Genomic DNA, 112,871 nt, shown 5'->3' with positions numbered 1-112,871 from the left:
ATTAAGGTATTTGCTCCCCGCCCTGTTCTCTTCGCTCTTGAAGAGGATTTTCCGGTTCGTCGAATGGTTGAACCTTTCGCGAAATATCAATGGGTTGAAACCATACCGGAGGAATCTTTCCCACTATTTGGGGCAAAATTAACGGTATGTCCGTTTTTTTTGAGCGACAAGCCCCCTCGCTACATCTGTGCTGACCGGCCTTCACATCAGGAACAGCAAAAAGCTTGGGTGATCGGCTATCGCATTACGGATCATACGACTGGAGGCGTCGCCGTCTACGCGCCGGGCATCGAGACATGGTCACAAACGCTGGAGCAGCATTTAGAAGATGCTGATTGCCTGTTTTTGGACGGTACCTTCTGGCAAGGTGACGAACTTCGCGCATTAGGAATATCCGAACGGGATGCATCCGATATGGGGCATCTGCCGGTTGCCGGAACTAACGGAAGCTCTAATCAGTTAGCTCATTTATCTGCGCGTCATAAGATCTATATTCACATCAATAACACGAATCCGATGCTGGTCGAAACTTCGCCAGAACGACGAAGATTGACAGCGCTTGGGATTGAAGTCGGGTTTGACGGAATGGAGTTGGAGATTTAATGTTTGAATCTTATTTATTGTCGGACGAACAATTCGTGGCACGTTTGCGCCAAGTTGGAGAGGAACACTATCATGACAAGCACCCCTATCATCTTGCCATGCACGAAGGGAAGCTATCCCCTGTCCAACTCCGAGCTTGGATTGCCAATCGGTTCTATTATCAAAAAAATATTCCGATTAAAGATGCACTGATCCTGTCCAAGCTGCCCTTCAGAGAAGACCGCCGCGAATGGATTCAGCGGATTATCGACCATGACGGCCGGGAAGACGGTGATGGTGGAATTGAAGCTTGGATTCGTCTAGGTGAAGCTGCAGGTATACCTCGGGAAGAAATGCTGAATGAGTGCCATGTGCTCCCTGCTGTCCGGTTTGCGGTAGACGCTTATGTGAACTTTTGCCGGTTGGAGCCATGGCCTATAGCGGTGGCATCCTCGTTGACAGAACTCTTCGCTCCTACTCTCGTCTCTAAGCGTATTGGCGTATTTGAGCAGTTGTATCCATGGATTCGAACTGAGGGACTGGCTTATTTTCAAGCAAGACTTCACCAAGCTCCACGCGATGCGGATCATGGACTGAAAATTGTTTTGCGTGAATGCAAGGATCGGAGTGAGCAGGAACAAGCAATAAACGCTTTGCGCTTTAAATGTAATGTCTTATGGGCGCTACTGGACGCGTTAAGCTTGGCATATCCTGACGGAGAGAACCATCTATGAGCTTATGGACGCTGTCGGAACGTCTAAGGCTGCGTAGTCCGGGTCGCATCAAGTACGATAAAGTCCGTCAAATGGAGCTTTTGCTGCAGCCGGAGAGGATCATCGAGCTTAACGAGGCAGCGGGGGCGATTCTCCGGCTCTGCGACGGGCAGCGAACAATTGAACAAATTATCGAGGAGCTTGAAGCGAAGTACGGTCAGTCGGGTCTAAAGGATGATATAGTCGAGTTTTGCGCTGTGGCTGCCGAGAAAGGATGGTTAGAGCTATGTCGGTGAACTTCCCTTATGCCTTAACCGCTGAACTCACTCATCGTTGCCCTCTTCACTGCCCCTACTGTTCGAATCCCGTCGAGCTTCAAAAGAGAGAAAGCGAGCTGTCCACTAACGAATGGCTAAGCGTATTGGAACAGGCTTGCGATCTTGGTGTCGTACAGGTTCATTTCACGGGCGGTGAACCGCTGCTGCGCGGAGATTTGGAACAACTCGTCCGCCACGCCAGAGATTTAGGCCTTTTTGTAAATCTTATCACGAGTGGTGTTGGATTAACCAAAGAGCGGATCCGGAAGCTATCGGAGGCTGGAATTGACAGCATTCAGTTAAGTCTGCAGGCTGCGACGGAGGAGCTTGCCGATTCGATTGCCGGTTTCAAGGCTCATGAACTGAAACGTCAAGCTGCACATTGGATTCGAGAAAGCGGTCTTACCCTAAATATGAACGTCGTCCTCCACCGTGCCAATATTCATCAGATTGAAGAGATTATTGAGCTTTGCAAGTCATGGGGCGCACAGCGGCTTGAATTGGCTAATGCCCAGTATTACGGCTGGGCTATGCGTAATCTTCATCTATTGCTTCCGCTAAGCGAGCAGCTTAAGCAAGCGGAATCCGCCTATATTCGAGCAAGCGAGCGTTTTGGACAACAATTAGAACTTTTATGGATCTTACCCGATTATTACGAAGATTTCCCAAAGCCCTGTATGGGCGGATGGGCTAAGCTTTCACTAACCGTTGCTCCCGACGGACGGGTCCTGCCCTGCACAGTCTCATCGGAAATTCAAAGCTTGTCTTTCGAGAATGTGAAAGAACGTGAATTGGTCTGGATCTGGAATGATTCCCCTTCTTTTAATGCTTATAGAGGCTATGATTGGATGGCAGAGCCCTGCAGGAGCTGTGATCGGCGTGAACTGGATTACGGCGGGTGCCGATGTCAGGCCTTTTTGTTAACAGGCGATGCACAGGCGACGGATCCTGTATGCATCCTATCTCCTCACCGGAAAATGATTATGGATCGAGTCGAATCCGTCGAGAACGGCAACTATGAAAATCCAAACTATGCTTACCGCGGCAGGTGATCGATAGTTGAAAATATTTGATGCGCACTGTGACGTTCTCAGCAAACTGCTGGTTAATCCTGGGCTTGATTTTGTCAGTGGCCAGGCAGGTCTGGACGTTACACTCGAAAGGATGCTCTCATCAGGCATCGGTGTTCAAAATTTTGCCGTATATTTGCCAGAGCGATGGTCTGGTGAGTTTAGGTATGTCTTGGAAAGCATTGACTTGTTCCATGAACGTATTCTCGCCCTTCCGCAAATGCGGTTTATACGTACCAAATCGGAGCTGCGGCACGCTTGGAGTGAAGATCGAATCGGGGCATTGCTGTCTCTCGAAGGTGTAGATGCTCTCCATGGGAACCTCACATATCTCCGAATTCTTTATCATCTCGGCGTAAGGACTGTCGGTATAACCTGGAACCGTGCCAACTGGGCAGCGGACGGTATATTGGAACCAAGAAAAGGCGGATTTACTGCGGCGGGTATGGAACTGATTAAGGAATGCAACCGTCTGGGGTTGATCATAGATGTCTCACATCTATCCGAGAAAGGCTTCTGGGAACTTATCGAAGCGTCCCGTGCTCCCGTTATCGCTTCCCACTCCAATGCAAGTGCGATTAGCCCTCGCTTAAGAAATCTGACGGACGATCAAATTAGCTCTCTCGTACAGACTGGAGGCGTCATGGGAATCACATTTGTTCCCCCATTCGTGAGCCCGGAACAAACGGTCTCGATCGATCAAATTCTGCATCATATCGACCACGTATGCTCGTTAGGCGGGAAGCACAATATCGGTTTCGGTTCCGATTTCGACGGCATTCAGGAATGGATTGTCGGTTTGGAGCACGCGGGACACTACGAACAGTTAGTTAATCTTCTATTGAAACATTATCGGGAGGAAGATGTAGAACTCTTCGTATACGTCAACTGGTACCGATTCTATATGGAACATTTGCCAGACGATTAACCATTTGATCAGGATGCACTGGCATCCACTCTCGGGTCATTATGGTTCGGATGTACAAAATCGATGGGCAGCTCGTCTCCTGCCTTCAGGATCTTTTCCTGCTCGAAGAACTTTGTCAGTCTCGTCTGGAAAAAGAACGGATGTTTATCCCATACATCCTTTGGCACCGTCACAACGAACCGTCCATGCTGGTCGGGTATCGTCAAGGTATACGGAGTCCCGGGGGGCACGTCAATACCGGCCAGCAGGCCGGTGTACGTTGCTCCCTTCGTGGTCGTGCAGACAAGCATAGGAGGTTTGTCATCTATCACCAATCCTTCCCTAGGGAGACGAATGTTAATGCTCACACTGGTATTCCGAGGAAGGATAAACACCTTGCCATCAGGCAGTACATATCGCCGTGTACCAACTATTACAGTAAGGTTGGTACCCTCGTCTTCCGGCCAGTAATACATCTCGTATTTGCCATCCCTATTGGTGGGAGTAGACTTGGCAAAGCCTTCGCCTCTTTCCCGATCGATCCATACGATAGCGTCTTTAATTGGATGGCCATCGGCATCCGCCACTTGACCCGAAATCCGATACTTGTCTGCTTGGAAGTATGAAATCTTATCCCCGGTCTCGCTTACAATCCGAGCATGTACTTTGACCTTGTTTGGGTCAGTATCGGATGGTTCCACTTTCGTTACATCAATAGGATGGTAAACACTGATCGAGGAAGATGTCGATAAGATGGCATCTTCTTCTTTGTTCCCGACAGGCTTTTCATCGACCTTAGCCCCCTGAAGTGACGTAACTTGAATGAGCATGTTGGCGATCAGGCTTCGGTCTACTAGCAGCTCGAAAGAGCCGTCCTGGCCAGTACGTATGTTTCTTCCTTGGGTACCGGATTGCAGGAGGGCATTCACGACGGGACGATCGCCCAAAGTCAGCTTACCTTTGACTGCGGTCAAGTGGGAACCGTCACTTCTCCATGCCTTGACGACAAATGCATTCTGATCAAGCTCCATTCGAGCTTGATCGTCATTTGTATAAGCGTACGCGTCCGAACGTAAATCGATCAAGCACAACGTTACGACAGCCATGAGCATGCACAATAATATTTTGGTCATTCTTTTCATATAAGTAATCTCCTATTGAGGAGGCGGTCAAGCCATGGAGCTGCGCCTCCTGACTTGACCGCCAAAGTTTAATCTCCGTTATTGCGCGGAATGTCCCCCGCCCGTTTCGGCATGGCCAGCCTTACCTTGCGTCTTATCGCCTCCAAGCCCAAATACATGAACTTTCGGCTTCGTTCCGCCCGTTGTAAAGACCATATATTCTTTGTTGTCTACTGTGAAGATTGATGGAGCGGCCTGCACGTTATCACCGGAAGTTTGGAACGTCCAAATCACCTTGCCTGCCTTAATATCGAGTGCATTGATCTTGCCGTCCAACTCGCCGAAGAATGCAATTCCCGAATCTGTGCTCGTTAAGCCTCCACGTTGTTGATCCGTTGTTTTAATTTGGTAAGCTTGCTTGCCGGTATCCACGTTGATCGCTGTAACTGTTCCATATCCCTTGACGTTTGGTACTGCTTCATACGAGGTGCCGAATGCCGCCGCACCAGGAAAGTCCGGAGTCCCAGCTTCTGCTTCGGACTTCGCTGATTTGTATAGGGAAGGCTCTTCAATACCCGGTATCAAGACATAATTCGTCGCGGGATCGTAGGATTCAGGCGCGTAATTTTCTCCGCCGAGCACTCCAGGATAACTGATCGTGCCTTCTGGCGTTACTTCCTTTTTATCGATCTTGGCGAAAGGTATACCATTCCATACGTCATCTCCCGTAGCGGCATCCCAGGCGAACCATAATCCGGATTTGCCCCCTTGTACAACCAGTTTCTTCTTCTCACCCTTTACCGTGGCGTTGATGATCATCGGTGATGCAGCAGCGTCGTAATCCCACATATCATGACTTACTTCCTGCTTAGCCCAGATGAGCTTTCCGGTTAACGCGTTAACTGCCACGACCGAGTCGGTGTTCGGATTATCTCCTGGGCGGTTAGCTCCGTAGAAATCCGGAGCCGGATTTCCCGTCGCGAAGTACATCATATCGGTTTCTTCATCAATTGCAACGGGATCCCACACTGCTCCTCCTCCTTGAAACTTGCTGTTCGCTAGCCAATCTTGGCCCTTAGGCGGTACCGTCCAGAATGGGGAATCCCATGCCGGCGTCAAATCGCTTGCCTTGAACGCAGCTACGAAACCTCGAATGCCGTTGTCGCTTCCACTACTGCCGATATAGACATTGCCTTTGTAGTATTGTGGAGCTGTTGTCTCATAGTATCCGTTCTCAATCGTTACCCCGTCAATATAGTCGGAAAGCTTGATCATTTTCACAAGCTCGCCGGTCTTCTGATCCAAACAGACCAGGGAATTATCGACCGCAAGCATAAATACTTTACCCTCACCTACGGCTACACCGCGATTTGCTATGATCCCTGCTTTCGAGAAACCTGCTGCTTGCTCAGCTGCCGGTTTCCAATGCCAGATGGTATTCCCTGTTAATGCATCTAACGCGAATACCTGGTTGCCTGCTGTTGTTATGTAGATGACACCGTCAATTACAACCGGATACGATTGATTTCCGTTTTTGACATCCGGGTCAAGCGTCTTCAGGTCCGCGGACCAGATGACGCCGAGATCCTTGACATTGTCAGCGGTGATTTCCTTGAACGGAACATGGCGGTTATTGGCAAGTGTATACCCATAGGACCCCCAATTCTCGAATGATTTCCCGGCGCTGGTTTCAGAAGGTGATTCCGAGGGAGTAGTGTTGTTCGTATTATTATTGTTGTTCCCGGAACAAGCGGTAAGAACAAGCAATAATGCCAACGCCGCTCCGCTCTTGGCATTCATATTTTTCATGGTTGTAACCTCCAAGTATGTGTATGTGTGATTACGTGATTGATTCTTAGGAATATCCTGATTCACGCAATCCTCAGTAGTTATGGTATTTCCTAATTGAAGTAAATTATGTAAAGGAACAAATAGAGGTAGATAGGGCTGTACTTTGGCATAATTGCTTACAACAAAAAGAAGGTCTCTCCATATTTCGAGAGACCTTCTTTGAAATGACTTCTTGTGAGGGATAAGGAGAATTAGCTGCTGCCCTTCTCTGATCGCAGTTCATAAGTTGGTGCGTTCTTGGTCATTAGATCGACAACAGGTTCCTTTTCCTTCTGTGCGTCATAGAACTTCCCTAGCCTCCAACCGATTCCAATATTCACTACTGCCATCGCCGCAAATAATACAACGTCTCCCCATGGCTCTGGAAGCAATAGATCTGCCAAGAGCCAACCACCGGTTACGGAGATCCCCATCAATACGCCTTTTACTTGCGATTTCATTCTAGCCATCGTACACCCTCCTCTTGAGAAAGCCTTATCAATCACCTAACCTAGAGCAGGCAGATATATAGATTCCTTTACTCGGATCTTATGTTGAGGACAAGAGCAATTATGCCGTGAATTTATCACAGGAAATGAGAGGAAAGTCATCCGGAATATTTCTGACCAATAACGGACATAATTGTGACGAATAACTACTAGGAGGAATCTGCTCGTGAAAATAAAATCTGTAACATTATGTATTTTTGTGCTATTGACGCTAATCGCACTTAGCGCATGCTCCAACTCGAATAATAATAATCAGAATTCCCCTGAAACCTCTCCAGCGCCGGCTAGCGGAGGAGCTACGAAGGAGATCACATTGAATGCAGTAGACTGGCAGTTCAGCGAACCCGATATCAAAGTTAATGTAGGTGATACGTTAAAACTTACCTTACATAACGAAAAAGGTGTACATGGGTTACAGAGTGATGATCTTGGGGTTGATATTAAGGATGGCGAAACAGCGACGATTAAGTTAGACAAAGCTGGGACCTATGAATTTCATTGTAGTGTCCAGTGCGGACAAGGACATGACAATATGGTAGGGACGATTACTGTCCAATAATTAATCTTAATATAAAATGGCAGTTGATTCTCACATCAACTGCCATTTTCTTGCGTCAACTTTATGTTTGTTACAGGTTTTTCCTCATTCCTAGTTTGTATTTCTCTCAATCCTTCGAATTTCGTCTTGAACAAAATAGCTTCCACTTTTGATCTCACTTCATCCTTAAATTTCGTGTTGTATTTAAATGAATATTCATCCCAGGTATCACTTCATTGTCGGCAATGAAGCTGCCGATATTGTGCCGGCAGCTTCGTCCTGGTTGCTTAATTGAACTAACGTTCCCTGTTAGCCATACATGCAGCGCAAGATCAGCGCTGCACCACAGAGGATGAAAATGTTTAGTTCTGTGCATTAAACGAAAAAAAATGATACTATGTATGATGGGTAAAGGACTTTACAATAGCCTAATCATTTTAAATGCTGCAAAAGAAGGAGATTATATGAGTAACGAAAATTTTTGGCTTGATTTACCGAAGCCATTTTTTATATTAGCTCCAATGGAAGATGTCACAGATGTTGTATTTCGTCACGTCGTTAGTACAGCTGCAAAACCCGACGTATTTTTCACAGAATTCACAAGTACAGATAGTTATTGTAACCCTGTAGGTATAGAAAGTACTCGTGGTCGGTTAACGTTCACAGAAGATGAGCAACCGATCGTCGCTCATCTTTGGGGCAATAAGCCAGCATTGTTTGAGCAGATGAGTATTGATATGAAAAAGCTTGGTTTTCGTGGTATCGATTTAAACATGGGATGCCCTGTACAAAACGTCGCATCCAATGGAAAAGGTGCTGGATTAATACGACATCCTGAAGTTGCGGCAGAAATTATTCAAGCAGCCAAAGCAGGTGGATTACCAGTTAGTGTTAAAACAAGATTGGGTTACTCTGAGGTTGATGAGTGGCGCGGTTGGTTAACACATATATTGAAACAAGATATTGCAAATCTTTCCATTCATCTTCGTACAAAAAAAGAAATGAGCAAAGTAGAAGCACACTGGGAACTAATCCCTGAAATAAAAAAATTACGCGATGAAATTGCTCCAAACACGCTATTAACGATTAATGGAGATATTCCTGACCGCGCAACAGGATTGAAATTAGTGGAACAATATGGCGTTGATGGTGTTATGATTGGCCGCGGTATATTCACCAATCCATTTGCTTTTGAAAAAGAACCTAAAGAACATAGTGCGAAGGATTTTCTCCATCTACTTCTTTTACAGTTGGATCTTCACGATAAATATTCAACAGAAATCCTGCCACGTTCATTTAAACCGCTTCTTCGTTTTTTCAAAATCTATGTTCGTGGTTTTAGAGGCGCAAACGAACTAAGAATTCAATTAATGGAAACCAAATCAACTGATGAAGTTCGTCGTTTAGTCAATGCTGTTTTAGCTCAAGAATTGGATTGAAGTATCCCTTCCAGAATCCAAACATTTAGATTTTACGCCGAATAGTTTGCGAAATTAATACGACTTCATCAAAAAAATGAGAGACCTCTCAAAAGTTCAATGAACTCTTGAAAGGTCTCTCATTTTTGCACTACGTGGTCAAATGTCGTCCGACAATACATAAATGCTTTCTCATCTAGTTTAGCTATTCAACTCCCTCGGTTCCCCGATAGTTGAATTGAACTTTGGCGTAGATAGAGCTTTTACCAGGTTGAACTAAAGTTTCCCGTTAGCGTAAGAACTTATATAAGGAAAATTTTCTGGATAGCCCTATAACTGAAATTATTATAAATGCCAATCCAATAAATAAAAATAATCCCCATGATTCGTAAGCCATCATTCGCATAAGTTCCCAAGTGTTCGAAGGGCCGGAGTTCGGTCCATCACTAAATGGATAGGCATAGAAAAGCGGAATAGAAGAAATATATAGAACTAACACTCCAATCACTAGAAAGAATAAATACGTAATATTCCTCATCAACGGAATCACCTCTTTATCCACTTAATCACAACCAATCATTCAACATAATTGCCCTTTACTTTTTTTTCAATGGTACTATGTTTTTGTCACCCGACAGCCATTTTGTTGTTCCATCGATGGCATCCCATCCTGGTGCCTAGTCTTCCTGTTTAGATGCCCAAATTACCATCCGTCACTTCCACTTGTCCGAACGCTTCCACTACCTTAACTAGTTGACTGTAAAACTGATCGTCCCCACCAACTATTTTGTAATAGATATTGTTCAATATCAGATCATCTTTAGCAAAACCGATCGTTAGATCACCGTTAATTTTACCCGAATATAAATAACCAGCGTACGGCTCAGGTGTCTTCACCTGTTTGTAGCTTTTTGATTTTATTAGCCTTAGAAACCCATCGATCTTTGTTTTTTCTTCCGTCCTATACAGGTAGCCATTACCGCCATCGCGAAACTCAACTTTATTAATGGTGTTTCCGTTCATTAAGGTATCGAACGTCTTAATTTCAGTCTTTTGGCACGCAGTTACAAGTACGAGAAACAATAACAATATCACTGATTTTCCAATTCGTATCACAAGTGTATGCCCCCCTTAATCCATATCGATTTGTATTATTAAAATTTCTTGACATTTATACGACGTTTTTGATTATAGGTTTGTTGCTCTAAACTGCCCATAACGTAACAAAGCTGCCGATTGCTCAACGGCAGCTTTATCAGTCTGGTTTTCAACTACATTGCCAGTATGGTTAACGCTTCCATTAGTATTCCCTGATACTTTCGACTTGCTTAAGGCGATCAAATTGCTCTGTCCGGAATCTTCTCCCCTCTACTTTACCGAGATCGGCCGGAGAAATAAAGTTGCATTTGTCATGGTTACTGGCGGCTCATGCAACCGTAGACCGTGTAATTAAGCTGGGGCTTATTGAATCTCCGAGGACGGCAACTCCCGGTACTTCTTCAGACTTCTAACGGTGATCTACCGGAGAGGATTACTAAACTTGTTAAACTATGCATGTAACCCTGGCTGCAAGAGCTAGGGAAGGACTATCAATTCCTCATGAGGCATGCCGAACATGTAGCTTGCGGCGCTTAGGCCTGAGTTTCGCTGTGACTAAAGGTTTTAATTCCAGCAATTCAATAAGCTCCTCTTGCGTGAACGGCTTTTCCCTACCCCATTGTTTGACCTTGACCATATAGGGGCTATCGGGATTTTTCAAATGGTAAAACCCTGGTATACGCATTACTCTTGATAGGTTTGTGATCATCGGATCGGAATCGAAGGTTTGTGCTAATGCTTTTTGAATAGGAACGAATTTGCTTATGTCTCCGCCTTGCATGATCCAATAGATGTGATAACCGTTTTTCGTTTCCACGATCATCGTATCTTTGATGCGGTCTCCATGTTTGATTATAAATTGTTTTTTCAACTCGGCTACTCTCTGTTTTGTCCGCTGAGCTAAAAGGTGATATTGACCTTTTTTATTTTGTGTAATTGTAATGGATTGAATCCGTTCTGAAGGGTTGGAGAGGATGGAGTCGATCTTCTGCTGGACCTGATCTTTCGTTTTGAGAAGTGCTGAAATTTTGTTTAAGTCGACATCGATGAACTGTGCTCTTATGGCTTTGAACGGGCTATCCTTCGTCGTTTCCCGGCAGTTAATCTCCATAAACACGGCATAGCCTTTTTTATTTAGCCTCGAAACATTTACGAGCTTGTTTCTCCTTGAAAAAAGCTTAATTTGAGGAACTAGCCTTTCTAAGGTATGAAAAGGCTTATGCAAGGTTATTGCGGGAAGCTCGGTAGCGAAGCTAAAGCCTCTGTTTTTGTTTTTAGCGTCATAGATTAATAAGAAATGCAATTGATCGCTTGGCTTGCAGCCAAGCTTTTCAATAAACCGGTATGCGTGACTAGAATATAACTGCACAGGTTTGAAAACCTTCGCTCGGCTTTGCGTCATTAAACCACATCTCCTTATAAACTCACGTAACCTGGGAGGTTCTTATCTAAATAATCATATTCTGACAAGATGTTATTAGTGTAAAATGCCGTACCCATTTTTCTGCTTTTCTTCCCCGACATGACAAATGCGCCCAATTATAGGCGCATTTTTATAACATGTTATAACGTAATTGAAATAAGGTCACGATCCAGAACGATGTTACCATCTTGCGGTACATCCCCAGCCACTCCGAAATGGTTAACAATAACATTTGAAGTAGCTGAAAGGATGACAACTACTTCATAGTGATCGTTGACACCAGCGAGATTTGTATTGAAAAATCTAAGGGAATTGGCTGGTATAGTAACGGTGTTGTTACCAATTCTTACTGGTGAATTGGTATCCCAATTAAAGACCATAACGGTTGCGGTTATCGGCGAAGATCTCCGATTCATGACTTCGGTATGGGCAAATGTTGTACTCGGATTTTTTTTGAGAACACCTGTGCTTCTAACAGTACCCGAAGTGGTCTTTTTCACCCGAACTTGCTTTTTTAACTGAGTGTTCAATTTTTTCTTCATCGCGCTAGTCCTTACTACTCTCTTAGCTGATGTTTTAATTTTCACTATATCATCTCCTATATTAGGGAATAATATAGTATATATAAAATTGATAGATTTGTTTGTGCGGTATTACTAGTAGATAAGCACTTTTAATAGAATTGACGTGCGCATAATCATGAGTCTGAGTGGCGGCAGCTTCATCAGTTTAGCTATTTAACTATCATTTCCCGTTCGATTTGACATCATTTTGACTTAAAAATTCCATTAAATCATTTCTCAGCTGCACAATCTCATTGTTAGCATTATTCGCATAATCCGGTAACATCATATCCCTAACCATTTTAGTTCGTAGCCATGTCATAAAGAAAAGATCTAAAAACAAGTTTGGAAATTTAAGCGCCATTTTAAGCATTGGTGGATCAATTGAAACGCCAGCTTTTTGTATTGCCCTCAGATACGCTTTTAAAGTGACTGTTATTTTGCGTGCCGTCTTTCTGGTTGTGGCTGTTTTTTTGTCAATAATATTATTCTCAGAATACAGAATGCTCAACATGGCAATGTCTGATACCGAATGTGTGATTAGATACGCTTGCATATCCTTTCTAATAACGTAGGGAAGCTTTGCAGTTTTAAATAATTTTGCGAGGTTTTCTATGCGTTCTGTCACTACACCATTAATTTCTCCAAATGCAGTTGCCGCTAAAAACTTTGGTAGAAATCGAGCATGCAATACTCCATCTTTAATCTGTCCGCCGAAGCCAGGAAAAGCTGGTAAAAGTCTATCCCCTACGATATCCAGCCATGAAGAAAATCCAATTGAATTACTAGTCATCGTAACTATATTTTTGCTTTGATTATCTTTTAGCGCTAACAATGCTGATTCGGACCGATCATAACGAACGGTAACGAAAATAAAATCGTATACATCGTCATTTTCGAGCGTATCAATGACATTCACTTGTATCGATCTAACTGTACCTTTTTCTTTATATTGCAGGCCATTTTCTCTTAATGATTTAAATTTATTGGATTGTGCAAACAGGCTAACGTCAAACCCTGCTTCAATAAGCTTAATTGCGTACATGCTCCCGATGACACCTGCACCAAAAATTAAAATTCTATCTTGTTTTGCTGACATTAAAACCACCCCTACTTATTAACATTCCCTTTTGATTATCAGACAACATGTTGTATGATGTGATCATAAATCTTTATTATTCCTTGATCAACCATCAGTTTTTTATTATTTGTCGGATGATATTCTTATTCGCTAGCAGGAGGGAAACATGAAAAAGCAACCCCAAATAACGGGGAAAACAAGACAAAAGTTTATAGAAGTTTTTTGTGAGTTATATAGCCAAAAGCCAATTGAGAAAATTTCGGTTCAGGAAATTGCGAATAAGTCAGGATTTAACCGCAGCACCTTTTATCAATACTTTACTGACATTTACGAATTGTTAGACTCTGTTGAAAATGACTTATTGAATGACCTAAAAAAAGAATTGGCGAATAAAGAGCTATCGATGCATACGGTTCAAGATACGTTCTATTGTCTGGATAAAAGAGAACATCTCCTGGTTCTAAATGCCCTTTTGGGTGATTATGGAAGTATCCATTTTTTAAAACGCTTAAAAAAAGAAATCAATTTGGATCAATTAGAATTAAACGTTCCGAAAAACCATTCCTTAACGCCATACTTAATTGAGTTTTACCTGACAACTTCCCTTTCTTTATTTCGTCTTTGGATCCAGCGTCAAAAGGATTTATCGTCAGAAGAGTTTTTCAAGTTAGTGGAGAACCTATATTCAAGAGGGATTACGCCCTATTTTAAAGAATGAGTCTGTCATTCAAACCAAATCTATATATTGTATAACAATAAAAAAGTGCGCATAAGCTTGGATTTATAAATTTATACTGCTCTAAGTATATCTAACTAAATTTCCCCTCTATCTTATAACTCGCAGTCATTAGAACTTTATCTAGTAATATTCATTGAAAAAAAAATCATGGGTAACTCAGAAGAGTTGTTCCATGATATCTATAACCACGTTTATATTATTTGAATGATTCTGACAGGATTGATTCTAGATTACGCGCTGGACGTCCAGACAGTTTCTCAATATCCCCCGTCACGATATCGAAGTCCCCATTAGAGAAGTTTTGTTGAATGCTTACAATTGCTGTAATGACAGCTGTCGGAAGTCCTGCTTGCTCGAGTTGTCCTTGCAGCGTCTCAAGCGGCAGTGTAAAGAATATCAACGGTTTTCCACTGGTTTTTGCAATGAGCTCTGCACGCTCCGCACCTGTAAAGCTTTCTGGTCCAGTTCCTGTGTAGATTGCTCCATCATGACCTTCATTGACCAACATTCCAGCTGCAGCAGCAGCTAAATCTTCACGCGAGACAAAGCTGACCTTGTTTTCGCTAAGACCTGTAAGCACACCATGTGCTAATGACATTTGTGCTTCATTAATAAGTGCCTCCGCGTAGTAACTCATGCGTAGGATGGTTCGACTACTTTGTTAGTGAGCAGTATCTCATGCGTACTGCACCAAAGTGGAGCATTGAGTGGAACATCTATTTGCGGTTATTAAGCTTGCTGCAATTGTAATATTCGTCATAATTGCTGTGTTATCTCTAATGGGAATCTTCGGTATAGGCAAACATGAGCCGAAGTGCCCGCTGCCATTATTCCCGCAAGGTATTAAGGAAAGCTGGGCCAGCATGATCTATGCCTTTTACTCTTTTGTGGGAATTGAGGTTATGGGGTTATTGGCGATTCGGCTCAAGGATCCTAAGGAAGCACCCAAGTCCGGTCGAGTCATGATCAGCACTCTGACTGCTCTGTATATTGTATCGATTACCCTAGCACTTAGTCTCGCACCTTGGACTTCAATTGGGAAAAAGGAAAGTCCCTTCGTCTCGTCTTTGGAAGGCTACGGGATTGTTTTCGTCCCTCATTTATTTAATGTTGCTTTCATAATAGCTGGTTTCTCAACGATGATTGCTTCATTATTTGCTGTTACAAAAATTCTTGTCACTTTAGCTAAGGATGGAAATGCCCCTTCTTTGTTCTCCAAGGCCAGTAAAGGCAAACGCAGTATGCCTTACTTTGCCTTACTTTGTTTCATTCAACTAGTAGGCCCGGTTTTTACATAAGCATAGGATTTCTGGCCTTGATTGGGAGCCTAACAGTATTTATGTCGCATAAATGGAAGAGCTCTTCCCATTAACACGAACTATCACCGCCTACTTTACAATCTCCAGCTACCATCGTGCGTAATTGAGCTATCGTTCACCGATAGTTGAATGATTAGGTTAGTCAAACTAAATAGTTCTAAAATTCCCAGTTAGGTTAATCTAGAGCTTGACCCCATAAACGACACAAGTTGCTTATACAAAAAAAGCTCCTCAAGAGCGGTTACCCGGCAGCTTTAGAGGAGCAGAAAAAAAGGTTATGTACCTATGGTAGACAATTCAGGCGCGTTATGCCAATTAGAATAAACTAAGAGGGATTAGAATCTACTTATTTTAAGCGATATCATCGGCTATTGCATGTCGGTAGCTTTTTTTGAACTATCGTTCTCCGTCTCTCGGAATAGCTATCAAAGACGATTCTTTTCTTGCAACTCAAGAAAACCATCTTGCAAAACAATACATTTAGTTTTTAAGAAGGTCTCGATAATAAAATCTGCAACTGATAACTCCTGATTCCCAGACTTGAGATTCCGAAAACATCCATTATTAGGTAATTCGAGAATCAATCCCATTATCCTGCCCAATGAATAAAGCTGCCGATCGCATCCTGGCAGCTTTATTCATTGGGCTATTTAACTATCATTCCTCGTTTGGTTGAGTCACAATCGGGGCTCCCCCAAAGTAATCAGAATCAGCATCGAAGCATTACATCACTTTTGGTGGATTGCTCCTATGGATTCCGGTTGAGAACGATGCCCCCAATTAGAAACGTTTGGCAGCCTCCTTAGCTTGTGCAATTGCTTTTTCTTTAATAGCTGGCGCCTGCTCTTGTGATTTTAATGCCGTTCCTTCAACAAAAATTGCCTCAATAGATTGAATCCCATAGAACTGTAAAACCTTATTCAAATAGCTGTATCCCATTTCCAGAGGAGCTAAAGGACCTTCCGAATAAACAGAACCACTAGCTTGAATGTGTAAGACTTTCTTACCGTTCAACAGACCTTCAGGGCCGTTTTCAGTATATCTAAAAGTCTTGCCCGGAATTGAAGTCGCATCAGTGTATGTTTTCAAAACCGGTGGGATCGAGAAATTCCACATCGGAGAAACATATACGTACTTATCAGCAGCCACGAATTGATTAACAATCGCCTCAAGACGAGCCACTTTTGACTTTTCAACTTCAGACAGTTGATCAAAAGATGAACCCGATCTAAGCTTTTCCCAACCTCTTAAAACATCAGCATCAAATTGCGGAATATTCTCTTTGTACAGATCCAAATGAACAACTTCATCTCCTGGATTCGCCTCGCGGTACGCTTCAATAAACTCTTTGCCTACAGCGAGGCTATACGATGATTGAGGATCGAGAGGATGAGCGGTGATGTACAATACGATTGCCATGAACAAAACTTCCCTTCTGTAATCAGAATAATTACACTTCCAAGGATAATCATATTATATATACTTACATATATTAAGTAGGCACAATAATGTGGTATAGTATTAAAAAAGGTACTGTATCGGAGGCTGCGTATGAAAAAGAACCCTCTCCAATGTCAATTCGTTGTGGCGCTGGATTCGATCGTCGGCAAATGGAAGCCGATTATCCTTTATCATTTGCTTCAAGGTAAAGCTTTGCGGTTCAATGAGCTAAGAAGATTGCTGCCCGATATCACTCAAAGGATGCTTACGCTCCATCTGCGCGAATTGGAAGAGGATGAGATCGTTAAACGAGTCATCTATCCGCAAATCCCGCCGAAAGTGGAATACTCCATCACGGAATACGGCATGAGCCTGTCTCCGATTTTAGAAACCTTACATCAATGGGGAGTGGCCCATGTTGAGCGAAAGCAGCTCAAAAAGGAGAAAAATGAACATACAGAAACAGACTAGCGTTCGACTTTACGCTAGTCTGTTTCATTCTGCTACGAGTCACAATTTAACGAAAGTGATTACGAGGCACGTCCGGCACCGCTGCCTGCCAGAACACAGAGAAGATCGATAAATTTGAAATATCCTCCCCGTTCGCTTAATAACTCGTTACATTATTGGCCAGTGGCTTTGTATAGAAGTTCTTTTCCTAATACGGCATTGTATAGAAGTTCTTGTCTTGAGCAAACGACAAGAACTTCTATATATAAAATAAAAAAGCCACAATATATGCGTTGATTTTCTTTGGAATAGCCAATATCTCCTTGCAGATTCCCATATTGCATAAGGGGCTCCATGATAAATTGATTTATCGATCTCTCATCGGTCAATCCATCAAAATACAGGATTGCGATGTCCCTCTCGGTCCTGCCTGCCCCGATGCGAAACTCACGAACAATGAGGTCATCGCTCCCATTCATACAGGTTTTTATACTCTCAATGTTTACTTTCAGACAAGCTTGCAAATTAGGGTTGTTGTCCATACAAACGCACCCCTCTAATGATCTTTGATGTAGGCCATTATTGCCTTGCAGGAAGTCATTTAAACGATAATTGTGGATCGTATCAAACGGTCTGGATGAGGATTATATAAAACGCAAAGAAAGAGCTGCCCCACGGAGGTTCCCGTCTAGGAGGATCTCTTTTGAGACATTTACATCAACAACAAACAGACAGCGGATCATTGATCAGCTGCCTGTTTATTGTTTTAAACTAATGTTCCCAGTTAGCGTAACGATTTTTTGACTGAGTATGGCGTTGGTGAACGTGAACTAGACCATTGGGTAATCAACTACTATAACATTTTCCAGCAGACCATCTAGTGATTTTACAAATTCCTGATGGACAGGATGAGGTCTATATGAACGAAGTGATTCAAGGCTATCGAATGTAACCCGTAATCCGAGCGTGTAGCCGTGTACATTTTCCTTTTCTTCAGTTACATTGAGGCCAGCACTTATATCGAGAATTCCGGGGATACGATCCCGAAACCCGCGTAATTGACCCAGCAGTTCCTGTTGCTTGGCAGGTGTGACATTAGTATTAAATTTGAAAACGACGAGATGTTCATACATAGCTTTTTACCCCCATATTATCAATTGGTTATCGTGTTAAAGTATCGTTTTCCGATAGTGTAATGGAGGCAGCGAACATAAATAAGCCGTATTATTTGGAACGGCTTGGCCTCCTTATGACATCAACGCTCAAAGTTTTTAAACCTTGTTCCCTGATAGGACAGAATACCTTTGTCACCGACTACCAGAAGTCCGAATTTATCGCCACGCACCGCTAATTCAACTCGTGACATGCAAATAGATCAAAAAAACTGGGGCCATTACCAAAACCGCCCATGGACTCATACCCTCTCCTCACACAACAAATATTGGAACAGATGATGGTTATACGCATAAATATCTTGAATGTTGCAGTCTCAATTATTGAATACTTGTTCAACTCGCACTCCAGACCATGAGAAACAGCAGCTTAATAGAGTTACCATTTCTCTAAACAGGAAAAAACACATTAAGTAATAAAGTCTCTTTAATTGTTTAAGAGCAAGAAGTATTATTTTTGTAATACAGGCTGTCCCTTGGTTTGCAGTTGGCGAAATATAATATTGGAAAGAAGGTATAACAGTGACCAATTACCGCGATATGAACCGATTGAATTGGAACGATCGAACCGCTGTTCATGCCAAGTCAAAATTTTATAATATCGATGCTTTTTTGGCTGGGAAGAGTTCTCTGTCAGGACTGGATCAGGCTGAGCTCGGCGATGTAGCCGGTCGCACGATGCTTCACTTGCAATGCCATTTCGGAAAAGATTCGCTGTCCTGGGCAAGAGCAGGCGCTCATGTGACAGGAGTAGATATTTCCGAGGAAGCGATTGCTTTAGCCCAATCGTTGAACGAAAAACTTGGGCTTCACGCACGTTTCCTGCGCTCGGACATTTATGACGCCAAGGAATTGCTTCAAGGAGAGCTGTTCGACATCGTATATACGTCCTATGGCGTTCTTTGCTGGCTTCCTGATTTGACACGATGGGCAGAGTTAATCAGCTCATCCTTAAAGCAGGGAGGGATATTTTATATGGCTGAACTTCATCCTATTACCTTTATTTATGAAGCAGTAGATAACCATCTGAAATTCAGTAATCCTTATTTCGATACCGAAGTCCGGATCTATGATTCCGCTACAACGTATACCGGTGATGAAGATAAGATGGAACATCCCGTCACCTATCAGTGGCAACATACGCTTGGCGAAATCATAAGCGCACTTGTCGGTGCTGGACTGACATTAAATTTTTTGCATGAATTTCCTTACACCGTATACAATATGTTTCCAGGTTTCATGGCTCAGGACGATCAAGGAAAATGGCGCTTGAAAGAGAACAACCATTTGCCGCTGCTATTCTCCATCAAAGCCACGAAGTGTTAATGTTTTAATATGTATCAATGTAATCTGTCATGAAATTGAATATAATCCCCTGGTAACAAGCAGCCCGATAACCGCTCCGTTACCTTCCTTTGGCCTCTACGTCTCTATCTTCTAATGGCATGGGGCAATCTTTAATTGGTTTAAACTATTTAAGTTAGTCAAAGATTCTAAATAAAATGGAGTTGATTTCAAAATAAAATGAAGAAACCAGATGGAAATTCGCTTTCAGATGAATCGTTTGATGTAGAAACGACTCGTTTGGCCCGTCTGATTCACACCTATATAATGCACCCTACTCTTATAATGTATATTTCAGTTAAGTCTTCTTTTGAACGTTACTTATTTATTTCCGAGTTGTTTCGCCAAACCTTCTCACAGTTACCCCAGACATTCAACCTTCCATGACCTTTGTAACGGAGAGGCAAATGGAATTAGATGAATGTCTTTGAGGCAAATACCCAAGCATCATACCTCCCCACACATATGATAAAGTATACTCCAGACGTAAGGAGGTGTTGTGAATTATGTCCGGATTTGGCCATGGAAATCAAGTTGGCGGAATTCTTGTACTGTTCATCTTGCTGGTGATTATCGTCTGCGGATGTGGCTTTGTTGGCGGCTGGGGCGGCGGTTACGGCCCACAAGTTGGCGGTGTAGGCACAGGTAATGGGTACTACTAATCGTTACAAGCTTCTTGCCTCCATGACAGCTGACTAACGATATCTCCTCAAGACAAACTAAGTTAGCTAAACCACCATCAATCTAAATAAAAGGGTTGGGATCCTTACCCAACCCTTTTTCATGCCTTCAGTTGCCTGCTCCTGTTACTTCGCATTTACTACTGGATGCAGAACATATGATACGGACTTTAACTCAATATTTGCAGAAGCTTTACCGATATATACCTGTAATTTTATTGTGGTTTTTGAATCAATAGATTCTCCCTCTCTCTTACCTATACCGGTTAATACATATATTCCATTTTCACTCTCAGAATCATTATAGATCGGGGTTACTGTAGTAACTCCATCCCCTATATCGTAATACAAAGTTACTTTACCAGTTGGATATGGCTTTTTACCGAGATATTTTAAAAATAACCTTGAATCAGAAATGCTACCGCTATCTATATTTTTGTAGACATAGTACGTCGCAGCCCAATTTTCATTGCGTCCTTTAAACATTTGTACAATAGTTATGTTAGTTCCCATATTAGAAATATCTTTTTTTCCAATGCCTGAGTATTTATCATCTGAACAGCCGCTGAGTAAAACTAAACATAGAAAAATGCTTAGAATGTACTTTTTCAGATCATCACTCCTTTTAAACGATTTAGTTTCAATAAAAGTTATGCTAAAATTCCTTTACTTAACAACAAACAGGCAGCGGATCATTGATCTGCTGCCTGTTTGTTGTCTTTAACTAATGTTCCTTGTTAGTGAAACTCACTTGAGTAATCATCAATATAATCTAAAACCAGTCAGATGTTATAACACCATCCATAGCTTCTTTGAATCCATCCATACAAGGGTTAGGCCATGGATGCTTGGCGGGCGCGGATCTGCTCTCTTGCTTCGTCGTTCATTTTTGCCGGCGTCCACTTTGGTTCGAAAACGAGCTTTACCTCGGCCTCCGCAACTCCTTCAACCGATTTGACCGCCTTTTTGACACTGTCTACAATGTGATCGGCCAGAGGACATTCAGGGATGGTAAGAGTCATCTCGATAATGGCCTTGCCCTGATCCGTTGCCTTGATATCGTAGACGAGTCCAAGATCGACAATGTTAACTCCAACTTCGGGATCCATTACATTCTCCAACGACGTCATAATGCGATCTTCCAACATCTCAAGCACATCCTTCCTTTGGATTTGGACCAACTTAGTGCTTTAATTTCAGCGCCGTATCGGGATCGACAAGGATCTTCCCGTAATATTGCTTGGATTTAAAGTTATGAATTTCTTTGCAGGCCTTCTCCATGCGCCCCATAATGATCTCTTCTTCAAGCTCGACCGGCGACCAATACATCACATGCATGGGATACTCATGACCTTCAAGATCCTCCGGTGCATACCTGATTCTCTCGGCTTTTTTAAAGCCGTTTTTCTTATAAAACGCCAGTCTCTTGCGAGTGTCCTCGTAATCGGGATCATCCGGCTCGGCTTCCAGTAAAATCATCTTTCCTTTTTGTTTCAACGTGCTGAGCACTTTCGTGCCGATCCCTCGGCTTCTGGAATGAGGAGTCACCAGCAGATAATCAATGAAAATAAAATTTGTGAATTCCGCGTACAAAATAATGTAGTTGTCGGTTTCTTTAATGTGGTAAACATCGTCTTTCTCTTCAAGCAGGTCTACAAGTTGATGAGGATCCTTCATCTCGTGCTCAGGAAAATAATCATGCAGTTTTTCGTACCATTGCATATTTTCCACTTTGATCTGCTCCTTCGTTATTCTTGGATCACCGACGACATGAATTAAGGAATATGGGCCGTGGCCAGAATACCGGAATATACGGCTCCCTCCATCGTTGGACGTGGAGATATGGCTTCGCCCAATGACAAAACAGATATCCTCCAATGACTGAATAAATGATTTCACATTCACATCATTAGAGTGAACTAATTCAGCATTTTCATCCGTTGATTCAAGCTTGCTTATCTTGCAACATACTGCCATCCGGGAACAACCTTTATGGCGTTTATGGACTCTTCCCATTCAATAAACCGCTCTTTCGCTCAATCGCTCCAGCGCCTTTCGGATCTGACCGTCCTCTCGCTGCAGGAGAGTTTTTTATACCAATATACGTTCCTATTACGAGTGGAATTGTTTAACCTTGGTGCCCACGCATACAATCAGGGCGTTACGTACAACATAGCCCATGGGACTTCTGTTTCCCTGCACATGCGCAGGCAAAAGAAAACATCAAAGAATTGAGGGATATAATGGCGGAAAAAAATATTCTTGCCTTCTTCAAAAGTCCCGAGCAAGCCAAGGAGGCTCTTGAGCAAATCAAGGCATTAAAGCTTGTTGACAGCTCGATTGACAGATTCGACGGCTATCCGGGAGACGGCGTAGATCGAATTATGAATCCCATCACAAGCGACTTCCCCGGTCTCGGTTATCTGACGCTGGGCGGGGACTTCCCTGACAGAGACGCCGGCATTCTCGCTGCGACAAGCGTAAGCGCCAGCGGCATGAGCACGGGTGGAGAAGACAATACAATCACGGGACGCGACATCCTGCTGACCATTGTTATCGAGGAAGAGGATTTTGACAAAGCGATGGCCATTGTGCAGCAAGCCGGAGCGCTCGTATAAAGATGCAAAAAGGGATATTCCTGCTAAACTGGAATATCCTTTTTTTTATCCTGTCAAATATGCAAAACCTCTTGCTTCAAAGGAGACAGCGCCTTCGATTCATCGATATGGATAAACGCATCGTACCGCTGGGACATAACGGAAGGAACATAATTGCCCCGCTCATGACGCGGATTGTATACGACTCCGATGGCGCGATGCCCGACGGTTTCAGCGAACAGAGGCTCCTTCCGGTCAAACAGCAGTATTTTATCAAAAGCCCCTGCGCGGTGCATAAGATCCTCCCATGAGCCAGGCATAGCCTCCGGCACCTTCATGGACATGATTTCACCGCCCCATTGGTTAGAAGCGATAACGGTTCCGCGATGGGTACCGAAACCAACCGCAAATATCTTCTCTTCGCCATATTTCTCGCGGACCAGCTGGCCTACGTTTACCATGCCGTCCTCAGCCATGTCAGTTGCCCTCGCATCACCGATATGCGTATTATGCTCCCATACGATCATTTTGGCTGATTGTCCGTGGTAGGCTTTAATGCGATCCAGCACTTCAACCATATGATGATCCCGGATGTTCCACGATTCCGGTCCTCCTCGCACCATTGACCGGTAGTAGCGTTCGGCATTTACGGCCACCAGGGCGTTGATCTCATCGCTCAGCAGGGCTTCATCGCTGCTGTCGCTCTGGTGTCTGCTGGCCTGAAGGTCCTGCAGCAGCTTCACCACTTCGTCTTCGCAGCCTTCGGATAAAAACGCGGCGGAGACTCCATAATTTTGCGGTTCGCGGTTATAGGGATCAAAGCAGGCAAAAGCTTTCCGTGCCGTTTCCAGCTCCGGGGAGCCCGTCTTTTCCAGGTGCTTTAAGATCTCGTCCATGGATTCCCACAAGCTGTACACGTCTATGCCGTAAAAACCTACCTTGTCTTTCGTCGCCTTCGCCGCATTATACTCGTGCAGCCACTCCGTCAACTGCAGAATCTCTTCGTTCGCCCACATCCAAGTCGGCCAGCGGTTATAATCGCGCAGCGCCTCCCGGGCGTTAGGCGCAGCGCCGGCATATTGCTTGATATATCGATTCAAGGTGTAACAGGATGGCCAATCCCCTTCCACGGCAATAAAGGAAAAACCTTTCTCCGCAATCAGCTTTTTTGACAGCTCCGCTCTCCACGCATAGAATTCGGAAGTGCCGTGAGAGGCTTCTCCCAGCAGGACAATATCGGAATCGCCAATCGCATTTATGATAGCATCCAGATTATTCGCGTCTATCAGTGGAACCGCGGATTCATTGATCTGCTCCACTATCTTCTCGCTACTCATTCCCAAACTCTCCCTTCCCCACTCCGTAATTAATACAATCGATTGTTGGTCATTTCTATATCGTCTCCCCAAACAACGCCATTATGTAGCCGAGATCCCGCAACTGGAGAGAATGGAGAAATTCATCGTTGATATAGATCGCTCCGCTGCTTTTAACATATTCCTCTAGCACACAAAAAAGCAGCCGGTTGCAAAAGCCAGCTGCTGTCGTGTTGTTTTTAAACGAATGATTCCCGTTAGAATTCCTGTAAAACGAATAATTTGGCGTTTGAACAAAAACGCCACAGCTAATTCCGAATGCACCATCCCATTTATGCTGCCCTCTTCTGACCCGACTGAGCAGCCTTCCGTTCAATCAGCCAAATCAGCCCCCAGAATACGATCGTGCTGAGTATCGCAATAATTGCTGAACCGCCTGCATGAATGAACGCAACAACGGCAAACGCAGTGGCAAGCAAGAAATGAATTTTGCGCAAATGCTTGTTCTTCACCCGGCGGATCAAAAAGCCGTAAACTGCCAATGACAGCAGCAATGCAAATGCTCCGATACCTGTATACGTATCGTCCTTAATCTTCGTTTGCGTTAGGAAATATATGCCATGAGCAGCGATTAATACGATTGACGCGTAACCTGCCAGTTGATGCAGCCGGTCGAAAAGCTTGACCAACTTCTTGACAAGAGAAGACGGTGATTTGCGGTTCTTCTTCAGGCGAAGCCACGCGTAGCTGACGGCACCGCACCAGACAGCAATAGTCCCCAGTGTCTTGAATAAGCCTTCGCCTGTTGCCGGTCCACCTTGAGGGCCATGATGCGTTACTCCGAGAAATGCGTACAAGATCAAAACAAGACTGGCAAGCGTAACAATGGCGGCGGGAATATATATACTGCGACTATGTTTCATTTGATAACCCTTCTTTCTAATTAATAACGGTATTATCACTCAAGCCTTTCTCTTAAGCTTTCCTGCAATCCATAAGGTACAAATTCCAAGAGCAAGCAAAGCAATAACGAAATAGAGGATCCATCCGATAATAGGTATATTTGAAAAAGCAGCTATCAAGGCTGCACCACAAAACACCTTTAACCATTCTGATCGCTGCTCCGACCATTTGACCATATGGCCGATGCGATAGCTCAACACTGTTGTTCCTAGAGCCACAGCGAACAAGGCTATGATTAACACTATGACCAACACAGGTATGCCAATGATAGTAACAAGCAGCAGTATGCAAAGTGCCGTTATCGCTGAGCCGGTTAGGAATCCTGTAGATAGAAGACGGCCTAGAGGGGCATTCTGAAACTTTTCAGTAAATGAAGCTATCTTTTTCTTTCCCAGGATCCAGATCATAACCGGAAGAAGAACAATAAGCAGACTACCTGCAAATTGCACCACCCATAACCCGGCTACTATACCGCCTCCAAGCAGCAGACTGTTCTGAGTGGCGTTATCGAGGGAAATGTCAAATAGATCGTCAACTAAAACAGCTCCCGGATCCTGGTTCAATTCCCCGCCAATTACAACGACAACTCCATTGATCTTAGCCGAACTGCCTATGTGCAGATTGCCGTTGATCACCACAACAATCCCATTAACTTGACCTAACACATCCACATCACCGCCGACAACATATACGTCATCAACGGTCTGCCCTTTAGGCACGGTTGTATTCTGATGCCCAAATATACTGCTTGCCGAAGCTATCCCCGGAACTTGCAGCATAAGTAGTAAGATGCAGCTCATTGTATATATCCATTTTCGCAAGACATTCAGACCTTTCAGCTTACTGTTGTATGAAGCATTCGCTTTAACGAGTAAAAAGAAACAGCAAGTACTAGTAAAGAAAGGAAAATCACCATTCCGGATAAGACAGGTACACTAAGAATAAAATGGGACGCTGCGTACACAAGTATTATTATAAACTTGGAGAATCCATGCAGAAGCTTAATGATGACCGTACCCGTTAAAGCATAAAAGATAACAAACGGTATCAGTATACAAAGGAAAATAAACCAACCGATATATTTCTCCGCTGGAAACGTTTTTGTTCGAAGTGAACGAATGACCTTGTCTTCGAGATCCTCTGGCGCTTCAATGGAGCTGAATGATAACACAAAATCTTGTTTGAGATGAAGGTAATCCTCCAAGAGCTCCTGGCAAGTCTCACATGTTTCTAAATGCGCTTCAACCTCTTGCCTCTCATCTTGATTCAACTCCCCATCAAGGTAGGCTGAAAGCTGTTCTTTCAGATGTCGTTCCACACTCAGTCCTCCCTTCGCAACTCATTCCTTAAATTTATTCTCGCTGCAAAAAGCCGAGACTTCACAGTTCCTAAAGGAACCTCTAATAAAGCAGCGATTTCTTCATAGGTATACCCTTGCACTTCATGCAGCAGAAGAACTCCCCGATGATCCGCGCTAATTCTGCTTAGTCCGTCTGCAAGGGTAACTTTCTCTAAAGTATCCGGTAAATGATGATTGGCGATAGCTTCATTTTGACCTTCCTTCAGTTCTTCTTCAAGGACTTTTGCACGCTTTTTCAATCTGTCTTTGCACAGGTTGGAAGTAATTCGAAGGATCCAGGATGAGAAGGCATAAGCAACCTCTAACGAAGTCAAGGAGTAAAAGGCTTTAATAAATGCCTCCTGTGAAACATCCTCGGCATCCATTCGATTACCCAGCATCCCTAAAGCATACCTGTAGACATGTCCTTTATATCGTTTGACAAGTGTGGCGTATGCTTCTTGATCACCGGATTTAGCTTGAAGAATGATATGATTTAGTTCCTCGCTCACCACTTGCACATTCAACTCCTACTGAAACGAACCTGACGAATTATCATAACTTAAGCCATGCTTACTCTGTTGTGTTGCAGTTTTCTCCTCACTTCCAGTATGAGAACGTTCAGACTTACCCAAGCACCGCCAAATACATAACCTGCGGCAACATCGCTTGGATATTGCAAGTTAAAATAGACGAGGCTTATCCCTAACAATAAGCATAGAAGTACAGCTGCCCCAACCATGACCAAACGTATGATTTCTTGACTGTAATGCCGCAGGATCAGAAAAACAGAGAATCCACAGACGGTAACGGCCGTAAACGTATCCTCGCTCGGAAAGGTGTTCATCATTTGAATGCCGGAAGATACTGGACCTGTCCGATGAAATACCATACGCAGCCCTTCATTTAGGACCACCCCTCCAGCCACTGTCCAGCATAAGAATAAAATCTCCAGCAGTTTGTTATCACCCTTAAATCGGATTCTGATCAGGGTAAGTCCGATAACCGATGCATATAAATAGATGCTGCCTATTTGCAGGAAGGATTCCATCCGGTCGTGCCATCCCGTTCCGATTATCATCAAGATCAAATAATAAGCCACTTCATCAAATTGTCCGAACTCTCGCGCTACAAAATCTTGAATCATACCAAACATAAGCGAGAGGAATACAATCAAAGCAGCAAAGGATGTTAATACTAGATATTTAGCTTTGCCTAGCGACTTAAACTGACGAACCCCTCCGCTGAACATATCCAGCAGGAACGAGAGAATACGATACTTATACCTTCTCAAGAGATGGTATAACAGAAAACCCATACCGGAGGCAATCGCAAAGATAACTAAATAACGGTTTACTGTGGAGTGGTACGCTTCCCATTTCGGCCCTAGTACTTTGCCGAGCGAGATAAATAAGCTGACCCAAAAGACAGCCCCGGAATAAGCATAAAGCGCATACCGGCGAAACGGCATACGGGTTACTCCGCAGAAGTAACCTGTAATATGTCTGATGCCCGGTATGAAATAGGCGATAAACAACAGTTTATCGCCATATTTCTCAAACCAAACCGTTAAGCGGTCCATTTGTTCCTCTCCCAAATGAAGCCGATGCCCGTATTTCATCAGAAGCGGCTTACCTAGCCAGTAACCGATCCAATAAGAAAGTGTTATTCCGGCCGTTACACCCGCTGATGCGGTCAAAATGCTGACAAGCCAATTCATTTTTTGCTCAAACACAAGCATTCCTGCATAGCTCATCATGATCTCGCCAGGAAGAGGCAAGGCGAGCATTTCGAGGCATAATGCTAGAAAAATGATTCCATAACCATAATGTTCAAGCCAAGCTGCAATATCGATGATGTATACCTCCTTGCATCCTCCATTAGTGCGAATAGGAAATCAGCCATTCATCCTGATGACGGATTCGGATTTTCGTACAGCCTTGTCCTGCATCCATTCGTAAATAATCGGGATCAATAAAAAACTGTTTAGCCAAGCACCTGGGAGATAACCGTATCCGCACTATGCGAGAGTGCCAGTGGAATCAGGGTTAAGATCGCTGTGCCCGCCGTCATGAGTATCGAACGGATTCTGGACAAGCTGCCCTGAATAACAGCATCTCTAAGCTCCATTCCTTCTCTTCGGTTCCGTTCGATTTTATCGATTAGTACAATGCCATTGGTAACGACAATCCCCGTGAGCAATAACTCGCCGATAAATGCCGCAAGATTCCACTGACCATGAATGGTATAAAAAGAGATCACGATACCAGACAATGCAAGCGGAATGCTCAGCAATACGGCAATTGGTGCTTTCCAGCCTTTAAATACTTACTCCATCTGGAAGCTGCATGGCCTTCAAGGTTTTATCCACTTCTTTGGACACCTTGCTCATGTTGCTGGAGGTAATTTGAGCTTGAACGACAGAAAAAGGCTGGCCATCGCGCTCCTGGATGGAAGATAAAGCATCGCTTTTTTGCATCGTTACGAAATTATCGAGATGATAAGCCTTTCCATCGTTCCCTTTAACGATCTCTGCTGCTAATGAAGCAAGTACCTGTTCAGGGGAATACATTGGCACTGACTGGGCGGTCACTATTCCCTTTTTGACGGAATCAATATATACATCAACAGGAATTGTATCTGTTCCTGTAGAGCTTGAGATATCAAAGTCCTTTGCTTTGGAGGTATACCGAAGCAGCAGTTTATTAATCTCATCCGGATCGATTCCGGCAGCAAGTGCCTTATTCTTATCAATTGCAATCTCATATTTAATGTTTCCATTCGTCAAATCCGTTTGGCCAGTCACGCTAAGTCCCTGGATATTGACCAGTTTCATGCGTGCTTGTTCAGCTGCCTTTTCCAACGTAAGCTGATCCGCGCCAATCAACATAATTTTTATCGTCGAGTCATCACCGGCAATATTTTTATTGGTTACCGTGATGGCTGCATGGTTGGATACCTTATCCAAATCCGCCTGCAAAGAAGCAATGTATGCATTAACACTCTTCTTGTCTTTCAGCTGAATGGATAGGTTGGCTACGTTCGGCTGCTGTATAAACCCTCCGCCTTGGTCAAATACATCATCGGCCGTAGGCGTAAAGCTGGAGCCAAAAGTAGCTGTATATGCCTCAATACCAGCGTTGGTATGAAGTATATTTTCTACAACCTTGACTTCTTTATCCACCTCGGACAAAGGGGTACCTTTCGGAAGCTCAACTTTGACGGCCACCTGCCCGCTTGCGGTACTTGGAAGCAGTTGGTGTTTTAATTACATCAATCATTACATTTGCTTTCCCGTTCGTACGGGAGACAGTTTTTACATCGGTTAGAGATGGATAGACGGATGCAATGGCTGATAAAGGTACACTATTTCCGTCTTTATTTTTAGTAATGAGCTTACCTAATTGTTCTTCCGTCAGATCCCATCCTTCTACCTTTTTCTCCTCTCCTGTCTATACAGGGAAGGACTTCAGCATGAGCGAAATTGTTCATTCGAGAAATAAAAAAATTATTCCAATATTTGGTTTCCACGATTCACAGTATCTTTTCCATCGCCATGACATCGACAAAGTTGCCGTCTATCATACCCTGTTTATAGAAAATTCCTACTTCACGATAACCTTTTTTACGGTATAAACTTTGACCCAGGCTGTTGAATGGAAAAGTGAAAAGAACAATTTTATAAAAACCAATGAGTGAAGCAGTCTCTTCAAGTTCAGTTAACAGCATGCTTCCAATGCCTTGCCCCCTGTGTTCTCTGAACCAGCCTTCCATATAACTGATATCTTTTGGTTCAACTTCTAGAGTGGCAATACGATCTCTAATACCTTGATTATATATTGTTAAAATCCCCGGTATATCCATTGAAGTTGCATGTCTCACGAATATTTCCGACATTAGTTTGCCTCCTGTATCGCTATCGAAAGGATAATCGTCTCTTTATAGACTCCTTATTTTGGTAATTGGTTAGATTGATTATACCTTATTACTTGCAAATTGCAAATAAAGGTGCTATAACTGATTCAGGAGGTCATGCAAATGGAAAATGTGAGGAATATGTTTCAGATCCTGTCTCGTAATTTTGGGTTGTTAAATGAACAATGCTGCGATTCCTGTTGCGGCCAAGAAGTATCGCTAGTACAAAGTCATATCCTATATGAAGTAAATCGACAGCATAATCCCTCCATGCAGGAAATTGCAGGAGCTCTTGGAATGGATATTACAACTTTCAGCAGACAGGTTAAAACCCTATCAGATAAAGGGTTATTAAAGAAAACACCCCATCCTTCTGATAATCGTATTAATATTTTGTCACTAACGCCTGAAGGTTTAAGTGTTGAAAATGCTATTAACCTTACCGTAAATGCTCAGCTTAACGGCGTCCTTTCCACGATGAGTGAATTTGAACGAGAAACGGTACTACGCTCCATTCAATTGTTTAATGATGCAATGCAAAAATCACCAGAATGTTGTGTGCCTCCAAAATAATGGAGGCTTACATTTCGAGTTATACTTGCAAAATGCAAATATATATTGAGGAGGAATTGAAATATGAATAAACAATTGCCAACAGCTATTATAGGTGGAGGTCCAGTAGCGTTGGCTGCTGCTGCTCAGCTTGTTAAGAGAAACATGCCCTTTATTTTATTTGAAAGAGGAGCTCAGATCGCATCCTCTGTGCTTAGTTGGAAACATGTAAGAATGTTTTCACCTTGGGAGTTTAACATGGATTCAGCTGCAAAGGAGCTCCTTCTAGAGACTGGATGGCAATCCCCTGCGAAAGATCATATGCCTACTGGGCAAGAATTAGTAAATGAGTATCTGTTACCACTAGCACAGTTGAAGCAATTACAACCCCATATTTATCTTAATTCAACGGTTAAAGCCATTTATCGAAAAGGCTTCGATAAAATGAAGACAGCCGGCCGGGAGCTTGCCACTTTTATTATCGAATATGAGCAACACAGTAAATTACTACGTATAGAGGCTTCTTCCGTTATAGATGCCACTGGAACATGGCTTACACCTAACCCGATGAGCACAAGTGGTCATCCTGCAGAAGGAGAGATCGATTTTAAAGATCGCATTCAATACGGTATTCCGGATATTTTGGGAGTAGATAAAGAACGTTTTGCAGGGAAAAACATCGTAGTTGTTGGCAGTGGCCACTCTGCCATACAATCACTCACCTTGTTGAATGAATTGAAAATGGAGCTTCCTGAAACCACGATACATTGGGTGCTAAGGAAGCATAAAATCGCGGATGCCTTTGGTGGAGGAGAAAACGATGGTCTTCCGGCACGCGGGGCACTAGGCACGCGGGCTAGACAATATGTACAACAAGGCAATGTACAGGTACACACCCCCTTTCTTATTGATCAGGTAAAGAAAGACCTGGATACCTTGTCTCTGCATGGAACAAAATTAGATAAGGCGTATGCTATTGATAAAATCGATGAGGTCATTGTAGCTACAGGAGCTAGGCCAGACTTTAGCTTCCTTTCTGAGTTGCGTTATGCAGCAGATACCGTTGTGGAATCCGTCCCGCAATTGGCTGAATTAATTGATCCCAATATTCACAGCTGTGGCACCGTTCGACCACATGGTGAAGCAGAACTTCGTCAGCCTGAGAAAGACTTTTATATTGTCGGGTCGAAAAGCTACGGCCGTGCCCCTACCTTCCTTTTGGCTACAGGATACGAACAAGTTCGTAGTGTTGTGGCTGCATTAGCAGGCGATTTTGAAGTTGCTCGTGAAGTTAAACTTCATTTACCGGAAACTGGCGTCTGTTCCGTGTCCAGGTCACAAGATGTGAGTGAAAACAACAGTTGCTGCACGCCTTCCCCGAAGAAGATAACCATTAGACCGATCACTGTTACAGGCGTTAGTAGTGGCTGCTGCAGCCCTAAAAATACATCTGCATCAAGTGGATCGAATACAGGCTGTTAAAGAATTTAGAGGCTTCTGCTCAATGCAGAAGCCTTTTATTTTATTCCCTCATTGATTTCACCATGTTAACGTTTGTTAACGCATTATTAAATTAGCGATCACTAATATAATCATTTACTTATATAATTAATCGCGTATATAATAACGCTATGATCTGCAAGCTAGTTACTGGAAGGGGGCAAGAATTTGCAAACAATTGAGGAACTGTCCGATACTCTTAAGCTTCTTTCTGATAAAACCAGGCTGACCATTATGGCGCTGCTACGGCATCGGGAGATGTGTGTCTGTGATATCGTTGAAATTTTAGAAACTACTCAACCTAATATTAGCCAACATTTGAAAAAACTTAGAATGGGCGGTCTAATTAATGAGGAGCGCAGAAGCCAATGGATTTATTATTCTTTGAACTTAGAGGATAAAGATTATTTGAAGCAGCTTATCGATCAACTTCCATCTATGCAAGAGAAAATTAATGTAGTTAAAGGCTGTTCGTAATCAGGAGGCATTATGCTGGCTATTGCATCAATCATTTTTTTAGTTACGTTAGTTTTCGTCATTTGGCAGCCAAAAGGTCTTAACATCGGTTGGTCTGCATGCGGTGGTGCTGTAATCGCACTCCTCTTTGGAGTTGTCAATTTTCATGATGTGTGGGACGTAACTCAAATCGTTTGGAACGCTACTCTAGCGTTCGTGGCGGTTATTCTGATTTCACTCATTCTTGATGAGATTGGTTTCTTTGAATGGGCAGCACTTCATATGGCTAGAGTTGCCAAAGGTAACGGTCATTTGATGTTTGTGTATGTCATTTTATTGGGTGCGGCAGTTGCTGCTTTTTTCGCAAACGATGGTGCTGCTCTCATCTTAACGCCTATTGTATTGGCCATGGTCCGGGCGTTGAAATTTGATGAACGCATGATTCTTCCGTTTATTATGGCAAGTGGATTTATTTCCGATACCGCTTCCCTTCCACTTGTCGTTAGTAACTTGGTTAATATCGTGTCATCAGACTTTTTTGACGTAGGATTCGCAGAATATGCTAGTCGTATGATCGTTCCGACTCTCTTCTCTGTTGCGGCAAGTTTACTTGTTCTCTTTCTCTTCTACCGGAAAAGCATACCTAAGCAATATGACTTGGCACAATTGAAGAAACCAGTTGATGCGATCAAGGATATGCGACTATTTAAGATCTCCTGGATTGTCCTTGCCATTCTTCTAATCGCTTATTTAACAAGTGAGTTCATTCATGTTCCGGTATCTATCATCGCTGGGGCTGCGGCTATCATCTTCTTGCTGCTTGCCCGCCAAAGCCGGGAGATCCATACTTGGAAGCTTGTAAAAGGTGCGCCATGGGCTGTTGTCGTTTTCTCCATCGGAATGTATGTCGTCGTTTATGGTCTTAGAAATGTTGGTCTGACAGATGAACTAGGTGATGTATTTAAATGGGTCGGCGATCAAGGCTTATTTGTAGCCACCGTTGGATCTGGTTTCATAGCTGCTATCCTCTCATCGATCATGAACAATATGCCAACAGTAATGATAAATGCACTTGCTATTGATAACACGAATTCTACTGGCGTGATTCATGAAGCATTCGTGTATGCGAATGTGATTGGCTCTGACTTAGGTCCGAAAATCACCCCTATTGGTTCGCTCGCTACCCTGCTCTGGCTGCATGTACTGTCCAGTAAAGGTGTTAAAATTTCCTGGGGAGCATACTTCAAGACGGGTATAATCCTTACGGTACCTGTCCTGTTTATTACTTTATCAGGGCTCTATCTTTGGCTTAAAGTTGTAGGTTAAATCAAAATTAAATTTCAAAGGAGATCTTTAAAATGTCTAAACCACTCGTTTACTTCTTATGTACAGGAAATTCTTGCCGCAGCCAAATTGCTGATGGTCTATTGAATGCAATTGGCGGGGATAAATTCGAGGTAAAAAGTGCCGGTCTTGAAGCTCATGGATTGAATCCTAGAGCCGTTCAAGTTATGAACGAAATTGGTGTTGATATTAGTGGCAATAGCTCTGACGTTATTAATCCAGAGATATTGAATCGTGCTACGTATGTCATCACACTATGCGGACATGCTGATGAACACTGCCCTGTCATCATGAATCCTAATGTAATCAAGTGGCACTGGGGATTTGATGACCCTGCTAAGGCAACAGGTACGGAAGAAGAAATTATCGCACAATTCCGTAACGTCAGAGATTCCATTAAAGCACGTATTGAACAATTTGTGAGAGATGGTGAGTAAATGTCGGCTGGTGAAGCTCGTGATCTTTCACTTTGCTGCGCCCCTCCTTCTGCACCTGTTTCAGTATCATTTAAGAGCTTTAGAAAAAAATAATGCTGTATTGGAGTGTTAATACGATGGAAAAGAACTATCACTCACTTCATGAAGAAAAAATCTTTATGGGTGGAGCTGCAGACGTAGAAGCAATGGAGAATAACGAAAATATTGATGTAATCGTTGACTTGCGCGGAGAGGCAGAAGGATGTGCCTATGCTGAATCTAAGGCACAATATGTACCTATCTCGCTTGGTGATAATTCACCAGAAAGCCAACATGTTGCGTTCAAGCAAGCAATAGACGAAGTAGTTAATGCTTATCGAAATGGCAAGAAGGTTGCTTTCCATTGCGGAGGAGGAAAAGGTCGGACTGGTACAGTGGCAGCTGGTACCCTTCTTGAGTTAGGAATTGCCGATAACATAAATGATGCAATATCAAAAGCAAAACAAAAGCGCTCAATCATTGATGTTAAACCCATTCAAAGAGAAGCGTTGGAAAAGATATATGGATAATGAGAAGGAAATGTTCCGATGGGGCATTTCCTTTTCTTTTGAAGAAATTTCATAACTTTTTTAAGTGTTTTTCATATGCAGCAAGAACATTTATAGAACTATAGTATCCTTTCTGTCCCAAATTGGTTAACGGTACATGTATTGTCACCCGACATCTTTCATATTCAGTTTAATCGGCCTGGAGTACCTCGTCCTCACACTCTTCTATGTAGCGTTTATGCCGATCCTTCATCGGTTCTGTAATGTGCTTTTTACAAAAAAGTGGTTCTTCTTCGATACTAAGGAACATCTCTACAAGCCTTAGGTTTTCTTCCCCCTCAAACTCAACGATATGTACCTCTTCTAACATGACTGTCGCTTTCACACTGTCTAGAAAACTAGCTGTGTCATAGTGAATAACTCCATCATACCCCAACTCCTTCATGTTTTTTTGAAAATCAGGATCCGATTTACGTTTGTTGATTTGATTTTGAACTCTTTTCCCAACACCACCATTTGGTCCGGATATTCCTATATAAAGTATCTTTCTTTTGGAGCAATAACTCGTCTGGCCCAAAAAAATATAAACGCCAGGAAACTTCATGTCGAATATTTCTTTTATACTTTGAGGTGATACATCATATACTTTTGGCGGAATAATTGCTTTTGATTTCGAATATTGCTTCTTAAATCCTCCGAGAAGCGCTTCTAATATTTTATCCATGTGAGTGATCACCCTCTCCTTGAACTTATCAACGCGTTGCCGATGATCTCAGCTTTTCTCTCCTATGTAATTCAAAAAGGTTGATTTGTTGATTCAACTATATTTATTACGCTATCCTGATCATTAGTCTAGAAAAAGCAGCCGGTCTTAGCGACCGGCTGCTTTCATGGTGTTTCTGAACTAATGTTCCGAGTTAGTTCAACGTTTTATTTTGCCCAGGGTACTCGTCTACTACTTCCCAGTTCTTATTTTGATTGAGTCGGACTGCACTAAATACAATAGAAAACAACCCTAATCCGCCACTTATAATATAAAGTATAGTGGTGTCAATATCGCTTTCGAGTGACTGAAAACCCATATAAAACATGGTAGGTAAATGTGTTATCCTAAGGGTTTCTAACTTAAGAATTGAAGATTTCTCTATTTGCTCTAACAACATCTTGAATTGAAAATGCACCTGGAGAAGCTGACAGCTTTTCCATTACCTTATCACGCAGAAATGGAGCTTTTTCTTTATTCGCTTTACTTAAGGCTATGGCTAGTTCCTCTTTTGTAAGTTCTGTGCAGTACGCAGGGGTTCCTGGCTGTTGTCTCCACGAATCACTTAAAGAACCACTATCCACGGAGTCAAAACCTAGATCATTTGCTACACCCATGATTATTTGTTTATGGGATAAATCATCACCAGCAATCGCTATGGCAATCCGCCCATCAGTCCCTTCGGGAGTTCCTTGATGTTCTAATGTATAGGCTAAGAAATTGTTGAACGCTTTAATGATTGGTCTACCTAAATGATTGGATACCCAAACACTTTCAACCATTCCGTTTTCAATTTCTTCGATTTTATTACTTATTTGTGGATAATAATTTGAAGTGTCTACAACGACTACTTCCTCCTCAACTTTATCTATAATGTTGCGAATGCTTGGCAGCGCGTGGAAAGGAATTGACGTTATAAGAACATCAATGTCTTTAATTACATCTTCTACGATCACAGGTGTTCCTGTAAGTTTTTTTCCTTCCAAGCGTTCAATCCCACGAGCATCTGCAATCTTGACATCATGTCCATTCTCGACCAATTTCTTCGCAATATTAGACCCAATTGGTCCTGCACCTACAATTCCGAATCTCATTTTCATCCTCCTATTTCCATTTGAACTGACCTTATTGAGTAATTTGTACACATGTACTAATATAAATACGTTACTCATTTTTTTGAAGAGGGCAATAAATTATGACATAGTACTTTTTTTTGTACCTAACAGCAGAATGAGGTGGAAAGGTGTCTAGAATAAACAAAGATGGATTTACTGAAGAATGTAAGACGGATCACAGAGAAATATATGGCATTGCATATACCCAAAACCTGCTTTCAGGACGTTGGAAGTATCTAATTCTTTGGTTTTTAAAGTTTAAACCACACCGATACAATGAAATCAAGACTCTTTTGTGGGGAATTTCACAAGGGTCTCTAACAAAGCAACTTCGAGAATTAGAAGCGGATGGCTTAATTAATCGCAAAGTTTTTCCCGAGGTGCCCCCGCGTGTTGAGTATTCGTTAACATCAAAAGGGGAGCAATTGATTCCAATTATTGATCTAATGGAGGAATTCGGAAAGAAGTTTGGAGACAAATTTGATTAATCATATTGGTTATTTTTAAATTAACCTATCCTTTACTTCAATAAATCGGCAGCTGATCATCCTCTGATCGGCTGCCGTTGTGTTTATTGAGCTATAGTTCCCAGTTAACGTCATGAACTCTGTCGACTAGTTAACAGGAGTAATTGTAATCAGTCTGGGACGTTGCAATATTCTCTTCTTATACTTGATATCATATACTTCATCGGTTTTTATTATTTTTGAGATACCAATATATGTTTCAATTGTTGTCCTATTTTTATCTCTATCTTGTACAACGATTTTGTAATTACCAGCTTCTACGATTGTAATTCTATCTAAGGAAGTAGATTCAAATAGATACCAACAAGTAAATAAAATCATAATTAAGGAAATAATTATAGATTTAATTGTCTTATTATTCTTATTCGTCATTAATTTTATCACCACATAACTCTTTTATAAATTTTAGTCTTTATACAGAGGATGAAAATAGAAATCCATCATTTTAGATTCAAGAAAATCTTAAATTGGTTAAACGATCCTCCAAGATCAAGCGCAGCTCTTCAGGAATACGCTCAAACACGACCCCTTTCCCCAAAAACAAAAGCCAATCCGCGTAATAAGCCAGTGCCTCAACATCGGTCACATCCAACTGAACATTAAAAACCCCACTCGATTGAAACATTCCAGTAAAGGACAAAATAATCCCCGGCGGGTGCATACGTTTAAAGCGCTGAATCCCAGTCGTATCGAGCTTTACAACAAGATTGGACTGACGTGCTCCTATCCTTTTTTTGCTTAAAATCTCTTGTTCTGAGTACTTCAGCACATGCTCAGAGATTGCTGAATCCCGCAGCAAATCAACCGGTAAATAACGAAACTCATCCGTATCGAAATCATAAACCTCGACTAGCCACTGAGCGTTCGAGTTAAAAATATAGAGCAAAAAAACGTCCAGCAATTGCGGCCAGCCAGGACTTGGCTCATACGTCACGCGTAAATGCTTATCTCGCACAGCTAGCGAAATCAACTGGTTTAGCTCCGCAGGCGCTGCATCATCGAGCTCCAAAAGATTTGGATTAGCAGGATTTGTATTTTCAAAGAGCAAGATATTATTCAGCTCGATTAGCTCGTCTTGCTGCGTTTGCGAAGCGATGCCGATAAGCTTTTCAGTGATTGAGCGGCGATTATGCAGATAAGGCAGCTGTGAATTTTTCGAGGCGATAAAACTGATAAAAATCGCCTTCAGCTCATCTGGGGTGAAACGTGCTGCGGGCAAATACTGATTTTGTAGGACATTGTAGCCTCCACCACGCCCCAGTTCGGTCGTCATTGGAAAACCCATCGCTTGAATCTCATTAATGTCGCGGATCGCCGTCGCGCGGGAAATCTTGAACTCCCGCTGAATCTCGGCAATCGTAAAATGTGCGCGGTTATTGATGTAGCGCATGATTAGGTTTACTCGTTCTGTTTTTTTCATGATTTTATTGTATCAAAAAAGTATCACTTTTTGATACATTCGGCAAATAGAATCAATCTTGTAAAAGTAAACATACAAAGGAGATAATAAAATGTCTAACTACTCAATCAAAACGATCTCAGAAAACTACAAAATGACTGCTTTCGGTGTATCATTTGAGGACTTCAACGACTGGGCAGGCAATGCAGCAAAAACGGCTGCAAAAAAGGCTGAAATCACTGAAAATGGCAAGCTTGCTGAACTTCTCGCTCTGGCTGACGGGCAACAATATCAAATCAATTATGTGATCGACGGCAAGGCTTGGCGCGGCTTTGGCGTTATGGGTGATTTCAATGTGGAAGACGCGGTCGTCCTCGAATTCCTCGCTGGCGACTATCTCGTTGTGGCTGGCACAGGCTCTGACAAAGACAGCCTCGCTGATGAAATCACAGGCAAAGTTTTCGGCGGCATGCTGCAAGAAATTACAGACTACAAATATGTAGGTCCTGGCAACTCAACCTTCGTCAAAGCAGCTGAAAACGGTGAATTCTACGGCGAAATGTGGCTGCGTGTAAATAAAGTCGAAGACTAATCTTTGTAAAATTTGAAAGGAGCTCATATGGCGGAATACACAATTGAACACAAAAAATCATTTACATTGACAGCATATGGTTTTTCAATCCATTCCAATTTTCAAGACATGACAGCTTTGCAAAAGGAAAAAGCCGAGTTTTGGGGCAGACTCAAGGCTGACGGGCGATTTGCTAAGCTCAAAGACGCTGCAAAAGATGATCGTGAATGGTCAGTGAACGAGGTTTATCAAGGCAAGCCGTGGAATTATTTCGCGGTAGAAGCTGGAAAGTTAGTGGCTGACGCAACGCGTATTATCGAGTTTCCAGATAGCGAGTACATTGTGGTCGCAGGAAATGGCGACAAGGAAACTTTGTTTGATGAGTTGACTTACCTTGCTTTTGGCGAGGTCTTAGCCCGAATCACTGATTATGCTTACATCGGCGGTCCAAATGCGACCTATCGCAAAGATAACGGCGAGGGTACTTTCTACGGCGAATTTTGGGTACCTGTGGTTAAAAAATAACTTTCTTCAATTTCAAAGTTTTAGGCCATCCCATTTTTACGGGATGGCCTCTTCTAAGATATCGCTATTATGTAACTCTTGATCTACTAGAATTGGATTTTCGCCACAACCGGATAATGGTCCGATGGATATCCTCCATTTATTTGGCAACGATCAATCTCCACAGACAAGATTTCGAATTCCGCGGTAGCAAAAATAAAGTCGATCGGCTCTCCCAAATCTCCTCCTTTAAAGCTATGGAACGTCAGACCGGGATTCCCATTGATTAGGGAGTATGCGTCCGTCAAAACATTTTCCTTGCCGTTATCCTCAATCTCGCCACGCAATACACGAATCGGGAATTCACCAGGAAACGAATTAAAATCTCCTGAAAGCAAAGCCGGAAGTCCATCCAAAGCGCGCTGTTTAGCCATATATTCCCCTATTATCTGAATTCCACGTTCTTTCGCTTCTTGGCTATGATGGTCCAGATGGGTGTTGTAAAGATAGAATGATTTTTTGGACTGCCGATGAAGGAAACGTGCCCACGTACAGATTCTCGGAAATGCACTATTCCAACTAATCGAAGCTTCCAACTCAGGTGTTTCCGACAGCCAAAACTGCCCGTCTTCTTCAAGTGTTAGTTCGTCGCGGTTATAAAAAATAGCATTGTGCTCATTCTCATTTTCTCCAAATCGACCATTCCCGACCCAATCGTATTCATTCAAACGAGTCTCCAAATCTTTGAGCATCGAGTGATAGCCTTCTTGAGTGCCGATTAGCATAGGTTGATGTTTTTTGATAACGGCAGTCGCCCGGTCGATTCGTTCCGGCCAATAATCGGGACCGTCTTTAATTTCTGGATATCGTAAATTGAAAGTCATAACAGAGATTCCCAACATACCTATTCAGACCTCATTTCTATTATTTTCAATAATACATTGAACCTAATATAATGCCTCTATATTTTACATCGTTCTTACCAAAATATGAAAGTGTATAATGTCTCAACTGAGTTAGTCTTACATTGAACTTGTTGAACCAATGGGAGAACGATTTGAATGCTTTTGGTTATTTGGTATATAGATGGTTTGACATCCAATTTATCATAATGCTACTGTATACTTGAGGTGATCGGAATGGCAGAAACAGCCAAAAGTATGTTTGTTAACCTACCAGTAAAAGACCTGAAGAAATCTGTGGAATTTTTCACTAAAGTAGGCTTTGAATTCAACCCGAACTTCACTGATGAGAATGCAACTTGTATGGTCATCGGAGAAAACATTTACTCCATGTTGTTGGTTGAAGAGTACTTCAAGACCTTCATCAAGAAAGAGATTTCTGATGCATCCAAAACGACCGAAGTCTTAATTGCATTAATGGTCGAGAGCCGCGAAAAAGTGGACAAGTTAGTTAACAGCGCGATTGCAGCAGGTGGCAATATTGCAAATGAAACGCAAGATCTCGGCTTCATGTATCAGAGAAGCTTCCTAGACCTAGACGGTCATCAATGGGAAATCGGCTTTATGGATGAAAGTGCTATCCCGCAGGAGTAAGTAATTTTGGGATTGTTCGATTCATCATATGTAGGGATGGTGTCTTTGTGGCATCATCTCTTTTTCATTGAACGAAAGCAGCAGATCATCATAAGGACAGCCCACCGGGGATTCCCGGCAGGCTGAGCAAAACGGAATAAAGCGTCAGATTTTGAACATACCCATTAAAGGCATAATCGTCTTCACCATATTAAGACCGACTTGGACTTTCGGCAGCATTTGTTTAAAAGATCCGAAAAAACCGCTCTGCTGTTCTCCACCTGCCGGCCCCGGCCCTGACTTGCCTTCCGAATCCTGTTGATTTGTTAGAATTCCCGCCTCAGATTGGACTGACGGGCCGGAAAACATTGGCTTGAACTTGAATAAGCCGGATGCCATTGAACCAAAAGAATTGAGCGCGCCTATTCCCCCTATCAAGGAATCTAGCAGCCCCGATATTTGGACTTCAGGTGTCTTGGAACGATCGGAAAGATTTACTCTCCCACAGTTTCTGGTTTCGGAAAGGATTAGCTTATGGTCATGAATGGCTTGAACCGTTCCGATGTAACAGTTACCGTCATTTAACAAGACATAAACGGGCTGCCCGACCAAACGTTTAGCTTTCTTGACCGCATGAACTCTTCCCATAGGCTCTCTTTTTTTAGGAGCTTTCCTAGATTTCAATAGAGATTCCTCTTTTCACAATTTGTAATCGTGTCAACACCATTAAATAAAGAAGAAAGGCAAAATGAAAAGTGAGGCAAGGATCGCAAACGGGAAAAAGAAGCAATCGCCGCCGAATCCGCCACAGCCTCCACCGTAACCGCCATAACCTCCACCGTATCCGTCATAGCCTCCACCGTATCCATCATAATAACTGGACAGTCTTGCTTTATGCTTGGTGCGAGTTTGTTTTTTTGAATGCTTTCTATTCCGAACGGACGACAGAGTTACAGGTTTCTTGTCAAAAATACAATCCTCCAGCACTAACTTACCGTCTTTTACTCCCTTGATTGTTCCGATAAAATGACTTCCGTCATATGTGAGTGCACTAACCCTCCGTCCGATGTACGGATAGACCGTTTTATGGCAAACCGGATAAACTTCCTGCATAACCTCATTCCTCCTAACCTGATGCTTGTATATCCTAGACTATGAAAAAAACGGCTATATGGTTTGTACGATTGTCTTCTATTTGGAGAAAAAACGAGATATGCTTCATTCTCTCAAGTAATGACAAAAGGTAGAAAGACGACAGCGCGAGCATCAAAAAGCAGTGAAGAATGGGTGCAGTCATGAAGGAGATTATGCATAGAATATCGGAAGAGGTGAGAAGGCGTTGGATTATCATACATTATTAGCCCGGCTCGGCGAAGGAAGTGCGCATCCGGGTGGTTTCCAAGCGACCAAAGAATTAATCGGGCAAATTAGCTTTCCAGGAGGCACAAAAGTGCTGGAGGTTGGTTGCGGAACTGGCCGGACTGCGTGTTATTTAGCCAGCTTAGGCTGTAACGTGACAGCAATCGATCGGAATGAAGATATGATTCAAAAAGCGATTTACCGTGCGAAGATAAGCAATTTTCCCGTCCGCATCGTACAGGCGGATGCCGCTTCCATGCCTTTTCCGGATGAGATGTTTGATGCCGTTTTTACAGAGTCGGTTACGGCTTTTACCCAAGGAAGCTCCGCTATACGTGAATACTGGCGAGTGCTGAAGCCGAAAGGAGTCCTATACGATCGCGAGCTGGCATTTTCCATACAATTAACCACGGTGCAAAAGAAAAAACTCCAGTCGTTTTACGGACTTCATCATCTGCGAACCGTTCCGGAATGGCTGAAGCTGATGAGCAAATCAAGTTTTCATAAGTACTCCGCAACTCATTTTTCGCAAATGAAACAACTGGTGAGCGATAACGATCCTTTACGGGTAATCGATCACGAACTATTCACAAAACCAGATGTAGTTGCCATGATGATGAAAAATGAACGCCTGATGAGCAACTTCTCCAATGTGATGGGCAGTGTTGTCATTACGGCTTGGAAAGCCTAAATGAAGAAGCTGCTGTGTTCCTGCGTTGTCCTGTTCAGGGCGGATCTCCTCTTTATTCTTAGAAATGGCTTCCGAAGCTATTTTTAATGCAACACTTGTTTTTAATGGGGCAACAGATACAAAAAAGTGATTATTACCTGCCGTAAGACTTTTTGTGTCAAATCCCACGGGTTCATTATCATAGAATGTATTGTTTACTTCACGAAGTTGAGCATAAACTCTTTCGTCGAAAGTTTTGACTTATGGACCAACTTTAGCAACTAGCTTATTTCCATCTTTCTCAATAGAAGCTGTCTTTGTTTTCTGATTCCAGCTGATTTTAGCTCCTAACTGCTCACCAGTTTCACGAATTGGTACGAAAACTCTGCCAGCAACCATTTTCCTGTGTCCATCAGCTTAATAAAAAAGGAGCAGCTGCCGTTGCGGCAACTGCTCTTTGATGGCTGAACTAACGTTCCTCGTTTAGCTCAATCTATCCTTCTTAAACTTCAATCCCATACCTTTGGCCGCTTTAATCCGGCTAATCTTAAATAATCTAAAAGTTGACCTGAATGGACTGCTTCATGGTAACCAATTCTCAAAAGCATGTCGCCTAATGAACGAATATACCCTACGTCTTTTCTATCAATCTGGATTCTTGTTAAATCCTCTTGTGTATAGGATTGTACTGTATTCATAAATTCTTTCCGATAGGTTTCTGAAAAGTTGAGTTCCTCTTTGAGCGTTGTAAAAGCACGAGCCTCATAAGGGGATTCATAAGCGGTTAGACTTCCTTCATTCAACAAGGCAAGATGGTAATAATGTTCACTATCCAGGACGTGGCGGATCATCTCTTTTATGCTCATTGCTTCTGAATCCGGTCTCCAGTCCAAAAACTCATGCGGAATACTTCCCCAAATAATCATGCTTCTACGTCGAATCTCATTTAAATTCTGAACTATGGCTTCTATAGCGTTCATAGCTGCTTCCTTTCTACTTCAATTTATTGTTACATTATATCAGAACCTACGTTCGTAATACAGTTTAAAGATATTAGAAGTTGTACTTTTTGGCCCTCGGCTATGTATAGAAGTTCTTGAGTAAACGATTATACACAAAATAAAAAAGCCGCAGAATATGCGACTTCTATTGTAACTTTTAGGAGTGACTCTCTTTATTTTCTTCGAATTTTTTAAGTCATTTTTTACGGCACTAATTTAAGTTCAAAAGGCTTATCACGATCGCAAATAAGGATACCATCTACAACATCTAATCGGGCAACCTGAATCGATGAGCGGCGGCTTTCGTACCTGCTCTTCATTCCATCTTTGTTTTGCGTCTCGTTCCTTCCAGGATGTGTAAAATAGAAAATATAGGCATGATTGCCCTGAACAACAACATCGGCATGCAAGCCAATAGTACCATCGTCTTTACGAGTACCAGGCTGATCTAAAATGAGCCCATTCCGCTCCCATGCATCCAAATTATTAGATCGGAATACACCTTGCCCTCTCCACTCGTCTACGATCATCCAGTAGGTGCCTTTGAACCAGAACACGTTTGGCCCTTCATGTCCTCGCTCCGTAATGACCGGTCCAACAACTTCCCAATGGTACAGGTCTTTACTGTCCGCCGCATAAGTGTGTGATTGATTCGCCTCATCTTTGTACCACATGCGGAAGCCGCCGTCTGGCAGTTCATGGATGCAAGCATCGATGACCCGATCAGAGCTCAGCTCAAGTCTGGATTGGAATGTCCAATTTAGCAGGTTCGGACTCGTATAATGCATCATATCGCGCTTATGGCCAGCCCAAGTGGTCGGCACTCCCTGAATATAGCTAACATACATATGGTACAGCCCGTCATGCCAATAAATTTCCGGTGCCCAGAATGTATTGCGACCCCATTCGATTTCCAGCCCTGGCAGCGTGCCGCGGTACAGCCAGCTCCGACCGCCATCCCGCGAGGAGGCGATACCAAGGTCAGTGCCATGCACCCAAGCGAATCCCTCTCCCTCTGCCGTCGCTCGGCGGTTCGTGTAAATCATCCACCATTCCTGTGCTTCCCTATTCCATATTACGACCGGATCAGCCGCGCCATCATGTATCGGATCCCGAAACAAAGGTGCCTTCATTCTTATCATCCTCTCAGTGTTTCTACCCTTTCACAGAGCCAAGCAGTACCCCTGAAATAAAGAAGCGTTGCGCAAAAGGATACATAATAATCATCGGAATGGAAGCAATGACCATGGAAGCTAATTCGATCGTTTGCGAGGTGATCTCACCTTGTCCTTGCGCGAGGGATAACAGTTCCGACACCGCAGGATTAGACAGTGACGCCGAGCTTGACAGCTGTTCGACCGCCGAGCTTGACTGCAGCAGTTTCAATATTAAATACTGGAGAGTTTGAAGATCATTAGACTGTGTAAAATACAGCGTTGTACCGTAATCATTCCAGATGCCGACAGCAGTGAAGATCGATAACGCTGCCAGAACCGGCTTTGACAGCGGCAGTACAAGACGTAAAAAGATCGAGAATTCACTAGCTCCGTCCAGCTTGGCGGATTCGAATAAGGCGTCGGGAATCGCTTTATAATTCGCATTCAATATAATTACGTTCCAAAAACCGCCAAACAACGAGGGAATAATATATACCCAGTAGTTATCATAGAGATGGAGCCAGTTAATTAACAGGAACGAAGGAATTAGTCCCCCGCTGAAATACATACTTGTGAATCCAATGGCCATGTACCATTTTCTCCCTCTCAGATAAGGACGCGAAAAGGCATAAGCGAACATTGCCGTATACATTATAGATACCAAAGTCACAACTATGGTACGTGATGCGGTAATCCAGGCTGCACTAAGCAAACCTGGGTCAGCCAGAACAGCACGCCAGCTTGCCCAAGTAAACATACGCGGCCACACAAAAACGGGACCACGCTGTAGATCAATCCCGCTGTTCAGGGAACTGATAATGGCGTACCAAAAAGGATATACGGTCACAATCATGATAATGATCATGATTACTGCATTCGTAATATAAAATGTACGGTCTCCAAGAGACTTTCCCCCTACCATACCGGACGCCTCCTTAGAACAGACCTGATTTTGTAATTTTTTTCGAAGCAAAGTTAGCTCCAACAAGCAATACAAGCGCGAGCACTGATTTCATCAACCCGATTGCCGTTGCGACATCAAATTGGAAATTGAGCAGTCCCGTCTGATAAACATACGTATCGATAACCTGACTTGCAGGTAGATTCAAAGAGTTCTGCAGCACATAAATTTGTGTGAAATTATTGTTCAGCATACCGCTTATCGCGAAAATGATCATAATCATTAATGTAGGTAGGATTCCGGGTAATGTAATATGGTACATTCGTTTGAAACGTCCCGCCCCGTCAATCGACGCAGCCTCATATAAAGATTGATCAACGCCCGCCATTGCGGCCAGATACAAAATAGCTCCCCAGCCGAGGTCCTTCAATAGATTTGTTACAATCGCAAGACCCCAGAAATAGCTTGGATCCGACAGAAATTGCACAGGGTCTTTCACCAGATGCAAGTGAACAAGCAGATAATTAATAATCCCCTCCTGCGGATTCAGCAATGTAATATATAAGCCGCCGTAGATAACCCAAGATAAGAAATGCGGCAAATAAGTAATCGTTTGAATCATTGATTTGAACCTTGTACCTACGATCTCATTAAGCAGTAATGCGAATATAATCGTGACAGGTATGCCGACAAGTGAACCAATCAGGTTAATACCGAGTGTATTCTTAACCATTGGCCAGAATTGAAAATTATCAAAGATGAGCTTAAAATTATCAAAGTGATTCCATGGACTTGTGAATATCCCTTTTACTCCACTTATCGGGTCATAATGCTTAAACGCCATCAGCAGACCAAATAACGGCAAGAAGCTAAATAGAATGATAGAAATCACGCCAGGCCCAATCATGATGGCAAGCTCTGTCTGCGTTCGAAGGTCGGATTGCAGCGCAAAGCCTTTTTGTTTCTTCCTCTTTAAAACCATAGGTGACTGTTTCATAAGCTGCTCTCCTTCCTGATCAAGACTGAGCGTGCCAAAGCTCGGAAACTTTGGCACGACTCAATGAATCCATTTATTAAGAGTTGATGCCTTTAATTGTAGTGCCGTAGCTTTCTTGCTGCTTATGGAATTGTTCATTAATTTTCGCGTTGATGTCATCCAATCCCATCTTCTTCACCTGAGAAACCATATCCTCGTACAGTTTTTCTTTTGAAGTATCATCTTTAGCTAATATGATTTTGGAGATTTGTGTTTCCAGATAGGTTTTAATTTGCAGCTGGTCATTGGCCATCTTGCTGCCGGCTGCAATGAAGTCGCTAGGCATAATAAGCGCTGACGTGTCATAAGTCTCGGAAGCCTTGCCAATTGATGTTTGTACCTGCATCGCCATCACGCTGTCTGCCCCTTTATTTGAAGTAGGAGCTACCGTCGCATGGTCATGCCAAGCAATATTGTGGAAAGGCCAGAACGCGAATACACCTGTCTTGGAATAATCCGCGGCGTCTTTCAGCCCTTGCTCGTTTTGCACTACAAGCCCATTCGCGTCGAGCGTATAGTCTACTCCTTCGAATCCGTAATAATTGAGCAGCAGTCCTTCATTACTTGTCATGAAATCCAGCCATTTGGCAATACGCTCCGGATTAGGCGCATCCTTCGAAATAAATGTATTCATCCAGCCTGTGCCTGCTTTCATAGAACGTCCGGATACTGGCTTCGTATTCTCATTTGACATCACCGGACCAGGGGTAATCCAAGTCCCAACCGCATTCTCATCGGTAAATCCAGTATTGGCTGTATTACCGATAAAGCTGAATACCCGGCCGGATTTGACAGACGCTTTCGTCGATGTATCGTCCACAGTCATCTGACTTGGATCAAAGGCACCTGCTTGTGCCGCTTTATACAGGAAGTCGAGCGAATGCTTTGTTTCTGGAGCGAGAATCACATCGCGGTAATTGCCGTCTTTATCGATAGGCATAGCGCCAAACATCGCTTCCAGTGTGCCCAATGTTCCCCCGTGCCCAGTTCCGCCGACAGACAAGCCCTGATACGATTTGCCATCAATAAGAAGCGGAACGACCGGAGCTCCGTCTATCTTCATTCCTTTTACTTTCTCGTAAGCCGCTAGTACACCATCTTCGGTCTTAAGGTCATCTGCTGTAATGCCTGCTTGCTGCATAATCTCTTGATTGAACATAATAGCGTTATTATTGCGGTATTCCGCTGCATCCGAATAAAATTCGCTCGACGGAGGATAGATTTTTCTAGCATCAGTTGTACTCATATGACTCGGATAAGCGTACCAGCCGCCATCACGCTCGGTTAAAGCTTGCTTAAGATCCTGAGGGAAATTGGTGAGCAGCGGTGAGGTTGGGTCGTATTTCTTCAAGAATTCATCCAAATTCCACACTTTATCCGCTTGAATCAGCTTCCTCTCTATAGTGCCGTCTGTCAGCGTCATAATATCCGGAAGTTTATTGGAAGATACGAGCATCAAGCTTAATTTCGTGCCTGCATCCTGAGCGGGGATGTTGAACTCGAACGACAGCCCTGTCTTACTTGTAATTGTCCCTTCTACGGAATTGGGATCTGAATTCCACGGTGAAGGTGGGTTCCAACCACTCACATCAGAGAACCATGTTAGCTTGACCGGAGTCATATGCTCTTGTGCTCCGTTAGCGGATGGTTCTACCGATGCCGAATTCGTAGCTGCGTTATTCGCTCCATCCTTATTATTATCCGGTTGATTCGAACTGCAGGCTGAAAGCGCTATCGAACCAGTCAATAACATGACCGTCCACAAGCTGTACTTCTTTCTCATACCGTTGTTCCCCCTTAAGACTATTAATGGCTCTTTCACCATTCATGATAAATGGAATCCTTTGTCACCCATATGTTTATAATTTTGCAAATTGGTGTGGATTATAGATAACGCTTTCATTTAGCAAATATAGAAGAAGCCGCTCTTTTTAAAGGGAGGAGATTTCTGATTTTATATCTTTCTGAATTTGCTTGGCGTCAGACCAACATGCTTCTTGAACAGCTTATTGAAATGAAAGTAATCTTTGTACCCTACCCGCTCGACCACCTCTTGAACAGATAATGAGCTTTCTTTCAGCAGATCTTTTGCAAGCGAAATTCGTTTTCCGATAATGTACTCCGAATAGTTCGTTCCCGTCTCCTTCTTGATCAGGAAACTAAGATAACTGAGGCTGAGGTTGAACCGCTTAGCAATTGTACCCAGCAGGATATCTTCTGTAAAACTGAAATCAATATATTCCATAACAGCCTTAACCTGCTCATGGACAATGGGGAAATCAGGCGTTACTTCTAACTCGAAATAAGATTTCAATCTTTCGAACATGGCATTTATGGATGGATTACTTCGTGCCAGCAGATCGTAAGTTAAAAACTCAATTTCTTGATAGGTACTTATGTTGCTGTAATACTTATGGATAAGTGAGATGATTTGATTGTACACACTCGCCATTTGATCAACGAACAATTGGTGGTTGCTGCAAACAACAGCAAGCTGATCAAGACATTCCTGTATACGCGCCAACTTTTGCTCTTTTATACTCAGCTCAAGCTGCAGCATCAAACCTGAAATTCCGGTTATAATCTCATGCTCTTTATAATGAACAATGCGCAATTCAGGATAAAAGATAGAACTGAACAACGCTATATCTGCAGCTTGATACATTTTGAAGAGGCAGTCCGACGAATTCGCAAGTGGACTGATCCCGATATGGCTAGCATCCTTGAGGTATACGGAAATAAAATCAAACCATTCCCTAGCATGACCAGCCTCATCATAAAGCACGATATAGGACAGTTTGTTGAATCCAGTCCTCATGGAAATATAATCCAATCCAATCCTTCTTATCTCTTGATCAGAAGGAACTGTCACCGTAGCATAGGGGAATATACAATTAATGAGTCGAATATTCGGGTAGCTAAGCAACATTCCTCTAGTTGTGAAAAACTGTCTGATTGTTGTATTTCCGTCGGTAGCGAGTAATTCAAATAGATCATTCAGCAGTTCATTAGGATCTTTGGCGGACAACCTTTTCTGTTCTAATCGGCTGTTCAAACGAACAATCGTTTCCAATAGCTGTTCTTTCTCAATCTGTTTAAGCAGATAATCAAATGCTCCAAGCCGCAAAGCTTGCTGTGCATACTCGAATTCGGAATAACCGCTCACAAGTATGACCTCTGTCTCCAGTTTCTGCCTAGTAATCTCCTCAAGCAATTGTATACCGTTAAGTCCCGGCATCCGAATATCCGAAATTACGACTTCCGGGCGATGCTCCTCAATCAGTCTTAATGCCGACGATCCGTCATATGCTTCGCCGATAACTTCGAACCCTTGTAATTCCCAATCAATTAGCCTGGATATGCCGTAAGCTACCCATGGCTCGTCATCCACGATTAAAACGCGATACATGCTCATTCCCTCCTTCTGAGAGGCGCACCGGGAAAGATACTCTTACGCTTGTCCCTTCATTTAGCACACTCTCTACCTTTAAAGCTGAAGCATCCCCATAGAACAAATTCGTGCGTCGGTAAATATTAGAAATCCCGATACCATCCTGTTGTTCACTTTCTGCAGGAACAGGCTCATCATATCGGAGGAGCCCCTCCCTTAGTTCCTTCAACTCGCCTTCACTCATTCCTTGTCCATTGTCTTGGATAAGCAGTTCGATCTTATTCTCGGTAGATTTACGGATCTCGATCAGTACTTCACCTTCGCCCAATTTGCGTTCTAGCCCATGAAATACTGCGTTTTCTACAAGCGGTTGAAGCAGCATTTTCAACATCATTTCATTCAACAGTTCATCATCACAACGGATCACAATTTTAAATCTCCCTCTGAAGCGGAATTCAATGATTTTGGCATACTCTCTCACATGGGAAAGCTCCTCTGCAATAGTAACGAAGTTGCTCCCCTTCACCGCATAGCGGAACATTCGTGATAAGGACTCTGATATATTCGCGATATCGCGGACATCGTGATAAAAGGCCATCGCTCGGATGCTCTCGAGTGTGTTATAGAGGAAATGAGGATTGATCTGATTACGGAAAGCCGATATTTCCATCTGTTTTTTTGCCAGCTCGATTTCCAGCATCCGAATTTGAGTGGATCGAATCTCATCGCTTAGCACACTGATATCGTCAAGCATCTTATTCAGCTTCTGACCCAGCACGCCAATCTCATTTTGATGAACGACGTTATATCGGCTCTCTTCTCCGTTTTTCGGATAGGATTTAATGAAATCCATTAAGGATTTAATCGGCTTGAGAATACGTGTGAAGAAAATGAGCAGGAACATACAAAGAATGCCGAACATAATAGCATACGTAGCAATATTAATCCGTTTGACTGCGCCTAACTCATCAAGCAGCTCACTTTTGGGGATGATGCTGATCAGCTTCCAGCCAGAAGGCGCCAAATTAATTGATTGAACGATATATTTCGGATTCGCTTTCCACTTATCTACATTCACGGAATCACGGTTTGTGACGTTCCCTTCACTGGACAAGATTTGGTCATTACGATCTAATAACATCACACGTGAGTTGGCCGTTACTTTCGCGCTTTTGAGAACAGGAGTGAAATTGGATACATCCATGACATAGCGGCCCGTACCCCTGTATTCTGTAGCGATATTATTGCTGTCTAGTCCATAGATCGGTGCCGTAATGGTGTAAAAATGCTCTGTTGGACGGTCATCTAAACTAATAGTACCGGAATATGTCATCGCCTTAACGGGCGTCGTCGTTTCATCTTGTCCCTCGCCGAGCCTTGTCAGAAGTTTTCCATTTCGATCGTATAATTGGATTCCTCGTATATTCGATTTCATGGACATCGTGTTCGCGAATACGGACAGCAGCTCACGGTTCATCAGCACCCTGTCCAGAATATCATCGGCATTGATATAGGTTTGCACGGTAGGACTGTAATACAGGAAAGTCGATATCCCTTGCATATCACTATCAAAGCTCGTCATCTTCTCATTAACCTGAAGCAAGATCGTATTCACAGAAGCCGTTACCTTACGCTCAATAATTTGCTGAGCAATTCGGTTTGTAATGATGTAGGTAATAAGCAGAGTAACCAGCATCAACGCTATTAAGATCAATATCTGTCTCATCAGACTGGGCTTCCATATACGGTTCAGCATTGCTATCCCCTTCCGAAGAAATGGTCACATTGTAAAACAAAAAAATCGCTTTAGAAGGCGATTTTTTTGAAGAGAATCTAATTTCTCTATTTATGTTTCTATCTTATTTGACTCGGAACACGGTAATTGAATGTTTAGGAAATTCGTACTCAAAACTACTGTCTTCCGTAAAGAATTCCTTCTGTTTCGGCGATACGTGCTCAGGTGACTCGAAGGTATTCTCGTCCTCCAGGGAATGACCGGACATCTCGAATATTTGAACGCTCAAATTTGCATTATTCAGATCCGCTAACATAATCTGTGCGTTAACGCTGCTATCCTTCACATTAACGACTTTGATAATGGTATCTCCTGTTGAATGGTCGCAACTCGCAGAGTAATACAACGGTTCAATTACCGGAACTTTGTCCTCCGTGTCATGGAATAACTCACCATTAATCCAAGCACGGATCTGTCTCCCGGATATTTCTAATTTCAATGTATATTCCTTATCATTTTCTACATTAAAAATGCTTTGAGTCAGGACAGAACCTCTGCCATTCACGCTGGAACTTATTAAGGAGTCCTGATTCTGCCAGCCGCCAAACTCCCAGGTCATCAGATTAGTCTCATCGCTTTGTCCAAACTTGAGCTTAAACCCTTTTAGACCGCTGACTCTTTGGGTTTTTAACGTTAGCGTATAGTTCTCCCAATCTGTCTCACCTAAGTCTAGTGTCTGTATAGATGTCCCGTTCAGTCTATCTTCTTCCGTATCCGACAACTTGCCAGGCAGACCGCCATTCAACATGTTAACTTCACCAGTATCGCTATTAACGAGCAGCATATCCCAATAGCGGAAGGAGCAGCGGTCTGTCTCAAGTGCAAGCGCTCCGTTAATCGGTTTCTTATTACCCACTTCTTTCTGCTCAAATCCATTTGCTTCGACTCGCAAGAGCTGATCTCCCTGATGATGCATAAACAGCTTTTGCACGTAATAATTAGGTGTGCAATATATTTCGTGATTGTTGAACCAAATGAGATCTGGTTTCCAGTTGATATAATCTACATTGCATAGCAGTGGTGCATAACAGGCGAGTCCTACCGCATGGGCATTTTTCTCTAGACCCGTCATGAATGCCGCTTCTGCTAGTGCGTTATAATAGGTGTTTCCCCAAGATGCATATTCTCCCAAAAATACTTTCGGGTCTTCAGCGTTGAAGCTGTCATAACGGTGGACATTGGCGAGGAACCATTCCGGAGAACTATAGTAGTGCTCATCCACCAAATCCGATTGATGCTCTCTAGCAGAATTCCATCCACGCTCATACTCGGTTCCTGCTGCAAATGGACCAGCAGAGTTAATAACTTTAATATTCGGATACTTCTCCTTAATCGCTCGATGGAAATAAGGATAACGTTCAAAGAACGGTTCTCCAACTTCTTCATTTCCAATTCCGACATATTCCAGGCCAAATGGCTCTGGATGACCGAGCTCCGTACGAATAGCTCCCCACTTGGTTGACGAATCACCGTTTGCAAACTCAATCAAATCAAGAGCGTCCTGAATCCACGGCAACAGCTCGTCAATCGGAACGATTCGATTATGATGGGGATCATATCCACCCGGCAAAATAGGTATTGGTTTGGCGCCTATATCTTCACAGAATAGAAAATATTCGAAATAGCCGAGACCAAGTGTTTGATTGTAGTTCCAATTATTCCTTCGTGCTGGTCTTTGCTCGATTGGACCTATCGTGTTTTTCCACCGGTACATTGAGTTCCGATGATCCGGGTTTAAAGAGCCGTCATGCACCAAGCAGCCACCTGGAAAGCGCATAAACTTCGGCTTTAGATCCGCGAGCAGCGCAGCGATGTCACTCCTCAATCCGCCTTTCCGGCCAAGAAATGTCTTCTCCGGGAATAGGGAAACCATATCGAGGTAGAGCTTTCCCTGCCCTTTCGTTACAAGAACAAGGCGGCTTCTCGTATCGGTGGCATTAGCAGTAATCACAGCTTCATATTTGGTCCACTCGATAGAATTCACCATAATCGTGGCCTCGCCATGAATTTTACCGTCCGTCCCTTCGATCGTTACCATAATAGGTTCGTCCAAGCTGGCATCACGCCGAGCGTATACCGAGAACAGATAGTTGTCGCCCTGTTTGACAGCAATGCCGCTGTTAAATCCATGGTTCATTAACCCGACGCCTTCGCCATCCGATATGATTTCAATGGCCACATAATGAGGGTTCCTTGCGTTTAACGGATTAATTTCCTCAATCGTTATTTCAGTCTTGCCGTCGCCTCTTTCGATCTTTTCCCAAGCCATTAAGGCGTGGTAAGATGGATGATCGATCGGATCAAATTCAAAGGAACGGTTCTGGACGAGCTCTGCATAAAGCCCGCCGTCCGCCGCGTGATTTAAATCCTCGAAAAAAATGCCGAACAAATCACCTAATTCCGCACCTCGTTCACCTGTATGTATCGTTAATGTTGGTTTTGTACTCATCACTATTGAATCCCCTTTGCTCTCTGATAATTTGAATTTTAAGAGCTTCTGCCTCTTAAAACAATTCACTACCATGTTTAAAAACTTACCTATTATGCTAAATAAATAGAATAAAATATCTCTAATTATTCAGAAAAACTATTAAGAAATGGTTATCTATATAACTGAGCTATCATTAATACACAGGTTTCCTGCCTATCATTGAGAATACAGCAGCCGGTCATTTTAATAAGAACTTGATACCATAAAACAAAAAGCCGCAATTTATGCGGCTTTCAATGTTACTATGTTCTTGTCACCCAGCGCTCGGATCGTAGGTTTCTAAACAAAACGGATGGACTGATACGTAGACAGGGAGTTCAAACTTAAGTACTTAATTATCGATCGGTTTGTTGATTTGATCTTGATAGTAATCGAAATATAGATTATTCTGCGTGCCTCGCACTGCGTAGAACACATCGGACAAAGCTTTATTGCGCTTGGAGAGCTCCTTCTCTAGCCATTCGGTGGTTAATCCGTTTTGAGCAAAATTGTCGTCCATGATCTTGCCGTCGATGATCAACTCTACGGGAAACGATTTGATGGTGTTCGCGTGAAGCTTAAGATCTTTACGGGTCACCCATTCATACTCGCTCTTCTTTTTTATGGATAGCTTCCCATGATCCTCCAAGACGGCGTATTCAACTTCCTCCGTATTAAAAATATTCTTTTCCCTTAGAGATTGAACCAAGGAGTCCATCGTATATCTAATTTTCCTCATGTTGTCCTCAAGGATTTTTCCATGCTCGATCACCACAGTAGGTGTACCGGAAATCCACTTGCTCCATGTCCGGTTTTTAAGTGCCAGCCAGGAGACCATGTAAGAAATGAAGAAGAACACTACTAGTGAGAGTACCAAGGACGAAGGTTTGAGCTTCTCGTTGAACGCAAGATTTGCGGTAATGCCGCCGAGAGTGATACTGCTCACGAAATCGTGGAACGTCATGTTGGAGATCGTCTGTTTTCCCAATATTCTAGATATGATCAACAGGACAACAAAAGCCGAAGCGGTTCGAATGATCGTATCCCAATACTCATGCAACTGAATGCCCCCTTTGATTTGGTTTGTTTAGTTTTATCATTATTCACTTTTATAAGGTGAACTAAACCGAGGCAAAGTCGAGTCTGCAGGTCATTCATTGTACTTTTTGGCATACGGCTTTGTATAGAAGTTCCTGTCTTGAGCAAACGCTAAGAGCATATATACAAAAAAAGCCGCAGTTTATGCGACTTTCTTTGTATATAGGTGACCTTCTTCATTTAGCTAACATTATTTCGTAAAATAATGTCCTTGCTCTAGATCTGCGAGAAGTCCATGTTGGACAGGCTTCCAGCCGAGCAGCTCCTTCGTTCCTTTACTTGATCTAGCTAAGTCAAGCGACGCGACCATACCTAGAAAACCGAAAATCGCTTGTGCCTCTTCACGCGGGATGCTGACTACTGGTACTGCCACGTGACGACCGATGATGCTGGCAATGTCGCTGAACAGAATGCCTTCGTCGTCCACGCCATCGAGTCGTGAGCCCGCAGGCGCAGATTCTACTGCGAGTCGGAACAATACTGCAGCATCCAAGCGATGAATCGCTGGCCAACGGTTGGTGCCGTCTCCAATGTAAGCCGAAGAGCCTTTTTCCTGGGCGATCCGGATTAATTGAGGCACGAAGCCCTTATCTCCTTCTCCATGAACGGAAGGTGCAAGCGAAACGATCGATGCTCTCACGCCTTGTTCTATAAAGGCAAGCGCTGCATCCTCCGAAGCCTTGCCATTAGCATGAGCTGTGATAATAAGTGGTTTACCGGAGCCCGCAAGCCCCTCTCCCATTGCTTCGATGGCACGAAGATCCGTTGTTAGTGATGCGGCGAAATTAGAGAAATCGTGGTTAAATGCCAGATGAATAACACCGTCTGAATTGGCTGCACAACTGCGCAGTAAATCTAGATCCTCTAAAACACCGCGAGCCACCTCAACTCCCAAGCTTTCTAATACTTGAGCACCGCTCTCTGAACGAGTAAGACCAATTACCTGATGCCCCGAACCGATGAGTTCGCGGACAACAGCTGTACCAATATAACCTGCTGCACCTGTAACGAATATACGCATAATTTTTTTACGCCTCCTTAAGCATTTGACGAAGATATGACTCTAGTCTAAACTATGAAGTAAACTCTAAGGCAAGCGTTTGGAGGTATGATTTCATATGAAAATTCAAGAATTAGCAGACTTGATGGGGTTAACCCCCCACACCATTCGTTTTTATGAGAAGGAAGGCTTGCTTGACAGCAGGCACATTCAGCGAGAGAAGAATAACTACCGCAACTACTCAGACGAAGCAATTGAACGATTAAAGCTGATTAAGAAATTTCAAGGCATCGGCTGTTCGTTAGCTGAGCTGAAGACGATTTTGCAGGATCACGATACGAACGTACGCACAAACCAAGAAGTAATAGAATGGATTCTCCAGAAGATCAATGAGATCGAGCGTAAGAAGGACGAATACGATCATATGCTTGTAACGCTGAATTGGATGCTGACTTACAGGAAGCTGCTGAATGAAGATCCACAACAAGCTGAGGTTATGATGGCGGATTTACGTCTTAGAATTAACATCTAGTCGTATAATCGTGAAAAAGCCACACTTACCCAACTGACCGTGCTTTGCTTCGTCTACCCCATCTCCGCGTTATCCCATGCCGGATTCCAGACTACCTCCCACAAGTTTCCGTCAGATCGAGAAAATGTTCCGAGTAACCTCCCCAGAAAGCGTCTGCGCGGGATCTGCAAGAATAGCGCCTGCCCGCACAGCTTGATCCAAAATTGCATCAACTTTTGATGAGAGATTTATCGTTTCAAAAGAGGTCATGAGCCCAGTTACAAATGCACCCTGGGATGCAGAAGCGGGATTCATATCAATAATGATATCCGCGCATCCGTCAGGTATTATTTGCATATTCCACTCTCCGTGTGAATGTCTTTCCAGTAATTATACTAAACACAAAATGGCAGGAGTGTATTGTCTATTTGCATATTCTTCCCACATAAGTTACATTGTTTATATCGACAAATTTGCAGGTCTAAATAAGGAGGTTTACACACCTATGTGCCCCCGTACCAAAGAACAAAATGAGCTCATCCGCATGCAGCGCAGAGAACAGATCCTGGACGCCGCCGCGCGCACCTACTTCCACACGGGAGGAAGCTTTGATATTCGCGACGTCGCCCGCGAGGCCAAACTCGGATACGGCACGGTATACCATTATTACCCCAACCGTCATTTATTAATAGAAGACGTGCTGTGCAGCGGCTTCGAGCGATGCGAGCAAGCCCTAGCAGAATGGGCAAATATATGCGGCGGCAGCTCGGATGACAGCCAGTTGTTAATGTATTGCAAGGCGCTGCTCCGGCTGTGGCAGTCAGACGCCCGCACATATCTCGTCTACAAAATGGCGGCGGAACATTATGCAGGCTTGCCTGAGAAGGATCGGCACCACACCAAGCGACGATTCATGGAACGGCTGTACGTTCCGCTCCAATCGATCGCCCTGCGCGAAGACGACAGCGTTAACCATATGTTTGCCGTGCTGGTTGGCTGCTGCGGGCTGTACTACTATGCGGGTAGTTCTGAGCTGGACGTCGATCGAATCGCCAAGCTCGCGATGCAAGCTATTATGAAGGAGTCCTGATACAAACATGATTATCTTAAAAAACAAGCATGAAATCGAAGCCATACGCAAGGCATGCCAAGTGGTGGCCGAATGCCATCGCACTATCGCCCCGCTCATCAAACCGGGAATCACGACGAATGAGATTGAGCGCATCTTCGAGGACATTATCTTGAAGCACGGCGCCAAGCCCTACACGAAGGGCTACAAGGGCTATCCATATGCGACCTGTGCCTCCGTCAACGACGTGATCGCACATGGCTTCCCTAGCGACAAGCCACTTGAGGAGGGCGATATCGTGACGATCGACACGGTCGCGGAGCTCGACGGCTGGCTCGGCGATTCAGCCTGGAGCTATGCGGTCGGGAAGATATCGCCGACCGCCGAGAAGCTGATGCGCGTCACGAAAGAATGCTTTGACCTCGGCATCGCACAGGCGCAGCCAGGCAATCGGCTTGGCGACGTGACGAGCGCCATCCAACAGCATGCCGAATCGAACGGTTTCGGCGTCGTGCGCGACCTTCTCGCGCATGGCATTGGCCGGGACCTGCACGAGGAGCCGAACTATATGCATGTCGGCAAGCCCGGCAAAGGCCTCCGCATCAAGGAAGGCATGGTATTCACGATCGAGCCCATGATCACCGAAGGCACCTACTACATGACAATCGATCCGGACGGCTGGACCGCGCGGACGTTGGATCGCAAGCTCGCCGCCCAGTACGAGCATACGATCGCAATCACGGCAGAAGGTCCACAAATCCTTACCGCGCAATAGAATAATAAAACTCGCTAATTCCTCAAAAATTAGCGACAACCTTAAAGATAAGCGGGATAGCCCCACTTATCTTTAATTTTATTTTGAATAGTTTGTTTGCCTCGCTATCAATCGAATCATACATTTATGAAAATTACTGTTTGATCATATTTAGCTATTGGATATAAGTGCTCAGGTATACGGGTCATGTCAATGTCTGTTTGCCAATGTTTGCTCGAATCGCCCATTTACATCGGCTGGCGGTTGTGTTATTCTTGTTTCCATAGTTTTCGAAATACATTTTAACAAAGGTGGTGAGACCCCATGGTCGAGGACAACGAGGAAGTTAAACAGGCAGTGAAAGTCTACAAAGCACTCGGAGAGCCGACCCGGATCAAAATAGCGATGCTTCTTACGGAAGAGATGAATCTCTGCTGCTCCGACATCGGCAACAAGCTCGAGTCCGTAGCAGGTTCCACGCTGTCGCATCACTTGAAGCAGCTTACGGAATGTGGCCTGCTCACGCTACGCAAAGACGGCACGTACATTTATTATAGTGTCAATAAAGAAGTCGCGCGGAAGTATGCCCCGTATTTGCTGGGGTAGCCGTTTTTTTTTCGTCTTATATTTCGATAAATTTAGAAATATAAAATTATTATAAAGAGAGATATGGATAAGGAGCTGGAACGTTTGTCTTACAATTTGAAAATTTATATGCTGGCTTTAGTCAGCTTTCTCGTCGGCACGTCCGAATTCATTATTGCCGGCATTCTTGATAAAGTATCCGACGATATCGGCGTCTCGGTCGCAGCGGCAGGCCAGTTGATCACCGTGTTCTCCCTTGCTTACGGGTTCGGGACGCCTTTCCTGATGGCGGCCGCAGCCAAAGTCGACCGTAAAAAACTGATGCTGTATGCCCTCTCGGTATTCATCGTCGGCAACGTCGCGGCCTACTTGTTCTCTGGCTTCGGCTCCCTCATCGTTTCCCGTGTTATTGTAGCGCTGAGCAGCGGCGTATTCGTTGTCACGGCGCTCACGGTCGCCGCGAAGCTCGCACCTGCGGAGAAGCAAGGCAGTGCAATAGCCACACTCGTCATGGGCTTCAGTACGGCGCTGATCGTCGGCGTACCGCTCGGCCGGCTTGTTGCTTCTGCCTATGACTGGAATGTGATTTTCGGAGGTATTGGACTGCTCGGGCTGCTGGCGCTTATGCTCATCGCCTTCGCGATTCCGAAGATGGACGGTGAGCAGCCGGTACCACTGCGCGATCAACTGAAGCTGCTCAAGAATCCGAAAATTGTCGTCGCTCTTGGCATTACGTTTTTCTGGCTCGGCGGCTATTCCATTACCTACACGTATATTTCCCCCTTCCTGCTCGATATTACGGGCATGAGCGAGAAATTCGTCAGCATCGCGCTACTTGCGTTTGGCATCGCTAGTCTGATCGGCTCCAAGCTGGGCGGATTCGGCACCGACCGTTGGGGATTCAAGCGCACGCTGGTGACCGGCATGCTGTTCCACGCGGTCTGGCTGGTAGTGATTTCGTTCTTCGCCCATTCGCCGGGGCTGATGTTCCCACTGCTCATGCTCTGGTCCTTCTCCGCTTGGTCGTCCGGTCCGACACAACAGTACCATCTGATCTCGCTCGCGCCCGAAGCGACCAGTATCATGCTTAGCCTTAACAGCTCTGTCGTGCAGCTGGCTATGGCTGCCGGCGCGGGCATCGGCGGTGTGGTCGTGGAAGGCGCTTCGTTGACAGCAATCACCTGGATCGGCGCCGCCGGCGTAGCCGTTGCTGCGCTCATGTCAGCCGCGGCCTTTGGTTACTTCCGCGTCGGAGGGGCTTCCCAGGCAGCACATAAGGAGGCTCGCACAGGAAAGATCGGCACCTAAGCAATTGTCTTACACGCCTACCGGGCAGAGCCGAACGCGCCTGACCCAAGCATCTCGAGAAAGAAGCCTGACCTGAGGCTCCAGCTTGACACGCTTTAGTAGAAATTTAGGTCTTAAAAATCAATGAGCCTCGATGAAAGTGAGATGATCCGTGCGTCCCATCAAAGCCTTTTAGCCCTCATCTCATGTCCACATCAAAAAACCATCATTTCAATGAATGATGGTTTTTTGATTTAAATTTTAAAATGTAAACTTATTTATCTACGTAGTTGTGTAGCGCTTTATTTTTTGGGGTTGTATTTAATACTTTCATTGTAATTCTTGAAGGCGTGTAAGATTTCATATTCCGGCAACTTAGTTATTTCGATGCCTTAGACTTAGAGTCTTTGGCTGTAATGCTTTACTGTCTATAAATCGTTGTATGACTGCTGATACTGCTGCGTTATGCAACGGCTTGCTGATATATTCGTGCATGCCCGAACTCATGAATCGCTCACGGTCGCCGACGAGCGCGTTTGCCGTAACTGCCACAATATGTGGCAACTCGTCCGATCGCAGCATTTGCCGCAGACGTTTGGTTGCTTCCAGACCGTTCATCACCGGCATCTGAATATCCATAAATAGAATATCGTATTTCTTTTTCTGAACGGCTTCTAAGACTTCAGATCCGTTGGATACGGCATCTGGGCGAAAACCAAGTTTTTCCACCATTCGAATCAAGACAAGCTGATTAATATGATTGTCTTCGGCGATCAATATGTTCAGCTTGTCATTGGTATCGGGCAGCTGCTCGTAATCCGATTCCAGAAATAATACATCCGGGAGAGATTCGACCTGTAAGGCAATGTTGAATCTAAAGATTGTGCCTCCTCCAGGATTTGGCTCGCAATAGATCTCACCATCCATCAGCTCAATCAGCTTTCGCGTAATAGCGAGGCCAAGTCCGGTACCTCCTGCCTGTCGCACCATGAAATGATCGGCCTGATAAAATGGCTCAAAGAGATAGGCCCTTTTATCCGCCGGCACTCCGATTCCCGTATCCTCCACAGAAAAGTAGAAATGGATCTTATCTCCTGATGCTTCAGCTTTATCGATACTAACTGTAATGGAGCCTTCCGGCGTAAATTTAATGGCGTTGCCGATCAGGTTCATAAGAATCTGACGGATTTTGAGAGGGTCGCCGATTACTTTATGCGGAATGTCTGGATGAATGGATACGTTAAGCGTCAGTTTTTTCTCCAGCGCTTTAGGCATTAGCGTGTCAAAAGTCTCTGCAATCGCTTCGCTCAGCTTGAATGGCTCCTCCGACAGTTCGGTATTACCTGACTCCACCTTAGAAAAGTCGAGAATATCATTGATGATGGCCAGCAAAGTATCCCCGCTCTTCCGGATGATGGAGACATATTCCTGCTGCTCCTCATCCAGAGGTGTATCCAGCAGCAAATCGGTCATGCCGATTACGCCGTTCATCGGGGTACGAATTTCATGGCTCATGATCGCCATAAATTCGCTTTTGACTTCATTTGTCCGTTCTGCTGCCTCTTTTTCAATCAGAAGCTTCTTTTGTTCGGTAATATCCTTGATTAGCAGATAAAATCCGATGCTTCGATTGTTAACGATAATCGGCGCGATCGTGACTAGAACTTCAACAAGATACCCATTGATATGGGGAACATGATTGATAGATCCTTCGATATCGGTGTAAGGCTCGTTGTCGGCTAATATGCGCACAAGCGTATCCTCCCCGATAATGGCTGCGATACTCGTGCCAATCAGGTCCCGTACCTTTTGCCCGATAAGATTCTCGGCCATCACGTTTCCGTTCATAATCTTGCCCTGCAGGTCAAAGGAAATAATGGTGTCGTGATTGTATTTCTTAAGTGAAGTGTATCTTTCCACCGTTTCTTGCAGCTTTTGTTCGATCATTTTATTAGAAGTGATATCGACGATTTGGGCGATTAAATACCAAGGCTCGCCATCCGCCCCTTCTCTGACAAGCGAAACATGTACGGATGTCCATACGACAGTGTCGTTATGATGAACATGTCTTTTTTCAAAGCTGAATGTTGATATATCGCCTTGCAATAATTGTTTAAAGTAGATGTCATGATTGCTTTCTACGGATGAAAATATCAATTTGTCAGGATCGCATTTCATTAGTTCGTCTCTCTCGTATCCGAGCAGCTGGCAAGCGGCCGGATTCACATCGATCCATTGGCTATCTAACGAAATCAGCACAATTCCGACAGGAGTAAAATTGAATACATGCGCAAATAGATTCTGTTGATTGAACGTTAGTTCTTCCACTTTCCTTGCCCCCTCATTGCGAATTCTGGTGTATCCGTAATTATACTATATATTCTTATTTCTGTATAAAATCAAGAAAGGAGCCGTCAATGAGCGGCTCCCTTCTTTTCTTGCTATTTAATAGCGTACTTCGCATCTATTAAGAGGTAAAGACCTTATCTTAAGCTTTGCGCGAATCCAGATCTCCATGTTGGGTACAACGGAACCCATCCGTATTCGTTTTGCGCTTTGGTATTCGATGCGCCGCGCTCTCCTCTATTGCTTCCCGGTTGATATTGCGGCGCAGGGGCATGCAGCGCATCAGCATAAACAGGCAGCCACTGTGTTCCAGCAGCAGGCTCGTTATCTACTATATTAACCCAGCCCGTAGGCCAATCCAATGCCAGCATAGCTGCATTTGCAGCATCCTCTACATGAAGGAAGGAAGTGATTCCGTCGTTTGCATGCAGCTGCCTTTGCAACACTTTTTCCGCCATGATCCCTCTTTTATCGTACCAGGTTTCAGGTCCGTAGAGCATCCCATACCGTAAAATAACGTGACTCGGTACCTCCGCTACAGCCCCTTCCAGTGCAATAATACCATCAATAGTCGATTTCCGCGGCAAGGGTGCATGTATATCCAAGGGAACCTCTTCCGACGCAGGATAATCACCTGGTTCATAAGCCCAAGAAATGCTTTGTGCGATGAATCGACTAACACCTGCAGCCTTGGCGGCATCTACTAGATTCCGAGTCCCTTCCATTCTGATTCTGGCATTGTCCTCGAGATTCCAATTGCTAAGGGAAGTAAGCTGATGAATGATTACATCCGGTCGTAATTCCCCGATTGCTCCTAGGATATCGTCCCGTTCAAACGCATCGACGACGATAGGCTTTGCCCCCAAATCTTGAATGAATGCCTTGCGTTCCACGCAATGGGTCATTCCAATGACTTCATGGCCAGCCCGCACCAATTTGGGAAGTAGCAAACGGCCAATTACACCTGTAGATCCAGCAACGAATATTTTCATATAACGACCTCCAATACTGTTCTCATCTTGTGTCAATTTCACATGGTAGTCTCGAATGACTTTTTCACTTTGCGCGGGATTATGAGCACTTGAACCGTCATTAACATTAGTGTAATGATGATCAATCCCAATATGGCCAATCTGAATTGATAGGCCAAATCATTGATCCAACCAATAAGAATTGGACCAAGCGCGCCGATAATGTATCCTCCGGATTGCGTCATTGCCGCCCAGGAAGCCGCTTCCTGCGGAGATGAAGCAGCATCAATAGGCAATAACGTTCCGAGAGCAAACAACATTCCTGAACCAAATCCGCATAAGACAGCAGCTAACCAAGGGAGAATGGAACAAAAGATGAGAATAAGTCCAATTAGCTGTAAGAAAGATGCAGCAAGCAGCCATAGTAGGCGGGATGGATACCGCTTCAACAGGAATTGGAGCACTAACCCACTTGGTATTTGTACTATTGCAAAGATTGTAAGTAAATTCCCCGCATAGAGGCGTGAATACCCCAAGCTTTCCATTATAGGCGGCAGCCATGCCATTAAAGAATAAAAAACCATAGCCATAAGACCAAAATGCACGGTTAATAACCAGACCTTCTTATTCCCCCACGGCAGCTTCGAGCTCTGCGAGATGGTTGCTGAATCCATTGGAGTGTCTATCCCCCTTGTGACGACTCTAAACCAAATTGGAACAGCTGCTATAGCAAGTACAGCCCAAAAAGCAAGTGTCGTTTGCCATGAATGTACCCTGAATTGCAAGGGAGCGGATAAACTGGAACCTAGAGCGGCTCCGAGTGACAAAGCCATAGAGTACACAGCGATCATCATTGGAATGTTACTTGCGAAATGCCTTTTGATAAATCCGGATAGCAATGGCCCCATTGCAGCAATGCCTATGCCGGCCAGCAGAGCGGTTAGAAGTAAAAAGAAAGCGGAATGAGTAACGATACGCAAAAGTGTACTTACACTTAGCAGAACCAAGGACCAGGTAATGACCCTCTCGATTCCCAATCTCCTGCCGATCCGGACGGATATTGGCGAGAAGAAGCCCATGCATAGGACGGGGATAGAAGTTAACAAGCTGGCTACAGAAGCATTCATACCCAAATCGCTACGAATGATTTCGAGTACGGGAGAAATAGAGCTTATCGCCGGGCGCAAATTCAGAGAGGCAAAGAAAAGGGCTGTGACCATAAGGCCGCCAGCCGCCTTATATTTGGTTTTTCTCTTTGGGGTAATCTCTTGATTCATCGCTTCACCTCTCTGCTACTAAATCCTTAAATTTGTAACTCCCATGTTATCATGTTAGATTGGTATCAATAAGTACCACTTTGGCTTCATAATTAACATACCAATTATTATAAGGGGGCACTATCAATGCCGCTCTACTCCAAACCAAACGTTTCTGCTACTAAAACCAAACATATTTATACTTTGCTGCGGGATCGGATGTTTCAGGGCTTCTATACATCGGGAAGCAGACTCCCTTCCACCCGAGATCTTGCAAGTGAGTTCGGAGTGTCTCGCGCACTGATTGTAGAAGTCTATGAGCAGCTAATAGCCGAAGGTTACTTGGAAGGCCGCCAAGGCTCAGGTACTTACGTGGTAGATTTGGGAGGACGCAATTCGTTTTCGACTCAGTCCCACGTAAGCGAAGTTTTCGAATCATCCAAGTCTGCGGAATATCCAAATCGTTTCGATGGCATAGACTTCCGTCCGAGCTTCCCTGCTCTGGATCACATTCCACGTAAAAAATGGAAAGAAACCGCACTTGGTGTATACGAAAGTGCTCATTCATGGGATTTTGGTTATGATGATCCCGCAGGCAATATGGAACTTCGCACAAGCATATGTCAGCTTTTACTACACACCAAAGGGATTCAATGTGCCCCTTCGCAGGTAATCGTGACGGCCGGCGCTACTCAAGCTATCGCTTTATTGTGCAAGCTTTTATTAAAACCTAATGATGCCATAGTGACAGAAGATCCGACCGCTACCTTCATCCACGATATTTTCGCATCAACTGGCGCTAACATAATCCCAGTTTCCGTAGATGATCATGGCCTGAATGTTGATAATCTGCCAACTCATTTGCATCCGAAGTGTATCTTTGTTACTCCATCCCACCAATTTCCATTCGGCAGTATTTTGTCCATTGGACGCCGTTTACAACTTTTAGATTATGCCCGCCAAACCGGCTGTTACATAATCGAGGACGATTACGACAGTGAATTCCGCTACGCCGGAATGCCGCTTCATGCTCTAAGGGAGCTGGACTCGGAGAGAGTCATTTATGTAGGGACTTTTAGTAAAAATATGTTCCCCGCGCTAAGACTGGGCTATATGGTGGTACCACACGAATTAGTCTCTCCTCTTCTTCAGTTAAAGCGGGTAACAGACATGCATTGCCCAACATTGTCCCAAGTCATCCTTGCTAGATTTATTGCCAGTCATCACTTGGAACGCCACATCTCCCAAATGAAGCGTATTTATGGCAAAAGAAGAAATCGTCTCATAGCCAGCTTATGCGAAACGTTCGGCAACCAAGTCAAAATATCAGGTGATGCTGCAGGGTTACACTTGATCGCCGAATTATCCGGACATCGGTTTGACCCTCTTCTGACATCGCAGCTTGAGGAGCGGAATATTAAGATATATCCTGCTGAAAAGTACTCTATTGTTAAAGGAAAGTTTGAAGATCGATTAATTATGGGGTTTGGGAATGTAACGGAGTCTCAGATCGATCAGGGAATCAAAACCATTGCCGAGATTTTGAGGAGTTAATAGTTGATTGGCCATATTAATGAGCAAGAATGTTGATAAGCTTACCAAATGGATCGAGGACATAGAATCGTCGAACACCCCAAGGCTCATCAACAGGCCCATATTCTATCGGAAATCCAGCTCTCTTCATGCCTTCTAATATAGCATCAACATCATCGACTTCGATCGATAGATCAGGCGTAGGCGTTTCTGAGCCACCCTGTGAGGCGAAACTAATTTGAATGCTCATCTCCTCGTTTGAACCATATGTTCTAATCCAACCATGATCCATCATTAAATCAAGGCCGAGTACATCCTGGTAGAAGGATTTAGCTGCCGTGATATCCTTCGTATTTATATTTGCGACGATTCGTTTGACCTTCATTTCAAACCTCCATTATCCTTCTAGTAGTTGATAGAAGGAATACATTCCCCTCCTAAATATATCCTGATGAATTGTAACAAAATGTAAGGTTATATTCAATGAAAGACTGTCCGTGAGAATAACGCTTGAAGAAAACAAAGAGCTATCCAAGAAGCAGGCGCTTCAAGGATAGCTCTTTGTTGCTCCCGGTAAACGGACTACTTGCGGGGAAAAATCGAAGTCAGGTCGATTGCGCTCGCGATGTCGGCGGCGCCTTTTTTCAAGGCTATTTTCAATCCGGGTCCAAAATGTCCTGCTTTCACGAATGCGATCAGATCCGGCTTCCATATAACGCCGTCCGAGTCGAAATCAGCCTTCGGATCGTAATGGAACTGCCCTCGTTTCGTCCCGAATGTGCGCAGGAATTCAACAGCATCCAGCCGATTGACCTGGCCATTGCCGTCGAGGTCAGCCGTTGGTACAGGTTCAGTTCCTGGATCGGTGCCAGGGTCCGTTCCTGGATCTGTTCCTGGATCGGTACCTGGATCTGTTCCTGGATCTGTTCCTGGATCCGTTCCTGGATCCGTGCCAGGGTCCGTCCCCGGCACCTCGTACCATGTGGTACCAAGGTAAACTTGCCACCCGTCCTTCCAATACATCTTCGCTTTATCCGTGACGATCCGCTCGGATGGCAGCCTGCCATCCTCTTGCAGACGGCTCAGCCAGATGCCGCCGTCGTAGGTGTAAGCAGCTTCGCCTGCATCTGAAAGTGCAACAAAATGGCTGTCAGCGGTGCTGGTCGGCGTCAACCGCACATCCTCTCCGGAAGGCGAACGCAGCCACAACTGCTTTTGACCGACTTCCGTATACACCGTATAGGCAATCCAGCCGCCTGCCGTCAAGTAATCCCCCGGCACGGCAGATGCTCCGGCAAGATCCACCGCAGCATCACCCCGCTCGACGACGAGCGTGGAGCTGTTATCCGAACGGTCATCCCTTGCATAGAGCAGCACGCCGCCGTTCATGACCGGTGAGTGGTAGACGAACCTGTCATTAGGCGTAATTTGCACAGCGGTGCCGTCCGCGAATCGGAACAGCTTGCCGTCTCGCGCGAACACGAGCGTGCCATGATCGTCCAGCGCGTAATCGAACCGGTCAGTGAACCCGACGGAGACCGCTTCCCCTGACACGGTGTTCTCCAGCGTCAGTTCGCGAAGCCCTCCTCCTTGCGCATGGTAGGCTGCCCAATCTCCGTTCACGCGAATATCGTCCGCGGCAATAGATTGGAGCTGACCGTTCCGCCATACGAAACGCGAATAGTTCCCCATCGGGTCGAGACCTTTCCGATAGTAGCCGTCGGGTAAGTCGAAGCCGGTTGCATCGAACGCACTGCCCATTGCGCCGCCGGGAATGAGTCGGACGTTAAGCTGTGTCTGTTCCGGTACGAGCAGTGGCAGCGTCTCCACTTCGTTCGTATCCTGATGGCGAATGCGCAGACGATGATCATAAGCATTCCATAGCAGTGTGCGAGAATCGTCAGAGTCTAGCACAAGGCCTGCTTCCTTCGAGATGGTTGTCAGATTCGAGACATCCTCGACATAGATCGGATATGACTGCGTGCTAGTCAACCCACTTGCGTCGGATGCGCTAAGCTGAACAGTTGCCGCCTGGCCAAGCCACTGCTCCGCGGAAACCGACTCCACGATAGCGTTCGTGCCGGATGCCAACAGCTTTCCGTTAATACTAAGCTTTAGGTTGCTGCAGTCCGAGCCGGGATTATCGTCGGTGCAAGAAATATTGACCGCCAGATTTGGGTCAGCGACTTCGAATGGAAGCGGCGCATCAGGATGAATCACCGGCATCTTGTTGTGCTTAAGCGCGATGGCAAGAGGAGCGCTAGAGATGCCATCGACGTCAACCGAGGCAAGTGTCAAGGTGAAATCCCCCCAAGGGAGCAAGGAGACATCGACCCAGCCAGTGTATTCACAAGAAGATACGCAAATAGCGGTCTGTTTCGTTAAGTTAACCGCCGGCATGCTGCCCGCCGCGGCCTTTGTTTCAGCGATAGGCACCTGGGAGTTGACCGTAACTCGGACAAAGATGCGATCAGGCACGAAGGAATTCGCCGTCGGAGTTGCTACCACCAGATGCGGTACCGAAGCGGCGCGTGCGGGCTGGACTTGAATACTGAAGAGGCCGAGAAGCAGCATGACGGCCATCAGCGCATTAGCGAGCTGTCGTCTAGGATTGATCCTAGTGTTCGAATTCTCCATTCCTTTACTTCTCCTCCATGTCGTTCGGAATATTGTCTTGCATGAAAAGCGCCGCAAACAAAGTCCTGAAAAAACAGGTAAACATTTCCTTTTGGCTATGCAAGACTATTATGCCTGTCCAAACGGGGAGCGTATATAGGGAGATGCCCCTATATGGAGGGACCATTTTAGAGGGCCTAGATCGTCACGGCAGCAGGACTTTTCGGATGCACAGGCGAGCGACAAAATCCGACATTAAGGGGAATCGCTCCATCCTGCTTCAATTAAAAGTAACTCGTATGTGGCAATGATGCCTCCCTGAATGCTGTACTTCTCCTCGTATACCTTATACATTTCGGTGAACAGGCGCCGAGAGCCTAGTCCCTCTATCTTAGCAGCTTCAGAAGTACTTGCGCCCATCGCCTTTACCGATTGAAGGAAATCCCTTGGAGAAGCGTACGTTTCCTTATGAATCTCCTGTTTACTATGGATAACAGAAAATCCAGCTTCTATAAGAACATCTTTCCATTGATCTGGTGATAGAACCGATAATCCGTGACGTTGCGGCTCCATTTTGTTTGCGTCATATACTTCATCAAAAGATTGATGTAGCTCGCGAAACGTTTCCGGTCCGAATGTCGTGAACACCAGCAAGCCTCCCGGTCGAAGGATTCTTCTCAGATGACTTAGCGTTTGCCTCGGATGACTTAGCCATTGAAAACAGGCACTGGAAACAATGAGGTCGAAGGAATCAGATGAGGCTTCGGCAGCCCATATCTCCACGTCGGATTGGATAAAACGTAAATCTACCGTTTGACTTGATTGAACGCGTTGTTCGGCAACTTTGATCATGGTGGGTGCAAGATCTAACGCCGTAATCGAAGCCTGAGGCCATTGGTTTATCAAAAGTTCGGTCAAAGTACCCGTACCACAGCCGATTTCCAGGATTTTTAACGGGTCAGCATTTCTTGCGTTAAACCACCTCAAGAGTGACTTAGCAAGTTGCGCTGCCATCGTACGCTGTACATCAGCATGAATGTCATACAAGCCCTCAGCACTACGATTAAATTGTCGCCTAATTGCTGTTTTTCGATTGTTCATGCCACCAACTCCTGAATCGTTTTGCGATCTCCTCTTCCCTTCCCAGGAACGGCGCATGACCGCCAAAGGGTATTGTATGTAGCATGGCTTGAGGTATTAATGATACAAGCTCCAATGCAGCGCCATAAGGACAAATTTTATCATCGGTGCCATGCACTAGAAAAATCGGACAACGGGTATGTTGCAATTGAGAAAAGACTTCCTCACCACGTAAAATCTGTAGTCCTGCTATTAATGCCGGGGTTGTCCAATCATGGCGAAAAGGAAGGCTTTGTTCTATTCCTTCCTCGCGTTCTGCTTCAGTAAACAGCATTCGTCGAAATTTTGTTTCTACCGCTTCTCGATCTTTCGAAAGACCAGCAATCATCTTCCTCACGTAGGCATCTGCCCAGCCGAGATCAGACTCCTCTTTGGAACGCGTGAATTGAGCAGTCGCCGCAAATAGCAAAAGGCCGTCAGCTAAGGCTGCGAGTTTTAGTGCCAACAAACCACCGAGAGACCAACCCCCGATTACCAAAGGAGACAGTATGTTTTTTGCTGCTATCTCCGTAAGATGTATCATTTTTTCTTGCGTATCAGCTTCACTATAATCAACGGCTATATGACGATAGTCTGGCAACGATTCGCGTAACCTGTTAAATACGGAATCCGATATACTCCAACCGGTCAACCATAGGATAGTGCCGTTCTTTTCAGATACAGTCATCATAGCACCCCCATTTGATGTCCGATGGAACGGATGCAATCGGCTGCATCCATCAGTTCTCTGTCCGAATGTAAGGCTGATAACGAAAATCGAATGCGAGCAGTTCCGTCAGGAACTGTCGGCGGACGGATCGCAACCGCTGCGATCCCTTTCTCTTCAAGGGCATGGCTAAAACGCAAAGTTGCTTCATTATTACCCACGATTAGCGGTATGATTGGAGAGTCACCGTCACCGATTATGAAACCCGAATGTTTAAGCGAAGAACGAAATAATTGGCTTACTGCGAGCAATTTTTCTCGGCGCCAGTGATCCGAAATAACCAGCTCTAATGCCTTTGAAATACCGACGACGAGAGAAGGCGGCAAAGCCGTCGAATAAATGAGCGGTCTAGCTGCATTAACTAACCACCGAATCAATGTATGGCTGCCGCAAATATATGCTCCATAAACACCGAATGATTTACTGAACGTCCCCATATGAATATCGACTTGATCGTGCAGTCCGAGGTCATGGCACAATCCCTCGCCGTGCCTGCCATAAATCCCCCCGCTGTGCGCTTCATCCACCATGAGCAACGCTCCGTACTCTTGTTTGAGAGAAACAAGTTCGCGTAAGTGAGCTTGGTCGCCATCCATGGAAAAGACGGCATCGGTTACAATCAATTTACGCCCATGATCGCGGTACTTCTTCAACAATGTCCGCAAATGCTCCATGTCGTTATGACGGTACCTGGCATGTTCCGCACGACTGAGTACGACTCCGTCTACGATACTTGCATGGTTCAAACGATCACTAAAAACGACATCTCCTCTCCCAACAAGCGCGCTAATTACACCTGAGTTAGCCATATAACCATTCGCGATTACGAGTGCAGCATCGCATCTTTGCCATTCGGCCAGCGCCTGCTCTAACTGAACGTATGGGAATCGATTGCCTGTGACTAGACGGGAAGCGCCGGAACCGACTCCTTCAGATAAGAGGGCGACTCTCATCGCTTCAATGATGGCAGGATGGTCGGCGAGCCCGAGATAGTTATTGGAAGAAAGGTTGATCAGTGCTCGTTCGTTGCGTAAGACGTAACTAGGAGTTTCTTGGGCGACTCCACTTTCACGCAAAGAGCGTTCCAATGAGGCTCCTGACCATAATTCGAGTTCTTTTTCCATCCATTCCATGTTGTCACCGCCTTACAGTGCGTTCAACTCGATTTCGAATCCCAAATCTTCGATAATTTGATGATCGGCCGATACATCTTGGCCAGCAGTCGTTAAATAATCTCCTACGAATAATGAGTTTGCGGCGTATAAGGACAAGGGCTGCAGCGTACGGAGGTTAACTTCGCGACCGCCGGCCACACGAATTTCTTTAGATGGACAAACAAATCGGAATAAGGCTAGTACTTTTAATGCTTTCATCGATGGAGTTCGACCTGCATGCTCTAAAGGTGTTCCCGGTATCGCGTTCAGGAAATTGATCGGGATTGAATCCGCATCGAGTTCGTGGAGTGCGAAAGCCATTTCCACGATTTCTTGATGGGTTTCGCCCATGCCGATAATAACACCGGAGCAAGGAGACATGCCGTGCGCCTTTACCTTCTCTACGGTTTCAACGCGTTGATCGTAGGTGTGGGTCATCGTGATGGAAGGATAGTTTGCTTTGCTAGTATTCAAGTTGTGGTTATAACGATGAACGCCTGCCTCGGCAAGTCGCTTAGCTTGATCTTCCTTGAGAATGCCCAGGCATGCACAAATCTTCAGCGGCATTGTCTCCCGAATTTCTTTAATGGCATCAATTACTTGATTAAGCTCTTTATCCGTAGGTCCTTTCCCGGCTGCTACGATGCAATAAGTTCCGGCCATGCGAGCCATCGCTTCTCGAGCACCAGCGAGCAGCGTTTCTTTATCGAGCAAAGTATATTTGTTGACTGGCGCAGTTGAAACGATCGATTGCGAACAATAGCCACAGTCCTCAGGACAAAGGCCGCTCTTAGCGTTAATGATCATGTTCAGCTTCACTTTTTTGCCGTAAAAATGTTTTCTCACCGTAAATGCTGCATTCATGATAAGAAGCACATCATCATTGTCGGCTTCGAGTACCGAGAGCCCCTCCTCTAAAGTTAGGCGTTCACCGCGCAGTGCTTTCTCGGCAAGAAATTGCCACTTCGTATTTGTCATAGTGGTTTCCATCTGCTTCATCCTCCCATGGTTTGAACTGCTATTGCGTCTCTAATAGGCGCGAGTTCTATTGTTTCTCGGAAAGCACGTACCAACGTTCCCGAATCACCTGCATTATGCAAACGGGGTAATCTACCCAGGACCTTAAGTCCGCTGTATCGTTCGATAAGTTCCGCGTTATTAGCCATACTCGGATCGTCAATTGTCTCTATATGTTCGATGTCGTTCATAATGATGCCAATAATGTGTACGCCTATTTGTTTAAGATAGGAAGCGGTTAAAAGCGTGTGATTAATCGTACCTAGCCCAGATCGAGCTACAATCACCGTAGGCATCCGGAGTTCAGAAATGAAATCTGCCACGAAGGCATCATCGGTCAGCGGTACAGCGACGCCACCGGCACCTTCGACAATCAGCGCTTGGTAACGATCAACGAGCGGTGCTCCCGCAGCGATAAGCTCCTTTAACGTTAGCGTTACCCCAGACTGTTGGGCAGCGAGCATCGGAGTTATCGGGGCTTCGAATGCAAAAGGAGCAACAACTTCGGGTCGGTCCTGAATCCCCGAAAGTTGCAATAGTCTTTCAGCATCGGTCATTCCGCTGCCGATCTTTTCGCCAGATTGTACGGGCTTCCAGACACCAACGTTCATTCCTTCTGCGCGAAGAACAGCGGCAATGGCGGCCGCCACTATTGTTTTTCCGATCCCCGTATCCGTACCCGTTACAAATAAACCAGGTATTGTTGTTCTAGTAATCGCGTTGTTCATTCCCTCAACAGCCTTCGGTGATGTCAATAATGGATTTCGCCAAAATATCCGTCATAGCATCTAGCTCCGTTTCTGTACTAGCAAGCGGAGGAATGAAAACCATCACATTACCAAGCGGCCTTGTTAACATCCCGAGTTCCCTGGCTCGCTCTGTTGCACGAACGCCTACCCGTTCTATCCACTCATAGGGCTCACGTGAATCCTTATTTCGGACGAGTTCGATTCCGATCATTAGCCCCTTTTGCCGAATATCGCCAACATGCGGTCGGTCCTTAAGGTTTGAGAGCTTCTGCTCGACAAATGTTGCCTTTGCCCCTACCCCTTCTATCATGTTGCGCTCTTCCATGAGCTTTAAGCTAGCTAAAGCAACCGCGCAACCAAGCGGGTTACCCGTAAAAGAATGTCCATGGAAAAAAGTCTTTTGTTCTTCGTAATCGGCGTAAAATGCTTGATATATTTCATCCGTTGCTAGCGTCGCTGCCACAGGCAAATAGCCTCCAGTAAGTCCTTTTCCAATTACCATCAAGTCCGGACTTACCTCTTCGAGATCACAGGCAAACATAGCGCCTGTCCGGCCAAAACCTGTTGCTACCTCGTCAGCTATCAATAGCACATCATACTTTTGACATAAGGCCGCCATTTCGCGCAAACAGTTTGGCGGCATCGTAACGATGCCACTGGCACCTTGAACAATCGGCTCGACGATAAGTGCTGCAATTTCCTCGGCGCATGTTTCAAGAAGATCACTAAGAGCGGTTAACGTTGCATCCAATGCCGACTTCTCGCCACCTTCATGACGATAAGCGTAAGGATAGGGTATGACGTGCGAAGGGAATAACATCGGACGGAAAATGTCGTGATAGAGTGGAATCGCACCAACGCTCACAGCTCCGATTGTATCCCCGTGATACGCTTGATTCATTGTGATGAAAGAAGTTTTACTTTTAACGCCTTTATTTTGCCAGTATTGAAACGCCATTTTGATCGCGATCTCAACGCCGGTTGCTCCTGAATCTGAGTAAAATACTTTATTTAATCCTCGCGGCGTAATCCCTGCCAGCTTCTCTGCTAGTTCAATCGCTGGTCTATTAGCCATTCCGAGTAAGGTTGAATGAGCAACTCGGCTTAACTGATCCGTAATTGCTTGATTTAACTCCGGTACATTATGGCCATGTACATTAAGCCACACCGATGAGAAGCCGTCATAATAAGCACGTCCTTGCACGTCATAGAGTTTAATTCCTTCACCACGTTCAATAATAAGTGGATCAGAGGTTATGTAGTCTTTCATTTGAGTAAATGGATTCCATAGATAATCCTTATTAAGGTTAGCAAGCCGTTCGTAATCTGTTTGCATAATGTTCACCATCCACTTTTAATTGTTAACCTAGTTTCATGTTTCTTGGTTAACAATTAGCTATACTAGCAGATCGATACTTCGATGTAAAGATAGTACTAGGGACATTTTTGAACATAAAAAAAGATAATGAATAGGCGGCTAGCCCCTTCATTACCTCTTTTGACTTCTATGCATGATTAAGAATAAATCGATTTTGACCGCGATATTTGGTATTTGTATAGTTCGGGCAGCGCCACGCCGATAAGCACGATAATTACACCTATCCACTGCATTCCGCTTACATGTTCGTGGAGTACAATGGAGGACATAAGTACCGCTACCGGTAGTTCCGCCGCCCCGATGATGCCTGCCATATCCCCGCCGATATGAGGTACGCCAGCTGCAAATAGTACGGATGGAATGAATGCTCCAAAGACGCCTAGCAGTAGGCCGAACACAAGCAGTTGGCTCCAGATCAACCCATTAATGAGGAACATTGGCGGGAACAATATGCATAGCAGAATTAAGCCGCCAGTTATCATCCAGGCGCTCCGGTAAGCAGGATGCGCTGTTGGTACCGCCTTGCCATTAAACAGGACGAACAATGAGTAACTAACTGCGGACATCAGACCTAATGCGATACCACGTACATTGATCTCGCCATGCCCTTGCTCCAGGAAACCTGCTGCAATTAGTGTGCCGCAAAACAGGATCAGCAACGTAAGCAGCATTAATTTATTGGGCCGCTGGCGTTTCATTACCGCCGGAATCAGTACACTAATCCATGTAAATTGGAATAACAGAATAATTGCGAGTGATGCGGGAATATAACGCAGCGATTGATAATATACGAGTCCTGTGATGACCGTTGGTGTGCCCGCAGCCATCAGTAACAGACATTGCTTCCACGTAAGCTTTTGAAATACCTGAGCAGAAGCAGTTGAACCTTGACTATGGTCTGTTTTGAGTGCCTTGCGCTTTTGTTTGAATTTGGTGAATATTGCAAGTAACCAAGATAGAATAAATCCCGTCATAAGTTGACTTCCGACAACCTCTCCAAGTTGATAGCCCTCTCCGTAAGCCAATACCACAATTGTTGATAATACACCATAGCTCATGGCTCCCATGAGCACGGCAATATAATATTTCATTCCTTTAATAACCCCCTGCTTGCAAGAAATACGTCGACATGTTTAGCATGTCGTCCACGTTCTAGGTCTCATGACAGCCCGTGGACGCAAAAAAATCCTAACGCCGTCGCCTTAAACGAGCATTAAGCTCATTCATGGCGTCGTAGTTAGGAAGTAAAGGCTCCCTGTAGAGACCCTCGCCCTGTGTATGGCCTGCGAGGTTATACGATAAGAATATAGAATTTCCAGCATCAGATGTCATGTGACAACGCTACATATATTACATGCCAGGTAAGATCCTGTCAACTTTTAGACAGGTATATTCGACTTCCATATCTTCATACCCGGGCCAGATCTCAACCCTCCATCTTCCCTTAAGACCATAAACCCATAGGTAATATAATGCATCCTGGTCCACGTCCTACCATCGCCTCATTTCACGAAAGCGAGTTTCAATATGAACGGGTTGCGTCTATAATGTTGTTCAAGGTCAAATACAATTTCAAAAAATTAGGAGGTGGTGATGCTGCTGCAGTGCCAAAATGCCGCGATGGGAGGCCGATAACGATGGCAAAATACCGAGCATTATTAACGTGTCTATTGCTTTTAGTTCTCATGGTTAGCGGATGTTCAAGCGGTTCTTCATCTAAGAGTGAGATGAAAACGCTTACCCTTTGGTATTGGAACCGGAGTCTGGACGATAACTTAATTAACGAGGTCCAGAAGCAGTTTCCGGGCATTCGCATTAACGCCCAAAAAATCGGGGGCGACTTCAAATCTAAGCTGAAAACGACGCTCGCAGCCGGCAGCGGCGGACCGGATATCGTGGCTTTTAACGACTGGGTCACTGAACTGTTCCCAAGCGCCGACCGCTTCTACAATTTATATGACTTAGGCGCAAAGGACATCGAGAAAGACTACCTCGATTGGAAATGGCAGCTTGGGGTCACGCCGAAGAATGAAATGATTGCCATGCCGATCGATACTGGCCCGACCGCCCTATTTTACCGCGAGGACTTGTTCAAACAAGCTGGGCTTCCCACTGATCCCGAAGAGGTTCACCTTATGATGGGCACTTGGGAAGATTACTTCGCCGCAGGCGAGAAGCTTCAGAAGGCGTTAGGCGGCAAGGTGAAGCTTCTTGATAATATCGGACAGGTGTATAACCAGATCAATGCGCAGTCGGATAAAGTTTATTTTGATAAAAACGAAAATTTCATTGGTGAGGATCCCTCCTCTTCCATGAAGAAGGCGTGGGACCTGGCAGTAAAAGCTTCGGAAATGGACCTTCTCGCTAATGCAGGAACGTTTTCCACCGAGTGGAACGCGGCGATGAACAACGGTAAGATCGCATCCTTCGTTGGTGCCGTATGGAGTAAACAAATCCTGATGGATGCGGCTCCAGATACGGCTGGCAAGTGGCGCGTCGCGAGAGCTCCAGGCGGAGACGGCAATAACGGTGGCTCTTTCCTAGCCATTATGAAAACAAGTAAATATCCGAAGGAATCCTTCGAGGTGATGAAATGGCTCCTGAATTCCGAGAACCAGGTGACCAGCTTTAAGGATCTCAATCTGTTCCCTTCCGCCTCCAAGGCGCTCGATTCGGATCTCATGAAGAGGAAAGAGGAGTTTTTCGGCGGCCAAGCTACTGGTGAGATTTTTACGGAGTCAGCGCGCAACGTGAAGCCTTCCTATTTCGGGACGAAATATTCCAACCTAAACGGAATCGTGAACCGAGAGCTGTCATCGGTTGCTCTTGAAGGGAAAAACTCGGATAAAGCTTGGAAAGATGCGTTATCCAGAGTGAAAAAGGAGCTGCTGCGTTAAATAGTCACACTATTCCGGCAATGGAGGTAGAGACTTATGGGACAACCATTACAGAACCGAACGCAATTCGATCCCGGAAGCTCCATGCAAGTCTCGGAGCGGAAGCGAGGATTAGCATCTGAAATATGGAAGCACCGAAGAGAATACCTGGCCATTTCTCCCTTTTATATCTTGTTTGCCGTCTTCGGCTTATTCCCCATTTTGTTCTCTATGTATCTTTCTTTCCAGAGATGGGACGGCATTGGCGTGATGACCTTTAACGGCATTAACAATTATCAATTCATGGTCACCGATCCCGAATTTTGGAAAGCGGTAAGAAATACGCTCCTGATTTGGATTTATTCGACCATACCGATGCTGTTCTTCGCGCTCATCATCGCGTTTTTGCTGAATGCGTCGTTCGTGAGGTTCCGCACTTTCTTCCGAATCGGTTTCTTCGTCCCGAACGTCACTTCACTCGTTGCGGTTGCTATTGTGTTCAGCACTGTATTCTCCAACAATTATGGGCTGCTGAACTATTTCTTGTCCGTCTTCGGAGTTTCCCCCGTGGAATGGTTGAACAAGACCTGGGGAATCCAGCTGGCGGTGTCCATTATGGTCATCTGGCGCTGGGTCGGATACAATGCCATCATCTATTTGGCGGGACTCCAGAGTATTCCTACCGTCCTGTATGAGGCCGCCAAAATTGACGGAGCCACCGGCATTCAGTCCTTCTTCCGCATTACGATCCCGAATTTAAGGCCGATCATTCTTTTTACCGTCATTACTTCTACCATCGGAGGCATGCAGATCTTCACTGAATCGCAGGTGCTCGTCGGCAACGACGGCGGCGTCAGCGGTGGTGGTCTGACCATCGTTCTCTACCTGTACCGAGAGGCATTTGTGAACAATTACTTCGGCTACGGTTCCGCTGTCGGCTGGGGCATGTTCATATTGATTGCTCTTTTCTCGCTCTTTAACTGGCTGGTGGTTCAGGGCGGCGGTGCCAAAGATGAATAAACGGGGTGATACGCATGGTTAAGAGGAAGTCTGCCATCCTGCTCTATATCGGACTGATTATCGGACTTGTCATTTCCATCTTTCCTTTTTACTGGCTTGCCGTCATGGCTACGCGTACGACGGCGGAAATTTACAGCTTCCCGCCAAAGTTTTGGTTCGGGACGCATCTTATTAGCAATGTGACGCGGGTGTTCGATAACGTCGATTTCTTCGGCGCTTTTCTTAACTCGTTGTTCGTGGCCTCCTGCAGTACCTTGCTGGTCTTGTTCTTCGATTCCCTGGCTGGCTTTACGTTCGCAAAATTCAAGTTTCCAGGCAAAAAGTGGCTGTTTGTCCTGCTGCTCGCCACAATGATGGCGCCCTCTCAGCTTTCGCTCGTTCCTTCCTTCGTCATCATGGCGAAGTTCGGATGGGTAGGCTCCTTCAAGGCACTTATTATTCCTGGCATGGCCAATGCATTCGGCATTTTCTGGATTCGCCAATACGCGCAGGAATCCGTTCCATCCGAGCTGCTGGATGCCGGACGTATCGATGGCTGCAGCTTCTTCCGGCTCTACTGGAATGTCGCCATCCCTATCCTTCGTCCAGCGTTGTCTTTCCTAGGAGCATTTACTTTCATCGGTTCTTGGAACGATTATCTCTGGCCATTGATTATCCTCAACGATGAAAGCAAATTTACGCTGCAGGTGGCGCTCTCGTCCCTGAACGGTATTTATGTGACCGATTATGCAATGGTTGTAGCGGGCACAATGCTAGCGGTTATTCCGCTCATCATACTGTTCCTGTTCGTGAGCAAGCAGTTTATTTCTGATATTGCGGCCGGCGCGATCAAAAGCTAAATATGGGCGTAAAACCAATTCTACTGCTTAAGAAATCCAGGTCTCCTAACAAGACGCCTGGATTTCTTTTTTGTTTATTGATTTTTCATTTTATCAAGTGTCTCCAGGTACAGCACTTGAAGAAACTTCTTAATATTGACTTTTCGCTTCTCCTGCGGACATTTCTCGTCGATTTCTCGCATTTTGAGTCGCACGTCCTCGAAGTCGAAATAAAGCGGCGCGTAATGCTCGAACTTCGGGTGGCTGTAGTCCGTAAGCCCAATGCTCGCCAAGTTGGATAAAGCCGTGATGACGGTCCGGCGAACACGCTGCTCAACCGCCTTACCCTCCTTCTCCATATCGCCGCTTTCTGGCTTGCTCGCCCGTGCTCCGATATCATACAGTACTTTCAGTGGTGGGAAGCCTCCGCCTTGATGCCGCCCAATGAGCTGATCGATCATCTCGATGATGTCATGGCTTCCACTCTCCCCGATAATGCCCATGTCCATTAAGATCATCCGTATGATTTCTTTGGCATCGTGCTTCTTCCTTGCGCTTGTGGGCTCCGAACTTAGGTCATCCAGCTTCGCGATCGATTGTTTGATTTCCTTCAGATAGCGGGCCATTCGCCATTGCTCGCTTACTTTGCCAAGCACGGCTTTGACTTCTACCCGGTTAATCGGCTTCTGGATATAAAATTCAATGCCTGCTTGATACGCTTTGCTGATCATTGCTTTGTTCTCGATCTGAGAGATCATGACATACTTGCCCTCGTACCCTTCCTGTTTCAGCCGGGTGATCGTTTCGATTCCATCTTGATCCGGCATCAATAGATCGATGAGCACGACATCGGGATTCTCGTCCAGTACAAGCCGCTTCCCTTCAATGCCGCCCGCCGCCATTCCGATAACCTCGCCTACGCCGCCTTTCTCGATAATCGTCTGCAGCATCCGCCTGCTTACCACATCGTCATCCACAATACAGAACGATAGCATTACGCCTACACTCCCTTCTTCAACTTAACAGTCGGAAAAGCCGCGGCGAACGTGGTTTCAGCGTCCCGCCCCGGCTTCGTCAGGAGGAGTCTGCCCGTGAACGAGCCGACGATATCGCGAACATGCGAAAGGCCAATGCCGGTTGCCGCGACACCTTCCTGATTGAATTTGGTCGTAAACCCGGGCTCGAACACCATATCTAGATCCTGTTCGGCGATCCCCGTCCCCGTATCACTGACAATAAAAAAGGTTTCACCTTCGCGTTCTCGTACATGGATGTGTATCACTCCGTGCCGCTCGATCGCTTCAACTGAGTTGGCTGCCAGATTATTAAGCACGGTGATAAGCGGTATGTAGTGTGCGGTCGAGTAATCGATATCGACGTCTTTCTCGATTCGCACCTCTTTTTTGAGCATTTGACTGTATTCGCCATTCGATTTCCCCACAAGCTCGACGATCTCCGACAAGGTCATTTCTGGGGCGCTCTCCAGATCGACAAGCTTCATCAGTCCCGCCAGGATGCGTTGCGAATCCTTCTTCACCTCGTGTATCTGCTGAGTAATCCCTAGAACGGACCTGCCATAGTCATGAAGCCCATCCTTGTTCAATTGACCGTACAGATCGTGGCTCTTCGCTGTAATCTGTTCGATTACATCCATCGATTTGCGCAAATAGAAGACCTCGCCATAGAGCCCACTGCCTACGTTGATCATTTGTTCGATCCGTTTCTGCTGTTCGGCATGAACGCTACGCATTTGGTTCACGGCGATGCTGCTGTAGATTCCCGTCGTAAAATAACTGCGCACCACGGCGATAACCGAAATCAGGAACCATTGATTGGGTTGAAAATACGGAAGTCCGAAAGTGGCGCTGCGCATCAGCAGCTCCGCTTCATTGGAGACAACGTCGATCAGCGACACACATGCGCCAAGAATAAGTGGATTTAATTGATGTAATCTGCGTTGAATAAGGGCCATTCCAGCCCCAAAGATGAGGTAATAAAGCATGGCGGAGAAGTGCGTCTTCACACTGTCAATAAGATAGAACGTGCCTGCCTCGGCGGCTCCGTCGAGCGATACCCGAAACAGCAGCACCGTTACGCCTACGGCAATCCCTGTCCGCCAATAAGGCAGATGGCTCATCAACAGAAGCAGAAACAGAAAAGCGCTGCTGCCAAGACCTATACGAAAAACCTCACCGATAAACGGGTTGATCTTGAATTCCCCAGCAACGGCTACGACAATTGCGACGATGGTCATTTGCATGCTTTCGGATTTGGACCAATTTTGTATGGCTATAGGAATGACTCCTATCGGGATTCTAAGTCAGAGATACTTAGCCCCATTTATTTTCCAGGCGCCTTGCCGCAAGCGACAGCGCGTAATTGACCACGAAATACAAGACGGCTACTAGTGCAAGAATTGGAAGAGTATAGTTGAAATCTTGTGCGATGACGATCTTTGAATTGTGCATCAGCTCAGGGAGCGAGATGACGATGGCGAGTGACGTGTCCTTGAGCAGGGAAATGAACTGGCTTACAATCGGCGGCACCATGCGCCTTAGTCCCTGCGGGAGCACGATATGCCACACCGTCTGCATATAAGTGAGACCCGACGAACGGGCTGCTTCGACCTGACCTTTTGGGATGGAGCTTAGTCCGCTGCGTACGATTTCCGAGATCATAGCGGCTTCGAATACCGCCAGACCAACGATGGCAGAGCTCATAACCCCCAGCTTGAGTCCTACATCCGGCATAGCGAAGTAGGTGAAAAACAAGATCAGCAGCAGCGGCAAATTGCGGATAAACTCGACGAGCACGCCGAGAATCTGGGATACGACAGGAATTCTCATATAACGCAGTGTTCCGGTGACGCTGCCCAGCACGAAGCTTAACACGATCGCGACAAAAGCAATCCAGAGCGTAATGCCAAAGCCTTTCATGATGAAGATGAGATTATGGTAAGAGAAAGCGCCAGCAATGTCCATCCGCCGATCCTCCTAAAAGTTATTTGCGAATTTTGCGTTTCGCGTCATTTCTGTTGACTAACTATCCATTCTTGGCCAACCTTCGTTCGAGCTGCAGCGCCGCGAAGCTTAAAGGAAGGGTTAAAACGAGATACAAAGCAGCGACGAAGATATACGTGTCGAAGGTTGCGTACGTCTTGCTCGCAACCTGATCCCCATAATACATAAGGTCGAATCCGGCGAAGACGCCGAGAATCGATGAATTTTTCACGAGGTTGATGAATTGGTTGCTGAGCGGCGGAATGACGATTTTAATCGCCTGCGGAAGTACGACATGGCGCATCGTCTGCATGTACGTTAATCCAGACGCTCTGGCTGCTTCCGTCTGTCCGGACGGAACGCTCATGATGCCCGCCCGGATTGCTTCTGCAACGAAGGAAGCGGTATATACCATCAGCCCAACAGTGCCGCAGATGAATCCGCTTAACGTCACGCCGAGCGAAGGCAAGCCTAAGTAAAACACAAAAACGACCAACAGCAGCGGTATATTCCGAATGAACTCGACGTAAGCCGTCCCGATCCACCGCAATGGCTTGACGGACGAAATACGGAATACGGCGATGATCGTCCCAAGAGCGAAGCTGCCGAGTAAAGCAATAACGCTCGCCCAGATCGTGTTGCCAAACCCTTTCATATAGATTCCAAAATGGTCCGTAAAAATCGATATGTCCAGCATGCTATCCCCTCCTGTTATTCCCGATATGCAGAAGATGGGTGGCGCTTGGCCACCCATCCTGTTACTTGCAGACCTCTATTCCCCGGATGGGGATTTGCCAATCCATTTCTCGTAAATCTTGTCGTATTCGCCATTGTCATGCAGCTTCTTCAAGGCTTCGTTGACACTGCTCAGAAGATCGGTAGCACCCTTCTTGATCGCGATACCGTACGGCTCGTCGGTGAATGGCTCCCCAACAACCTCGTAGTTCGGATCCTGAACGGCCATACCGTACAAAATCGCGTTGTCAGTTGTCAACGTATCTCCCTGACCAGCTTTAAGTGCGCTAAACGCATCCTGGTAGTTGTCGAATTCCAGGACGTTTACGTCTGGCACCTTTGCTTTAATGTTGTCGACCGAGGTTGAGCCTTTCACGGCCAATACCTTCGTACCTTTCTTGATGTCGTCGATGCTCTTAATCGGACTTCCCTTCTTCACTAGAAGAGACTGGCCAGCTTTGAAGTACACGTCGGAGAAATCGACTTCTTTCTTGCGCTCTTCCGTGATCGTCATCGTGGCGACGATCATATCGATATCGTTGTTATTCAACATTGGAATGCGCGTTTTGGAAGTGACTTCCTTAAGCTCGACCTTGGTCTCGTCGCCGAGAATTTCCTTGGCGAGTGCCTTGGCAATGTCGACGTCGAAGCCTTCAACGTTGCCACTCGCCGGATCCTTCAAGCCGAATAGCTTTGTGTCGTATTTGACGCCGACAACAAGCTTTCCTCGACTCTTAATGTCGTCAAGCGCCGACGCCGCTTCGGACGGCGAATCCCCGTTTGCACCGCCGTTTGCTCCGTTGTTCGAACTTTCTTCTTTGTTGCCGCAACCGGTTAATAAGACCGTTGCAAGAAACGTAAGTATGATACCAAGTGTCATCCAACTTCTTTTCTTCATCGCTTAAAACCCCTCTCCATTATGGAATTGCATGGTTTGGTAAAATGGTTTGATCGCAGGCATGCCGTTAATGGCGCAGCACGCGATTAAGAAACAGACGTGCCCTATCTTCTCGAGGCTGCTCGAAGAATTCCTCCGGTGGTGAGATTTCTACGATTTGCCCTTTGTCCATAAAGACGATTCGGTCCGCGACTTCCCGCGCGAAACCCATCTCGTGCGTAACGACGACCATCGTCATCCCTTCGTGCACCAAGGCCTTCATGACGTCCAGCACTTCGCCGACCATTTCCGGATCGAGCGCGGAGGTTGGCTCATCGAAGAGCATGATCTTCGGCTTCATAGCTAGTGCCCTGGCTATTGCCACGCGCTGTTGTTGTCCGCCGGACAGCTGCGAAGGAAATGCACCAGCCTTGTCAACGATGCCGACTTTGTCCAAATACATCCTGGCTGTATCCGCCGCTTGCGGCTTCGGGACGCCTAGCGCCTTCATTGGAGCGAGCGTAATATTGTCGATCACTTTCATATGGGGATAGAGATTGAAGTGCTGGAACACCATGCCGATTTCCCGCCGCAGCTTGTTGATGTCGGCTTTCTTATCGGTGACGTCGACTTCATTAACAATCAGACTGCCGCTCGTAATCGCCTCCAACCGGTTGATGCAGCGGAGGAGAGTGCTCTTCCCCGAGCCGGAAGGCCCGACCACAACGACGACTTCACCCTGCGCGATTTGAAGATCGATGCCTTTAAGTACATGAAAATCGCCATAATGCTTCTCCACTTGCTGAAATTCAATCACCGCAATCCCCCTTCCCCTTGTCTTGCTCCTGTCTGATGGACAGGATATGTTATGTTAAATTACATACTGTGTAGACAACTATAACGAAAACCTACGCAATCCTAACGAATCCGACATCAAACTTAGGATTTTTTTATAGGCGAAAGCGATTTTTCCTTAATGAAAACGTCAAAAAAGCCCCCATCGCTGCGGGCTTCTTATACGAACTGATACTAGGTTACTGGTTGGTTTTCAGCAAAGACGCGAACGGCGGTAGGCATTGAATCGGTTGGCACAAATGCGGAACTGATAAATGGTAGGAAGATTAGAGGGTAGGAAAAGGCGCTCGCGCCATCGACCGTTTTTGGGGAAAGTCCGGCTATAGCTGCGACCCATGTTAAGGAAAGTGTAAATAGTGCGAGTATGCCAGCCGGCAAGCCAAGTTAGGACTCCTGCAGACGAACGAAAACCCAAGAGGAGCACTACGAGGATGATGACGAGAACCGATATAGCGTTAGATGCTAGCGAAGTTAGGACATGCCCCCAAAGGAAAGCGGAAAGTGAAATCGGCATGGTCTGAAAACGCAAAAATATGTCCTTTTGTACATCCGTAAACAAACGGAAAGCCGTGTAGGATATTCCGCTGGCAATAGCCATGAGGAGTATGCCGGGCAGCAGGTAATTCACATAACTATCCGTCCCGGTTTCAATGGCACCACCTAATACATACACGACGGCTGCTTCTCTACATTTTTTTATCCGTAACCTTTTTAATGGACTTGTTAACTGCATGGTCAATAGATTCCTGATAGATGTCAGCATAAGTTTTTGAATCTTTAATGAGATCATCGCAAAAAGCCGCTACGTCACTGCCCGTCACTTCGAGCACGCCTCTCCCCAAGGCCGCACCTTCTTCAAAAAGCTCGACAATCCCTGAGAGTAAACCCATCCCTTCGGTTAGCACTACAGGGCCGACCTTGAAGAAATATTTTTGGATCTCTTTATAAACCAACTGATAATCATGCGGGAGCGCTTTAACACGCGCCGCATGCGCTCGCCACTCTTTTTTTCCTTTGATGATATCTTGTATACTCATCATTTCATCCTCCTAAAAAGAATTATTACTTACCTAATTTTTTAGCGATATTATTGTTGAGTTGCTCGCGCCATTTGTCGCGAAAAGACTTTGCCCCTTCTTCGCCGGCTAATGCTGAACAGAAGCCTTTGATATCGTCACCCAAAACCTCATGGACACGCTGACCGTCTGCTGCCGTTTCTTCGAGCAGGCCTAGCACACCGTCAAGAATTGGCATGAGGTTGCGACCGGTGAAATCCGAATGAGGCCAAAGATTCGCATTAATTTTCCCCCATGCCGCCTGATAATCAGCAGGCAGCTTTTTGACTCGCGATTCAAAACTTTTTAATTCTTTAGTCAAGTCACTGCCGGTGATTTTCTCCCAAAAATTCATTATTTTTTCTCCTTTAACTCGTTGATTTTTGATGATACGAACTCGAATTTTTCCCAGAACCTTTGCAGCTCCTCGCGCCCAGCGTTGTTGATCGCGAAAAACTTTCGCGGCGGTCCGATGTCGGAGGGCTTCTTGGTGATCTCCACCAACTTGTTTTTTTCTAGCCGGATCAGTATGGTGTACACCGTTCCTTCCACAACATCTGTGAAGCCGAGGGCGTTCAGCTGCCGCGTGATTTCATAGCCGTAGGTTTCTTTGCGGCTTATAATTTCAAGGACACAGCCCTCAAGCACCCCTTTGAGCATTTCCGTTAGATTTTCCAGAGCAATCACTCCTTGCTATTCTGTACGACTGGTATGCAGTATTACTTACTACTGCTATAAAGTATCACGTAGTAGATGTATTGTCAAGAGTGATTGCTCTTGCATTATAAATAAAAAATGCCGCAAAAATCGCGGCATTTCAATGTTCTAGTCTGGTTAAGAGAGAGCCTAATGTCTGTTTACGTATTATATATATTTTCACATTCTTTTACGGTCGGTTGATAAAAACAGTGCTTCTTCCATCGTCCTACGAGCGGCTGATCATACCAAGTTGGCGGACATGGTCCGGGATTATCGAACGAACCTGGACGGAAATACCACAGAGAGAATTCACCTGGCCAATTCCGCTCCCCATTCACAGCCCGTTGCGCCAAACGGCGTTCCCTCTCTCTTGAGCTTTGATAGTACAAACTATGTTGCAATGCTTCGAACGCATGTGGCTGATTGATCATTTGCGGAATGGTCCGGATATCTTTAAAGTCGGAGCAATTCCCTCTTATTCTGTTAATGCCAACATTTCCAACAAGGAGCATGCCCATTTCGCCTTCGGTCTCAGCTTCAGCTCGAAGCAACCTTGCCAACATATCAATATCCTGACTCCTGGATTTTACGACTGCCATTGACTCACCTCTTTAGATTTCTAGACTTATCATATTGTAGGTGAAGCGGATGTGTTACTTTACCGAGTTATGAAGAAGCCGAGTCTTTTGCAAAGACTCGGCTCGACGAGATGACTATTCAGAAACAGAGAATCCATATTTAACGAATACGTCAAGTGCCTCTTGAGATTGCAAATACGTGTAGAACTTATCGGCTTCTTCCATATGTTTCGTTGCTTTTACAATACCGATTGGATATTCAATGGTTTTATAAGAAGCTGGGTCTACAGAAAAAGCAACCTTAACCTTGTCAGAAGTTAATGCATCCGTTTTATATACAAAGCCTGCGTCTACATTACCAGTTTCAACGTACTGAAGCACTTGTCTTACATCTTTAGCTTGTACGGATTTCTTTTGCAATGCATCCCATAACTTCACATTCGTAAGTGCTTTTTTAGCGTAATTACCAGCTGGCACGCTCTCCGGAATACCAATTGCTATGTTTTTGACTTCTTTATTTGTTAGATCTTCCATCTTTTCAATAACCGATGTTCCATCACTTGGAACAACAACAACTAGTTCGTTACTTAGTAAATTGACTTGCTGGGTCGAATCAATCAACTGTTTATCTACTAGTGCAGTCATATTCTTAACAGCTGCAGACAGAAACAAATCAGCTGGCGCCCCCTGCTCAATTTGTTGCTGCAAAGCACCGGATGCACCAAAATTAAAGTTTAGTTTAATGGATGGATTTGCAGTTTCGAAGCTTTTTTGAATATCAGTTAACGCATCAGTCATACTTGCAGCAGCTGAGATCGTAAGCTCAACAGTTTGAACGGGTTCTTGACTTGGCTCTACTGTACTTTCAGTTGAAGCGTTTGAGCTTATATTTGTATTTGCACTTGTATTTTTATTTGTATCATTCTCCGCATTACCACAACCAGCCAGAACCAAAACTAATGCAATAACCATTGAGAACAACCTATAACTATTTAACTTCTTAAACATATAACCCTCCTGAATGATTCTTTTATAAAATTAAATCAACTCACATAAAAGCTCGTTATGCTCAAAAAAGAAGCTAATTAGCCTATCTCGTATCTAGTGCTCCCCTCTCTATCGGAACTAAAACAATCTAATTATAACTAAACCATACTATACTTAATCAATATATATTGTACTACGATAGAAATCAATAATTTAATGTTATTTTATGTGACATTTGAAAAGGGTGACACCCCTCTACTCTTCGCCACTTTTCTCCAATTGAACCACAAGTAATCCTGTTTTTCTTCAATTCTTCCACATGAATCTTCTGAATGGGGTTATTGTGTTAGATAAAATAACTTTGACTTATTGACTTAAATCGAGTGGGATAGATATTGAGTATAGATAGATATAACTAGTTATAATTAAATCGCTTTAAGAATAAAACCTGGAACTGATTTGGCCCTCCTTAATAGACTTCTACACTTCATAGTAAAGAACAATGCTATTGTACAGATTATGAAAAAAGGCCAACCAGAACATTCTGGTTGACCTGATAATACGAATCCTTTGTTCATAAAAAACAGGTGAAGAGCACCGGGCGTAGACTTTTGTTTGTCAGTCTTCGATTGCCTGATAGACCGTGGTCCAAAAGTCGTGAATAAGCCGGGCTGAGTCCGGAGTGGACATCCCGACCTGAGTAAGCAAGATTCCAGTGAGCTGGTTGTGCGTGTCGGCATAGGTTGAAGTGCCGCTTCCTCCATCCCAGCCGAACTGGCCAATGGGCGCATAGTCGCCGCGATAGGTGCGCACCGCCATCCCCATGCCCCAGCCGCCATGCTGGCCTTGGCCGAATGATACATGGACGTTGCCCGTGGCCATGGCATGTCGGGCGGCTTGTTGCTCAGGTGTTAGGCGGTTAGTAGTCATCAGCTCGACGGCTGGCCGGGACAAGATGCGTTCGCTTCCGTGCACCCCTTGATTCAGCAACATTTGAAAGTAAGTATGGTATTCATCGACAGTGGAGACCAACCCTCCACCACCACCCTGGAACGCCGGAGGTTGGCTGTAGCGTCCCCCTTTGGCGTCGTCCCACACATGAAACTCTCCTGACTGTGGGTCGGGAGCATAGAGGGGCGGCATTCGGTCGATCTTATTGGCAGGAACGTGAAAACCAGTGTCCTTCATGCCCAGGGGGGCGAAGATGCGATCACGCAGGAAAGTCTCAAAAGACTGACCCGTGACTCTGGTGACGAGTACGCCGAGCAGATCGTTGCTGATGTGATACTGCCAGCGCTCCCCGGGCTGGTGCATCAGCGGAAGTGCGCCAAGGCGACGAATCCACTCATCCGGCTTTGGCATCGGCGTTGGTAGATCAGGCGTGAGCCCCTGCTCGAAGATCTTACCCATAATCGGAGTGCCCAGTGACGTCATATCCATGCCAAGCCCAAACGTGGAGGTCAAGATATCCCGAACAGTGATTGGCCGGCGCGCAGGCACGGTGTCGTCCAGCGGTCCGTCGATATTCTTCAGCACCTGCCTGTCAGCGAGTTCCGGCAGCCAGGTCTGTACCAGGTCATCCAGACGCAGCTTGCACTCGTCGAGCAGGATCATGGCAGCTGCGATTGAAACCGGCTTGGACGTCGAGGCCATCCGAAAGATGGTGTCCCGTTCCATCGACGCGCCACCGTCATGGCGCATCGTGCCGATTACTTCGACGTGCGTCTCATTGTTACGGCTAACCAAGGCGACGAGCCCAGGAATTTTCCCGGATTCGACATGTCGCTCCAGCACGTCGCGTATTCTGCGCAGTCCTGTATCAGAGAACCCGCTTTTGCTTTGTCCTATCCTCATTTCCATGTCAATTCCCTCACTTTACTTTTTAGTAAACCCATTCCATGAAAATGCTAGCAGTATTTACTAAATACAGCAATGTGAGTAAAGGCTTAATCGGATGACAAGATATGTCGATAAATCGCAAAAAACAAACTAAAAAGGAGGAAGCTTAATAAGCTCCTCCATTTTTCTGAACAAAACATTAGTCCTTTTTTTGAGTCAACTCAATGATCTTTATTAGAAGCGTGAGCAAGGCAACAATCTCCAGGAAGCTCATGCTATCTCCTCCGATCCTGATAAGATGACTCTTCATCCGGACCTTCCTCTCCCATGAGGAGTATTCTGTTCTATATAAGGTTATTCAGGCTTATTAGAAAATAGAATACAAGCTCATCAGGATTCCGTTATTAAAAATGAATCACAATTGCGGTTTTGTCATCCGATTTCTTAAAGCGGACATGGTCAATGCATTCGGGATCACTTTCTTCAAGTTCTATTAACTCTTGCGTATAACGCGTTAAACCCTTACTCAATATTGTATGCGCAACATAGCTCCAATACGAGGTTTGTTCAGGTACGATAGATGTTGGCAAGAACATCCCATCCGTCAATAAAATCATATGTTTTAAACAAGTCAGATTTATTTTCCCGTATTCGAAAAAGCGAACGGCAGCCTTTTCCCCATTTAATACGCCGTAACCTCCATCCGTATTAGACCGATATCGATTCTTTTTAATCCTATCAATAACGGTTTCATGAAGATCTTTCTGGTTATTTAAGCCTTTAACAATTCCTTCCTGCCATTTAGCGAATGCAGGAGCTTCTAGGTGAGAAACTTGCTTCCAAGTTAATGGGCGGACCTCCTCATTATCGTACACCGCTAGAATCATGCAATCCCCTGTCTGTATAAACTCCACACCATCATCCAGAATACGAATGATTGCCGCAGCTGCTCCCCAAAGTTCTTCTTTTTTCTCAAGATCAATGCTTGCGAGCTTCATTTGTTCCCTTAGCAGATCATTCACCTCAGCCAAGTGATCCTTTAAACTTCCGGGCTCAGTAAGGGATTCGAAATAGTTTTTGGCAAGATTAGCAGCAATGAAGCCACCAGTTTCCTTATTGGCATTAACATAGGGAACCAAGGAAGATACTCCGTCCAAGGCTCCATACATATTGGCACTGGGATGAGAAATAATAGCATCCTCATTTAGCAGCCCTACGCCTTTCCTGGTGATCTCCTCATAAGTTACAATCAAATTTTCCACTCCGTTCTGACAGACAATTTCTTATTTCTCCCAAAGCTCGACCAGTCGACCGTCAGGATCTTCAATCCAAACAAACTTACCAAATTCACTAATCTCCATTTTCTTTACAAGAGGAACACCAATATGTTCAAGATGCTGAATAGTCTCATCTAGATTATGTACTTGGAAATTTAACATCACTTGTTGATCTGTTGGGAAATAACTGTCCTCCTCGGTAAAGAAAGAAAAGATCGTCTCATTACCTGATTGAGGTTTAATGACAGTCCCATTCCAATTGTCTATTTCAAGCTTCAACACGTCACTGTACCATTTTTTTGTAGCCTCAAGATTGTTCGTTCTCCAAAATATTCCTCCGAAACCTTTAATCATCATATCTAGCTCCTATCTCTCATTAAATTTTCAGCATCCGATTACTTTAGATATTCGAGGTTTAGATATAAGTTCCTTTTTCAACTATACTCCTTATTGCAGAGAAAACAGCAGCCGTTCAGTGAGCGGCTGCTGTCCTCTTTTTATCCGAATCTTATTCCTTCACCAAATCCCGTGTACTTCTTACCGTATCAATCGGGCGGACTAACTGTTCAATTTGCTCACGCTGCGGTTCTAAGAATGGAGGCAGCGATAATTTTTCGCCAAGTGTTTCGTAAGATTCATCTCCCATAAACCCTGGGCCATCTGTCGCAAACTCGAACAATATTTGAGGAGCTACTCTGGCGTACAATGATTCGAAAAAGTGGCGATCAACATAGCCCGATGATGGTATTCTGAATGTTTCTAGACGATTAATCCATTCCTCCAGCACGCTGCGATCTGCTACGCGGAATGCGGTGTGGTGTACAGTGCCGAAGCCTTGTTTGGCAGGAGGAAGCACAACGTTATGTTCAACCACGACTTGAGCTCCGTTACCGCCTTCACCCATTTCGAACAAATGAAATGATCCATCCTTAGCTATTTCTCTAAATAACAGAACTTTCTCCAACATTTCTTTTAAGTGATCGAATTGAGCGATCCGAACAAAGACCGGGCCTAGGCCGGTAATTGCAAATTCTAATGGAATAGGTCCCTTCTGCCATGGTGTTCCGGATGCAACACCTGCATTGTTCTCATCGGAAATCAACTGATAGTGCTGATCATCAAAGTCGACGAAGGATAATGCTTTTTTACCAAACAGCTCTTGAATTCCAGTATGCCTAACAGCTAGACGATCAAAGCGCTTTTCCCAATAGTCCAGTGCCGCATCATTTGGTACTCGGAAAGAAGTTTTATAGATCTCATTATTGCCATGGACACCTTTTGGTATGTTCGGAAAATCGAAAAAGGTCATATCCGTACCGGCGCTGCCTTTATCATCTGCGAAGAACAAATGATAAGTTTGAATGTCATCTTGGTTGACTGTTTTCTTAACTAAGCGCATACCTAAAACATAAGTGAAAAATTCATAATTTTTCTCTGCACTGCTTGTAATCGCCGTTACATGGTGGATTCCTTTTAATTCATTCATTGATAATTCCTCCAATTCAAATTTAGCTTTCTCATACTCAATCGAAACTATTAGTTTATACATCTTTAATTTGATAATCTTTAATTTAAGATTATTGGCCTGTAAAAAGAGCTTGTTGCCTCTTTGAGAGCCAACTGCTCACGTTTACTTTAACCCTTGTGCTCCAAGGCCAATTTTCTTTAACAAATCAATGAGCACAATTTTTTCTTCCTTGCTGATAAAAGATAAATTATGAGAAATCGTGGATACGTGTTTAGGGAAGATTTCGTTAAATTGTTCTTCGCCTTTTTTAGTTAGTATCACATGAAATGCCCTTCGATCTTTAGGGTTCTGTTGTTTCTCCACCAAGCCGAGTCTTTCCAACTTATTTACCACGTAGGTAATGCTTCCACTAGGTATGGAGAGGGTTTCGCTGATTTTTTGAACAGGATGTGGACCCTTGCTATACAGAAATTCAAGAATCATAAAATACTCAAGATTTAAGTTATAACTTTCAATATCTTTCAGAATATTTTTAGATAATGCTGTATTAGCTTTCATCCAGATCCGGTATAACCTTAAGTCCAATTGGCTTTGAACCTCTTGATCCTCCATTTAATCAACTCCTTACGATCTTTCGTAATATCCTCGATTAAGGATACCATTATCCTAACACTAGGATAATGGTATGTCAACGTGATTAGCCTTAAAAAGAAGCCGCAATTTATGCGGCTTCTGATTTCAGATCTTATTTAAATTGCCAGCAGCTTAAGCCTAGGTTACCGTATTGGTAGCTTCGGTGAAGAAGCTTCGCATTACGGTTGGCGTCACCTGTTCCCATGGCAAGAAGAAGAGGAATGAAGTGTTCACTCGTTGGTACAGCCTCTTGAGCATGAGGAGCAAGATCACGGTATTTAAACAGAGCTTCCGTATCCCAAGATTCCAGCTTATTCTGAATCCAGTTGTCGAATTGCTCCGCCCACTCGTCTATTCCCTCGGACCGCCAGTTTAAATTTCTTAAATTATGAACGGTTCCTCCACTTCCGATAATAAGCACATCCTGCTCACGAAGCTCCGCCAAGGCTTTGCCGATTTGATACTGCTGCTCATTAGAAAGATAACGATTTACGGATAGTGCTACGACCGGAATATCTGCATCAGGATATAGCAATTTCAGGACGGCCCATGCCCCGTGATCCAAGCCTCTTTGTTCATTTCGAACGTTCTCAATCCCATGCTTAGTAAACAAACTTTGAATCTGCTCCACTAAAGATTGGTCACTTTGGGCAGGATAAGTCATCTGATAAAGCTCGTCTTGGAACCCGCCAAAATCATAAATCGTTTCATACGTAGTTGCAGCGCTAACCATCTGTACCGATTCCTCCCAATGAGCGGAGAACAGTACAATCGCTTTTGGTCTTGGGGTATGCACTTTAAATTGCTTAAGCAGCTTTGTGTATTCGTTATCCTCAAGTACGATTGATGGTGCTCCGTGCGCGAAAAAATAGGATGGCATCATATGTTCTCACTCCTTAATTAGGCTTGAATCGGAATTGGTCTTAATCCACAGTAAAAAATCACTTTGATTCTCTTCCGAAACGCCGTGGTCCGTTGGATATAATTTGAAAGTTAATCGATCCGTTTGGTTGTTTAAGTAGGCTGCTGTCTCGTGCCCGATACGAACCGGGAACACAGAGTCATATTCTCCATGTGAGACAAATACAGAAACGTCCTTTATACTTCGAAGTGTATACTCTGTTTTCACAAACTCAGGAATATATCCGTTCATCGCTACTATGCCCTTTAACTGTTCTCCCATCGTTAGCGCAAGCGTGATGGATAGAATTGCCCCTTGGCTAAAGCCGAACATATATCGTTTGCCAGAATCAATCGGGTACGTCTCCGTCGCATATTGAATGAATGTTTCGAGATCTTTAACCGCCTGGTCAAACATCTCCCGAATCGGATTTCCTAAGCTTTTCAAATCGTAATACTGATAACCAGCACCAAGCGGCAAATTACCTCTGACCCCAATAATGATGAACTCATCAGCTAACGGAGCGACTAAACCGAACATATTACGTTCATTCGACCCTTTGCCGTGCAAAGTGAAAATGGTCGGATATTTCTTGCCTGGCTCTAGGTTAGACGGCATATGAATGTCATACGAATAACTCATTTTAACCCCTCCGTCTCTTGTAAATTAGGCATTTCGTTTGTTCATAAATAGACGATCGATCGAGAGCGGCGTCTCAGCAACCACCAAATACAGCAAAACTAAGATAAATCCAAGATCCAGCTCATAGCCGGCCATTTGACCGTTTCCAAGAAGTCCGACCGATAATTTTGCCGTCACAATCGCACCTATGAGAATAATGACAAGCAAACCCGATACATAACGGGTAAACAATCCCACAATCAACAAGATGCCACCGACGAGTTCAACTGGCGCTACGACATATGCTAAAAAGCCCGGGATACCTATCGAGCTAAACCAAGCTTCTACATAACTAAGTCCCATTTGAAACTTATCAACACCGTGAAATACAAAAATGATGCCCAGCACCACTCGCATAATAATGGAAACCATTTTAATCATTCGTTTCTCTCCTCCTAAAATATTAGTAATAAGAATATAATTTCTGTATGTGTAATTTAACTCGAATTACATTGACTTGTCAACAAGAAAATTGTTAATATAAAATTAACTTTTGTATTACAAATATTTTAGAGGTGTGATCAGGATGGATATTGGCTCTACGATACGAGCGATTCGGAAACGAAAAAATATTACAATCGCTCAAATATGCGATACAACCGGCCTGTCCCAAGGATTTATGAGTCAGGTTGAAACGAATAAAACCTCCCCCTCGATTGCAACACTGGAAAATATCGCGCAAGCCTTGAAGGTACCACTCGCCTATTTGCTTTTAAAGAAAGAAGAGCGAATGCAAATTGTTCGGAAAGACGAACGAACCATTACAACAAGCGGTTCAGAGCATCTAAGGGTGGAGCACTTAAGCTCCACGAAGAACGTACGGATGAATATCGTAAATTTCCCTCCGGGTGCCTCGACTGGCGATTCCCCCCATGCGCATGAAGGCGAGGAAGTCCATGTCGTTATTAAAGGGAGAATATACGCGGAGCAAGGAGAAGACGGAGCTGAATTCGGAGAAGGCGATTCCTTTAGTTGGAATGCTTGTACGCCTCATTTAGTACGAAATATTGGCGATGAAACGGCAATTGTGCTGATCTCTATCTATACAGAGAATGAGAAAGGCCAGGACCTCATTTAAACGATAAAATGCTCAAAATAAAACAGCCGATCCATTGATCGGCTGTTTCATTTATTCCAAACGGATCTATATAGTTAAATTAAATCGTCGGCATGACGTTTCCACCGTTGACCGGGATATAAGCTCCTGTGATAAAGCTGGCCAACTCCGAAGCTAGAAAAGCGACAGCATTCGCGATCTCCTGATCGGTGCCGCGTCTCTTAAGTGGAACGTTCTTGATATAATCTTTGCTTTCATCCATGCCATTCGTGCGCTCGCGTTCGCTGATCGTCCAGCCTGGGGCGATCTGGTTGACCGTAATTTGATGCTCGCCGACTTCCTTCGCTAGTACTCGATATACGCCGTCCATACCTCTTTTGCCGGCCACGTAAGCCGATTGCGTCGGGAAGTTCTGCATCGAGCACTCCGTGTTGATTCCGATGAAGCGTCCGCCCTTTTTCTCGATCATGGCCGGAATGAAGGCTTTTGCCAGATAAACGCTCTGCATGACGCAGGACTCGAATTGGCTCGCGTAGTCTTCTGCCGGCTGCTCCAGAACAGAAGTCCACTTGTACTGCACGACCGCGTTCGCCACGACAATATCCACATGACCCAAGCTTGCTTCTACGGTTTGCTTCAGCGCTTCGATGGAGTCCTGCTTCGTTACGTCGGCTTTGACGGCAATGGCGCGTCTCCCGAACGCCTCGATCTCGCTCTTCAATTCAGCTGCTTTGGCTTCGTTGTTATGGAAATGCAAAGCGATATCTGCACCGCTTTCCGCGAGCGAACGAGCGATGACACGGCCGAGCTCTCCCGTTGCTCCCGTCACCAAGGCTGTTTTTCCAGAAAGATCAATCTTCATATATCAGTGCTCCTTGTCCCTTAGGATTTAATCTATCGATCAATCTCATATACGAATCAAATATATCAAGTTCTCCGCCTGGAAGGCAACACCATATAAAAAAGGTTCTGACTCTCCTTAACGGAGAATCAGAACCTTTATGTTCGTTCCCTATTCAATGACTCATTAAAGGACGCGTCCAAATTTCTCTCGCATTTCATCCTGTAATTGTGCAAGTGCTGCTGAATGTTTTACCAGGTTTTCTGTATGTTTAAGCCTTAAGCCCTCCACATATTCACTTGGCTGCAATTTATCGATTAGAGTCAGCATCGCCCGTTCGGAGTCACATCGGCGCATTATTCGCGCAATATGACGCTCTAACACGACTTCGGCAATCGATTTTATCTCCATCGATTTCCACCTCCACCACATTATATGCGGCGGTGTGCGATGGGACAATATCGTCCTAACCTGTAGCCTCATTCCGTTGAATATACAGGCCGTCTTCCTCCGACCATTCCGCATAATAGACGGCATTGATGCGATCGACGCCTTGTTCTTGGAGCTGCGAAAGCAGCCACTTCTCGCTGTGGCCGATCTCCCGGAGCTCGTCACGTTGAAGCGTGCCCTGCTCGATAAGAATGCGTGGAAGCCCAGCTGCCGGCTCCTGCACCTGCAGCTCAGCTCGAGTTGGAGGTTCTTGGCTGGGATTTTTCATCACGCTCAGGCTGCCGTTGGGTTCGAGTACCGCAAACGCGACTTCGCGCACGGTGAATACCCCCTGCTCTCTCAGCAGCATGCTGACTTGATGCATATCCAGCCGATTTCGCTTCATCGCCTTAACGTCAATCTCTCCACCGCGGATGATGATATCCGGTCTGCCGCTCAGCGGCACCGACAGCCACGGCATAAGCTGAACCACCTTTTCCAAAGCAAGCGACAGCGCCGTCCATAATACGAGGGCGTAAACAAGCTTCACAAAATGCGTCTCGCGATCGTAAATCGTATTGCCGACGAGTTCACTCAACATAAGTGATGAGACGAAGTCAAACGGCGTCAGTTGGGAGATTTCCTTTTTCCCGAGCAGCTTCGTCATCAACCATAGTCCGAAGAAACCCGTGATGAGCTTCAACGAAATTAATGCGTAATCCATCAATACTCACACTCGCATTCCTCGTCAATTTTATTGAAATATACCCTGCTTATGTCATGGTGAAACGGGCAGCCTATTCCAATTGCTATAGATCCGCTATAGTTGACGAAACTCGGAAACTATTGGTGTGCTAAAGTAACATGCCCGAAAATAAAAATAGCCGTCCGGCAAGCGGACAGCTGAATACATAAATGCAGTTGTATGACCACTATTGATGTTTGGTAACCTCCGCTAGTGGGTCCTTTGGCGGGATGCGGTTATTCCTGCGGAAGCCGTAGGTCCGAACAGCGATGATCTTGATGATGGCGTAGACGGGAACGACAATGATCATCCCGAACGCGCCGATAATCGAGCTGGCACCGATGACGAGCAGCATGACGGTGAACGGATGAACGTTCATTTGCTTGCCGATAATCCGTGGGCCGATTAAGTTCGCTTCAATCTGGTTCGAGACGACGAGCACAATGCCGACCAGAAGCACCGTCATCGGAGAGACAGTAAGCGCAACTACAGCCGTTGGAATGAAAGCGATCAATGGTCCAATGTACGGAATAAAGTTCGTAATGGCGGCGATTAAGCCAAGCAACAGCGGATAAGGCATATCAATCAGCAGGTACCCGATGAAGGTCAGTACGCCGATAAGCAGCGACGTAAGCACTTTGCCGAGGATGAACGAGCCGATCGACGCATCAATATCCTTGAGAGCGCCACTCACCTCACGATGATATCGTTCCGGCAGCATTCGCAGGATATGGCCGGGGAGCTTATCTCCTTCGCTCAGCAAATAATAAATCATGAACGGAACGAGACCTAGCAGGAAGAAGAAGTTCATAATCAGATTAAAGATACCACGCACACTGCCGACGACGGAATTAAGCAGTTCGTCCAGCGATCCGGTCAGCTTGTTCGTCAGATTTTCAGAAGAAAGAGCATCCTTCTGCCCGATTTCTTTTATCCACTCGTGCTGCTGCACGGACTCGAGCCATGTTCGGACGGAGTCGACGATCTGCGGAAAGTTGTCTACGAGAGTAATGGACTGGTTCCGGATTGGCGGCCAGATCATCCAGAAGAACAAGTAACAGACACCAATCGCACCGATGTAGACGAGCATAATGGCGAGCGTCTTCGGCAGCTTTTTCGAGAGCACCCTTACGAACGGACGGAACAAATAATAGAACATGCCCGAGATCAGCAGCGGCACGAACAATGCGGCCAGCACTTTACCGATCGGATCGAACACGAAATTGACCTTAGATGCCAAATAAGCGATCAATAAGACAACGATAATACCATAACCAATGCGAAACCACTTGCCTTGCGGCATAAGGACAAGTCTCCTTTGTAATCATATTTTCTCCTCTATCCCTTACCATCTTAGCCACACTAGCCACTTGTTATTACGTTTTGTGCATATGTATTTTCAATTCTATATGTTCATACAATCATCTCAAACTAATAGGCATCTTACAAGATTTAACTTACTCTCATCATTCAAAAAACGGCAGCAGATATATGATCCTGCTGCCGTTACGTGGTAACGTCAATTACTCAGGAAACACTGTACCCATTAAAATAATGTACGCCATCGTGTGCAGTATCACCTGGTTTAGTTCTTCGATTGGTGCTGAACCAAAGTTTATCTCCATTGGCGATACCTACACCCTCGATCTCAAACAGGTCTGAATAAGCAGCTGAAGTAATGCGGAATGATAGATTACTATCTGCCTTTATCGTACCTGTGGCCTTAGATACATTTCGATAAACGAGTACGACGCTGACGTTTTTATAAGTTAGTGGAACATAGATAGAATCGTTATTATAGCCGAGGCCTTGAGATGCATACGAGCTGATGTTAGATATTGTACTTCCATTAACCTTTGCATCTTTAATATTTAGGTTAAAGCTGTTGGTTACTTGAATCGTACCGCTGTTTGCAGTCAATGGGATCGATCCTCTATAAAGTCCCAGGCTGGATTTGAAGAGAAAGTTTATTTTATTCGCATCTTTGCTCGAAATTTTCACACCTGACATAGCCTTGTTTGCACCATTGTATTTGATCGTGTATTGCCCAACTTTGTAAAAGGTTGTGCCGACATATTTCAGCTTCACAAGACTCATACTGCCGGCGTTCATGGTGACAACAAACATATAGAACTTTCCGCCTATCGAACTGAGAACCACATCATTAGCATGGCCGAGGTATGTAGCGTATGTCGTCCCGTTATCACCGTTCTTCATGAGTGTAGTGGATCCGTCACTCATTTTGGTACGGTAAATGACCGCTTTCGTATTGCTGCTGTTGACTTTTACGGAATAGACATATGAAGATCCCACAGCAAATCCCTGTGCGGCGTAGCATCCATTTGCATTATTGAGTGTTGCAACTGTACTGTAGGTGTTGTAATAGGCTGCACTTGCTGTAAGGGGAAATAGCATCGCCGTGCAGAGGAGAACAGCTATAAGTAAGGTTAACCCTTTCATCATACTGGTTTTCCTTGGGATCATGCTCTTCATTTGTGAAGCACCTCCATCAAAATTTGTATATGTTAAATATAAATTATTAACCTAAATCCGATATCATTCAATCAGTTATTTGAAAAATGTATTCATTAATGAGCATAGCTGCGCGTTACTGCAATAAAAAATGGCAGCTGATCAAAAGGATCAGCTGCCATTGTGTTATACGGAGTTTTCGCCACGCCTACAGGAGTGTCTCCGCTCCGTCGATGTAAATTTCCGTGCCAGTAATGTGACTGGACTGAGAGGAAGCGAGGAACAAAACCAGATCGGCCACCTGCTCTGGTCGTCCCGGTCCGTGTTCCAGCGGTTGTGCTCCTTCCGGATACTCAACCGGGATTCGGATTTTGTCCACCGCCTTCGTACTATTGGTGTTCTCACCGATATTCGTCTCGATTGCCCCTGGGCAGATGGCGTTGACGCGAATACGGTAACGGGCTAACTCCAGTGCTGCCATCTTGGCGAAGGCGACTTGCCCCGCTTTGGAGGCACTGTAGGCAGACATGCCGAACCCAGAAAATTTCCGGTTACCATTGATTGAGCTGGTTATGACGATGCTGCCCCCCTTTGTTTTCATATGAGGAACGGCGTATTTGACCGTAAGGAACGTCCCCCTCAGGTTGATCCCGAGCGTCTCGTTCCATGACTCAGGCGTTAAATCCTCGATTGGTGCGAGCGTGCCGTTGACCCCAGCGTTGGCGAATATGACGTCAAAACAGCCGAAGCGCTCTGCCGCGGCGCGAATGGCGTTCTCCACTCTGACCGGATCGGACACGTCGACGTCATAAAACTCGGCTTCCCGGCCCATGCCGCGAATCTCCTCCTCGACGTCCTCAGTACGCCCGTCGATCAAATCAAGCAGGCATACATTCGCACCTGCCCGGGCAAGCTTCAGCGCGGCTGCCCGCCCGATCCCCGAACCAGCCCCCGTCACTAGCGCAGTCTTGCCCGCGAGTAAAAGCCCATCGGTTAGCGTTCCTCCTTGTTCCTCATCATCCAATCTATGACTCATCACGAATCTCTCCTTTCGACGTTGGGTACAATCATTTATTGTATACCCGCCATTGAAAAGGAATAATCAAGAAAACGGTTAATACTCATTTTGCATAAAGCTGCCATCCTGGTACGACCCTTGCATAATCAATTTCCCATTCAATAAACCGTTCCTCATGTAAACGCTCCAGCGCCTTTCGAATCTGGCCGGTTTCCCGGCCAGCTAAACGTGCCAATTCAGGGATAAGTATACGAGTTTTCTGATGGCCGTTTCTGTTGAAAAGGATCCGCAGCAGCTTACGCTCCGTGTCGTTTAACATGTTAAGCCCCCTCTATTCTTCGTGCTATTTCAACGTCTACAATGCGATCAAGATTAAAAATACGAATGGCTAGTGCTTGGTAGCAATATGCCTTTAGCTGGCCACCTTTAACCGAGATAACACGTACATTCCGAATACTAACCTCACGTTTCCGATCGATATAAATAAGCTGTACAACTTTGCCAATAAACTTCTCCATTCGCTCCACCTCGCAAGAACGTTTGTTCTCATTATACACCAAACATACGTTCTTGTTGCAAGATATAAAAAAATCCAGCGCCTCCGCTGGACTAAATTGAATATGCGACTTTCGTGCGGCAATACTTTATAACTTAAATAAGTTACTTTATAATATTTCTTTCCGCCACTCAGGAGGCAAAAGTCTGGCATACTGCGGCTGCATGTACCGGTCGTCGATCAGCAACAGCGTTCCATAGTCTTGTTCTGAGCGGATAAGCCTACCTCCCGCCTGCAGCACCTTGTTCATGCCGGGAAATACATAGGCGTATTCGAAACCGTTTTTCCCTTGCTGGTCGAAGTAATTCTTGATAATATTCCGTTCTGGCCCAACCTGCGGCAGCCCAACGCCAACGATAGCAACGCCGGTTAATCGGTCCCCGACCAAATCGATACCTTCTGAGAAAATGCCGCCCATGACGGCGAATCCGATAAGAGTGCCTTTATTACCCGTTGCGAAGGAGGCTAAAAAAGTCACTCGCTCATCCTCAGACATACTCGATCTTTGGACAATCGTACGAATATCGATATCCTCGTTCTTCCACAAATCCATAAACCGCTCATATACAGCGTTCAAATACGCGTAAGATGGGAAGAAAACGAGAATATTGCCCAGGTGATGGCTGGCCATCTCGTGCAGTAAACGGACGACTTGATCCATCGTCCGCTCTCGGTCCTGATAGCGGGTCGACAGCCGTTCAATCCGGACATCGAGCTGCTCCGGCGAGAACGGCGACGGGATGACGACAGAGTAATCCGTATCAGCATCTCCGCCTAGCATGTCTATGAAATAATGAAGCGGCGACAGCGTCGCGGAAAACAAAATTTGTGCCCGGTAGCCTTTAGCATACTGCCGCAGTAGATGCGACGGATCGAGGCAAAACAGCTTCATCCGGATGTCGCTCCGCTCTTTTTCAGCGTAGGTGATATATCGCTCGTCGTATAGCTTGGCTATACGTAAAAAATGCTGGCAGCCGAAATAGACGTCCGACAGCAGTGGATCTGTATCTCCCACCGCCAGTTGTTGTTCTAAAGCACCAACCAGAGCATCCAACAGATCAAGCAGCTCCTCGGGAAATTCACGTTCCGCGGCTACACCCTCTGCGCCATCGTCATTCTCTTCGATCGATTTGCGCAGCGCGATGAAGTATTTGTTCATTGCCTTCGCCGATTGATACACAAGCGGGCGGATGTTTTTGCTTGCACGTTGCAGCTCGAGAAAATCCGCCTTTTTCAACTCGGCCGAATACATCTCGCGCGCCCGGTCGACAAGGTTGTGTGCTTCATCTACGAGCAGTGCGGTTTGCCGTTTCTGCTCCTCGAACAGCCGCTTCAGGTTGACGCGGGGATCGAAAATATAATTATAGTCGCAGACAACCGCATCCGCCGCATAGGCAGCATCCAGCGAGAATTCGAATGGACAGACCTGGTGTTTACGGGCATAACGCTCGATGACGTCCCGCGTCATCCCTGTTTCGTTGCCAAGCATGTCAAGAATCGCAGGGCCAACGCGGTCATAATACCCTTTTGAATATTCACAATATTCGGCACTACAGCGTACCTCGTCTTTAAAGCATACCTTATCCTTTGCCGTGAGCGTAACGGTATGCAGATGAAGCCCGCCTTCGCACAGCATCTCAAGCGCCTCTTCCGCAGCAGCCCGCGTTGTCGTTCTGGCCGTCAAATAAAAGAGCCGCTGCAGCAGTCCCTCACCAATTGCTTTTACAGCCGGATACAGCGTCGACATTGTCTTTCCAATGCCTGTTGGTGCCTTTGCAAATAACTTGCGCCCATCTGATACCGTTTGGTACACGGAAGCCGCTAACTTGCGCTGCCCCTCCCTGTACGACGGAAACGGGAAACCCAGTTCCTTAATGCTGGCATTCCGCTTCTCAGCATGCTGGCTTTTCAATGATGCATAAGGATAATATCGATTTACCATATCGTGAAGGAACTCCTCGAGTTCCATAAATGTCATCGTACGAACGAAGTGATGGCTTTCCCCGCTGTCTATTTGTACATAAGTCAACTGAACGCGTAACGATTCGAGCCCTCGATCCTTTGCCACCATATAGGCATAGCACTGCGCCTGCGCCCAATGAACGGGGTACGTCTCCTCCATAAGGACGGGCACTCGCCCGGAAAAGGATTTAATTTCGTCAATGGTCAGCCCGTCTTCCGTTTGAAGCAGCCCGTCGCAACGGCCGTCTATAACAAACAACAAGTCCTCGCAAGTAATCTCCGCCGATACGTAGACCTCTTTGGCATCCTGCAACCCATACTGCTGTTGGATCTGCTGATGCGTTCGCGTCCCTTCCTGAAGTGAGGTGGCAGATCTGAAGCCTGATTCTATATCTCCACTTCGATAGGCATATTCGACCAGCGATCGCACGGATAAATGCACAGTTTTCGTCATACCGCTCTCCTCGCCCTTAACCGGTCCATTATAAGTATTAATTCGACTATACCAAACAGATGTTCGGCAGTAAAGGCTGGTGACCAGGATACTTTAAAACGGAGCTCTCATTCAAAGATCTTGTTTTTTCTCAACGTATTGTTTTAGCTTTTTAAATGTTAATTTTTCTTTCCAAACCCAATCTTGTACACCAGACAGACTGGTCAATGTTTCGGGCTTATTATTATCACCAATCAATTCAACAGCAGCAGGTAATAATTCTTGATGCCCTTTTTCAATCTCATCTAGAATGAACGGTATTGCAGGAGTCCCTAATTCTTTGAGTTCTTCATTTTTGGCTGCTTCTGAGTTGTTTGATTCAGCAATTTGCTTGGTTTTAGCAGGGATTTCCTTTAAGTGACTTTTCCATCTGCGGGAAAAACTATCTCCAGTAGACCATTGAAAATTGGATTTCTTCAAATCAACCTTAGCAATTTCTTCTGCTGCCAAAGCGAGCATATAATCAACCAATCCGCTGCCCGGCGAAGCATCAATTCTTTCCTCTATGTATGGTAGAGCATCATTACCTAGGCTAACGAGGTTATCGTATTCTTTATATGCTTTTATATAGTCATATGGACTGCTGCTTAATGCCAATTTCGTCCCGTTATTCGGTTCATTTTCTAAATTAGTCTCAATATCCGCAATGTTTGTATCAATTACATTTTCAATAGAAGAAGCATCTGTTGAATCATGTAATGAGATGAGCAAAGCTGTAACTGCGAGGCTAGCAGTAAATATTCCGGCAATCGTTTTTTTTCTGTTCGTACGCAACCAGTTAAAAACCATGATGTTCTCCTTCATAATAACCTCTCTATTGTACGAATGATCGATCTATTCGAATTTCGGTAATTAAACCATTCTTTGACCAAAACTCTATTGTCATGTCCTTTTTTCGATCAACATAGCCGATTACAGGATCAGACATCTGCTCTTCTCCCCGTTTATAATAAGATCCGCCAAACACTTCCATCGCATCGGATAATGGAGAACCAACCTTAATTCCTTTAGCAACTTCCATACCATCACTATTTAGAACGATACGAATAAGTTTATGCTCTTTATTAGAAGCCGCAACAATGCCTTGATCTACTTGAAAATAATCATACTTAGCATTATTAAGATTAGTCATTGGTTTCCCTTTAAAAGCTACATCATCTAGACTTTCGCCCAAATAATATCCATATGGCTTAGCTATAGATAAATCCGTATTCTTCGTGTGCCAAAAAGAGTATTCTCTAGATAGATAAAGATGAGCAAACCAACCCAAACCAATTATATCGAATAAAAGTACAACTATTAATAGGATTTTAGTTTTATAGTTCAATCACTTATCACCTCTATTTCTCACTTGATCAAAAACGTTCATTTTAGTGAAATACGCTGTCCAGCGGCCCCGTAATATAGGCAATATATTGCCGGGCATCTCGTTCAAGGTCTTCATCCGAAGCGTTCCTCACATCATGCAGCACGAATGAGGGAGCAAAAATACCATTGCAACGTGTAATCGTCGCTTGGAGTGGTTTCGTATATTCACTAATTGTGGACCAGTTGTAACCACCTGCCTGATATCCTGCTTCCGTACCGCCTGTCGTAATGGCAAGCACGAACGTCTTGCCTTTGAGCTTATCGCCACCGGGACCGTAGGCCCATCCCCGCATCAACACGTCCTCGAGCCATTTTTTCAGCAAAGCTGGACAACTGTACCAATAGAACGGAAATTGTAAAATGATACGGTCGTGTTCAAGTAACAGGCTTTGCTCCTTCGCGACATCAATCTGGTAATCCGGATATTCAGTGTCCAAGTGCCGAACCGTGATGTCAGGAACCTTCAGTAACTCGGTCAATCTTCGTTCGTTGGCACGAGATGACGCCAAGTTCGGGTGCGATGCAATAACAAGTACTTTCATAAGTCATTCTACTTCCTTTCGAAAAGCGATTGCTTATCGCCGAAAAATTTAAAAAGACTAGATCTGCTAAGACCAGTCTGCTTCAGTAGATCCGGAATCGCAACCGCTTCATGTTCACCTCTCTGGTGTATTATATTTGTTTTGGAACGATCGGTCCATAATATTATTAAAAAAGTGAATACCATCTTGCTCACAAATAACGAGCACCTTCAGGTATTCACTTATTTGGTACCATCACTTTATCTTTTTAGGGCAGTTTGAATATGGTGATTCAGCGTAGACACATTGGCAAGGGGAGTAGGTTGATCCGATAAGTTGAAGCTTTCCTTAAGCTTTGCAATGCGATATACGCTGGCATCAATAACCGATTGTGGAATTTTACCGCTTTTCGCTGCAGTCATTAGAGCATTTAGTACGGCTTGTTGCTGTGTTAAATCATGCCCAACAAGAATAATATCTGAACCTGCCAACACAGCTTGCACCGAAGCGGGGCCTATCGCCTTAAACTTTTCTACAGCCCCCATCGTCATGTCATCAGTGATGACAACACCGTCAAACTTCAGCTCGCTTCTAAGGTAGTTTTGAATGACAATGCGGGACATCGAAGCCGGTGTGTTTGAATCAAGCTTAGACATTAAGATGTGACCGACCATCACTATAGGAACGCCTTCCTTTATTGCCGAACTGAATGGCATGAATTCAATAGAGCGAAGCCGCTGAAGATCGTGATTTACAACTGGCAACCCGAAATGGGAGTCAACGGAAGTGTCGCCATGGCCAGGAAAATGCTTTACAGCGGGTATAACTCCTTGCGACATTATTCCAAGCATCTCATTCACACCCATGCTGCTGACCACTTTTGCGGTGGCACCAAAAGCGCGGTCGCCGATGACTGGATTTTTAGGATTTGTATTCACATCAAGTACCGGTGCAAAATCGGTATTTAGGCCAACGGCATTCATCGCTTCACCTAATGCAGTACCAACTTGATAAGCATATTTTGTGTCATTCGTACTCCCAACGGTCTTACTCGCCGGGAACGACGTTATTTCCTTTGGTAAACGAGAAACACGCCCTCCCTCCTGATCCGCGCTCAAGAGAAGCGGCAGCTTTCCGCCAGCATCATGATTGATTTGCTTAAGTCCATTTACAAGCTTATTCGTTTGTGAAGCGGATACGATATTATTGCTATATAAAATGATCCCGCCTACTTGGCGTTCCTTGATTAACGAACTGATTTCCGGCTGTACTTCCGTGCCGTCCATGCCAACCAACACCATTTGCCCTATCTTCTCAGTCAAGCTCATAGATGCAACCAGGTCGGCTATTTGATCGACAGCTGGCTGTTCGTGGACTACAGGCTGCGGAGCTGTTGATACCGAACTATGTGTTGATGAAGGCGGCGCCGCTGAAGCATTGGAATCTGAGTGATTAGTACTGCATCCGGCAAGTAATATGAGGAACAATGCAGCTGCGTACACAAAAGAGAATCGATGAAATCGCATTTGAACCTCCTGTCTAAGCTACTATTTGGTTAGTCCCGTGCCATGTCTTATAGAAGAACACACATTCAAGTTTAACCTTTTTATACAGTCTCAAACAGATTACTAATAATAACGAATTAGGAAGTCATAATGTTTCTTAGAACTTAGAAAGAATCCTTCTATACAATTCTCTAGCTCAATCGTTGTATTTTTAAAACTAAGCAACCTATTATCACCCCTAGTATGAGAAATTTCAAAATGACACACCAAATTGTATCACTTTCTTGCGATTTTGTGATTCATAAAAAAAACAAAGGCAACCGGTCGCTATGGCCAGCTGCCTTTGTTTCTAGATGCAACTATCATCCATTCCATTTCAACGACTACAAAATTTCAATATACCCTTCTGTGCCATGTACACGAATTCGTTGACCATCTTGTATTAGTTTGGTAGCATTCTCCACTCCGACAACAGCTGGCAAGCCATATTCACGTGCGATAACAGCTCCATGGGTCATCAATCCACCAACTTCTGTTACGAGACCACGGATGGATACAAACAATGGCGTCCAGCCGGGATCAGTGAATTTGGTGACAAGAATATCTCCATCTTCTAGATATGCATCTTCCATATTTAAGATTACTCGTGCTCGTCCCTCAATCACTCCTGAAGAAACGGGCAGACCTGCAATCGCATTAGCAGGGAGATCCTCTCGCTTGTATTCACCTGTAATAATCTCACCATCAGATGTGATAACACGTGGGGGAGTTAGTTTTTCAAAAAATATATAATCACCTTTTCGCTCACTGATGATTTGATAATCCAGTTTGTTTGTTCGTACGACTTCGTGAAGCTCTTCAAAAGAGAGATAGAATATATCTTCTTTTTCAAGAATGACACACGCTTGTACGAGCTGTTCCGCTTCTTTCAGTAAAGCCTGTTTATAAACGAAATAGCGGCTAATCCATCCGTATTTTGGATATTCCCGATAACCAATGAAGTTCCGGATGAGGTCGATCTTTTGTTTTGTTTCTGCAGCTTTCTGTTCACCATCCGGTAATTGCTTCAATCGTTCTAATAACTCTTGTTCTTTTTCCAAAGCTTCCTGGCGCCCTTGTTCAAATTTTAGATGGCCGGCATTAGGCTCAAAGGCTTTGATGTTACCCAGAATCATGGGAACCAGTGTAATTGGCTTTTCACTCCAACGCGTTTTAGAAATATCAATTTCTCCGGCGCATCGCATTCCATATTTATTGAGATAAGCGTAGATTGCCGAATGAGCCTCCTCTCCACCCTCGAACTTAACCAGTTCATCCAAAAAGTCATCATCTTTGACTTGTTGTAAATAATGAATGACTTCCGGATAAGGACGAATGACATCGGCAACGTCCATTAACGCCAGACCCATCTCCGACGTAATATTGTTTGGTACAGATTGAGACAGCGCATCGGCTGCGTTTTTTTCACCTAACCACTCGTTCATTTTTTCATTGATCCATAATGAAGCATTTATAGCAGACATAAACACTGCCGTACTTCGTGGGTCAAATAAGATCTTTTTTAATTGCTGGATATCTTCCAGAATAAAATCAAGTAAATCCGAGCCTGATTTCGTCTGTATGTTCTGTTTTAACTCTTCTACCGATGCGCGATTACTCTGAATCAATTCAGAAACGATGTTCGGATTGTTATCCATTTGTGCCTGCATATCTATATTACTTCTGCCTAGAATCGGTGCTGTTTGATCATTTGGTGGTAACAATTTTATATAATCTCGCTCTATTATGGTCATGAGTGCGCCTTTTGTGAGCGGATCGGGTCCAACGGTATTTAATAATGTTTCCCGGCTGACAGGTGTAGCCAGCCTAGGTGCAACATCAATAAACAATCTCCCACCGGCTTTGCGCATAGGTGCAGGAGTAATTAACAGGTAAAAAGACAATCCCAATGGTTTTATGGGATCTGTCATCATTTGTTGATGACCAACCGATAGGTAGACGTGATTTTCCTGATCATTTGCTTCAGGGATCGGGAATAATGTAGTGATTGGCCGGCTTTGGACAATGTAGAAGGTATCATCAACCAAACACCATTCGATGTCTTGGGGACGGCCGAAATGTTCTTCGATCTGTCTTCCGATGCTTGCCAGCTGTAAAATTTGTTGCTCAGAAAGGGTTTGAGTCAGCTGCTGATCGGGATCGAGCTGTATGGTCTCTGTTCCGCCTTCTTTTCGTCCATAAATAGCTAATTTTTTGGCTGCTATCCTCTTATCGACGATTTCTCCATCGCGTACTTTATAACTATCAGCCGATACCAAGCCAGAGACCAGTGCTTCCCCAAGTCCAAAACTAGCATCGATGGATAGCACCTTACGATTAGAAGTAATTGGATCGGCGGTAAATAAAATGCCTGAGGCTTGCGGAAAAACCATCCTTTGAATGACAACGGCTAAATAAACTTGATTGTGATCAAATCCATTTTGCATACGGTAAATGACTGCTCGATCCGTAAATAGTGATGCCCAGCATTTGCTGATATGCCGCAGGATTGCTTCTTTGCCGATGATATTCAAATAGGTGTCTTGTTGACCAGCAAAAGAAGCATGTGGCAAATCTTCAGCAGTCGCACTAGAACGAACGGCATAAGCATGTTCCTCTCCAAACTCGGAGAGATAGTGAGTAACGGCTTCCATAACGTCAAAAGGGATTTCCACTTCCATAATGATTTGTCGAATCTCCTTGCTGATCTCAGCAATTTGAGCTCGATCTTCTGCTTTTAGCCCTGTTAGTCGATTCAGTAAAGCCTGATACGTTTCGTTTTGTCGAATAGCGTTTTGATATCCCTCTGTTGTTACGCAAAATCCATCTGGCACTTGGATTCCTTTAATTTTTGATAACTCCCCTAAATTTAACCCTTTTCCTCCAACGAGTAAAAGCTGTGTGTTTTCCATTTCCTGAAAACCAAGAACGAATGAGGTCATT

At 44.9% G+C, this 112,871-nt stretch carries 123 protein-coding genes, 1 pseudogene and 1 riboswitch (1 of these 125 cut by a window edge); of the genes and pseudogenes, 34 read left to right on the top strand and 90 right to left on the bottom strand.

Going from position 1 to position 112,871, the window contains the following annotated elements:
* The 5 genes in view from pqqB to AB4Y93_RS02840 are tightly spaced (at most 7 nt apart) and all read left to right on the top strand, a layout consistent with a single transcriptional unit that may run on beyond the window.
* Positions 1 to 603: the 3' portion of a pyrroloquinoline quinone biosynthesis protein PqqB gene (gene pqqB / locus AB4Y93_RS02860; RefSeq protein WP_441888745.1), read on the top strand. Its footprint begins 315 nt before the window's first position; only the last 603 of its 918 coding nucleotides appear in the window; its start codon lies beyond the left edge, outside the window; its stop codon occupies positions 601 to 603.
* Positions 603 to 1,316 (top strand): pyrroloquinoline-quinone synthase PqqC, encoded by a 714-nt coding sequence (gene pqqC / locus AB4Y93_RS02855; protein ID WP_441888743.1) that lies wholly within the window; start codon positions 603 to 605, stop codon positions 1,314 to 1,316. The genes pqqB and pqqC overlap by 1 nt, the downstream gene beginning before the upstream one ends.
* Complete coding sequence (pqqD, locus tag AB4Y93_RS02850) at positions 1,313 to 1,591, top strand: pyrroloquinoline quinone biosynthesis peptide chaperone PqqD (protein WP_441888741.1); 279 nt, start codon at positions 1,313 to 1,315, stop codon at positions 1,589 to 1,591. The genes pqqC and pqqD overlap by 4 nt, the downstream gene beginning before the upstream one ends.
* The gene (pqqE, locus tag AB4Y93_RS02845; RefSeq protein WP_441888739.1) at positions 1,582 to 2,664 is read left to right on the top strand and encodes a pyrroloquinoline quinone biosynthesis protein PqqE; all 1,083 of its coding nucleotides are present in this window, start codon (positions 1,582 to 1,584) and stop codon (positions 2,662 to 2,664) included. The genes pqqD and pqqE overlap by 10 nt, the downstream gene beginning before the upstream one ends.
* A gap of 7 nt (positions 2,665 to 2,671) precedes the next feature.
* Complete coding sequence (locus AB4Y93_RS02840; protein ID WP_441888736.1) at positions 2,672 to 3,610, top strand: dipeptidase; 939 nt, start codon at positions 2,672 to 2,674, stop codon at positions 3,608 to 3,610.
* An 8-nt stretch (positions 3,611 to 3,618) separates the two neighbouring features.
* Here AB4Y93_RS02840 and AB4Y93_RS02835 read toward each other — a convergent pair whose 3' ends face one another.
* From AB4Y93_RS02835 to AB4Y93_RS02825, 3 genes are all read right to left on the bottom strand, one after another.
* A complete protein-coding gene (locus AB4Y93_RS02835; RefSeq protein WP_441888734.1) occupies positions 3,619 to 4,731 on the bottom strand; it encodes a hypothetical protein in 1,113 nt (370 codons plus the stop codon).
* Positions 4,732 to 4,809: 78 nt separating this feature from the next.
* Positions 4,810 to 6,519 (bottom strand): pyrroloquinoline quinone-dependent dehydrogenase, encoded by a 1,710-nt coding sequence (locus AB4Y93_RS02830; protein WP_441888732.1) that lies wholly within the window; start codon positions 6,517 to 6,519, stop codon positions 4,810 to 4,812.
* A 233-nt stretch (positions 6,520 to 6,752) separates the two neighbouring features.
* On the bottom strand, positions 6,753 to 7,010 hold the full coding sequence (locus AB4Y93_RS02825) for a hypothetical protein (protein WP_441888730.1): 258 nt from the start codon (positions 7,008 to 7,010) through the stop codon (positions 6,753 to 6,755).
* Positions 7,011 to 7,215: 205 nt separating this feature from the next.
* On the opposite strand from AB4Y93_RS02825, the gene AB4Y93_RS02820 reads away from it, so the two are divergent.
* Both AB4Y93_RS02820 and AB4Y93_RS02815 read left to right on the top strand, forming a co-directional pair.
* Entirely contained in the window at positions 7,216 to 7,608 is a 393-nt protein-coding gene (locus tag AB4Y93_RS02820) for a cupredoxin domain-containing protein (protein ID WP_441888728.1), read from the top strand.
* Positions 7,609 to 8,051: 443 nt separating this feature from the next.
* Positions 8,052 to 9,026, top strand: coding sequence for a tRNA dihydrouridine synthase (locus AB4Y93_RS02815; RefSeq protein ID WP_441888727.1), 975 nt, complete (start codon positions 8,052 to 8,054; stop codon positions 9,024 to 9,026).
* A 669-nt stretch (positions 9,027 to 9,695) separates the two neighbouring features.
* Here the strand turns inward: AB4Y93_RS02815 and AB4Y93_RS02810 are convergent.
* From AB4Y93_RS02810 to AB4Y93_RS02795, 4 genes are all read right to left on the bottom strand, one after another.
* Entirely contained in the window at positions 9,696 to 10,121 is a 426-nt protein-coding gene (locus AB4Y93_RS02810; RefSeq protein ID WP_441888726.1) for a hypothetical protein, read from the bottom strand.
* A gap of 481 nt (positions 10,122 to 10,602) precedes the next feature.
* Positions 10,603 to 11,505 carry a DNA-primase RepB domain-containing protein gene (locus tag AB4Y93_RS02805; RefSeq protein ID WP_441888725.1) on the bottom strand — a complete coding sequence of 301 codons (903 nt, stop codon included), beginning with the start codon at positions 11,503 to 11,505 and terminating at the stop codon, positions 10,603 to 10,605.
* A 161-nt stretch (positions 11,506 to 11,666) separates the two neighbouring features.
* A complete protein-coding gene (locus tag AB4Y93_RS02800; RefSeq protein ID WP_441888723.1) occupies positions 11,667 to 12,113 on the bottom strand; it encodes a hypothetical protein in 447 nt (148 codons plus the stop codon).
* Between the two features lie 157 nt (positions 12,114 to 12,270).
* A complete protein-coding gene (locus tag AB4Y93_RS02795; protein WP_441888721.1) occupies positions 12,271 to 13,188 on the bottom strand; it encodes a ketopantoate reductase family protein in 918 nt (305 codons plus the stop codon).
* 148 nt (positions 13,189 to 13,336) lie between these two features.
* On the opposite strand from AB4Y93_RS02795, the gene AB4Y93_RS02790 reads away from it, so the two are divergent.
* On the top strand, positions 13,337 to 13,888 hold the full coding sequence (locus AB4Y93_RS02790; protein WP_441888719.1) for a TetR/AcrR family transcriptional regulator: 552 nt from the start codon (positions 13,337 to 13,339) through the stop codon (positions 13,886 to 13,888).
* Positions 13,889 to 14,105: 217 nt separating this feature from the next.
* Here the strand turns inward: AB4Y93_RS02790 and AB4Y93_RS02785 are convergent, their stop codons facing one another.
* Entirely contained in the window at positions 14,106 to 14,546 is a 441-nt protein-coding gene (locus AB4Y93_RS02785) for a hypothetical protein (RefSeq protein WP_441888717.1), read from the bottom strand.
* A 70-nt stretch (positions 14,547 to 14,616) separates the two neighbouring features.
* On the opposite strand from AB4Y93_RS02785, the gene AB4Y93_RS02780 reads away from it, so the two are divergent.
* On the top strand, positions 14,617 to 15,207 hold the full coding sequence (locus AB4Y93_RS02780) for an amino acid permease (RefSeq protein ID WP_441888715.1): 591 nt from the start codon (positions 14,617 to 14,619) through the stop codon (positions 15,205 to 15,207).
* An 801-nt stretch (positions 15,208 to 16,008) separates the two neighbouring features.
* On the opposite strand, the gene AB4Y93_RS02775 is transcribed toward AB4Y93_RS02780, so the two are convergent.
* Complete coding sequence (locus AB4Y93_RS02775) at positions 16,009 to 16,647, bottom strand: FMN-dependent NADH-azoreductase (protein ID WP_441888713.1); 639 nt, start codon at positions 16,645 to 16,647, stop codon at positions 16,009 to 16,011.
* 132 nt (positions 16,648 to 16,779) lie between these two features.
* On the opposite strand from AB4Y93_RS02775, the gene AB4Y93_RS02770 reads away from it, so the two are divergent.
* Positions 16,780 to 17,139 carry a winged helix-turn-helix transcriptional regulator gene (locus tag AB4Y93_RS02770; protein WP_441888711.1) on the top strand — a complete coding sequence of 120 codons (360 nt, stop codon included), beginning with the start codon at positions 16,780 to 16,782 and terminating at the stop codon, positions 17,137 to 17,139.
* A gap of 152 nt (positions 17,140 to 17,291) precedes the next feature.
* Here the strand turns inward: AB4Y93_RS02770 and AB4Y93_RS02765 are convergent, their stop codons facing one another.
* The 3 genes from AB4Y93_RS02765 to AB4Y93_RS02755 all read right to left on the bottom strand — a co-directional run bounded on the left by AB4Y93_RS02765 (position 17,292) and on the right by AB4Y93_RS02755 (position 18,484).
* Positions 17,292 to 17,660: a spore germination protein gene (locus tag AB4Y93_RS02765; RefSeq protein WP_441888709.1), complete on the bottom strand. Its 369-nt coding sequence runs from the start codon at positions 17,658 to 17,660 to the stop codon at positions 17,292 to 17,294.
* A gap of 288 nt (positions 17,661 to 17,948) precedes the next feature.
* Positions 17,949 to 18,251, bottom strand: a complete 303-nt coding sequence (locus tag AB4Y93_RS02760) for a Dabb family protein (RefSeq protein ID WP_441888707.1) — start codon at positions 18,249 to 18,251, stop codon at positions 17,949 to 17,951.
* 122 nt (positions 18,252 to 18,373) lie between these two features.
* Positions 18,374 to 18,484 (bottom strand): DUF2500 family protein, encoded by a 111-nt coding sequence (locus tag AB4Y93_RS02755; protein WP_441888705.1) that lies wholly within the window; start codon positions 18,482 to 18,484, stop codon positions 18,374 to 18,376.
* Between the two features lie 328 nt (positions 18,485 to 18,812).
* On the opposite strand from AB4Y93_RS02755, the gene AB4Y93_RS02750 reads away from it, so the two are divergent.
* Together AB4Y93_RS02750 and AB4Y93_RS02745 are read left to right on the top strand one after the other, a co-directional pair.
* A complete protein-coding gene (locus tag AB4Y93_RS02750) occupies positions 18,813 to 19,616 on the top strand; it encodes a class I SAM-dependent methyltransferase (RefSeq protein WP_441888703.1) in 804 nt (267 codons plus the stop codon).
* Positions 19,617 to 20,140: 524 nt separating this feature from the next.
* Positions 20,141 to 20,296 carry a hypothetical protein gene (locus AB4Y93_RS02745; protein WP_441888701.1) on the top strand — a complete coding sequence of 52 codons (156 nt, stop codon included), beginning with the start codon at positions 20,141 to 20,143 and terminating at the stop codon, positions 20,294 to 20,296.
* A 144-nt stretch (positions 20,297 to 20,440) separates the two neighbouring features.
* Here AB4Y93_RS02745 and AB4Y93_RS02740 read toward each other — a convergent pair whose 3' ends face one another.
* The 3 genes from AB4Y93_RS02740 to AB4Y93_RS02730 form a co-directional block, all read right to left on the bottom strand.
* Positions 20,441 to 20,827 carry a hypothetical protein gene (locus AB4Y93_RS02740; RefSeq protein WP_441888699.1) on the bottom strand — a complete coding sequence of 129 codons (387 nt, stop codon included), beginning with the start codon at positions 20,825 to 20,827 and terminating at the stop codon, positions 20,441 to 20,443.
* 320 nt (positions 20,828 to 21,147) lie between these two features.
* Positions 21,148 to 21,444: a metal-sulfur cluster assembly factor gene (locus tag AB4Y93_RS02735; RefSeq protein ID WP_441888697.1), complete on the bottom strand. Its 297-nt coding sequence runs from the start codon at positions 21,442 to 21,444 to the stop codon at positions 21,148 to 21,150.
* Between the two features lie 52 nt (positions 21,445 to 21,496).
* Positions 21,497 to 22,036 (bottom strand): GNAT family N-acetyltransferase, encoded by a 540-nt coding sequence (locus AB4Y93_RS02730; RefSeq protein ID WP_441889243.1) that lies wholly within the window; start codon positions 22,034 to 22,036, stop codon positions 21,497 to 21,499.
* A 521-nt stretch (positions 22,037 to 22,557) separates the two neighbouring features.
* Between AB4Y93_RS02730 and AB4Y93_RS02725 the strand changes: the two genes are divergently transcribed.
* Positions 22,558 to 22,932: a hypothetical protein gene (locus AB4Y93_RS02725; protein ID WP_441888695.1), complete on the top strand. Its 375-nt coding sequence runs from the start codon at positions 22,558 to 22,560 to the stop codon at positions 22,930 to 22,932.
* Positions 22,933 to 22,985: 53 nt separating this feature from the next.
* On the opposite strand, the gene AB4Y93_RS02720 is transcribed toward AB4Y93_RS02725, so the two are convergent.
* From AB4Y93_RS02720 to AB4Y93_RS02680, 9 genes are all read right to left on the bottom strand, one after another.
* Positions 22,986 to 24,248: an erythromycin esterase family protein gene (locus tag AB4Y93_RS02720; protein WP_441888693.1), complete on the bottom strand. Its 1,263-nt coding sequence runs from the start codon at positions 24,246 to 24,248 to the stop codon at positions 22,986 to 22,988.
* 311 nt (positions 24,249 to 24,559) lie between these two features.
* The gene (locus AB4Y93_RS02715) at positions 24,560 to 25,150 is read right to left on the bottom strand and encodes a hypothetical protein (protein ID WP_441888691.1); all 591 of its coding nucleotides are present in this window, start codon (positions 25,148 to 25,150) and stop codon (positions 24,560 to 24,562) included.
* Positions 25,151 to 25,189: 39 nt separating this feature from the next.
* Complete coding sequence (locus AB4Y93_RS02710; RefSeq protein WP_441888690.1) at positions 25,190 to 25,990, bottom strand: hypothetical protein; 801 nt, start codon at positions 25,988 to 25,990, stop codon at positions 25,190 to 25,192.
* Between the two features lie 35 nt (positions 25,991 to 26,025).
* Entirely contained in the window at positions 26,026 to 26,508 is a 483-nt protein-coding gene (locus AB4Y93_RS02705; protein WP_441888689.1) for an anti-sigma factor family protein, read from the bottom strand.
* A gap of 2 nt (positions 26,509 to 26,510) precedes the next feature.
* On the bottom strand, positions 26,511 to 27,050 hold the full coding sequence (locus AB4Y93_RS02700) for an RNA polymerase sigma factor (RefSeq protein WP_441888687.1): 540 nt from the start codon (positions 27,048 to 27,050) through the stop codon (positions 26,511 to 26,513).
* A gap of 41 nt (positions 27,051 to 27,091) precedes the next feature.
* Entirely contained in the window at positions 27,092 to 28,342 is a 1,251-nt protein-coding gene (locus AB4Y93_RS02695) for a VTT domain-containing protein (RefSeq protein WP_441889241.1), read from the bottom strand.
* Positions 28,343 to 28,515: 173 nt separating this feature from the next.
* On the bottom strand, positions 28,516 to 28,824 hold the full coding sequence (locus tag AB4Y93_RS02690) for an efflux RND transporter permease subunit (protein ID WP_441888685.1): 309 nt from the start codon (positions 28,822 to 28,824) through the stop codon (positions 28,516 to 28,518).
* A gap of 25 nt (positions 28,825 to 28,849) precedes the next feature.
* Positions 28,850 to 29,785 carry an efflux RND transporter permease subunit gene (locus AB4Y93_RS02685; protein ID WP_441889239.1) on the bottom strand — a complete coding sequence of 312 codons (936 nt, stop codon included), beginning with the start codon at positions 29,783 to 29,785 and terminating at the stop codon, positions 28,850 to 28,852.
* A gap of 278 nt (positions 29,786 to 30,063) precedes the next feature.
* Positions 30,064 to 30,426 carry a GNAT family N-acetyltransferase gene (locus AB4Y93_RS02680; RefSeq protein WP_441888683.1) on the bottom strand — a complete coding sequence of 121 codons (363 nt, stop codon included), beginning with the start codon at positions 30,424 to 30,426 and terminating at the stop codon, positions 30,064 to 30,066.
* 141 nt (positions 30,427 to 30,567) lie between these two features.
* Here AB4Y93_RS02680 and AB4Y93_RS02675 point away from each other — a divergent pair, with 141 nt between their 5' ends.
* The 6 genes from AB4Y93_RS02675 (at position 30,568) to AB4Y93_RS02650 (ending at position 35,281) form a co-directional block, all read left to right on the top strand.
* Positions 30,568 to 31,017: a MarR family winged helix-turn-helix transcriptional regulator gene (locus AB4Y93_RS02675; protein ID WP_441888681.1), complete on the top strand. Its 450-nt coding sequence runs from the start codon at positions 30,568 to 30,570 to the stop codon at positions 31,015 to 31,017.
* Between the two features lie 63 nt (positions 31,018 to 31,080).
* A complete protein-coding gene (locus AB4Y93_RS02670; protein ID WP_441888679.1) occupies positions 31,081 to 32,478 on the top strand; it encodes an NAD(P)-binding domain-containing protein in 1,398 nt (465 codons plus the stop codon).
* 186 nt (positions 32,479 to 32,664) lie between these two features.
* Positions 32,665 to 32,973, top strand: a complete 309-nt coding sequence (locus AB4Y93_RS02665; protein ID WP_441888677.1) for an ArsR/SmtB family transcription factor — start codon at positions 32,665 to 32,667, stop codon at positions 32,971 to 32,973.
* 12 nt (positions 32,974 to 32,985) lie between these two features.
* Positions 32,986 to 34,278 carry an arsenic transporter gene (locus AB4Y93_RS02660; RefSeq protein ID WP_441888675.1) on the top strand — a complete coding sequence of 431 codons (1,293 nt, stop codon included), beginning with the start codon at positions 32,986 to 32,988 and terminating at the stop codon, positions 34,276 to 34,278.
* Positions 34,279 to 34,310: 32 nt separating this feature from the next.
* Complete coding sequence (arsC, locus tag AB4Y93_RS02655; protein WP_441888673.1) at positions 34,311 to 34,733, top strand: arsenate reductase (thioredoxin); 423 nt, start codon at positions 34,311 to 34,313, stop codon at positions 34,731 to 34,733.
* A gap of 116 nt (positions 34,734 to 34,849) precedes the next feature.
* Positions 34,850 to 35,281, top strand: a complete 432-nt coding sequence (locus tag AB4Y93_RS02650; RefSeq protein ID WP_441888671.1) for a protein-tyrosine phosphatase family protein — start codon at positions 34,850 to 34,852, stop codon at positions 35,279 to 35,281.
* A 169-nt stretch (positions 35,282 to 35,450) separates the two neighbouring features.
* Here the strand turns inward: AB4Y93_RS02650 and AB4Y93_RS02645 are convergent, their stop codons facing one another.
* Complete coding sequence (locus AB4Y93_RS02645) at positions 35,451 to 35,984, bottom strand: hypothetical protein (RefSeq protein ID WP_441888669.1); 534 nt, start codon at positions 35,982 to 35,984, stop codon at positions 35,451 to 35,453.
* Positions 35,985 to 36,385: 401 nt separating this feature from the next.
* A complete protein-coding gene (locus AB4Y93_RS02640) occupies positions 36,386 to 37,195 on the bottom strand; it encodes an NADPH-dependent F420 reductase (RefSeq protein WP_441888667.1) in 810 nt (269 codons plus the stop codon).
* 71 nt (positions 37,196 to 37,266) lie between these two features.
* On the opposite strand from AB4Y93_RS02640, the gene AB4Y93_RS02635 reads away from it, so the two are divergent.
* Positions 37,267 to 37,626, top strand: a complete 360-nt coding sequence (locus AB4Y93_RS02635; protein ID WP_441888665.1) for a winged helix-turn-helix transcriptional regulator — start codon at positions 37,267 to 37,269, stop codon at positions 37,624 to 37,626.
* Between the two features lie 126 nt (positions 37,627 to 37,752).
* On the opposite strand, the gene AB4Y93_RS02630 is transcribed toward AB4Y93_RS02635, so the two are convergent.
* The gene (locus AB4Y93_RS02630) at positions 37,753 to 38,037 is read right to left on the bottom strand and encodes a hypothetical protein (RefSeq protein ID WP_441888662.1); all 285 of its coding nucleotides are present in this window, start codon (positions 38,035 to 38,037) and stop codon (positions 37,753 to 37,755) included.
* Positions 38,038 to 38,116: 79 nt separating this feature from the next.
* The gene (locus AB4Y93_RS02625; RefSeq protein ID WP_441888660.1) at positions 38,117 to 39,085 is read right to left on the bottom strand and encodes a helix-turn-helix transcriptional regulator; all 969 of its coding nucleotides are present in this window, start codon (positions 39,083 to 39,085) and stop codon (positions 38,117 to 38,119) included.
* Between the two features lie 91 nt (positions 39,086 to 39,176).
* Here AB4Y93_RS02625 and AB4Y93_RS02620 point away from each other — a divergent pair, with 91 nt between their 5' ends.
* A complete protein-coding gene (locus tag AB4Y93_RS02620) occupies positions 39,177 to 39,656 on the top strand; it encodes a hypothetical protein (protein WP_441888658.1) in 480 nt (159 codons plus the stop codon).
* Between the two features lie 27 nt (positions 39,657 to 39,683).
* Positions 39,684 to 40,160, top strand: coding sequence for a GyrI-like domain-containing protein (locus AB4Y93_RS02615; RefSeq protein WP_441888656.1), 477 nt, complete (start codon positions 39,684 to 39,686; stop codon positions 40,158 to 40,160).
* A gap of 86 nt (positions 40,161 to 40,246) precedes the next feature.
* Here AB4Y93_RS02615 and AB4Y93_RS02610 read toward each other — a convergent pair whose 3' ends face one another.
* Entirely contained in the window at positions 40,247 to 41,023 is a 777-nt protein-coding gene (locus tag AB4Y93_RS02610) for an endonuclease/exonuclease/phosphatase family protein (RefSeq protein WP_441888654.1), read from the bottom strand.
* A gap of 255 nt (positions 41,024 to 41,278) precedes the next feature.
* Between AB4Y93_RS02610 and AB4Y93_RS02605 the strand changes: the two genes are divergently transcribed.
* Positions 41,279 to 41,695, top strand: coding sequence for a VOC family protein (locus AB4Y93_RS02605; RefSeq protein ID WP_441888652.1), 417 nt, complete (start codon positions 41,279 to 41,281; stop codon positions 41,693 to 41,695).
* Between the two features lie 144 nt (positions 41,696 to 41,839).
* Here AB4Y93_RS02605 and AB4Y93_RS02600 read toward each other — a convergent pair whose 3' ends face one another.
* Together AB4Y93_RS02600 and AB4Y93_RS02595 are read right to left on the bottom strand one after the other, a co-directional pair.
* A complete protein-coding gene (locus AB4Y93_RS02600) occupies positions 41,840 to 42,358 on the bottom strand; it encodes a hypothetical protein (RefSeq protein WP_441888650.1) in 519 nt (172 codons plus the stop codon).
* Positions 42,359 to 42,400: 42 nt separating this feature from the next.
* Positions 42,401 to 42,787: a hypothetical protein gene (locus tag AB4Y93_RS02595; RefSeq protein WP_441888648.1), complete on the bottom strand. Its 387-nt coding sequence runs from the start codon at positions 42,785 to 42,787 to the stop codon at positions 42,401 to 42,403.
* A 226-nt stretch (positions 42,788 to 43,013) separates the two neighbouring features.
* Here AB4Y93_RS02595 and AB4Y93_RS02590 point away from each other — a divergent pair, with 226 nt between their 5' ends.
* On the top strand, positions 43,014 to 43,724 hold the full coding sequence (locus tag AB4Y93_RS02590; protein WP_441888646.1) for a class I SAM-dependent methyltransferase: 711 nt from the start codon (positions 43,014 to 43,016) through the stop codon (positions 43,722 to 43,724).
* A gap of 240 nt (positions 43,725 to 43,964) precedes the next feature.
* Here the strand turns inward: AB4Y93_RS02590 and AB4Y93_RS02585 are convergent, their stop codons facing one another.
* The 11 genes from AB4Y93_RS02585 to AB4Y93_RS02535 all read right to left on the bottom strand — a co-directional run bounded on the left by AB4Y93_RS02585 (position 43,965) and on the right by AB4Y93_RS02535 (position 57,573).
* Complete coding sequence (locus AB4Y93_RS02585; protein ID WP_441888644.1) at positions 43,965 to 44,102, bottom strand: stalk domain-containing protein; 138 nt, start codon at positions 44,100 to 44,102, stop codon at positions 43,965 to 43,967.
* A 110-nt stretch (positions 44,103 to 44,212) separates the two neighbouring features.
* The gene (locus AB4Y93_RS02580) at positions 44,213 to 44,683 is read right to left on the bottom strand and encodes a DinB family protein (protein ID WP_441888642.1); all 471 of its coding nucleotides are present in this window, start codon (positions 44,681 to 44,683) and stop codon (positions 44,213 to 44,215) included.
* Between the two features lie 224 nt (positions 44,684 to 44,907).
* Complete coding sequence (locus AB4Y93_RS02575; RefSeq protein ID WP_441888640.1) at positions 44,908 to 45,837, bottom strand: glycosyl hydrolase; 930 nt, start codon at positions 45,835 to 45,837, stop codon at positions 44,908 to 44,910.
* Between the two features lie 22 nt (positions 45,838 to 45,859).
* A complete protein-coding gene (locus AB4Y93_RS02570; protein WP_441888638.1) occupies positions 45,860 to 46,783 on the bottom strand; it encodes a carbohydrate ABC transporter permease in 924 nt (307 codons plus the stop codon).
* A 13-nt stretch (positions 46,784 to 46,796) separates the two neighbouring features.
* Positions 46,797 to 47,759, bottom strand: a complete 963-nt coding sequence (locus AB4Y93_RS02565; protein ID WP_441888636.1) for an ABC transporter permease — start codon at positions 47,757 to 47,759, stop codon at positions 46,797 to 46,799.
* Between the two features lie 76 nt (positions 47,760 to 47,835).
* A complete protein-coding gene (locus tag AB4Y93_RS02560) occupies positions 47,836 to 49,581 on the bottom strand; it encodes an extracellular solute-binding protein (RefSeq protein WP_441888634.1) in 1,746 nt (581 codons plus the stop codon).
* Positions 49,582 to 49,752: 171 nt separating this feature from the next.
* The gene (locus AB4Y93_RS02555) at positions 49,753 to 51,207 is read right to left on the bottom strand and encodes a response regulator transcription factor (RefSeq protein ID WP_441888632.1); all 1,455 of its coding nucleotides are present in this window, start codon (positions 51,205 to 51,207) and stop codon (positions 49,753 to 49,755) included.
* Positions 51,182 to 52,945: a cache domain-containing sensor histidine kinase gene (locus AB4Y93_RS02550; protein WP_441888630.1), complete on the bottom strand. Its 1,764-nt coding sequence runs from the start codon at positions 52,943 to 52,945 to the stop codon at positions 51,182 to 51,184. The genes AB4Y93_RS02555 and AB4Y93_RS02550 overlap by 26 nt, the downstream gene beginning before the upstream one ends.
* A gap of 103 nt (positions 52,946 to 53,048) precedes the next feature.
* Positions 53,049 to 55,433, bottom strand: coding sequence for an alpha-L-arabinofuranosidase C-terminal domain-containing protein (locus tag AB4Y93_RS02545; RefSeq protein WP_441888628.1), 2,385 nt, complete (start codon positions 55,431 to 55,433; stop codon positions 53,049 to 53,051).
* 373 nt (positions 55,434 to 55,806) lie between these two features.
* Complete coding sequence (locus AB4Y93_RS02540) at positions 55,807 to 56,514, bottom strand: DUF421 domain-containing protein (RefSeq protein WP_441888626.1); 708 nt, start codon at positions 56,512 to 56,514, stop codon at positions 55,807 to 55,809.
* Positions 56,515 to 56,742: 228 nt separating this feature from the next.
* On the bottom strand, positions 56,743 to 57,573 hold the full coding sequence (locus tag AB4Y93_RS02535) for an SDR family oxidoreductase (protein WP_441888624.1): 831 nt from the start codon (positions 57,571 to 57,573) through the stop codon (positions 56,743 to 56,745).
* Between the two features lie 97 nt (positions 57,574 to 57,670).
* Here AB4Y93_RS02535 and AB4Y93_RS02530 point away from each other — a divergent pair, with 97 nt between their 5' ends.
* Positions 57,671 to 58,084 carry a MerR family transcriptional regulator gene (locus tag AB4Y93_RS02530; protein WP_441888622.1) on the top strand — a complete coding sequence of 138 codons (414 nt, stop codon included), beginning with the start codon at positions 57,671 to 57,673 and terminating at the stop codon, positions 58,082 to 58,084.
* A gap of 111 nt (positions 58,085 to 58,195) precedes the next feature.
* On the opposite strand, the gene AB4Y93_RS02525 is transcribed toward AB4Y93_RS02530, so the two are convergent.
* Both AB4Y93_RS02525 and AB4Y93_RS02520 read right to left on the bottom strand, forming a co-directional pair.
* Positions 58,196 to 58,420: a hypothetical protein gene (locus tag AB4Y93_RS02525; RefSeq protein ID WP_441888620.1), complete on the bottom strand. Its 225-nt coding sequence runs from the start codon at positions 58,418 to 58,420 to the stop codon at positions 58,196 to 58,198.
* Positions 58,421 to 58,544: 124 nt separating this feature from the next.
* Entirely contained in the window at positions 58,545 to 58,727 is a 183-nt protein-coding gene (locus AB4Y93_RS02520) for a hypothetical protein (protein WP_441889259.1), read from the bottom strand.
* Between AB4Y93_RS02520 and AB4Y93_RS02515 the strand changes: the two genes are divergently transcribed.
* From AB4Y93_RS02515 to AB4Y93_RS02500, 4 genes are all read left to right on the top strand, one after another.
* Complete coding sequence (locus AB4Y93_RS02515; RefSeq protein WP_441889237.1) at positions 58,677 to 59,153, top strand: TetR/AcrR family transcriptional regulator; 477 nt, start codon at positions 58,677 to 58,679, stop codon at positions 59,151 to 59,153. The genes AB4Y93_RS02520 and AB4Y93_RS02515 overlap by 51 nt on opposite strands.
* 7 nt (positions 59,154 to 59,160) lie before the next feature.
* Complete coding sequence (map, locus tag AB4Y93_RS02510) at positions 59,161 to 59,907, top strand: type I methionyl aminopeptidase (protein WP_441888618.1); 747 nt, start codon at positions 59,161 to 59,163, stop codon at positions 59,905 to 59,907.
* Positions 59,908 to 60,210: 303 nt separating this feature from the next.
* A complete protein-coding gene (locus AB4Y93_RS02505) occupies positions 60,211 to 60,492 on the top strand; it encodes an ArsR/SmtB family transcription factor (protein WP_441888616.1) in 282 nt (93 codons plus the stop codon).
* Positions 60,493 to 60,576: 84 nt separating this feature from the next.
* A complete protein-coding gene (locus AB4Y93_RS02500; RefSeq protein WP_441888614.1) occupies positions 60,577 to 61,779 on the top strand; it encodes an MFS transporter in 1,203 nt (400 codons plus the stop codon).
* Between the two features lie 354 nt (positions 61,780 to 62,133).
* Here AB4Y93_RS02500 and AB4Y93_RS02495 read toward each other — a convergent pair whose 3' ends face one another.
* From AB4Y93_RS02495 to AB4Y93_RS02485, 3 genes are all read right to left on the bottom strand, one after another.
* Positions 62,134 to 64,086 (bottom strand): PAS domain S-box protein, encoded by a 1,953-nt coding sequence (locus AB4Y93_RS02495; protein ID WP_441888612.1) that lies wholly within the window; start codon positions 64,084 to 64,086, stop codon positions 62,134 to 62,136.
* A gap of 155 nt (positions 64,087 to 64,241) precedes the next feature.
* Complete coding sequence (locus tag AB4Y93_RS02490; protein ID WP_441888610.1) at positions 64,242 to 65,096, bottom strand: NAD-dependent epimerase/dehydratase family protein; 855 nt, start codon at positions 65,094 to 65,096, stop codon at positions 64,242 to 64,244.
* A gap of 38 nt (positions 65,097 to 65,134) precedes the next feature.
* The gene (locus AB4Y93_RS02485; protein WP_441888608.1) at positions 65,135 to 66,352 is read right to left on the bottom strand and encodes an MFS transporter; all 1,218 of its coding nucleotides are present in this window, start codon (positions 66,350 to 66,352) and stop codon (positions 65,135 to 65,137) included.
* Between the two features lie 126 nt (positions 66,353 to 66,478).
* Between AB4Y93_RS02485 and pdxR the strand changes: the two genes are divergently transcribed.
* Entirely contained in the window at positions 66,479 to 67,885 is a 1,407-nt protein-coding gene (pdxR, locus tag AB4Y93_RS02480; protein WP_441888606.1) for a MocR-like pyridoxine biosynthesis transcription factor PdxR, read from the top strand.
* A gap of 16 nt (positions 67,886 to 67,901) precedes the next feature.
* Here the strand turns inward: pdxR and AB4Y93_RS02475 are convergent, their stop codons facing one another.
* From AB4Y93_RS02475 to AB4Y93_RS02435, 9 genes are all read right to left on the bottom strand, one after another.
* Positions 67,902 to 68,249 (bottom strand): VOC family protein, encoded by a 348-nt coding sequence (locus AB4Y93_RS02475; protein ID WP_441888604.1) that lies wholly within the window; start codon positions 68,247 to 68,249, stop codon positions 67,902 to 67,904.
* Between the two features lie 197 nt (positions 68,250 to 68,446).
* On the bottom strand, positions 68,447 to 70,501 hold the full coding sequence (locus tag AB4Y93_RS02470) for a hypothetical protein (protein WP_441888602.1): 2,055 nt from the start codon (positions 70,499 to 70,501) through the stop codon (positions 68,447 to 68,449).
* A 234-nt stretch (positions 70,502 to 70,735) separates the two neighbouring features.
* The gene (bioC, locus tag AB4Y93_RS02465) at positions 70,736 to 71,581 is read right to left on the bottom strand and encodes a malonyl-ACP O-methyltransferase BioC (RefSeq protein WP_441888600.1); all 846 of its coding nucleotides are present in this window, start codon (positions 71,579 to 71,581) and stop codon (positions 70,736 to 70,738) included.
* Positions 71,556 to 72,290, bottom strand: a complete 735-nt coding sequence (locus tag AB4Y93_RS02460; protein WP_441888598.1) for an alpha/beta fold hydrolase — start codon at positions 72,288 to 72,290, stop codon at positions 71,556 to 71,558. Before AB4Y93_RS02460 ends, bioC begins: the two co-directional genes overlap by 26 nt.
* Positions 72,287 to 73,459 (bottom strand): 8-amino-7-oxononanoate synthase, encoded by a 1,173-nt coding sequence (gene bioF / locus AB4Y93_RS02455; protein ID WP_441888596.1) that lies wholly within the window; start codon positions 73,457 to 73,459, stop codon positions 72,287 to 72,289. The genes AB4Y93_RS02460 and bioF overlap by 4 nt, the downstream gene beginning before the upstream one ends.
* 12 nt (positions 73,460 to 73,471) lie before the next feature.
* On the bottom strand, positions 73,472 to 74,470 hold the full coding sequence (bioB, locus tag AB4Y93_RS02450) for a biotin synthase BioB (protein WP_441888594.1): 999 nt from the start codon (positions 74,468 to 74,470) through the stop codon (positions 73,472 to 73,474).
* Positions 74,471 to 74,475: 5 nt separating this feature from the next.
* On the bottom strand, positions 74,476 to 75,252 hold the full coding sequence (gene bioD, locus AB4Y93_RS02445) for a dethiobiotin synthase (RefSeq protein WP_441888592.1): 777 nt from the start codon (positions 75,250 to 75,252) through the stop codon (positions 74,476 to 74,478).
* Complete coding sequence (bioA, locus tag AB4Y93_RS02440; RefSeq protein WP_441888590.1) at positions 75,230 to 76,582, bottom strand: adenosylmethionine--8-amino-7-oxononanoate transaminase; 1,353 nt, start codon at positions 76,580 to 76,582, stop codon at positions 75,230 to 75,232. The genes bioD and bioA overlap by 23 nt, the downstream gene beginning before the upstream one ends.
* Before the next feature lie 179 nt (positions 76,583 to 76,761).
* Positions 76,762 to 77,715, bottom strand: a complete 954-nt coding sequence (locus tag AB4Y93_RS02435) for an EamA family transporter (RefSeq protein ID WP_441888588.1) — start codon at positions 77,713 to 77,715, stop codon at positions 76,762 to 76,764.
* Between the two features lie 123 nt (positions 77,716 to 77,838).
* A riboswitch (purine riboswitch) is annotated at positions 77,839 to 77,943 on the bottom strand.
* A 318-nt stretch (positions 77,944 to 78,261) separates the two neighbouring features.
* Between AB4Y93_RS02435 and AB4Y93_RS02430 the strand changes: the two genes are divergently transcribed.
* From AB4Y93_RS02430 to AB4Y93_RS02420, 3 genes are read left to right on the top strand one after another with little or no spacing between them, the layout of a single operon-like run.
* Positions 78,262 to 79,521, top strand: a complete 1,260-nt coding sequence (locus AB4Y93_RS02430) for an ABC transporter substrate-binding protein (protein WP_441888586.1) — start codon at positions 78,262 to 78,264, stop codon at positions 79,519 to 79,521.
* A 36-nt stretch (positions 79,522 to 79,557) separates the two neighbouring features.
* The gene (locus AB4Y93_RS02425) at positions 79,558 to 80,520 is read left to right on the top strand and encodes a carbohydrate ABC transporter permease (protein ID WP_441888584.1); all 963 of its coding nucleotides are present in this window, start codon (positions 79,558 to 79,560) and stop codon (positions 80,518 to 80,520) included.
* 14 nt (positions 80,521 to 80,534) lie between these two features.
* A complete protein-coding gene (locus AB4Y93_RS02420; protein WP_441888582.1) occupies positions 80,535 to 81,359 on the top strand; it encodes a carbohydrate ABC transporter permease in 825 nt (274 codons plus the stop codon).
* A gap of 74 nt (positions 81,360 to 81,433) precedes the next feature.
* Here AB4Y93_RS02420 and AB4Y93_RS02415 read toward each other — a convergent pair whose 3' ends face one another.
* The 20 genes and pseudogenes from AB4Y93_RS02415 to AB4Y93_RS02320 form a co-directional block, all read right to left on the bottom strand.
* Positions 81,434 to 82,333 (bottom strand): response regulator, encoded by a 900-nt coding sequence (locus tag AB4Y93_RS02415; protein WP_441888580.1) that lies wholly within the window; start codon positions 82,331 to 82,333, stop codon positions 81,434 to 81,436.
* A gap of 5 nt (positions 82,334 to 82,338) precedes the next feature.
* Positions 82,339 to 83,592 (bottom strand): ATP-binding protein, encoded by a 1,254-nt coding sequence (locus tag AB4Y93_RS02410; RefSeq protein ID WP_441888578.1) that lies wholly within the window; start codon positions 83,590 to 83,592, stop codon positions 82,339 to 82,341.
* Between the two features lie 76 nt (positions 83,593 to 83,668).
* A complete protein-coding gene (locus AB4Y93_RS02405) occupies positions 83,669 to 84,319 on the bottom strand; it encodes an amino acid ABC transporter permease (RefSeq protein WP_441888576.1) in 651 nt (216 codons plus the stop codon).
* Between the two features lie 61 nt (positions 84,320 to 84,380).
* On the bottom strand, positions 84,381 to 85,034 hold the full coding sequence (locus AB4Y93_RS02400) for an amino acid ABC transporter permease (protein WP_441888574.1): 654 nt from the start codon (positions 85,032 to 85,034) through the stop codon (positions 84,381 to 84,383).
* A 75-nt stretch (positions 85,035 to 85,109) separates the two neighbouring features.
* Positions 85,110 to 85,970, bottom strand: coding sequence for an ABC transporter substrate-binding protein (locus AB4Y93_RS02395; protein ID WP_441888572.1), 861 nt, complete (start codon positions 85,968 to 85,970; stop codon positions 85,110 to 85,112).
* Positions 85,971 to 86,037: 67 nt separating this feature from the next.
* Entirely contained in the window at positions 86,038 to 86,766 is a 729-nt protein-coding gene (locus tag AB4Y93_RS02390; protein ID WP_441888570.1) for an amino acid ABC transporter ATP-binding protein, read from the bottom strand.
* Between the two features lie 215 nt (positions 86,767 to 86,981).
* Positions 86,982 to 87,537 (bottom strand): annotated as a pseudogene (locus AB4Y93_RS02385) (ABC transporter permease); the annotation flags it as partial.
* Positions 87,491 to 87,841, bottom strand: coding sequence for a DUF1048 domain-containing protein (locus AB4Y93_RS02380; protein ID WP_441889235.1), 351 nt, complete (start codon positions 87,839 to 87,841; stop codon positions 87,491 to 87,493). The gene AB4Y93_RS02380 and the pseudogene AB4Y93_RS02385, both read right to left, overlap by 47 nt.
* A 25-nt stretch (positions 87,842 to 87,866) precedes the next feature.
* Complete coding sequence (locus tag AB4Y93_RS02375; RefSeq protein ID WP_441888568.1) at positions 87,867 to 88,214, bottom strand: DUF1048 domain-containing protein; 348 nt, start codon at positions 88,212 to 88,214, stop codon at positions 87,867 to 87,869.
* Positions 88,214 to 88,519 (bottom strand): PadR family transcriptional regulator, encoded by a 306-nt coding sequence (locus AB4Y93_RS02370; protein ID WP_441889233.1) that lies wholly within the window; start codon positions 88,517 to 88,519, stop codon positions 88,214 to 88,216. The genes AB4Y93_RS02375 and AB4Y93_RS02370 overlap by 1 nt, the downstream gene beginning before the upstream one ends.
* A 197-nt stretch (positions 88,520 to 88,716) precedes the next feature.
* Positions 88,717 to 89,157 (bottom strand): cell wall hydrolase, encoded by a 441-nt coding sequence (locus AB4Y93_RS02365; RefSeq protein WP_441888566.1) that lies wholly within the window; start codon positions 89,155 to 89,157, stop codon positions 88,717 to 88,719.
* 114 nt (positions 89,158 to 89,271) lie between these two features.
* Positions 89,272 to 90,144, bottom strand: a complete 873-nt coding sequence (modA, locus tag AB4Y93_RS02360) for a molybdate ABC transporter substrate-binding protein (RefSeq protein ID WP_441888564.1) — start codon at positions 90,142 to 90,144, stop codon at positions 89,272 to 89,274.
* Between the two features lie 597 nt (positions 90,145 to 90,741).
* Positions 90,742 to 91,977, bottom strand: coding sequence for a serine hydrolase domain-containing protein (locus tag AB4Y93_RS02355; protein WP_441889231.1), 1,236 nt, complete (start codon positions 91,975 to 91,977; stop codon positions 90,742 to 90,744).
* Between the two features lie 389 nt (positions 91,978 to 92,366).
* Positions 92,367 to 93,224: a protein phosphatase 2C domain-containing protein gene (locus tag AB4Y93_RS02350; RefSeq protein ID WP_441888562.1), complete on the bottom strand. Its 858-nt coding sequence runs from the start codon at positions 93,222 to 93,224 to the stop codon at positions 92,367 to 92,369.
* A 21-nt stretch (positions 93,225 to 93,245) separates the two neighbouring features.
* Entirely contained in the window at positions 93,246 to 93,593 is a 348-nt protein-coding gene (locus tag AB4Y93_RS02345; RefSeq protein WP_441889229.1) for a VOC family protein, read from the bottom strand.
* A gap of 154 nt (positions 93,594 to 93,747) precedes the next feature.
* Positions 93,748 to 94,725, bottom strand: coding sequence for a ring-cleaving dioxygenase (locus AB4Y93_RS02340; RefSeq protein WP_441888560.1), 978 nt, complete (start codon positions 94,723 to 94,725; stop codon positions 93,748 to 93,750).
* 144 nt (positions 94,726 to 94,869) lie between these two features.
* Positions 94,870 to 95,319 carry a MarR family winged helix-turn-helix transcriptional regulator gene (locus tag AB4Y93_RS02335; protein ID WP_441888558.1) on the bottom strand — a complete coding sequence of 150 codons (450 nt, stop codon included), beginning with the start codon at positions 95,317 to 95,319 and terminating at the stop codon, positions 94,870 to 94,872.
* Positions 95,320 to 95,452: 133 nt separating this feature from the next.
* The gene (locus AB4Y93_RS02330; RefSeq protein WP_441888556.1) at positions 95,453 to 96,223 is read right to left on the bottom strand and encodes a dioxygenase family protein; all 771 of its coding nucleotides are present in this window, start codon (positions 96,221 to 96,223) and stop codon (positions 95,453 to 95,455) included.
* A gap of 6 nt (positions 96,224 to 96,229) precedes the next feature.
* Positions 96,230 to 96,883, bottom strand: coding sequence for an alpha/beta hydrolase (locus AB4Y93_RS02325; RefSeq protein WP_441888554.1), 654 nt, complete (start codon positions 96,881 to 96,883; stop codon positions 96,230 to 96,232).
* Positions 96,884 to 96,907: 24 nt separating this feature from the next.
* Entirely contained in the window at positions 96,908 to 97,303 is a 396-nt protein-coding gene (locus AB4Y93_RS02320; RefSeq protein ID WP_441888552.1) for a DoxX family protein, read from the bottom strand.
* Positions 97,304 to 97,448: 145 nt separating this feature from the next.
* Here AB4Y93_RS02320 and AB4Y93_RS02315 point away from each other — a divergent pair, with 145 nt between their 5' ends.
* Entirely contained in the window at positions 97,449 to 98,000 is a 552-nt protein-coding gene (locus tag AB4Y93_RS02315; RefSeq protein ID WP_441888550.1) for a helix-turn-helix domain-containing protein, read from the top strand.
* 79 nt (positions 98,001 to 98,079) lie between these two features.
* On the opposite strand, the gene AB4Y93_RS02310 is transcribed toward AB4Y93_RS02315, so the two are convergent.
* The 14 genes from AB4Y93_RS02310 to ppsA form a co-directional block, all read right to left on the bottom strand.
* Positions 98,080 to 98,841: an SDR family NAD(P)-dependent oxidoreductase gene (locus AB4Y93_RS02310; RefSeq protein WP_441888548.1), complete on the bottom strand. Its 762-nt coding sequence runs from the start codon at positions 98,839 to 98,841 to the stop codon at positions 98,080 to 98,082.
* Between the two features lie 165 nt (positions 98,842 to 99,006).
* Entirely contained in the window at positions 99,007 to 99,231 is a 225-nt protein-coding gene (locus AB4Y93_RS02305; protein WP_441888546.1) for a hypothetical protein, read from the bottom strand.
* Positions 99,232 to 99,286: 55 nt separating this feature from the next.
* Positions 99,287 to 99,973, bottom strand: coding sequence for a YetF domain-containing protein (locus AB4Y93_RS02300; protein ID WP_441888544.1), 687 nt, complete (start codon positions 99,971 to 99,973; stop codon positions 99,287 to 99,289).
* Between the two features lie 208 nt (positions 99,974 to 100,181).
* Complete coding sequence (locus AB4Y93_RS02295; RefSeq protein WP_441888542.1) at positions 100,182 to 101,297, bottom strand: AI-2E family transporter; 1,116 nt, start codon at positions 101,295 to 101,297, stop codon at positions 100,182 to 100,184.
* Between the two features lie 224 nt (positions 101,298 to 101,521).
* The gene (locus AB4Y93_RS02290; RefSeq protein ID WP_441888540.1) at positions 101,522 to 102,487 is read right to left on the bottom strand and encodes a hypothetical protein; all 966 of its coding nucleotides are present in this window, start codon (positions 102,485 to 102,487) and stop codon (positions 101,522 to 101,524) included.
* A 187-nt stretch (positions 102,488 to 102,674) separates the two neighbouring features.
* Positions 102,675 to 103,502, bottom strand: coding sequence for an SDR family oxidoreductase (locus AB4Y93_RS02285; protein WP_441888539.1), 828 nt, complete (start codon positions 103,500 to 103,502; stop codon positions 102,675 to 102,677).
* A gap of 85 nt (positions 103,503 to 103,587) precedes the next feature.
* Positions 103,588 to 103,803, bottom strand: a complete 216-nt coding sequence (locus AB4Y93_RS02280; protein WP_441888537.1) for a hypothetical protein — start codon at positions 103,801 to 103,803, stop codon at positions 103,588 to 103,590.
* Position 103,804: 1 nt separating this feature from the next.
* Positions 103,805 to 104,002, bottom strand: coding sequence for a hypothetical protein (locus tag AB4Y93_RS02275; RefSeq protein ID WP_441888535.1), 198 nt, complete (start codon positions 104,000 to 104,002; stop codon positions 103,805 to 103,807).
* Positions 104,003 to 104,149: 147 nt separating this feature from the next.
* Positions 104,150 to 106,456: an ATP-dependent DNA helicase gene (locus tag AB4Y93_RS02270; protein ID WP_441888533.1), complete on the bottom strand. Its 2,307-nt coding sequence runs from the start codon at positions 106,454 to 106,456 to the stop codon at positions 104,150 to 104,152.
* 111 nt (positions 106,457 to 106,567) lie between these two features.
* Entirely contained in the window at positions 106,568 to 107,299 is a 732-nt protein-coding gene (locus tag AB4Y93_RS02265) for a hypothetical protein (protein WP_441888531.1), read from the bottom strand.
* Between the two features lie 10 nt (positions 107,300 to 107,309).
* Positions 107,310 to 107,822: a hypothetical protein gene (locus AB4Y93_RS02260; RefSeq protein ID WP_441888529.1), complete on the bottom strand. Its 513-nt coding sequence runs from the start codon at positions 107,820 to 107,822 to the stop codon at positions 107,310 to 107,312.
* A 43-nt stretch (positions 107,823 to 107,865) separates the two neighbouring features.
* Complete coding sequence (locus AB4Y93_RS02255) at positions 107,866 to 108,405, bottom strand: NAD(P)H-dependent oxidoreductase (protein ID WP_441888527.1); 540 nt, start codon at positions 108,403 to 108,405, stop codon at positions 107,866 to 107,868.
* Between the two features lie 239 nt (positions 108,406 to 108,644).
* On the bottom strand, positions 108,645 to 109,910 hold the full coding sequence (nagZ, locus tag AB4Y93_RS02250; protein WP_441888525.1) for a beta-N-acetylhexosaminidase: 1,266 nt from the start codon (positions 109,908 to 109,910) through the stop codon (positions 108,645 to 108,647).
* Between the two features lie 362 nt (positions 109,911 to 110,272).
* Complete coding sequence (gene ppsA / locus AB4Y93_RS02245) at positions 110,273 to 112,870, bottom strand: phosphoenolpyruvate synthase (protein WP_441888523.1); 2,598 nt, start codon at positions 112,868 to 112,870, stop codon at positions 110,273 to 110,275.
* Position 112,871: the final 1 nt, after the last annotated feature.

It is taken from the genome of Paenibacillus sp. YAF4_2, from assembly GCF_052113225.1.
In the GTDB taxonomy this organism is placed as follows: Bacteria; Bacillota; Bacilli; order Paenibacillales; family Paenibacillaceae; genus Pristimantibacillus.
The sequence above is the reverse complement of the archived record's forward strand: the minus strand, read 5'-3'. Positions and strand labels throughout refer to the sequence as shown.

What these genes read in the sequence shown, in the direction of transcription:
- pqqC (WP_441888743.1), top strand. Translation starts at nt 603, where the DNA reads ATGTTTGAATCTTATTTATTGTCGGACGAACAATTCGTGGCACGTTTG.
- pqqD (WP_441888741.1), top strand. Translation starts at nt 1,313, where the DNA reads ATGAGCTTATGGACGCTGTCGGAACGTCTAAGGCTGCGTAGTCCGGGT.
- pqqE (WP_441888739.1), top strand. Translation starts at nt 1,582, where the DNA reads ATGTCGGTGAACTTCCCTTATGCCTTAACCGCTGAACTCACTCATCGT.
- AB4Y93_RS02835 (WP_441888734.1), bottom strand. Translation starts at nt 4,731, where the DNA reads ATGAAAAGAATGACCAAAATATTATTGTGCATGCTCATGGCTGTCGTA.
- AB4Y93_RS02830 (WP_441888732.1), bottom strand. Translation starts at nt 6,519, where the DNA reads ATGAAAAATATGAATGCCAAGAGCGGAGCGGCGTTGGCATTATTGCTT.
- AB4Y93_RS02825 (WP_441888730.1), bottom strand. Translation starts at nt 7,010, where the DNA reads ATGGCTAGAATGAAATCGCAAGTAAAAGGCGTATTGATGGGGATCTCC.
- AB4Y93_RS02815 (WP_441888727.1), top strand. Translation starts at nt 8,052, where the DNA reads ATGAGTAACGAAAATTTTTGGCTTGATTTACCGAAGCCATTTTTTATA.
- AB4Y93_RS02805 (WP_441888725.1), bottom strand. Translation starts at nt 11,505, where the DNA reads ATGACGCAAAGCCGAGCGAAGGTTTTCAAACCTGTGCAGTTATATTCT.
- AB4Y93_RS02795 (WP_441888721.1), bottom strand. Translation starts at nt 13,188, where the DNA reads ATGTCAGCAAAACAAGATAGAATTTTAATTTTTGGTGCAGGTGTCATC.
- AB4Y93_RS02790 (WP_441888719.1), top strand. Translation starts at nt 13,337, where the DNA reads ATGAAAAAGCAACCCCAAATAACGGGGAAAACAAGACAAAAGTTTATA.
- AB4Y93_RS02785 (WP_441888717.1), bottom strand. Translation starts at nt 14,546, where the DNA reads ATGAGTTACTACGCGGAGGCACTTATTAATGAAGCACAAATGTCATTA.
- AB4Y93_RS02775 (WP_441888713.1), bottom strand. Translation starts at nt 16,647, where the DNA reads ATGGCAATCGTATTGTACATCACCGCTCATCCTCTCGATCCTCAATCA.
- AB4Y93_RS02770 (WP_441888711.1), top strand. Translation starts at nt 16,780, where the DNA reads ATGAAAAAGAACCCTCTCCAATGTCAATTCGTTGTGGCGCTGGATTCG.
- AB4Y93_RS02765 (WP_441888709.1), bottom strand. Translation starts at nt 17,660, where the DNA reads ATGGACAACAACCCTAATTTGCAAGCTTGTCTGAAAGTAAACATTGAG.
- AB4Y93_RS02760 (WP_441888707.1), bottom strand. Translation starts at nt 18,251, where the DNA reads ATGTATGAACATCTCGTCGTTTTCAAATTTAATACTAATGTCACACCT.
- AB4Y93_RS02755 (WP_441888705.1), bottom strand. Translation starts at nt 18,484, where the DNA reads ATGTCACGAGTTGAATTAGCGGTGCGTGGCGATAAATTCGGACTTCTG.
- AB4Y93_RS02745 (WP_441888701.1), top strand. Translation starts at nt 20,141, where the DNA reads ATGTCCGGATTTGGCCATGGAAATCAAGTTGGCGGAATTCTTGTACTG.
- AB4Y93_RS02740 (WP_441888699.1), bottom strand. Translation starts at nt 20,827, where the DNA reads ATGGGAACTAACATAACTATTGTACAAATGTTTAAAGGACGCAATGAA.
- AB4Y93_RS02735 (WP_441888697.1), bottom strand. Translation starts at nt 21,444, where the DNA reads ATGACGTCGTTGGAGAATGTAATGGATCCCGAAGTTGGAGTTAACATT.
- AB4Y93_RS02730 (WP_441889243.1), bottom strand. Translation starts at nt 22,036, where the DNA reads ATGCAATGGTACGAAAAACTGCATGATTATTTTCCTGAGCACGAGATG.
- AB4Y93_RS02725 (WP_441888695.1), top strand. Translation starts at nt 22,558, where the DNA reads ATGGCGGAAAAAAATATTCTTGCCTTCTTCAAAAGTCCCGAGCAAGCC.
- AB4Y93_RS02720 (WP_441888693.1), bottom strand. Translation starts at nt 24,248, where the DNA reads ATGAGTAGCGAGAAGATAGTGGAGCAGATCAATGAATCCGCGGTTCCA.
- AB4Y93_RS02715 (WP_441888691.1), bottom strand. Translation starts at nt 25,150, where the DNA reads ATGAAACATAGTCGCAGTATATATATTCCCGCCGCCATTGTTACGCTT.
- AB4Y93_RS02710 (WP_441888690.1), bottom strand. Translation starts at nt 25,990, where the DNA reads ATGAGCTGCATCTTACTACTTATGCTGCAAGTTCCGGGGATAGCTTCG.
- AB4Y93_RS02680 (WP_441888683.1), bottom strand. Translation starts at nt 30,426, where the DNA reads ATGTCGGAAATATTCGTGAGACATGCAACTTCAATGGATATACCGGGG.
- AB4Y93_RS02675 (WP_441888681.1), top strand. Translation starts at nt 30,568, where the DNA reads ATGGAAAATGTGAGGAATATGTTTCAGATCCTGTCTCGTAATTTTGGG.
- AB4Y93_RS02670 (WP_441888679.1), top strand. Translation starts at nt 31,081, where the DNA reads ATGAATAAACAATTGCCAACAGCTATTATAGGTGGAGGTCCAGTAGCG.
- AB4Y93_RS02660 (WP_441888675.1), top strand. Translation starts at nt 32,986, where the DNA reads ATGCTGGCTATTGCATCAATCATTTTTTTAGTTACGTTAGTTTTCGTC.
- arsC (WP_441888673.1), top strand. Translation starts at nt 34,311, where the DNA reads ATGTCTAAACCACTCGTTTACTTCTTATGTACAGGAAATTCTTGCCGC.
- AB4Y93_RS02650 (WP_441888671.1), top strand. Translation starts at nt 34,850, where the DNA reads ATGGAAAAGAACTATCACTCACTTCATGAAGAAAAAATCTTTATGGGT.
- AB4Y93_RS02645 (WP_441888669.1), bottom strand. Translation starts at nt 35,984, where the DNA reads ATGGATAAAATATTAGAAGCGCTTCTCGGAGGATTTAAGAAGCAATAT.
- AB4Y93_RS02640 (WP_441888667.1), bottom strand. Translation starts at nt 37,195, where the DNA reads ATGAGTAACGTATTTATATTAGTACATGTGTACAAATTACTCAATAAG.
- AB4Y93_RS02630 (WP_441888662.1), bottom strand. Translation starts at nt 38,037, where the DNA reads ATGACGAATAAGAATAATAAGACAATTAAATCTATAATTATTTCCTTA.
- AB4Y93_RS02625 (WP_441888660.1), bottom strand. Translation starts at nt 39,085, where the DNA reads ATGAAAAAAACAGAACGAGTAAACCTAATCATGCGCTACATCAATAAC.
- AB4Y93_RS02620 (WP_441888658.1), top strand. Translation starts at nt 39,177, where the DNA reads ATGTCTAACTACTCAATCAAAACGATCTCAGAAAACTACAAAATGACT.
- AB4Y93_RS02615 (WP_441888656.1), top strand. Translation starts at nt 39,684, where the DNA reads ATGGCGGAATACACAATTGAACACAAAAAATCATTTACATTGACAGCA.
- AB4Y93_RS02610 (WP_441888654.1), bottom strand. Translation starts at nt 41,023, where the DNA reads ATGACTTTCAATTTACGATATCCAGAAATTAAAGACGGTCCCGATTAT.
- AB4Y93_RS02605 (WP_441888652.1), top strand. Translation starts at nt 41,279, where the DNA reads ATGGCAGAAACAGCCAAAAGTATGTTTGTTAACCTACCAGTAAAAGAC.
- AB4Y93_RS02595 (WP_441888648.1), bottom strand. Translation starts at nt 42,787, where the DNA reads ATGCAGGAAGTTTATCCGGTTTGCCATAAAACGGTCTATCCGTACATC.
- AB4Y93_RS02585 (WP_441888644.1), bottom strand. Translation starts at nt 44,102, where the DNA reads ATGGTTGCTGGCAGAGTTTTCGTACCAATTCGTGAAACTGGTGAGCAG.
- AB4Y93_RS02580 (WP_441888642.1), bottom strand. Translation starts at nt 44,683, where the DNA reads ATGAACGCTATAGAAGCCATAGTTCAGAATTTAAATGAGATTCGACGT.
- AB4Y93_RS02575 (WP_441888640.1), bottom strand. Translation starts at nt 45,837, where the DNA reads ATGAAGGCACCTTTGTTTCGGGATCCGATACATGATGGCGCGGCTGAT.
- AB4Y93_RS02570 (WP_441888638.1), bottom strand. Translation starts at nt 46,783, where the DNA reads ATGGTAGGGGGAAAGTCTCTTGGAGACCGTACATTTTATATTACGAAT.
- AB4Y93_RS02565 (WP_441888636.1), bottom strand. Translation starts at nt 47,759, where the DNA reads ATGAAACAGTCACCTATGGTTTTAAAGAGGAAGAAACAAAAAGGCTTT.
- AB4Y93_RS02560 (WP_441888634.1), bottom strand. Translation starts at nt 49,581, where the DNA reads ATGAGAAAGAAGTACAGCTTGTGGACGGTCATGTTATTGACTGGTTCG.
- AB4Y93_RS02555 (WP_441888632.1), bottom strand. Translation starts at nt 51,207, where the DNA reads ATGTATCGCGTTTTAATCGTGGATGACGAGCCATGGGTAGCTTACGGC.
- AB4Y93_RS02550 (WP_441888630.1), bottom strand. Translation starts at nt 52,945, where the DNA reads ATGCTGAACCGTATATGGAAGCCCAGTCTGATGAGACAGATATTGATC.
- AB4Y93_RS02545 (WP_441888628.1), bottom strand. Translation starts at nt 55,433, where the DNA reads ATGAGTACAAAACCAACATTAACGATACATACAGGTGAACGAGGTGCG.
- AB4Y93_RS02535 (WP_441888624.1), bottom strand. Translation starts at nt 57,573, where the DNA reads ATGCGTATATTCGTTACAGGTGCAGCAGGTTATATTGGTACAGCTGTT.
- AB4Y93_RS02530 (WP_441888622.1), top strand. Translation starts at nt 57,671, where the DNA reads ATGAAAATTCAAGAATTAGCAGACTTGATGGGGTTAACCCCCCACACC.
- AB4Y93_RS02525 (WP_441888620.1), bottom strand. Translation starts at nt 58,420, where the DNA reads ATGCAAATAATACCTGACGGATGCGCGGATATCATTATTGATATGAAT.
- AB4Y93_RS02520 (WP_441889259.1), bottom strand. Translation starts at nt 58,727, where the DNA reads ATGGTATACCGTGCCGTATCCGAGTTTGGCCTCGCGGGCGACGTCGCG.
- map (WP_441888618.1), top strand. Translation starts at nt 59,161, where the DNA reads ATGATTATCTTAAAAAACAAGCATGAAATCGAAGCCATACGCAAGGCA.
- AB4Y93_RS02505 (WP_441888616.1), top strand. Translation starts at nt 60,211, where the DNA reads ATGGTCGAGGACAACGAGGAAGTTAAACAGGCAGTGAAAGTCTACAAA.
- AB4Y93_RS02490 (WP_441888610.1), bottom strand. Translation starts at nt 65,096, where the DNA reads ATGAAAATATTCGTTGCTGGATCTACAGGTGTAATTGGCCGTTTGCTA.
- AB4Y93_RS02485 (WP_441888608.1), bottom strand. Translation starts at nt 66,352, where the DNA reads ATGAATCAAGAGATTACCCCAAAGAGAAAAACCAAATATAAGGCGGCT.
- pdxR (WP_441888606.1), top strand. Translation starts at nt 66,479, where the DNA reads ATGCCGCTCTACTCCAAACCAAACGTTTCTGCTACTAAAACCAAACAT.
- AB4Y93_RS02475 (WP_441888604.1), bottom strand. Translation starts at nt 68,249, where the DNA reads ATGAAGGTCAAACGAATCGTCGCAAATATAAATACGAAGGATATCACG.
- AB4Y93_RS02470 (WP_441888602.1), bottom strand. Translation starts at nt 70,501, where the DNA reads ATGGAGAATTCGAACACTAGGATCAATCCTAGACGACAGCTCGCTAAT.
- bioC (WP_441888600.1), bottom strand. Translation starts at nt 71,581, where the DNA reads ATGAACAATCGAAAAACAGCAATTAGGCGACAATTTAATCGTAGTGCT.
- AB4Y93_RS02460 (WP_441888598.1), bottom strand. Translation starts at nt 72,290, where the DNA reads ATGATGACTGTATCTGAAAAGAACGGCACTATCCTATGGTTGACCGGT.
- bioF (WP_441888596.1), bottom strand. Translation starts at nt 73,459, where the DNA reads ATGGAATGGATGGAAAAAGAACTCGAATTATGGTCAGGAGCCTCATTG.
- bioB (WP_441888594.1), bottom strand. Translation starts at nt 74,470, where the DNA reads ATGGAAACCACTATGACAAATACGAAGTGGCAATTTCTTGCCGAGAAA.
- bioA (WP_441888590.1), bottom strand. Translation starts at nt 76,582, where the DNA reads ATGCAAACAGATTACGAACGGCTTGCTAACCTTAATAAGGATTATCTA.
- AB4Y93_RS02435 (WP_441888588.1), bottom strand. Translation starts at nt 77,715, where the DNA reads ATGAAATATTATATTGCCGTGCTCATGGGAGCCATGAGCTATGGTGTA.
- AB4Y93_RS02430 (WP_441888586.1), top strand. Translation starts at nt 78,262, where the DNA reads ATGGCAAAATACCGAGCATTATTAACGTGTCTATTGCTTTTAGTTCTC.
- AB4Y93_RS02425 (WP_441888584.1), top strand. Translation starts at nt 79,558, where the DNA reads ATGGGACAACCATTACAGAACCGAACGCAATTCGATCCCGGAAGCTCC.
- AB4Y93_RS02420 (WP_441888582.1), top strand. Translation starts at nt 80,535, where the DNA reads ATGGTTAAGAGGAAGTCTGCCATCCTGCTCTATATCGGACTGATTATC.
- AB4Y93_RS02415 (WP_441888580.1), bottom strand. Translation starts at nt 82,333, where the DNA reads ATGCTATCGTTCTGTATTGTGGATGACGATGTGGTAAGCAGGCGGATG.
- AB4Y93_RS02410 (WP_441888578.1), bottom strand. Translation starts at nt 83,592, where the DNA reads ATGACCATCGTCGCAATTGTCGTAGCCGTTGCTGGGGAATTCAAGATC.
- AB4Y93_RS02405 (WP_441888576.1), bottom strand. Translation starts at nt 84,319, where the DNA reads ATGGACATTGCTGGCGCTTTCTCTTACCATAATCTCATCTTCATCATG.
- AB4Y93_RS02400 (WP_441888574.1), bottom strand. Translation starts at nt 85,034, where the DNA reads ATGCTGGACATATCGATTTTTACGGACCATTTTGGAATCTATATGAAA.
- AB4Y93_RS02395 (WP_441888572.1), bottom strand. Translation starts at nt 85,970, where the DNA reads ATGAAGAAAAGAAGTTGGATGACACTTGGTATCATACTTACGTTTCTT.
- AB4Y93_RS02380 (WP_441889235.1), bottom strand. Translation starts at nt 87,841, where the DNA reads ATGAGTATACAAGATATCATCAAAGGAAAAAAAGAGTGGCGAGCGCAT.
- AB4Y93_RS02375 (WP_441888568.1), bottom strand. Translation starts at nt 88,214, where the DNA reads ATGAATTTTTGGGAGAAAATCACCGGCAGTGACTTGACTAAAGAATTA.
- AB4Y93_RS02370 (WP_441889233.1), bottom strand. Translation starts at nt 88,519, where the DNA reads ATGCTCAAAGGGGTGCTTGAGGGCTGTGTCCTTGAAATTATAAGCCGC.
- AB4Y93_RS02365 (WP_441888566.1), bottom strand. Translation starts at nt 89,157, where the DNA reads ATGGCAGTCGTAAAATCCAGGAGTCAGGATATTGATATGTTGGCAAGG.
- modA (WP_441888564.1), bottom strand. Translation starts at nt 90,144, where the DNA reads ATGTTTAAGAAGTTAAATAGTTATAGGTTGTTCTCAATGGTTATTGCA.
- AB4Y93_RS02355 (WP_441889231.1), bottom strand. Translation starts at nt 91,977, where the DNA reads ATGAGGATAGGACAAAGCAAAAGCGGGTTCTCTGATACAGGACTGCGC.
- AB4Y93_RS02345 (WP_441889229.1), bottom strand. Translation starts at nt 93,593, where the DNA reads ATGATTAAAGGTTTCGGAGGAATATTTTGGAGAACGAACAATCTTGAG.
- AB4Y93_RS02340 (WP_441888560.1), bottom strand. Translation starts at nt 94,725, where the DNA reads ATGAATGAATTAAAAGGAATCCACCATGTAACGGCGATTACAAGCAGT.
- AB4Y93_RS02335 (WP_441888558.1), bottom strand. Translation starts at nt 95,319, where the DNA reads ATGGAGGATCAAGAGGTTCAAAGCCAATTGGACTTAAGGTTATACCGG.
- AB4Y93_RS02330 (WP_441888556.1), bottom strand. Translation starts at nt 96,223, where the DNA reads ATGATGCCATCCTATTTTTTCGCGCACGGAGCACCATCAATCGTACTT.
- AB4Y93_RS02325 (WP_441888554.1), bottom strand. Translation starts at nt 96,883, where the DNA reads ATGAGTTATTCGTATGACATTCATATGCCGTCTAACCTAGAGCCAGGC.
- AB4Y93_RS02320 (WP_441888552.1), bottom strand. Translation starts at nt 97,303, where the DNA reads ATGATTAAAATGGTTTCCATTATTATGCGAGTGGTGCTGGGCATCATT.
- AB4Y93_RS02315 (WP_441888550.1), top strand. Translation starts at nt 97,449, where the DNA reads ATGGATATTGGCTCTACGATACGAGCGATTCGGAAACGAAAAAATATT.
- AB4Y93_RS02310 (WP_441888548.1), bottom strand. Translation starts at nt 98,841, where the DNA reads ATGAAGATTGATCTTTCTGGAAAAACAGCCTTGGTGACGGGAGCAACG.
- AB4Y93_RS02305 (WP_441888546.1), bottom strand. Translation starts at nt 99,231, where the DNA reads ATGGAGATAAAATCGATTGCCGAAGTCGTGTTAGAGCGTCATATTGCG.
- AB4Y93_RS02300 (WP_441888544.1), bottom strand. Translation starts at nt 99,973, where the DNA reads ATGGATTACGCATTAATTTCGTTGAAGCTCATCACGGGTTTCTTCGGA.
- AB4Y93_RS02295 (WP_441888542.1), bottom strand. Translation starts at nt 101,297, where the DNA reads ATGCCGCAAGGCAAGTGGTTTCGCATTGGTTATGGTATTATCGTTGTC.
- AB4Y93_RS02290 (WP_441888540.1), bottom strand. Translation starts at nt 102,487, where the DNA reads ATGAAGAGCATGATCCCAAGGAAAACCAGTATGATGAAAGGGTTAACC.
- AB4Y93_RS02285 (WP_441888539.1), bottom strand. Translation starts at nt 103,502, where the DNA reads ATGAGTCATAGATTGGATGATGAGGAACAAGGAGGAACGCTAACCGAT.
- AB4Y93_RS02280 (WP_441888537.1), bottom strand. Translation starts at nt 103,803, where the DNA reads ATGTTAAACGACACGGAGCGTAAGCTGCTGCGGATCCTTTTCAACAGA.
- AB4Y93_RS02275 (WP_441888535.1), bottom strand. Translation starts at nt 104,002, where the DNA reads ATGGAGAAGTTTATTGGCAAAGTTGTACAGCTTATTTATATCGATCGG.
- AB4Y93_RS02270 (WP_441888533.1), bottom strand. Translation starts at nt 106,456, where the DNA reads ATGACGAAAACTGTGCATTTATCCGTGCGATCGCTGGTCGAATATGCC.
- AB4Y93_RS02265 (WP_441888531.1), bottom strand. Translation starts at nt 107,299, where the DNA reads ATGAAGGAGAACATCATGGTTTTTAACTGGTTGCGTACGAACAGAAAA.
- AB4Y93_RS02255 (WP_441888527.1), bottom strand. Translation starts at nt 108,405, where the DNA reads ATGAAAGTACTTGTTATTGCATCGCACCCGAACTTGGCGTCATCTCGT.
- nagZ (WP_441888525.1), bottom strand. Translation starts at nt 109,910, where the DNA reads ATGCGATTTCATCGATTCTCTTTTGTGTACGCAGCTGCATTGTTCCTC.
- ppsA (WP_441888523.1), bottom strand. Translation starts at nt 112,870, where the DNA reads ATGACCTCATTCGTTCTTGGTTTTCAGGAAATGGAAAACACACAGCTT.